The organism is Microbacterium flavum (assembly GCF_018717645.1).
Classification (GTDB): Bacteria; Actinomycetota; Actinomycetes; order Actinomycetales; family Microbacteriaceae; genus Microbacterium; species Microbacterium flavum.
The window spans coordinates 1-104,958 of the sequence record NZ_JAFLHG010000013.1 but is presented as its reverse complement, the minus strand read 5'-3'; the positions used below and the strand labels follow the sequence as shown (position 1 = coordinate 104,958).

The following is a 104,958-nucleotide window of genomic DNA, read 5'->3' as shown; positions in this document are numbered from 1 at the left end:
GCGCCGCCCGGGAGCGGGGCTCCGGGGCGGGGCGCGCCGGGGCGCGAAGCCTGCGGGCGCGGGATGCTCCCGGGGGTCGGACGCTGGCCCATGCCCTGCGCCGAGGCGAAGGGGTTGTTGCCGGGACGCGGGCCCGCGGGACGCTGACCCATGCCCTGCGCCGAGGCGAAGGGGTTGTTGCCGGGGCGCGGAGCCCCACCGGGACGGGGCGCCGCGGGCGCGGCGGGGCCGGGGGTCGGCGCCGAGGAGCCGCCCTCCGTCTTCCCGTCGGACGCGGAGTTCCCCTCGGCCGGCGCCTTCGGCGCGGCCGGGGACGCGGTCCCTGCCTGCGGCGCGGCGTCTGCCTTCGGCTTCTTCTCAGCCGCCGGAGCGGGAGCAGCAGCCGCCGGCTCGGGAGTCGCGGGCGCGGCCGACGCCGGCGTGGCGGCGGCCGGAGCCTGGGGTCCCGGAGTCGGGGCCGCAGGGCGCGCCGGACCGGGGCGGGCGCCGGTCGTCGGGCGCGACGACGCGGCGGGCTTCGAGGGGGATGCCGGGGCGGTCGCCGCGGCGCTTGACCCTGCGCCGTCCGCCTCGAGGGCGGTCCGGAGCTTGCGCGCCACCGGGGGCGCGATCGTCGACGAAGGACTCTTGACGTACTCGCCGAGTTCCTTCAGCTTCGCGAGGGCGACTTTCGAGTCGACGCCGAGCTCGGAAGCGATCTCGTGCACACGTGGGTTTGCCACATTTCTCCTGTCTGGGGCCCACCCCGGACAGGGCGGACCGCTACTTGCGGACGGGTCTCATTTCGAGCCGTTCACTTTGCGTCCATAGCCGTTCAGCCTTTTCGCTGGTGGTTGTGATGAATGGTCTGCGTGTCCAGCGTGCCGGACACTCGCAGCGCTCGCCCGAAGGCCCGTCGACGGATGGCCGCCTCCACGCACGCGTCCGTGTCATGCACCCACGCGCCCCGGCCGGGAAGGACGGCGTCCTCGTCTGCGACGAGTGCTCCGTCCCGTTCGACGACCCGCAGCAAGGCGGACCGAGGAGCGCGCGCGCGGCATCCCACGCACGTTCGAACGGGTTCCATCTTACCCCCGGTCAGGCGTCCTCGAGAATCGAATCCGGCTGGATGTCGATCTTGGCCCCCGTGAGCTTCGCGGCGAGGCGGGCGTTCTGCCCCTCCTTGCCGATCGCGAGCGACAGCTGATAGTCGGGAACGAGGGCCCGCACGGCCTTCGTGTTCGCGTCGAGGATGAAGCTCGAGGTGACCTTGGCGGGCGACAGGGCGTTGGCGACGAACTTCGCGAGCTCCGGGTCGTAGTCGACGATGTCGATCTTCTCGCCGCCGAGCTCCTCGGTCACCGCGCGCACGCGACGGCCCATCTCACCGATGCAGGCGCCCTTCGCATTGATCGAGGGGTCCGTCGCCGTGACGGCGATCTTGGTGCGGTGACCCGCCTCCCGCGCCAGCGAGATGATCTCGACGAGGCCGGAGGCGATCTCGGGCACCTCGAGGGCGAAGAGCTTGCGGACGAGGCCGGGGTGGGTGCGCGACACGGTGATCTGCGGACCCTTCAGCCCCTTGGACACGGAGGTCACGTAGACGCGGAGGCGACCGCCGTGCGGGTACTGCTCCCCCGCGACCTGCTCCTCAGGAGGGAGGATCGCCTCGACGGTGCCGAGATCGACGTGCACCATGCGCGGGTTCGGACCCTGCTGGATGACGCCGGCGACGATGTCGCCCTCCTTGCCGCGGAACTCGCCCAGAATGGCGTCGTCGGCGATATCGCGGAGGCGCTGGCTGATGACCTGCTTCGCGGCGAAGGCGGCGATGCGACCGAAGTCCTCCGGCGTCGACTCCTCCTCGCCGATGACGGCGCCGGTCTCATCGATGAGCGGCACGAAGACGGCGACGTGGCCGGACTTGCGGTCGAGCACGGCACGCGCACCCTCGGGCAGCTCGCCGTCGGGCGAGGTGTGCTTCGCGTAGGCGGTGAGGATGGCCTGCTCGATGATGCGCACGAGTTCTTCGAAAGGGATCTCCCTCTCACGCTCGACCGTACGCAGCAGTCCCAGATCGATGTCCACAGGTTCCTCCCTATTCAGCTCTCGGCGGACGGATTCCGTCGCACCATCCTCACGACTTTACCGGATGCCGCGAGGATTATCTCCGGACGAGAGCCGCCGCACGCGCCCGCCCGGTGGGTATCGTGAGCGCATGCGCACCGCTCGCCGCCCCGACGCCACGACCGCCGATCCCGGCCTGATCGGCCTGCTCGGTTTCGTCATCGCGACCCTCACGGCACAGCTCGCACACCTCGGCGTGCAGAACGAGAGCGCCGTCTTCTGGGTCGGCGCGGCGTTCGGCGGCATCGTCCAGGTCACCGCCGGGATGCTGTCGTACTTCATCGGCGACGACTTCCACTTCATCGTCTACAACGCGTTCGGGTGGTACTGGATCTGCATGCCCGGTTTCCTCCTCGGCGGAGAGCTCGGCTTCTTCGAGGTCTCCGGTCCCGCCAAGCCGCTGTTCATGATGATCTTCTCGATCCTCGCGTTCGGCTTCGCCGTGGCCGGGTCGATGCACAACACCGTGCTTCCGGTGACCCTCATCTGCGTCGGCATCGGCCTCGGTCTCGAATCCGCCGGCGCGTTCGGCGGAGGCGAGGGGTTCGGCGTCGTCGGCGCGTGGTTCCTCATCGCGGCATCCGCCCTCGCGACCTACATGCTGATCGAGAAGTTCTACTGGCGCACCATGGGGCGCCACGTGATCCCGCTCGGGCGGCCCTGGATCGCGGGCAGCGCGGACATCGAGTCCTGATGGCGGATGCCGCGCGCAGCGCCGCACGTTCCGTCTCCTCGAGCCCGCTGGTCCGCGTCCTCGCCCGCGGAGGCTACGCGGCATCCGGACTCGTCCACGTGCTCATCGGGATCCTCGTCCTGAGCCTCGCCGTCGGCGGGTCGGGTGAGGCCGACCAGTCCGGGGCCCTCCGCGCGATCGCCGGCGCGCCGCTCGGCATCCTCGTGCTCTGGAGCCTGGCGGTGCTGCTCTGGGCGCTCGGCCTGTACCACCTCGTCGAGGGGTTCCTGCTGCGCGCGTCGGGCGACGCGAAGGCGCAGGCGGCGGGATGGGGTCGACGTATCTCCGAATGGGGTCAGGGAGTCGTCTTCGCGGCGCTCGGGACGGTCGCCGCATCCGTCGCCCTCGGCGCCCGCACGGACGGCAACGCCGTTGCGGAGGGTGCGAGCAGGAATGCGCTCTCCCTCCCCGGCGGTCCGCTGCTGCTCGGCGCGGTGGGCCTCGGGATCGCCGCCGGCGGGATCGCATTCGTCGTGATGGGCATCCTCCGCTCCTTCGAGAAGAAGATGTCGATCCCCTCCGGCGGCATCGGCCCGTTCGTCACCGGCCTCGGCATCGTCGGCTACATCGCCAAGGGCATCGCCCTCGCGGTGGTCGGAGTGCTGCTCATCGTCGCGGCGGTCACCGCGGACGCGGCACAGGCGGGTGGGCTCGACGATGCCTTCGACAAGCTCCACGGGCTCTTCCTCGGCCCACTTCTGGTCGGCGTGGTGGGCGCAGGGTTCGTCGCGTACGGCGTGTTCCTCTTCTTCCGAGCGCGCTACGCCCGGCTCTGAGCCCGACTCAGCCGCGCGTCGAGGGGAGCGCGTTCACCGCCCGGATCAGGCGGTGCAGCTCTCCCACCTTGAACTGGTTCAGCCGCAGCACGATGCGGGCGAGGTCCAGTCGGTCGCCGTCCGCCACCTCCGCCTTGACAGGCCCGGATGCCTCGATCCGTCCGTCGACGAGGAGGTCGCCGAACCGCGTGTTCAGCTCGGCGAGCTCAGCCTCCGTGGGTGCGTGGCGGAGCCTCAGGACGAGCCGCCCCTTGACCCATCGCAGCGAGTCGTAGTTGCGGTAGAAGCCGGTGATCTCCGCCACTGCGGCATCCACCGAATCCGTCACGAGGACCCGGTCGAAATCATCCGGCGAGACGACGCCCGAGGGGATCAGGTGTTCGTCGACGAAACGTCCGAGGCCGGACCAGAAGTCGCCACCGGGGCGGTCCAGCAGGACGATCGGAGTCGGGTCGGCCTTGCCCGTCTGCTGCAGGGTGAGGAGCTCGAACATCTCGTCGAGCGTGCCGAACCCGCCCGGCACGCAGATGAACCCGCGAGACTCCTTGACGAGCATGAGCTTGCGGGTGAAGAAGTACTTCATCGCCACGTTCCGGGCGTTCTTCGAGATGACCGCGTTGGGCTTCTCCTCGAACGGCAGACGGATGCTCACGCCCAGTGAGTGGTCGGGTCCGGCGCCCTCGGCCGCGGCCTGCATGATGCCGGGGCCGGCACCTGTCACCACCAGCCAGCCCTCCTCGGCGAGCGCACCGGCAGCAGCGGCGGCGGCCCGATACAGCGGGTCGTCGGGTCGCGTGCGCGCCGAGCCGAAGATCGTGACCTTGGGGATGCCGCGGAACGGGGCGAACAGGCGGAACGCGGCGCGCATCTCGGTGAGGGCGGCGGACGTGATCTTCAGGTCGAGCCGGTCCGTGTCGTCGAGGCCGAGCCCGATGCCGGTGGCGAGGATCCGCGCGATGAGGTCCTGATCGCTCTCGATCCCGGCATCCTCGATCACGGACCGGATGTCGTCGGTGACCGACGCGGGAATCTGGGTGGAGCTGCCGTTCATGTCCCCAGCCTGACATGCCGGGGTGAACGGCGGGTGGCGCACGGCGACCGGTCCATGTCAAGCCCCTGCCGCGGCTCGAGACGTGGATGGAAGCCTCGGACCATGACAGAGATCACCGGTCCCGAAGCCCTCGCCCACGTCAAGGAGCTCGTGGAGGACATCGATTTCACGATGCTCACGACGGTGGACGATGACGGCCACCTCGTCTCTCGGCCGATGTCCACGCGGCAGATGGACGACGCCGGCGACATCTGGTTCTTCACGTCGGAGGAAACCGAGAAGGTCGATGAGGCCCGCGAGCACCGCGACGTCGGGCTGTCGTACTGCGACGCGAAGGGCATGCGCTACGTCTCCGTCGGCGGGTCGGCTGCGGTGGTGCACGACCGCGCCAAGATGGAGGAGCTGTACTCGCCCTCCCTCGACATCTGGTTCGAGGACGGGATCGACACCCCCGGCATCGTGCTCCTGAAGGTGACGCCGAAGGTGACCGAGTTCTGGGAGCCCTCGAAGGGCAAGATCGCCATGGCCGCCGGCATGCTGAAGTCCCTCGTCACCAAGGACACGCCGGATGACGACATCATGAACCACGGCAAGATCGTCTGCTGATCCCCGCAGCTCCCGCGGCGTCCCACTCCGTGCGGGCCTCGTCCCACTCCGTGCGGGCCTCGTCCCACTCCGTGCGGGCCTCGTCCCACCTTCGGTCGTATTCTGACCGCGGAAACGACCACAAGTGGGACATGCGGGGTGCGGTCAGCGCAGGGAGCACGGCGTCCCGTGAGGATGAGCCACGCCCCCGGCACCCGGGCGGAGCGACGCGAGCGGAACAGCTCGGTGCTGACACGGATGCGCGGAGTCCCCTTCCGGGTGCACCATGAGCATCGAAGCCCGAGAGCAAGGGAGCCCACGATGGCCCGGTTCCTTCTCACAGCGATGCCCTTCTCGGGACACGTCGCTCCAGTGGCGGCGGTTGCGGGCGCTCTCGTCTCCCGCGGCAACGACGTCCGCCTGTACACGGGGAGCGCATTCCGCCGGCAGGTCGAAGCGGCCGGCGCGCGCTTCGTGCCGTGGCGCGCGGCCCCCGACTTCGACGAGCAGGACCTGCCGGCCACCTTTCCCCGCCTCGTGGGCAAGAAGGGCTTCGCGCAGCTCATGATCAACATGGAGGACCTCTTCATCGCGACCGCGCCCGCCCAGCTCGACGACGTGCGCGCGGAGTGGGGCCGCGAGCCATGGGATGCCCTGGTGAGCGACGAGGCCTCTCTCGCCCCGAGCGTGATCGCGGAGAGCATCGGATGCCCCTGGGCGACCCTCGCGATCCTGCCCCTGCACCTCGTCTCGCAGCAGGGCCCGCCCCCGGGCCTCGGCCTGAGACCCGGGCGGGCGGCGCTCGGGCGCAGCCGTGACGCGGCGCTGCGCGCTCTGATCCCCGCCCTGTCGGGTCGCATCAACCGCGCGAGCGCGCGTGCCCGCGCGGCGATCGGGCTGCCCGAGACACGCGACGGATTCGAGCGTCAGGTGTGGTCGGCGCAGCTCGTCCTGGCATCCGGAGTGCCGGCGCTCGATTTCGACCTGCCCGATCGTCCTGCGCACCTGCACTGGGTGGGCCGGCTCGCGAGCGCGGCCTCGGTGCCGCACCCACCGTGGTGGCCCGACCTCGACGGGCGGCGCGTGATCGTCGTCACGCAGGGCACGCAGAACGTCAACCCCGACGACCTGCTCCGGCCGGCGCTGGAGGCCCTCGCCGACGACGACGCGTTGATCGTCGCGTCGACCGGTGTCCGCGGTGAGGATGCCCTGTCGTTCCCCATTCCCGCGAACGCGCGCACGGCCGCGCTGCTGCCGTTCGACGAGCTGTTCCCGCGGGCGGACCTCGTCGTGACCAATGGGGGCTGGGGCGGTGTTCTGACGGCGCTCTCGCACGGCCGGCCCCTCGTCGTGGCCGGCGGCGACCTCGACAAGCCGGAGGTCGCCGGGCGCGTGGATGCCGCGGGAGCCGGCGTCAACCTGAAGACCGGACGCCCACGACCGGCCGCCGTGCGCGCCGGCGTCGACCGGGTGCTCGGCGACCCCGCCTTTCGAGTGCGGGCCGTTGAGATCTCCGCCGCGATGGCCGCGGCGGGCGGGGTGGAGCGGGCAGCGACGCTCCTCGAGGAGTTCGCCCAGTAACCGCAGTCTTCGGCTCATGACCTCGCCCACCGACGACCGCCGACAGCCCGCGCGGAGGCGGGGTGGCTGTGCATCAAGGAGCGCGCGAGCGCACCCGGCATCGGCGCCAACGCCGATGCCGGGTCGCCTCAGCCGCGCGCCGCCCACTCCCGGTCGCTCGTCCGCAGCGCAATGACGGCGAGGACGGACAGACCTGCGATCTCGAGCGCTCCGCCGCCGACCGCGAACCATTCGCCGAGCCCCCCGAAGACGTTCAGGACGTGGCCGACGGGCCAGCCGAGAATCAGCGCCCCCGCCCACCGCGGAAGACCCCGCGACAGGATGACGGCGAGAGCGAGCAGCGCCGTCCCGACGATGTTCCCGACGACGAACAGCAGGAAGAACGGCAGCGCGGCCGCCGACTGCGACGCTTCGACCACGCCGCCGAGGTCGAGGTTCGGCTGCTCAGCGGCGTACGCGGCGAGCGCTTCCATCAGGAAGCCGCCCACCACGATGCCGAGAAGGACCGGGTGCTCGACGTGGACGAGTTCCTGACGGCACTCAGCCGGGTCGCCGCCGGCGGCACGGCGCTCGACCCCGAGGTCGTCACGCGACTGCTCGGCGCCGCGGGTGCCTCCTCCGTCCTGGCCGCCCTGACCCCGCGCGAGCGGGACGTCCTCGCGCTGATGGCGGAGGGATGGTCCAACGCCGCCATCGCGCAGCGCCTGTTCCTGTCGGAGCGCACCGTCGAGACCCACACCGGCAGCATCTTCACGAAGCTCTCACTGCCCGACTCGCCGGACGACAACCGGCGCGTGCGCGCGATCCTGGCCTACCTCGAGGCGACCGCGCGCTGAAGCAGCGCCCGCACGTCGCTCGCGCCCCTCAGTGCCCGGAGGGGATGACGAAGCCGACGATCTCGTCGCCCCGCAGCGTGAAGATGCCGGCCGACTGGCCGGTGAACACACGACTGCGCCAATCGAAGCGCGTGGTGGTGACCTCCCCCTCGGTGCTCGCGGAGAGGATCGTCATCTGCGCCCCGGCGCCGATCGCGTCCGAACCCGCCCACCGGCGAACGGCCGCCGGCCCGGCGTACATGGTGCCCCAGTCCTCGACGAAGCCGTCGTCGGCGAACACGGCGACGAAGGCGTCGGTGTCGGCCGCGTTGATCGCCGCGACGAAGCGGGCGACGGGGGCGGGCACGGCGGGTGTCTCACTCATCGGTTCTCCTCATTCCGGCTCCTCGGCTCCGCGGCTCAGCGACGTGACAGCCGGGCCGTCGCGTCCGCAGCGGGCAGCACGGTCCGCTCGCCCGAACGACGCTCCCACAGCTCGACCTCGCCGTCGGCGGCTCCCCGCCCGACGATCACGATCCAGGGGACGCCGATGAGCTCCGCGTCACCGAACTTCACGCCCGGGGAGACCTTCTTGCGGTCGTCGTAGAGGACGTCGAGGCCCGCGGCATCCAGCTCGTCCGACACCTGCGCGGCGAGGGCGAACGCCGCCTCGTCGCGCCCGGTGGCGACCACCTGCACGTCGAACGGCGCCACGGACTCTGGCCAGATCAGGCCCTTGTCGTCGTTGTTGAGCTCGGCGAGGATCGCGAGGATCCGGGTCACACCGATGCCGTAGGACCCCATCGTGACGGTGACGAGCTTGCCGTTCTCATCGAGGACCTTGAGCCCGAGCGCCTCGGCGTACTTCCGGCCGAGCTGGAAGACGTGGCCGATCTCCATACCGCGCGCGAGCGTGACAGGCCCGGAGCCGTCCGGCGCGGGATCGCCCTCGCGAACGCTCGCGATCTCGACGAACCCGTCCGTGCCGAAGTCGCGGCCGGCGACGAGCGAGTGCACGTGCTTCTGGTCGACGTTCGCGCCGGTGATCCAGACGGTGCCGTCGGCGACGCGCGGGTCGAGGAGGTACCGGATGCCGGTCGCCGACTCCTCCCCGAGGATGGCGCCCTCGGGCGACCAGGGACCGATGTAGCCCTTGACGAGCAGCGGGTTCTTCTCGAAGTCCTCGGGCGTGGCGGGGTCGACCGCAGCCGGCGCGAAGACGACCTCCGCGCGCTTGTCGTCGACATCGCGGTCACCGGGGAGGCCGACGACGACGAGCTCCCGCGTGCCGTCGAGGTGGGTGAGGGCGAGCACGACGTTCTTCAGCGTGTCGGCCGCCGTGAAGGCGCGCTCCGACGTGCCCAGGACGGCGTTGGTGTGCGCGACGAGAGTGTCGATCGTGGGAGTGTCCGGCGAGTCGAAGATCACGGGCTCGGGCATTCCGTCGACCGCGACAGGCTCGGGCGCCACCGTCTCGAAAGCCTCTACGTTGGCCGCGTAGCCGCCGTCCGAGCGCACGAACGTGTCCTCGCCGACCGCGGTCGGGTGGAGGAACTCCTCGGACTTGGAGCCGCCCATCGCCCCGGCATCCGCCTGCACGATCACGTACTCGAGGCCGAGGCGCTGGAAGATCCGCTCGTACGCGTCGCGCTGGGCCTGGTACGAGGCGTCCAGTCCCGCATCGGTGTAGTCGAAGGAGTAGGCATCCTTCATCGTGAACTCGCGCCCGCGCAGAAGGCCCGCGCGCGGCCGGGCCTCATCCCGGTACTTGTCCTGGATCTGGTACAGCGTGACGGGGAGATCCTTGTACGACGAGTAGAGGTCTTTGACGAGCAGGGTGAACGCCTCCTCGTGCGTCGGGGCGAGGAGGTAGTCGCCGTTCTTGCGGTCCTGCAGGCGGAACAGCAGGTCGCCGTACTCCTCCCACCGCCCCGTCGCCTCATATGCCTCGCGCGGCATCAGAGCGGGGAAGTGCACTTCCTGCGCTCCCGCGGCCGCCATCTCGTCGCGGACGATCGTCTCGATCTTCGCCTTGACGCGCAGACCGAGCGGGAGCCACGCGAAGATGCCGGCCGCCTGCGGACGGATGTACCCGGCGCGGATCAGCAGCTTGTGGCTCGCGACCTCGGCCTGAGCCGGGTCTTCGCGGAGCGTGCGGACGAAGAAGGAGGAGAGACGGGTGACCACGAGCGACAAGCTTAGCCGCGGGACCCGGCATCCTTCTTGGCGATGACCGACAGCACCCCGAGCGCCGTGTCGACGACGCTCACACCCGCGAGCCGCTGACCCTGCAGGTGCAGGATGTTCACGCCGTCGGAGAGGTACACCTCGCCCCGCGAGGTCACACGGGCGGGATGCCCGCCGACCATCGTGTCGACGGCATCGGACACGCTGGCGGCCAGCGTCTTCCAGGCCCACGCACCGCCGGGCACGGAGATCACGCTGAACTCGGATCCGCGGTCGCCCTTCTGGGTCGGGGTGCGCGTCCAGTCGCAGCGCGCGGTCGTGGATGACGCGATGGCGAGCTCCCCGTCGACGGTGGCCGCCGGGGGCGCCCCCAGCGCGGTGCGCGCCTCGTCGGAGCCGAGGAGGGACGTGACCCCGATCGTCTCCCCGATCGCACGGCAGTCGAGCGGGTGGCTCCACGTCGTCGCGCGGGTCGGCGCCGGCGTGCCCTCGGTCGCCGAGGCCGCCACGGCCGCGGCGATCCCACCCAGTTCGCCCAGTGCCGTCGCGTCATCGACCGACGTGGGGAAGGACGCCGCGACGAGCGCTGTCTGGCCGGCGCCGGGCGCGGAGGCGTGGCATTCCATGCTCCCGGCGCCTCGGTCGCACGTCGGAGCGGCCAGGAGGGCGGCGATCCTGCCCGTGGCCAGGGAGGTGGGCAGCAGATAGGCGTCGACCGCGAGACGCGAAGTGAGGAGGGAGCAGGCGAGACCGCCCTCGGTCTCGATGGCGATGTGCCACATCTGATCGAGCGTCGTGACACGCTGCACGCCGCCCGATGCCGCGACGACGGCATCCGATGCCGCCAGCGCGGGGCATCCGCCCGCGACCGGCGAGACGGGAGCGGGTGGCGTCGGGGATGCCGAGGGCGTCGGACGTGGGCTCTCGCTCGGCGACGCGGAGCCGCTCGGCGGCGCGATCGCGTCGTCGGCGTCGGCGCCGGTGCAGCCGGAGAGCATCCCCGCGACGAGGAGCAGAGAGGCCACGGCCACCGGTACGGACACGGACCTCGACCTCGCAGCACTCACCCGAGAATCGTAACCGGCCCAGTCTGTGCACGTGGTGTGCGGCGTGCGCAAGGGGATCCGCCCGACGGATGCGCCGCACCTACACTGGCCCCGTGCCGCCCCGCCGACCCCGTCTCGCTCCGACTCCCGCCCGCGGCGAGCTGGCCGCCTCGCTCCTCGCACTGCGGGAGTCGCTGGGCCTGTCCGAGGACTATCCACCGGACGCCGTCGCCGAAGCCGACGCCGCTGCTCGCGCCGTTCCCCTCGACCCCGCGGCATCCGGGCTCGCGGATCTTCGCGATGTGGAGTTCCTCACCATCGACCCGGTCGGCTCCACCGACCTCGACCAGGCCCTCCACCTCGAGCGCACCGGCTCCGGCGCCGTCCTGCACTATGCGATCGCCGACGTGCCCGCCTTCGTGGCTCCCGGTCTGGCCCTGGATGCGGAGACGCGCCGTCGGGGGCAGACGATGTACGCCCCCGACGGGCGCATCCCCCTCCACCCGCCGGTCCTCGGCGACGGCGCGGCCTCTCTTCTGCCGGGCGTCGACCGTCGCGCGTTCGTCTGGCGCTTCGTCCTCGACGACGGCGCGCGGCCGGTCGAGACGACACTCGTCCGCGCGATCGTGCGCTCGCGCGCGCAGTGGTCGTACGAGGACGCCCAGCAGGCGATCGACCGCGGCGATGCGCCCGGATCGCTTCGTGCGATGCCGTGGTTCGGCGCGCAGCGCGCGGAACGGGAGCGCGAGCGGGGCGGCGCAAGCCTGAACATCCCCGAGGCGCGGGTCGTCCCGGTCGAGACGCCGGACGGGATCGGCTACGACCTCGAGATCGATGCCGGCGTTCCGCTCGAGGACGCCAACGCCCACGTGTCGCTTCTCACGGGCATGGCCGCCGCCGGGATCATGATCGCCGGACGGGTGGGGATCCTCCGCACGATGCCGCCCGCCGACGCCGACGACATCGCGGAGTTCCGCGCGCAGACGGTTGCCCTCGGCATCCCGTGGCGGACCGACGTCGGCTATGGCGACTACCTGCGGAGCCTCGACGGATCCCCCACCGCCCGCGCGGTCAAGGAGTACGCGGCGGGGCTGTTCCGCGGCGCCGGCTACCTCGCCTTCGACGGCGACGTGCCCGCCGAGAACATCCAGGCGGCGATCGGCGCGCCGTACGCCCACACGACCGCGCCCCTGCGGCGCCTCGTCGACCGCTGGTCGCTCGTCGTCTGCGAGGCGCTCGTCCAGGGCCGCGCCGTCCCCGAGTGGGCGCGGTCCTCGCTTCACGACCTCCCGGCGATCATGAGCCGTTCGACGCAGAAGGCGTCCCAGCTGGATGCGGGCGCCCTCGATCGAGTCGAGGCCGCGCTCCTGCATGGGCGCGAAGGCGAGACCTTCCCGGGGGTGGTCCTGGCGCTGCGGGGCGACGGCGCTCGGGTTCAGCTCACCGAACCCCCGGTGGAGGCGAAGGTGAGCGGGCTGGATGCCGCGCCGGGAAGCGCCGTCCAGGTGACGCTCGTCACGGCATCCATCGCCGAAGGCACCTGTGTGTTCCGCGTCGCGACCCCGATGTCTTCCGGAGAGCAGAAAGACGGCTGAATTTCACACGCCGAATGGCCGGAAGAGGTCTGAAACTTGGCGCACAGTGGTTCCAACGCCACCCGCTCCGCGAGCGGAAGACCACTGCAAAGGACCCACAATGACCGCCTACACCGACGCCACCCTGGCGATCACGGCTCTCAAGGAACAGAACGGCCCGAGCTGGGATGCGATCGACCCCGAGTACGTCGCGCGGATGCGACTGCAGAACCGGTTCCGCACCGGACTCGAGATCGCCCAGTACACCGCCGACATCATGCGCCGCGACATGGTCGAGTATGACGCCGATTCCTCGGTCTACACGCAGTCGCTCGGGGTCTGGCACGGCTTCATCGGCCAGCAGAAGCTGATCTCGATCAAGAAGCACCTGAAGTCCACGAACAAGCGCTACCTCTACCTCTCCGGCTGGATGGTCGCGGCGCTCCGTTCGGAGTTCGGCCCGCTCCCCGACCAGTCGATGCACGAGAAGACGGCCGTGCCGGCCCTGATCGAGGAGCTCTACACGTTCCTGCGTCAGGCCGACGCGCGTGAGCTCGACCTCCTGTTCACCAAGCTGGACGATGCACGCGCCGCCGGCGACGAGACCGCCGTCGAGTTCATCCAGAGCCAGATCGACACGTACGAGACGCACGTCGTTCCGATCATCGCCGACATCGACGCCGGGTTCGGCAACCCCGAGGCCACCTACCTCCTCGCCAAGAAGATGATCGAGGCGGGCGCGTGCGCCATCCAGATCGAGAACCAGGTGTCGGACGAGAAGCAGTGCGGCCACCAGGACGGCAAGGTCACGGTCCCCCACGAGGACTTCCTCGCGAAGGTCAACGCGGTGCGCTACGCGTTCCTCGAGCTCGGCATCGACAACGGCGTGATCGTCGCCCGCACCGACTCGCTGGGAGCCGGCCTCACCCAGAAGCTCGCCGTCTCCTCGGAGCCCGGCGACCTCGGAGACCAGTACAACGCGTTCCTCGACGTCGAGGAGATCGAGGCGGGTGACCTCAGCGACGGCGACGTGATCATCCGGCGCGAGGGCCGGCTGCTGCGGCCGAAGCGCCTGGCATCCAACCTCTACCAGTTCCGCCCCGGGACCGGCGAGGAGCGCTGCGTGCTCGACTGCATCACCGCGCTCCAGGGTGGTGCCGACCTGCTCTGGATCGAGACGGAGAAGCCGCACGTCGAGCAGATCGCGGGCATGGTGGACGAGATCCGCAAGGTGATCCCGAACGCGAAGCTCGTGTACAACAACAGCCCGTCGTTCAACTGGACGCTCAACTTCCGCCAGCAGGCCTACGACGCGCTCGCCGCGCAGGGGGCGGATGTCACGGCGTACGACCGCGCAGACCTCATGAACATCTCGTACGACGACACGGAGCTGGCCCGTCTGGCCGACGAGAAGATCCGCACGTTCCAGAAGGACGGGTCGGCGCGCGCCGGCATCTTCCACCACCTGATCACCCTGCCGACGTACCACACGGCGGCGCTGTCGACGGATGACCTGGCCAAGGGGTACTTCGGCGACGAGGGCATGCTGGCCTACGTGCGGGGTGTGCAGCGACGCGAGATCCGCGAGGGCATCGCGACGGTGCGGCACCAGAACATGGCGGGCTCCGACATCGGCGATAACCACAAGGAGTACTTCGCGGGCGACGCGGCCCTCAAGGCCGGCGGCGCGCACAACACGATGAACCAGTTCTGACGCGCGGACTCACCGCATCGGACGGGCTCCTGCTCAGGCAGGGGCCCGTCTGGCGTGCAGGACGATCCGCACCACGAGTCCCGCGACCAGCGCCCAGAATGCGGCGCTGATCCCGGCGACGACGATGCCCGAGGCGGCGACGAGGAAGGTGACGACGGCCGGCATCCGCTCGCCCGGATCATCGATCGCCTGCTGCACGGCGGACCCGAAGGCGCCGAACAGCGCCACGCCTGCGACGGCCGGGATGAGACTGCCCGGCGCGACGACGACGAGGGCGACGAGCGCGGCGGACAGCCCGCCCGCGACGATCGCCCACGCTCCCGTCGAGACCCCGGCGATCCACCGGCGTTTCGCGTCGGGGTCGGCATCAGGTCCAGCCGCGAGGGCCGCGCTGATCGCGGCGAGGTTGATCGCGTGGGCGCCCGCGGGCGCACCGAGCGCGGTGCCGAGGCCCGTCACGAGCATGGCCGGTCGCCACGGCACCTCGTACCCGAAGCTGCGCATGATCGCGATTCCCGGCACGTTCTGCGACGCCATCGTCACGAGGAACAAGGGCAGCGCCAGCCCGACGACGGCGCCGAACGTGAGCGTCGGCGCGGTGAGCTCGATCCGCGGCAGGAAGCTCCCGGCATCCAGGGTCGCACCCGTCAGCGTGACGTGGATGCCGATGACCACGGCGGCCGCGGCGAACGCGAGCGGCACCGCCCACCGCGGGGCGAGACGCGCGCAAACGAGCCACGTGACGATGACCGGCGCGACGGCCCACGGGGCGCTGACGAGGCCGGACACGGGCGCGAGGCAGAGCGGGAGCAGCACACCCGCGAGCATCGCCTGGGCGATGGACGGCGGAATACGCGCGATGAGGCGCCCGAGCTGCGGCCAGAGGGCCGTCAGCAGGATGAGCGCCGCCGTGATGCAGAACGCGCCCACCGCCGCCGGCCATCCTCCTTCGACTGCCCCGGTCGCAGCCAGGACGGCCGCTCCCGGGGTCGACCAGGCCGACGTGATCGGCATGCGATAGCGCCACGAGAGGGCGATCGAGGCGAGGCCCATCGTGACGCACAGGACGAGCAGTCCGCTGGCGGCTTGCGCGGGGGTCGCGCCCACGGCACCGAGCCCCGTCAGCACGACGGCGAACGAACTCGTGACGCCGACGAGGACCGTGACGAGGCCCGCGACGATCGGGCGCGACAGCGGGGCATCCGTCTCGGTCATAGGACCCCGACGCTATCGGATGCGGGCGGCCTGCCCGCACGTCGTGACGTGACATCACGGAGCAGGATCCGTTCCCGGTCGCAGAACGGGCGTCCCTCCACCCGCTCGATCCGCCGTCTCAATCGCGAGGGAATGCCGCGATGATCTGACCCGCAGCCGATTCCGGGTCCGGCGCCTCCATCACCTGCAGCACGTTCGTTCCGTCCGTCGCGATGACGGATGTGCTCTCGGGACGAAGACCCGCCTGCGCCCGGAACGCTTCTTCCGCACCCGGGATCGTGATCGCGGTGAGGGGGCTTCGCGCACTCCACTCGTCCTGGATCATCTGCCACCCGCCCGCACCGCCCGGGGAGGCATGGACGATGATCGCCGACCCGGATGCCGCGTTCCACGCGCACGAGATGCTCGTCCCGCGCTCCTCGGCGAGCGTCTCGGGGAAGGTGGCCGCGAGCCCGCTCGGATAGCCTGATTGGACGTCGTCCGATCCGAGGATGCCGGTCAGGTCGATACCGCTGGCGAGCTGTTCGCAGGTGATGGGCGACCACCACGCGTCATCGGGAACGGCGGCGACAGGCGCCGGCGTCGTCGCGTCGGACATCGCGCTCTCGAAGACGGGTGTCGCGGCGGCGAGCTGCCGTCGCAGAACCTCATCGGTCGCCGGAGAGCCGTCGATCAGGTAGGAGTCCACGGACACGAGGATCCAGATACCCCGCTTGCTGACAGCGACGCCGCACCCGTATCCGTCGGAGGTGTACGAGCCGCACGTCGGCGTCGCGTAGGAGTCTTGAACGTCCTGCGGGACGATCGCGGTGGGAAGCGCGTGAGCGCGAACGCCCAGAAAGTCGTTCGCGCGCCATACGCACGAAGTCCCGCCCAGGGTCCGCACACCGGGTGATGTGCCGTTCTCCGGATCGGCCAACGTCCGCTCCACCGAGACCGAGAGGTCCGAAGCCGAGGCCATGAGCCCGCAGTCGCCGGCGAAGGCCGGGACGGCAAGGGTCGGGACGGCAGGGGTCGGTGCCGTCGTGGCTGTCGGGGAGACGGACACGCTGGGTGTCGGCGAGAGCCCGGGATCCGCCGAACCAGGTCCGGCGCACCCCGAGACGAGGAGGACGATCGACGCAGCGGCCAGGACGAACGCAAAACGGCTCGGGGGGAATCCATTCATGTCCCCATCGTCGCAGACGCGGTCTCGGTACACGACGGGGAGCCGCAACGATCCGATCACGCCCATGCCGCAGACGGCATGGGTGTGCCCTCAGGCCGTGATGACCTGGGCGGTGCCCGTACGGGCGTCGGGGCCCATCTCGGCGGCGAGGCGGTTCGCCTCTTCGATGAGCGTGGCGACGATCTCCGACTCGGGAACGGTCTTGATGACCTCGCCCTTGACGAAGATCTGGCCCTTGCCGTTGCCGGATGCCACCCCGAGGTCGGCCTCGCGCGCCTCGCCGGGACCGTTGACGACGCAGCCCATGACGGCGACCCGCAGGGGCACGGTCATGTCCTTGAGCCCCTCGGTGACGTCGTCGGCCAGGGTGTAGACGTCGACCTGGGCGCGGCCGCAGGAGGGGCACGAGACGATCTCGAGCTTGCGCTCGCGCAGGTTGAGCGACTGCAGGATCTGGTGACCGACCTTGACCTCCTCGGCCGGCGGTGCTGAGAGCGAGACGCGGATCGTGTCGCCGATGCCCTCCCCCAGCAGGATGCCGAACGCGGTCGCGCTCTTGATCGTGCCCTGGAACGCGGGGCCGGCCTCGGTGACGCCGAGGTGGAGGGGCCAGTCCCCCCGCTCGGCGAGCATGCGGTACGCCTTCACCATGACGATCGGGTCGTTGTGCTTGACGGAGATCTTGAAGTCGTGGAAGTCGTGCTCCTCGAACAGCGACGCCTCCCAGACCGCGCTCTCCACAAGCGCCTCGGGGGTGGCCTTCCCGTACTTCTCCAGAAGACGCTTGTCGAGCGACCCGGCGTTGACGCCGATGCGCAGCGAGACGCCGGCATCCTTCGCCGCTTTCGCGATCGCACCGACCTGGTCGTCGAACTTCCGGATGTTGCCCGGGTTCACGCGCACCGCTCCACAGCCCGCGTCGATCGCCTGGAAGACGTACTTCGGCTGGAAGTGGATGTCGGCGATGACCGGGATCTGGCTCTTCTTCGCGATGATGTGCAGCACATCCGCGTCGTCCTGGCTCGGGACGGCGACGCGCACGATCTCGCAGCCGGATGCCGTGAGCTCGGCGATCTGCTGGAGGGTCGCGTTGATGTTGGTCGTCGGCGTCGTCGTCATCGACTGGACGCTCACCGGCGCGTCGCCGCCGACGAGCACCTTCCCGACCTTGATCTGACGGGTCTTGCGGCGCGGGGCGAGGACGTCCGGCACACGCGGCATCCCGAGGTTCACTGCTGGCACGTCCCCAGCCTACGCCGGGCCGGCTGGGTGGGCGCTGCGGAGGTTCTCGTCGGCGTGTGCGCCTATCGGTCAGCGCATCCCATCCATGACCTCGAAGACACGGGAGAGCAGCTCGGTCGGGTCGCCGCCCGATCGCTGCCCGGCACTCACCGAGGCGACGTTGACGCCGTCGGCGCCGACAGCGACCTCTTCGTCGACCGCAGCGGACTGCCCGCCCGGCAGCTCGACGCGCTGGCCGCGGCTCAGAACCCGCTCCTGATCCCACCCGGCTCCTGGAGAGAGCGTCAGGGAGGTCAGTCCGTAGACCGCGGCATCCCCGGCGGCGGAGCCGTAATTGGGGTTCCAGTGGCAGGACGCGGTGGCCCCCGCGTCGCGCACCACGCGGTACGTCCACGCGAGGGTGGGATCCCCCTCCCACCAGCCCGTGACGTACCCCTCGCCGAGGAAGTCCGCGAGGCCGAGTCGCTCGCCGAGCTCCTCGCACGTCGCCCCGAGGGACCACCACGGGCCTGTCGCGGGCAGCGCGACGGGCGCGATCGCGCCCGGGACGTGCGCGGAAGCGGTGTCGAGAGTGGACTGGAGAAGCGCAGTCGGGGGCTCGTCCCCGAACTGGTCGACCTGCGCGGCTACCCATACCCCGCCGACGTCGGCGCCGAGCGTGCAGGTGGCGCCGTCGTAGATGCGGATGCAGGCGGCGGTCGATGCCTCCGCCCGAAGATCCGCCGAGACGGAGGCCGTCGGCAGCACGACGACGATCAGGCTGTAGATGCCGTCGGCCAGGTAGCCGATGTCCTCCGCGGCCTGCCAGGCGCACTCGATGCCGCCGAGCGTGCGGAGGCCGACGTCGGCGGTGCCGACGTACTCCCGCGGCCTCGTTTCCACGCCGACGATCGCGGCGAGGTCGTCATCGCTCAGGACGGCGGAGCAGTCGCCCCCGAACGCGATCGTGTGTTCGGGAGTGGGGGTCGGCGTGGGGCTGGGCTGCGCGGTGGAGGCCGACGGCGTGGAGGTCGCCGTCCCAGGCGGCGCCGTGGACGCGCACCCGGCGAACGCGAGGGCGGCTGCCACTGCCGCCGCGATGACGAGCGATCGGCGTGAGCGTGGACGGGGCGCGGGGGGAGGCATCACCCCCCCATCCTCTCGGACGCGTCTGCGGCGCGGCGACAGTCCGGGCTCACCGTTCTGATATTGTGACCGCATGTTCGCGAACACCTCCTGGTGGCTCACCCGCTGAGGCGGTGTGTGCGCGAGCGGATTCGCGAACAAGACACAGACCGCCCTCGAGGCGGTCTTTTCGTTCCCGGACGATCGAGCCCGCCCGACCTGAAGAAAGGCCCGGCGATGACCCCGAGCCCCACGCCCCTGGACGCGCTGCTGCGCTCCGGACGCCCGTTCGCGCTGCTCGCCCGGGGCGGCGCGACCGTCGACGTGCTGACCGGCGATGTCGTCGACGTTCCGCTGCTGGCGGACATTCCGCTGATCGCCGAGGACGGCACGCCACACGAAGTGCTCGCGCTGGTGCCGTACCGCCAGGTCGTCGAGCGCGGGTTCGTCTGCCACGACGACAAGGCGCCGCTGCGCTGCCTCGTCGTGGACGATCACACCGAGATCGACATCGCCGATCTGCTGCCGGCGCTTCCGGTCGAGCCGGTCGACCTCCGCGAGGCCGGATTCGATCTGTCGGATGAGGCGTACGCCGACATCGTCCGCACGGTCATCGCGGACGAGATCGGTCGCGGCGAGGGCGCGAACTTCGTCATCCGGCGGGACTTCACGGCATCCGTCGACACCGATCCCCTGACGGCGGGCCTGACCTGGTTCCGCGCGCTGCTCGAGCACGAGCGCGGGGCGTACTGGACCTTCCTCGTCTCGACCCCCGGACACCTCGCCGTCGGGGCGAGCCCGGAGGCCCACGTCAGCGCGCAGGCAGGCGTGGTCACGATGAACCCGATCTCCGGGACGTTCCGTCACCCGGCCGGCGGCGCGACGGCGGAGACGTTGACCGAGTTCCTCTCCTCGACCAAGGAGACGGAAGAGCTGTTCATGGTGGTCGACGAGGAGCTCAAGATGATGAGCGCCGTCTGCAGCGACGGCGGCCGGATCACCGGGCCTCACCTCAAGGAGATGTCGCGCCTCACGCACACCGAGTACATGCTGCGCGGGCACAGCGCGATGGATCCTCGCGACATCCTGCGCGAAACGATGTTCGCGCCGACCGTCACCGGATCCCCCATGCAGAACGCCTGCACCGTGATCGAGCGCCACGAGCGTGCCCCGCGCGGATACTATTCCGGCGTCGCTGCACTGTTCACCCCGGCGGCGGGCGGCGGGCACGACCTCGACGCCCCCATCCTCATCCGCACGGCGTATCTCGTGGACGGCCGCCTGCGGGTGCCGGTCGGCGCGACCCTGGTGCGCCACTCCGACCCCGACGGCGAAGTGGGTGAGACCCACGGGAAGGCTGCGGGTGTGCTCGGCGCGATCGGCGCGATCCCCCGCGACGACGCTGCCCGTCAGGCCGCCCTGGATGAGGATGCCCCCGTCGGTCCCGACGCCCGGATCGCCCTGGCCGAAGACCCCGCGATCGCCGAGCTCCTCGCCGCGCGGAACGAGCGACTCGCTCCGTTCTGGCTGAACCCGCAGGACGGTGCGGCGGATGCCGCCGACGGCCCCGGCGCCGGCCTGAGCGCACTGGTCGTGGATGCCGAGGATCGTTTCACCACGATGCTCGCCCACCAGCTGCGCCACCTCGGCTTCGCGGTGACGATCGCGCCGTGGGCGGAGGTGACGGATGCCGAGGTCGAAGCGGCAGACCTCGTCGTCTCGGGCCCCGGGCCCGGCGATCCGCGTGACGGCGAGAGCCCGCGCATCGCCCGCATGCGCGAGGTCGTCGCGGCTCGTGTGGCGGCGAGGACCCCGCTTCTCGCGGTCTGCCTGAGCCACCAGATCCTCGCCGACACGCTGGGCATCGATCTGGCTCCGCTCGCCTCGCCCCACCAGGGCCTGCAGAAGCGCGTGGATGTATTCGGAACGCCTGCCTCGATCGGCTTCTACAACACGTTCACGGCTCGAGTCGCCCCGGGCACCGCCCGGCTCGGCGCCACCGAGATCTCTGCCGACGCCGACTCCGGCGACGTCTACGCGATGCGCGGCCCCGGGTACGCATCGGTGCAGGGGCACCTCGAGTCCATCTTGTCGCGCGACGGCCTGGAGACCCTCGACGCACTGGTGCGGCACGCCCTGACGACGGCCCCGCGCCACGAGGACTGACACGCCGCGTCGGCAGGAGACCGGGGACTACCGGACTGCCCCTCGCGGCGCCTCGGCGGGCCGGCCGTGAGCCGGCAGGGGGCTCGCGCTCACGGATGAAGAAGCGCCTGCCAGTTCGCGGGTACGTGGCCGTCGGGCCCGGGGACCGGCTGCGATTGCGGATGACTGGTGGGGGCCGCCAGCCGGGGACCGTCGAAGAACTGGCCGGACCGGTAGTCGTAGAACCACTCCTCGCCCGGCTCGTAGCTCTGGATCACCGCGTGGCCGGTGGTCTCGGAGTGCTTCGTGCCGTGCTGGGACGGCGAGTTGTCACAGCATCCGACGTGTCCGCACTCGGCGCACCGCCGCAGATGCAGCCACCATCCGCCCGTCGCCGTGCACTCGACGCACCCCGGACCCGACGAAGGCACGCTCTCGTCGATGTCGCCCGCCTGCAGGTCAATGCTCATGGCTCTCCCCACTCCTCGTACCGGTTCGATCCCGATCTTCCCAGGTCGACGGGGGTGAGGACAGGCCCCGGCATCCCGCCCGAAGGGGGGATGGAGGTCTCATGTCACGGTGCCGGCTACAGGACTTGAACCTGCAACCCCCTGTTTACAAGACAGGTGCGCTACCAATTGCGCCAAGCCGGCGAGGCGGCATCCAGTCTATGTGCGGTCGCCGCTCGGCGTGAGCGCGGTCAGGGAGTGGCCGACGGCGACGCGGAGCCGGACGGCGACGCGGAGCCGGACGGCGAGGCGGAGGGGCTCGGCGACTTCGACGACTTGCCGCTCGCAGTCGTGAGCACGAACTGCGAGAACTCCGCGGGATCGGTCATCTCACCGACGTAGGCCTGGCCGTTGACCGTGATCATCGAGGTGCCGGCCAGAGCGAGCCCGTCTCCACCCTCGATGCCCGACACGGCGCGCTCGGTGGCGGCCTTCACCCACGAGGTGAACGCTTCGGTCTCGATGCAGTCGCGGAGCGTCTTCGGGTCGTCGTTGCCGTTCGCGAGAGCGACATCGGCGAGCTGCTTGTCCGACAGTCCGTCGGAGTCCACGGCGGGCTGACGGGATAGCAGATCATCGGTGAAGGAGAAGAAGGATGCGGGCGCGTAGGTCGCGACGCACGCTGCCGCGCTCGCGGCGCGCAGGGAGTACTTCGTGCCGTTCGACTTCGCCGTCAGCATCGAGACCGGGTGGTAGGTCAGCGTCGCGGCGCCATCGGAGACCCACGACTTCAGCTGAGTCGAGTTCGCGAGCTGCCATTCCCGCGCCGCGGGCGAGAGGTAGTCGACGTAGACGTGGATGGCGACCGGCGCCTCCGACGAGGTGGGCGCCGGAGACGGCTCGGCGGCATCGGGCGTCGGAGTGGCGAGCGCATCCGGAGCCGAGCCCGCCGAGCCACCGGCCACGGAGGTGACGACGAATCCGTCCTGCTGGTCGACGTGCGGAGAGAGCTGCGGCTTGTTCGCCGACCCTCCGATGGCCCACACCACTGCGACGCCGACGGCGGCGACGACGGCGACGGCCCCGGTGATGAGCACCGCGCGGCGGACCAGACGTGCGCGCGACTGCTGCACCTGAACCTGCTGCGCCTTCTCGCGCACTGCATCCCGGCGTCCCTGCACCGCGACATCCGACGTTTCGACGACCTCGGAGGAGTCGGCCTCGGAGGGACGGGGGGAGTCGTCGGTGGACATGGGACCTCTCGGAGAAAGCCTGCACGGCAGGCCGCGGGGTTCGGGCTGCGGGGGTGGGCGCCGGTGTTCGACGACCGTCACGATGCTAGATCGCGTCCCTGAGAAATGCCCAGACGAGGCCTCCGCCTCCGGTGACAGCCATGTCACACCCGCACGTGCGATAATAGGCCCGCGCCCGACGTCGGGCGTGCGGGGAAGCCCCTCGCTCATTCCTCACTACGGATCGTCCGGCACGTACCTGCCGGTGAAGGAGAAGAAAACATGGCATCCGTCACGTTCGACAACGCCACCCGCCTCTACCCGGGCGGCACCCGCCCCGCGGTCGACAAGCTGAACCTCGAGGTCGCCGACGGCGAGTTCCTGGTCCTCGTCGGACCCTCCGGTTGCGGAAAGTCCACCTCGCTGCGCATGCTGGCCGGCCTCGAAGAGGTCAACTCGGGCCGCATCCTCATCGGCGACCGCGATGTCACCGACATCCCGCCGAAGGACCGCGACATCGCGATGGTCTTCCAGAACTACGCGCTGTACCCCCACATGACGGTCGCCGAGAACATGGGCTTCGCCCTGAAGATCGCCGGCGTCGGCAAGGAAGAGCGCGCCCAGCGCGTGCTCGAGGCCGCCAAGCTCCTCGACCTCGAGGAGTACCTGACCCGCAAGCCGAAGGCCCTCTCGGGTGGTCAGCGTCAGCGCGTCGCGATGGGGCGCGCGATCGTCCGCCAGCCCCAGGTCTTCCTCATGGACGAGCCGCTGTCGAACCTCGACGCCAAGCTCCGCGTGCAGACCCGCACGCAGATCGCCTCGCTCCAGCGCCGCCTCGGCGTCACCACGGTCTACGTCACGCACGACCAGACCGAGGCGCTCACCATGGGCGACCGCATCGCGGTGCTCAAGGACGGTCTGCTCCAGCAGGTCGGCACGCCTCGCGACCTCTACGAGAAGCCGAACAACGTCTTCGTCGCCGGCTTCATCGGCTCGCCCGCGATGAACCTGTTCCCGGTCGACCTGGCCTCGGCCGGCGGCATCCAGTTCGGCACCGCCGTCGTGGACGCCGACATCGATCGCCCGACGAGCGGCACGCAGGTCACGGCCGGCGTCCGCCCTGAGGACATCGTCGTGAACCCCGCCGACGGCAAGGGCCTGTCGGTCACGGTGGACCTCGTCGAGGAGCTCGGCGCGGACGGCTACCTGTACGGGCACACCGACATCGGCGGCAAGCGCACCGACATCGTGGCGCGCGTCGACGGTCGCCGCCACCCGAACGCCGGTGAGACGGTCGTCCTCGCCCCGGTGCCGCACCACGTGCACGCGTTCGACGTCGAGTCGGGCGAGCGCCTCACCAAGAAGGCGATCGCTTCGGCCTGATCGAACCCAACGCGGCGCGGGCGGCACCTCGGTCTCACACCGGGGAGCCCCCGCGCCGCGTCATATCCCCTGACCCTCGCCACCCCGACGATCCGGAGCGACCGTGGCCGACGCCCGTCACAGCACCTCGCTGAGCATCACCGCCAGCAGCATCGATCCCGGGCTGCTCGCCCTGCCCTGGTCGACGCCGCTCGACGCGTGGAAGAGCGACCACATCGTCTCCCTCCCCAAGGGCCTGTCCCGGCATCTGGTACGGTTCGCGAACCTCTCCGGCCGCGTCGTGGCGGTCAAGGAGACCACCGGGGAGATGGCCCGCCGCGAGTACGAGATGCTCGGCATGCTCGCCCGCCTCGACGTGCCCTGCGTCGAGCGCGTCGCGGTGATCGACGGCCGCCGGACAGCGAAGGGCGAGGCGCTGCCGGCCGCCCTCGTCACGGCGCACTTGAAGTTCTCCCTCCCCTACCGAGCGCTCTTCACGCAGACGCTCCGCCCCGACACCGCGGGGCGCCTCGTCGATGCGCTCGCGGTGCTCCTCGTGCGCCTGCACACGATCGGCTTCTTCTGGGGCGACGTGTCCCTGTCCAACACACTGTTCCGGCGTGATGCGGGGGCTTTCGCCGCCTACCTCGTGGACGCGGAGACCGGCGAACTGCACGAGGGGGGCCTCACGCGGGGGCAGCGCGAGCACGACCTCGACGTCGCCCGGACGAACATCGCCGGCGAGATCATGGACCTCGAGGCCGGCGGTCGCCTGGAGGGCGGGATGGATGCCGTGGCCATCGCCGACGGCATCATGTCCTCCTACCGCTCGCTCTGGGCAACCCTCACCGACCAGGAGACCTTCGCTGCGAACGAAGCCTGGCGGATCTCCGAACGCGTCCAGCGCCTCAACGAGCTCGGCTTCGACATCGGAGAGATGTCGATCGAGCAGGCGCCCGACGGGACGCGCGTCTCCATCGAGCCGAAGGTCGTGGATGCGGGTCACCACCAACGGCGCCTCCTGCGGCTCACCGGGCTCGACGTCGAGGAGAACCAGGCACGCCGCCTCCTGAACGACATGGACGAGTTCCGCGCACGCGTGTCACGCCTGGGGTCGGACGAGGACATGGTCGCCCACGAGTGGCTCACCCGCGTCTTCGAGCCGGTCGTCAAAGCGATCCCGTGGGATCTGCGCTCCAAGCTCGAACCCGCCGAGGTCTTCCACCAGGTGCTCGAGCACCGCTGGTACATGTCGCAGGCGCACGGGCAGTCGGTGCCGATCGCGGAGGTGCTCTCCTCCTATGTCGACACCGTGCTGCGGCACCGTCGCGACGAGGCGACGCTCATGGGTCCTCCGACCGAGACGGTCTCCATCCCCATCGTCACCGGCGCCGTCCTGACGCAGGACGACGACGATGACGACGACGACATCGACTGGCGCGATCTCGTCTGAGGTCGCCCCGGCTCAGCGGGTGCGCGTCAGTAGCCGACCGTGAAGCGCCCGCGAGGGTGCTTCGGGCTCTCGATCTCATCGATGACCGCGGCCGCGAAGTCCTCCCCCGAGATGAACGACTCGCCGTTCTCGTCGACGACGAGGACATCGCCGCCGTCGCGGTAGGTGCCGCGCCGCTCCCCGGGGTTGAACCCGCCGAAGCCGCCGGCGGGGTGGATGAAGAACCAGTCGCGTCCCGACTGCTCGGCCTGCAGGTCTTCGAGGACGCCGGTCATCTCCAGCGCCTCGGCCTTGAACGCCTCGGGGAAGTCGGTGTCGACCAGGCGCGGTCCGCCGGGAGCGACGAGGCTGCCACCGGCGCCACCGACGACACCGAGCCGCACGTCGTCGGCGAGCGTCGAGGCGAGGGCCTCGATGTTGGGACGCACGAGCCCCTCCATCTCGCCGCGCGGCGCGACGGCGACGACCACGGCATCCACGCCCTGCAGCTCGGCCAGAAGCGTCGGCACATCGAGGAGGGTCCCTTCGATGTACGTGACACCCGGAACCCGCTCGGCAGCGACCTTGCGGGCGACGGAGAGCACCGTGTGCCCGCGGCGGGCGGCCTCGGCGACGATGTGGCGACCGGCGTAGCCGGTGCCTCCGATGACGGCGATGTTCGACATGGGCGTCCTTTCGTAGGTTCTCCGAGGAGAAGGCGGCCGCGGGGCGGCCTATTCCCGGCCGGTGCTCACTCGCTGGCGGCGCGGATGGTGGCGACCTGGTAGAGCGCGACCGACGCGGCGATGCCCGCGTTCAGCGACTCCGTCGCCGCGGAGATGGGGATCGACACGATCTGGTCGCAGGTCTCGGTGACGAGGCGCGACAGGCCCTTGCCCTCCGATCCCACGACGATGAGGACGGGGCGATCGGCGAGCTCGAGCTGCGGCAGGGAGACTTCTCCCCCGCCATCGAGTCCCAGAACGAAGACGCCCTGCTTCTTGAACTCCTTGAGCGTCGTGGTGAGGTTCGACGCCATCGCGACCGGAACGCGCGCGGCGGCCCCGGCGCTCGTCTTCCACGCGGCGGAGTTCACACCCGCCGAGCGGCGCTGCGGGATGATGAGACCCTGCCCGCCGAACGCCGCCGTGGAGCGGATGATGGCGCCGAGGTTCCGCGGGTCGGTCACGCCGTCCAGCGCCACCAGGAGCGGCGTCTTCCCCGTCGCGATGACCTTCTCGAGGAGGTCCTGCGGATGCGCGTACTCGTACGGCGGCACCTTCAGCGCGACACCCTGATGCACGCCGTCGAAGCCGGCCATGCGGTCGAGCTCGGGACGGGTCACCTCCATGACGGGGATGCCCCGCTGCGTCGCGATCGAGAGCATCTCCTTGACGCGGTCGTCCATCTCGACGCGCTGCGCGATGTAGAACGCGGTCGCGGGGATGCGCGCGCGCAGCGCCTCGAGCACGGAGTTGCGCCCGGTCACGTTCTCGGTGTCATCCCCCGCCTTCGATTTGGGCGCCCGATTCTGCGGCTTCTGGCCGGGCGCACCCTTGCCTCCCGCGGCGGCGTAGCGCTCGGCCGCGGCCTTGCGCTTGCCCGCGGGATGCCACGCGCGATCTTCGGCCTTCGGGGTCGGTCCACGCCCCTCGAGGGAGCGCTTGTTCTTTCCGCCTGAGCCCTTCGTGGGGCCCTTCCCGCCTTTTGCGGCGCCGGGGCGCCCTGGCTTACCGGCCATCGAGACTCCAATGTGTTCCGTGTGCTGAATCTTCCAAGACGATGCCGGCCGCCGCGATCGCATCGCGGATCCGGTCGGCTGCCGTCCAATCCTTGTCGGCGCGCGCCTGAGCGCGCTGCGCGATGAGCGTCTGGACGAGCCCGTCGAGGGCCTCGTGCTCCGCCCCGTCCCCCGTGCCACCCCACTGCGGATCGGTCGGGTTGAGGCCCAGGACGCCGGTCATCCGACCGACCTCGACGAGGGCGCGCGCGGCGGCGTCGTCGTCTCCGGCATCCAACGCGGCATTGCCCGCGCGCACGGTCTCGTGGACGATCGCGAGGGCCTGCGGCACCCCGAGGTCGTCGTCGAGGGCTGTCGCGAATGCCTCGGGAAGGTCGGCGACCACGAGCGGGAGCCGCGTCCCGAGGGCACGGGCGGCGCGCTCCTGGAACGCGCGGATGCGGCCCAGGGCGGACTCCGCCTCGGTGAACGTGGTCGGCGTGATCTCCAGCGACGAACGGTAGTGCGCTGCCGCGAGCGCGTACCGCACGACCAGCGGATCGTATTGCGCGAGGACGTCGTGGGCGAGCAGGAAGTTGCCGAGCGACTTCGACATCTTCTGGTCGCCGACCGTCACGAGGCCGTTGTGCACCCAGTACCGCGCGAACCGGTCACCGGCCGCCGTCGACTGAGCGAGCTCGTTCTCGTGATGCGGGAAGCGGAGGTCGAGGCCTCCGCCGTGGATGTCGAACTCGGGGCCCAGATAGCGCCGGCTCATCGCCGAGCACTCGATGTGCCAGCCGGGGCGGCCCGCCCCCCACGGCGACGCCCACACGGCATCCTCGGGCTCGTCGGGCTTCGCGGCCTTCCACAGGGCGAAGTCGTGCGGATCGCGCTTTCCGCGCTCGTCCACCGCGACGGCCGCATCCGGATCCTGAGCCTGTCGAAGGACCATCGCGTCGATGCTCTGATTCGTGAGCGAGCCGTACTCCGGCCACGAACGCACATCGAAGTACACGTCCCCGTCCGCCGCGTACGCGTGACCGGCGTCGATGAGCCGCGCGATGAGCTCCTGCATCTGCGGGATGGATGCCGTCGCGCGCGGCTCATACGTCGGCGGCAGGATGCCGATGGCCGCATAGGCGGCGGAGAACTCCCGCTCCATCCGGTACGCGAGCGCCCACCAGGGCTCGGCCTCGGTGGCGTTCTGCAGAACCTTGTCGTCGATGTCCGTGACGTTGCGGACGAAGGTGACACGTCCGAACCGACGGACGAGCCAGCGCCGCAGGAGGTCGAAGGCGAGGGCCGCGCGCAGGTGGTGGATGCCGGGCCCCGACTGGACGGTCGGCCCGCAGACGTAGACGGTGACGTTCGAGGGGTCGCCCGGCTCGAAGTCGCGCAGGGTCTGCGCGCGGGTGTCATAGAGGCGGACCGTCACCGCACCAGCCTACCGGCGGGCGGCGATCGTTACGGTAGAACGGTCCTGTGCTCCACGTCGTCGCGATCCTCGTCGCCGCACTCCTGTTCGGAACCACCGGGACCTCTCAGGCGCTCGGCCCGGAGGGAACCACCCCGCTCTCCGTCGGCGCGGTGCGCATGGTCATCGGCGGGGCGGCGCTGGCCCTCATCGCCTTCCTGCTCGCGCGACGGCACGCGCGACGTCGACCCGCTCTCATCCCGCCCGCCCTGCGCGCGCGCCCGATCCTCCTCATGGCACTCACGGGCGTGTGCCTCACCCTCTACCAGCCGCTCTTCTTCCTGGGGACGGCCCGCAACGGCGTCGCCGTCAGCACGGTGATCGCACTCGGATCGGCGCCGGTCCTCGCCGGACTGCTCGAGTGGGCCCTCACTCGCCGGCTGCCCTCGCGGCTCTGGCTGACGGCGACCGCGCTCGCGAGCGGGGGCGTGCTGCTCCTCGGCCTCGGCGGCGGCGCGCACGGCGCCGCGGACCCGGTCGGCGTGCTGGGTGCGGTGGGCGCCGGCGCCTCCTTCGCGGTGATCGCGAACGCCCAGCGGCGCCTGCTGGACGAGGGGTGGGACGCGTTCACCGTCGTCGGCGCGATGGGCGCATGCGCCGCCGCGCTCAGCGCCCTCGCCCTCCCGTTCGTGGACCTGGCGTGGCTCGGGGCACCCCGTGGCCTCGCGATGGCGCTGTGGCTGGGCCTCGCCACCATCGCCGTGGCCTACGTCCTGTTCACCTGGGGGCTGCAGGGCGTCTCCGCCGCCACGGCGGCCACCCTCACCCTCGGCGAACCGCTGACCGCCGCGCTGCTCGGGGTGACCGTCCTCGGTGAGCGGCTCTCGCCGCTGGGCATCGCAGGTCTTCTCGTGCTGGGGACGGGACTCGTCCTCCTCGCCCTCGGATCGCGGGGGTCGCGGGAGTCCCGCGCCGCCCACGGTCCGACGCCGTTCGCCGTGGAGGGATGATCGCCAGGAGCCGGTCCACGAGTGGTCGCGACGATACGAGCGACGCCGCGGACTCGGGCAGAATGGCGGGATGACGCTGCGCATCATGCCCGACGACCTCTCCGGCGAGCGGACGCGCACCCTCATCGCGGCGCACCTCGCGGGGATGGCCGCCCAGTCCCCGCCCGAGAGCTGCCACGCCCTCGACGTCGATGCCCTCCGTGCGCCCGGCATCACCGTCTGGTCTGCCTGGCACGGCGACGATCTCGTCGCCGTCGGCGCGATGAAGGCGCTGGATGCCGAGCGGGGCGAGCTCAAGTCGATGCGTGTCGACGATCGCTTCCGCGGCACGGGCGCGGGGCGCGCACTCCTCCGACACATCACCGCGGAGGCGCAGCGTCGTGGCATCCGCAGTCTCTGGCTGGAGACCGGCAGCGAGGCGGAGTTCGTGCCCGCCCGGCGGCTCTACGCCAGCGAGGGGTTCGTCGAGTGCGGGCCTTTCGAGGACTACCGCCCCGACCCGCTCTCGGTCTTCATGACGCGAGAGATCTGAAGGGCGTCACCCGATGACGAGGGCCACCGCGAAGGCGGCGACGCCGTCGCCGGCGCCGGTGAATCCCAGCCCGTCGGTGGTGGTCGCCGAAACGGTCACCGGCGCACCGAGCGCCCGCGACAGCACCGCATCGGCTTCGGCACGGCGGGCGGCGAAGCGGGGCCGATTCGCCTGCACCTGGACCGACACATTCCCGATGCGGAATCCGGCCGCCTCGACGAGCTCGCGCGTGCGCGCGAGGAAGGCGTCGGCGTGGGCCCCGGCATACTCGGGCTGGGCCGTGCCGAAGTGCGTGCCGATGTCCCCGAGACCGGCGGCCGAGAGCACCGCGTCCACGATCGCGTGAGCGACCGCGTCCCCGTCGGAGTGTCCGTGCAGGGCCGGCTCACCGGGCCAGCGCAGTCCGGCGAGCCAGAGGTCGCCATCGCCCCCGAAGGCGTGCACGTCGGTTCCGACCCCCACGCGCGGGATCCCGGGCCCGTGGCCGGAGGCGGGAGTCGGGGCTGCCTGCGCCTCGGCCGCGGAGCGGAGCAGGGCGCGCGCGCGGTCGAGGTCGGCGGCGGTCGTGATCTTGAAGGCACGCTCATCGCCCGCGACGGTGTCGACCGGAACGCCGGCGGCCTGCACGAGCGCGGCGTCGTCGGTGTGGTCCGCGGACGCGTCGGCGTACGCGGCATCCAGGACCCGGCGCGAGAATCCCTGCGGCGTCTGCGCAGCGGCGAGGACGGACCGATCGACCGCCTCGACGACAGCATCGGCATCGATCCGCTTGATCGTGTCGACGACGGGGACGACCGGCAGCACCGCCGCGCGGCCTCCCTCGAGGGCAGAGATGACGCGCTCGAAGACGGCCGGCGGCGTGAGGGCGCGCGCCGCGTCGTGCACGAGGACGAGATCGACGTCCGACCAGACCGCCGCGAGCCCCGCGGCCACGGATGCCTGGCGGGTCGCCCCTCCGGCGACGACGGTCACGAGGTCGTGGCGCTCGCCCGCGACAGCGTGCGCATCCGTGAGTGCATCGCCGACACGGTCCTCGGGGGCGACGACGACGACCTGCGCCAGGGGCGCAGCGAACACGTTCCGCAGAGCGTGACGCAGGATTGTGTGCGCGTCGAGGCCGACGAAGGCCTTCGGCACCGGCGCGCCGAGGCGTTGCCCCGACCCGGCGGCGACGACGATGACGGCGACGCGCGGTACGGGAAGGAGCGGTTCGTCAGGGGTGGGGACCATTCCCCGAGACTACCGAGGTGAGGCGGCCCGCCATGCGGCGGAGGCCGGGCTCGTCAGCTGGCGAGGACCTCGTCGAGCACGCCTCCGGCGTGCTCCTCATCCGCCTTGAGAGCCAGCGCGATCTCGGAGACGAGGATCTGGCGCGCCTTGGCGAGCATCCGCTTCTCGCCCGCGGAGAGCCCGCGGTCCTGGTCGCGACGCCAGAGGTCGCGGACGACCTCGGACACCTTGATCACATCGCCCGAGGCGAGCTTCTCGAGGTTCGCCTTGTACCGGCGGGACCAGTTCGTGGGCTCCTCCGTGAACGCGGCGCGCAGCACGTCGAAGACGCGCTCGAGACCGTCCTTGCCGATCACGTCGCGAACGCCGACCAGATCGACGTTGTCCGCCGGGACCTCGATGATGAGGTCTCCCTGCGTGACGTTCAGCTTCAGGTACTTCTTGGTCTCGCCCTTGATGATCCGGTCCTTGACCTCGATGATCGTCGCGGCGCCGTGGTGCGGATAGACGACCGTCTCGCCAACCTCAAAAAGCATGCAGTTATGTCCTTTCGGCAACCTCCAGGATACCACAGGCGACATACGCTAAGGTTCGCCGGCTGGCCCCTCAGCCTCGCTGATGCTCGCCCGTCCGGCACCCTAGAATGAAGAGGGCACCGCCTGCCGGCGGCCGCCCACCCCCGCTCCCAGGAGGACCCCGTGAACACGCGCCGCCTCGCACCCGTCGCTCTCGCCGCCGCACTCCTGGTGGGGATGACCGGGTGCAGCATGATCTCCCCGCAGGCGACGACGATCGCCTACTCCGCGGCGGACGGCGTCAACATCCCCGACTCCGGGCCGCTCAAGGTCCGCAACGCCCTCCTGGTCGCTGACGAGTCGGGCGAGCGGGCGAACTTCCTCGCCGCGGTCGTCAACGACACCGACAAGGCGGCGACGCTGAGCGTGACGGCCGGCGGCACCGAGAAGACGGTGCGCGTCCCGGCCCGGTCGACGGTCAGCCTGGGCTTCGACGGCGCCGACCCGATCCTCTTCGACGGCCTGGACGCCCTTCCGGGCACCGACCTCGAGGTCACCTTCCACTCCGGTGACGGCCAGTCGATCGTCTACTCCGTCCCGGTGCTCGACGGCAAGCTGGCCTACCTCGCCGACTTCGTCCCCGAGAGCTGATCCGCGCTAGGCCTCGAAGCGGTACCCGAGCCCGCGGACGGTCAGCAGCATGACGGGCTCGGAGGGGTTCTCCTCGATCCGCGAGCGGATCCGCTTGATGTGCACGTCGAGCGTCTTCGTGTCGCCGAAGTAGTCGCTCCCCCACACGCGGTCGATCAGCTGGCCGCGGGTGAGCACGCGCCCGGCGTTGCGCATGAGCACCTCGAGCAGCTCGAACTCCTTCAGCGGCATCCCGATCACCGCCCCGTCCACCGACACCGTGTGGCGGTCGATGTCGATCGAGACCCGCCCGCCCTCGACGATCCGCTCGTCCAGATCGACATCGGTGCTCGCCGTGCGACGGAGGACGGCGCGCATGCGCGCGAGAAGCTCGCGCGACGAGTAGGGCTTGGTGACGTAGTCGTCCGCCCCGAGTTCGAGACCGACCACGATGTCCACCTCCGAGTCCTTCGCGGTGAGCATGATGATGGGTGTCTTGGAGGTCGTCCGGATGATCCGGCACACCTCGGTCCCCGGCATCCCCGGGAGCATGAGGTCGAGCAGGACGATGTCGGCGCCGTGGGATGCGAAGGCATCCACGGCGCTCGGGCCGTCCTCGGCGATCTCGACCTCGAATCCCTCCCTGCGCAGCAGGTAGGCGAGCGGATCGGCCAGGTCGGGCTCGTCCTCGACGATCAGGACGCGGGTCATGGTGTCTCTCCCTTCGCCGGCGCCGCGGCACCGGCCTTCTTCTTGGGCTTCTTCGGCTTCTTCCGGCGGCCGGCATGCTCCGCCATCGGCGGCGCCGGGATCGCGGACAGCCGGACGGTGAAGGTCGACCCTCGTCCCGGCCGGGACCAGAGCTCCACCTCGCCCCCGTGCCGCTGGATGGCGTGCTTGACGATGGAGAGGCCGAGGCCGGTCCCGCCGGTGCGGCGCGACCGTGCCTGATCGGCGCGGTAGAAGCGCTCGAAGATGCGGTTCTGCTCCTCTTCGGGGATGCCGATGCCGCGGTCGGTCACCGCGATCTCGACGACCGCGGCGTCGGCCCGCACGCCCACGCCGACCTGTGCTCCCCGCGGGGAGTAGGCGACGGCGTTCGCGACGAGGTTCCCCACCGCCTCGGTGAGGACCTGCACGTCGCCCCGGACGTACGCCCCGCGTGCACCGCCGCGCACGATCGCGATCCCCGCGGCGTCCGCCGCGATGGACTGCGATTCGATGGCCGCGGCGACCACCTCGTCGACCGACACGTCGCGGAGCTCGGTGAGGTCGTCGGCGGATTGCAGGCGCGAGAGGTTCATGATCCGCGAGGTGAGCTGGCCGAGGCGAGCGGCCTCCGCGCTCAGCCGGCCCGCGAAGTTGCGCACCTGCGCGGGGTCGTCGGCGGCGGAGTCGATCGCCTCCGCGAGAAGGGTGATCGCCCCGACCGGCGTCTTCAGCTCGTGGCTGGTGTTGGAGAGGAAGTCCCGGCGCATCTCCTCGACGCGCTCGTGCTCGGTGATGTCGCGGATGACGATGAGGCTGAGACGCGGGGTGATGACGCTGACCCGCGCGGTGACGAGGCGCAGTTCCGCGCCTCGGCGCAGGCGCAGCGTGGACGACTCCGGCAGCCCCGTGTGCCGCGCCGAGCGGACGAGGAGGCGGAGGTCATCCTCGGGGAGCGGGGTGCCGACGACCATCCCGAACAGCTCCGCCGGTGCGGATGCCGCGACGATGTGCCCCGACGCATCGACGACCACGGCGACCTCGTCCATTCCCTGCAGGACATCGCTCGCGCCGTCGGGGAGCTCGAGGGAGGAATCGACGCGCGCACGGTCCCGCGCACGGAGCGCGATGAACACCAGCCCGGCGATGCCTCCGCCGATCATCGCCCCGACGGAGAGGGCGACGAGCGCCAACTGCGTCGAGTCCATGCACCCAGCGTAGGGTGGGGTCGGTCGGGTGAGAGACGTGCGCCGCGGTCCCGCGCAGCGTTCGCGGCATTGTTCACCGTGGCGGCACCCTTCGTTAACCTTCGGGCGGGAGGATCGCACCCGGCCCCGACCCGCCGACCCCCTCCGAGAGGTTTTCCCGATGCGCGAAGTGTTCCACCAATCGCTCGAGGACGTGCAGGCACGCCTCGTCGAGATCAGCGAGCTCGTGACGGCCGCGATCGACAAGGCGACCCGTGCCTTCGGCACGAGCGACGTGGCGCTGGCCGAAGAGGTCATCGAGGCCGACGCGATCATCGACGAGAAGGCCGTCGAGCTCGACGAGCTCGCGATCCAGATCCTCGCCCGTCAGCAGCCGGTCGCCCGCGACCTGCGCATCGTCGTCGCGGCGCTGCGCGTCAGCGCGTCGCTCGAGCGGATGGGCGACATCGCCGAGCACATCGCGCAGCTGACCCGCATGCGCTTCCCCGAGCGGGCGATCCCGAAGGGCCTGAAGAGCACGTTCACGAAGATGGGCGAACTCGACGTCGAGGTCGCGCGGACGCTCACCGAGCTCCTGCGCACGGAGGATCTCTCCCTCCTGGAGACCCTTCGCGCGCTCGATGACAAGCTCGACGACGGCCACCTCTCGGTCTTCGAGAAGGTCCTCAGTGACGCGTGGAAGGGCGAGGCCGCGGCGACGGTCGATGCTACGCTCGCGAGCCGCTACCTGGAGCGGTTCGCCGACCACGCCGTGTCGGTGGCCAAGAAGGTCGCCTACCTCGCAACGGGCGACTGGAAGCCCGACACGGAGACCATTGCGGTGATCGTCGCCGGCGGAGAGATCGTCGACTGACCGGCGCCGCACGAACGGGAAAGGGTGGATGCCGCGGCATCCACCCTTTCCCGTTCCCGGCCGCTACGCGGCCCGGGTCACTTCTTGCCCTGATTCGCGACCGCGGCGGCTCCGGCGGCGGCGGCCTCGGGGTCGAGGTACTCGCCTGCACCGATCGGCTCGAAGTTCTCGTCGAGGTGGTAGACGAGCGGGATGCCGGTGGGGATGTTGAGCTCGGCGATGTCGGCGTCCGAGATCTTGTCCAGGTGCTTCACGAGGCCTCGCAGCGAGTTGCCGTGCGCGGTGACGAGCACCGTCTTCCCGGCGGCGAGATCGGGCTTGATCTCCGACTCCCAGTACGGGAGCATCCGGTCGATGACGATCTTGAGCGACTCCGTGCGCGGCACCTCGCCGTCGATTCCCACATAGCGCGGGTCGCCGACCTGGCTGTACTGGTCGTCGTCCGCGAGGGGCGGGGGCGGCACGTCGAAGGAGCGACGCCACAGCATGAACTGCTCGTCTCCGAACTCCTCGAGAGTCTGCGCCTTGTCCTTGCCCTGCAGCGCGCCGTAGTGGCGCTCGTTGAGGCGCCACGAGCGCTTGACCGGGATCCACAGCCGGTCCGCGCTGTCCAGGGCGATGTTCGCCGTCTGGATCGCCCGGCTGAGGACGGAGGTGTGGAGGACGTCGGGCAGGATCCCCGACTCCTTGAGCAGCTCGCCACCGCGCGCGGCCTCGTTGCGGCCCTGTTCGGTGAGACGGACATCGACCCAGCCGGTGAACTGGTTCGTCTTGTTCCACTCGCTCTGCCCGTGGCGGAGGAGGATGAGCGTATAGGGAGCGGTCATGCTCGTCATCCTACCCATCCGGCCGCTGGCATCATGGGGAGATGACGCCGGAGAAAGTGCCGCCCGCACGCGGCCGCGCCGGCGCCGGATCGACGGGTCGGGTGACCGGCCAGATCACGCGGGGAACGACCGGCACCAACCGGCTCCGCCGCGTCGATCGCTGGATCGCCCGCCATCCTGCCCTGCGCCGCACGGGCGACCCGCTCGTCGTGGACCTCGGCTTCGGCGCGAGCGGCGTGACGGCGTTCGAACTGGAGGCACGCCTGCGGCGCGCGCGGCCGGGCGTCGAGGTCCTCGGATTGGAGATCGACCCTGCCCGCGTCGCGCGGGCGCGCGCGCAGCTGGAGGAGGTCCGGGCGGGACGCACCCCGTTCTCCCCCGACGCCCGCGTCTCCTTCGCCCGCGGGGGCTTCGAGGTCCCGGTGCCGGACGAGGACCCCGGCCGCGGCGGTGCGACCCGGCGTGCGGCGGTGATCCGCGCGTTCAACGTGCTGCGCCAGTACGACGAGTCCGACGTGGCGGGAGCCTGGGCGCTGATGTGTGCGCGGCTGCAGCCGGGCGGCATCCTCGTCGAGGGCACGTGCGACGAGCTCGGTCGGGTCTGCACCTGGGTGGAGCTCGGGGCGGACGCGGCGCCCCGCACCCTCACACTGTCGCTGCGGCTGCAGGATCTCACGTCCCCGTCGATCGCGGCCGAGCGCCTGCCGAAGGCGCTCATCCACCGCAATGTGCCCGGCGAACGCGTGCACGACTACCTCTCGGCGCTCGATGTCGAGTGGGTCCGGGCGGTCGGCTCGGTCCCCTTCGGACCCGTGCACCGGTGGCGCACGGCGCTCGACGCCCTCGCGGCCGGGGGGTGGCCCGTCCAGAGCCGGTCACGCTGGCGGCTGGGCGAGGTCACGATCCCCTGGGAGGCTGTCGCCCCGTCGTCCTGAGACGGTCGCTCACGCGCGCGGGAGAGCGGCCCGGGCGTCCGCCGCGGGCGTGCCGGCCGCGGTCATGAGGTCGACGGCGAGCGGACGCAGCGCGCCGATGAGGTTCAGATCGACGCTCGAGGATCCCGACGCGAGCGCCCCGGGGTCCAGCCGTGCGGCGACGCTGCGGACGGCCTCCCGCGCGGCCGGCTCGTACGAGATGTCGCCGAGCGCGTCGGCGATGAGCCGGGCGCCCGCGCCGAGCTCCGCGAGGAGCCCCGCCGGGATCGGTCGGGCGACCCCGTCATCGCACAGGTACACGACGCGACGCCCGATGACCCGCAGGTTCCGACTGGCGAGGTCCAGTTGGCCGCGGATGCGCTCCTGCCGGTCGAACTCCGCCCGCTGCCGGCGCAGGAACGGGGAGAGGCGCGCGATCGCCGCCGCCGACTCCAGCTCGGTGCGCCACGCGTCGATGGGCGCCTGCAGCGCGCGGGCCTTTTCCAGGCCGCGCTCGGCGCGGCCGCGATCGCCGCGCCGCAGTCCCTGCACGAGCGTGGCGACGGCGCTGTCGAACTCGGCGAACACCTGCGTGCCGCCGGCGATCAGCGCGCGCAACGGGCTGCGCGGCACGAGCGCGGTCACGAGCAGCGCCGCCACGCCACCGATGACGCCGTCGATGAGGCGGAGGAAGGGAACGCTCGCCGGGATCACCATGACGATCGCCGCCTGGATCGCCGCCGCGACCGCGAAGGCGGGCTGCGGGGAGAAGAACCGTGCCACCAGCAGGCTCGCCGTGAGCGTGAGCCCGAGCTGCCACCATCCGATCCCCGCGGCGGCGACGATGAGCTCCGCGATGAGGATGCCGAGGATCATGCCGACGACGGTCTCGAGCACGCGACGGGGCCGCGCATCGCGCACGAGGCCGAGACTGGAGATCGTCACCGTCGCCGCCAGCAGCGGGGCGGGATGCCCGAGCACGTAGTGCGCGAACGCGAACCCGGCCGTCGCGGCGATGACGATCTGTGCGATCGCGCCCAGCGAGTCGCGCACCCGTTCGAGCCCTGGGCGCGGCGACAGGCGCCCGCGCCATCCGATCGGCACCGCCCGGGTGTCGGTCCGAGCGCCGGGCCGGCCGTCGGGAGAGGGTGCAGGACCGGATGCGCTCATGCGACCCCGCTCAGTGCCGTCGTGAGAGGCGCGGCAGGCGCGGCACCGATGCCGTGCGGCCGGCATCCGGCGGGACGATCGTCTCCTGGGCAGCGGCGACCACCCCCTCGGGCGTGCGGACCTCGAGGTCCGCTCCCTCCGGCGTCGTGCGCTTGACGAAGGCGAGCGCGATCGGGCCCTCCTCGTGGTGGCGTGCGACCGAGGTCACGACCCCCACGGTCTCACCCTGGGAGAAGACCTCGACTCCGGGCTCGGGGAGGACGGCGTCGCTGCCGTCGAGCTGAAGGAGGACCAGGCGCCGCGGGGGGTGGCCGAGGTTGTGCACCTTCGCCACCGTCTCCTGCCCGCGGTAGCAGCCCTTGTCGAGATGGACGGCGGTCCGCAGCCAGTCCGCTTCGTGCGGCAGGGTGCGCCCGTCCGCCTCGCGTTCGGCGCGCGGACGCCATGCGGCGATCCGGAGGGCCTCGGCGGCGAGCTCTCCGGCGAGGCTCTGAGCGCCGGAGCCGGCCGCGGCGGCGAGGCGCGCGTGGGCGCCATCGTCGACGACCGCCTCTGCCCAGTCGCGGTCGGCGCCGGGGTGCGGGTCGGTGGGGGCGTAGCCCCAGCCGCCGATGGAGACCCCGGGCCACGGGTCGATCCAGACGGCGTCGGCGCCCAGCGCGGCGACGGCGGCGCGCGAGCCGCCGACCACGTGATGCGTCTCGGAGGCATCCGTCACCTCGACGCGCAGGCGGAAGCGCATCCGCCCGAGCCAGCCGGCGAGCGCCGCGGCGCGGGATCGGTCGACGATCAGCCAGGTGCGCTCCCCGTCATCCACGACGGCGGCGGCATGCTCGATGTGCCCGTGCGGATCGAGGACGAGAAGCTCGGTGCTCTCTCCGGGGGCGAGGGCGGCCAGCGCCTGGGAGGTGATCGAGTCGAGCCAGGTGAGACGATCCGGACCCGACACCATCACGACGCCGCGCGAGGCGAGCGGAGCGACGGCGCGTCCGGCGGCGAGGTCACGCTGCTCGCGCACGGGAGAGCCGACGTGCGACAGGATGCCGCCCGCGACGACCGCGCCCTCCACCGCCGCGAAGCGGCCTGAGACGGAGGACTCTGCGTCCACGGGTCCGGTCATCGCGACGCGCTCACTCGGCTCGGGCCAGGCGCGCGGAGGCGTGCGAGGAGAGCTCTCCGCCGAGCGCGGCGATGTCCCACGCCCAGAGGAGGTGGCCGTCGACGTACCCGTACATGCGGGTCGCCGCGGTGTAGGCCTTGGCGCTGGCCGGACGGACGATCGCGTCCGACGCGAGGTCGATGCGCGGGCCGCGGACCTGTCCGAGGTAGAGCTCGCCGATCCCGTCGGAGTGGACGATCGCCACCTCGAGGTCGAAGCCGCCCTCGGCGTTGCGCAGCGCCTCGACGTCGTCGGCCGTCCGATCCGCCGCGCGGGGCGCCACGGGGGGAAGGAGCGCGGGTCCGGCGTCGGCATCGCCGGCGGGGCGCGCGAGACGCCAGTACCCGGTCTCTGCGACCAGCGGGATGCGGGGCGCGTCCTCGCCCGATACTTCGCCGAGCAGCCACGCGGTGGCGGCGTAGTTGACGTAGTCGCCGCCGTCGTGGCTGAAGCTCACGCGATGCGCGAACTCTCCCGCGAAGTGCGTTCCGCCCGCGTCATGATCGATGACGCCGGTGCCTTCCCAGACACCCAGGAGCCACGCGAGCGGAACGATGTCCGCCGGAAGATCGGTCGGAAGATCGAACACGGGCTCAGCGCTGGCCGCGGTAGAGGTTCTTGATCACGACGCCCGACACGAAGACGATCGCGAGCGAGGCGAGAGCGAGCAACCCGACGAAGAGGAGTTCGAGTGCGACGAGGTCCATAGAACCACTCTACCCGGCGAATAGGCTCGCGAGCCCCAGCCCGACGCCGATCAGACCCATCACGACGAGGGCTCCCAGAACGCTCGCCGCGACGCGTCGGAGGAAGCCCGCGGCGTGACCGGAGGCCAACTGGATCCCGAAGGCGAGGAGGAGGCATCCGGCCAGCCCCACCGGCATCCAGGCCGCCCGCCACTCGCTGGGAGCGGCGAGGCCGATCACCGTCGCGATCACCGCGGCCGCCACCCATACGACGACCACGCCGACCAGGCCGCTGCGCGGGGCGAGTGCGGGAAGAGTCATCCCTCCATCATGACGGACGCGGGGGCCGTGCGCACCGCCGAGGGGCAGGGGTCCTAAGATGGGGGCACTGACGGCGGGGACCGTCGGGAAGGGAACCATGGCTCAGCTCCTCGTCTTGAGCTCCGCCCCCGGCGGAGGGCCCGCCCTGCCCGCGCTCGAACTCCTCAGCCACCGGGTCCGGCAGATCCCCGCCGAACCCGCTCAGCTGGTCAACGCGCCGAACGCGGACATCATCTTCGTCGACGCCCGCGCCGATCTCGTGGGAGCCAAGTCGCTCTGCAAGATCCTCAACACGACCGGGCTCGACGCCCCTCTCGTGCTGATCGTCACGGAGGGCGGACTCACGGCGGTGTCCACGGACTGGGGCATCGACGACGTCATCCTCTTCACCGCCGGTCCGGCGGAGGTCGATGCGCGCATCCGGCTCGCGGTCGGTCGCCAGAACGCCGAGCAGCCGACGACGCGCATCCAGACCTCCGGTGTCACGATCGACGAGTCGTCGTATTCCGCGAAGGTGCACGGCAAGCCGCTGGATCTCACCTACAAGGAGTTCCAGCTCCTCCACTTCTTCGCCACGCATCCCTCCCGCGTGTTCACCCGCGAGCAGCTCCTGAGCGAGGTGTGGGGCTACGACTACTTCGGCGGCACCCGCACGGTGGATGTCCACGTCCGACGCCTCCGCGCGAAGCTCGGCGACCTCGAGCAGCTCATCGGCACCGTCCGCAACGTCGGGTACCGCTTCAACGTGTACGACGACGAGCCCGCCCCCGCATCCCGCGCGCGCAGCGACGCCTGAGCGAGGCCCGGACGACGGCGGAGCGCAGTCGTCGCCGTCAGTTCACACGTCCGTCACCGGTGCCTGCAATGATGAGGGGATGATCGACACGGAGGTTCTCGACTACGGTCTCGGCGAAGCCGACGACGACGACTTCGACGGCGCAGTGGAAGTCGACGACGCGCAGCTCCCGGACCACCGCTACATGGACCGCGAGCTCAGTTGGCTCGCGTTCAACCAGCGCGTCCTGGAGCTCGCGGAGGACCCGTCCCTCCCGGTGCTGGAGCGGGCGAACTTCCTCGCGATCTTCGCGTCGAACCTCGATGAGTTCTTCATGGTCCGCGTGGCCGGCCTCAAGCGCCGCATCGTGACCGGTCTCGCGGTGCCGACGAACGTCGGTCGCGCGCCTCAGGACGTGCTCGCCGACATCTCGGAGGGTGCGCACACCCTGCAGCTGCGGCACGCCCGCGCGTGGGCCGACCTCGTCAAGCCCGCGCTGTCGGACGCCGGAATCGATGTCGTGCGCTGGGAGGAGATCGACGAGGAGGACCGTTCCAAGCTCTACGACTACTTCCAGTCGCAGGTCTTCCCGGTCCTCATGCCGCTCGCGGTCGACCCCGCGCATCCCTTCCCCTACATCTCCGGACTGTCGCTGAATCTCGCCATCCGCATCCGCAACGCGAAGACCGGGCGGCAGGAGTTCGCACGCCTGAAGGTGCCCCCGATGCTTCCCCGGTTCGTGGAGATCCCGGGCTCCGCCGCATCCGGACGCGCCCGCTACCTCCCCCTCGAGCTCCTGATCGCGCATCACCTCGGCGACCTGTTCCCGGGGATGGAGATCCTCGAACACCACGCGTTCCGCCTCACCCGCAACGAGGACGTCGTGATCGAGGAGGACGAGACCGAGAACCTCATCCAGGCGCTCGAGGCCGAGCTGCTGCGTCGGCGCTTCGGACCGCCCATCCGCCTCGAGGTCACCGAAGAGATGGACGACGTCACCCTCGACCTCCTCATCGAGGAGCTCGAGGTCTCCGAGAAGGAGGTGTACCGCCTCCCCGGGCCACTGGACCTCCGCGGTCTGTTCGACCTCGCCCGGATCGATCGCCCCGAGCTGCACTATCCGCCGCACGTTCCGGTGACCGCGACCGCATTCCAGCCCGCCGAGCAGAACGGACGCGCCGACTTCTTCACCGCGATCCGCAAGAGCGACGTCCTGGTGCACCACCCGTACGAGTCGTTCACGACGAGCGTCGTCGCCTTCCTCGAGCAGGCCGCGCGCGATCCGCATGTCCTCGCGATCAAGCAGACGCTGTACCGCACGTCCGGCGACAGCCCCATCGTCCAGGCGCTCATCGACGCGGCCGAGCGGGGCAAGCAGGTGCTCGCCCTCGTCGAGGTGAAGGCCCGCTTCGACGAGGCCGCGAACATCGTGTGGGCCCGCAAGCTCGAGAAGGCCGGCGTCCACGTCGTCTACGGCCTGGTCGGACTCAAGACCCACTGCAAGCTCCTCCACGTCATCCGCGAGGAGGACGGGATGCTGCGCAGCTACAGCCACATCGGCACGGGCAACTACAACCCCAAGACCAGCCGCCTGTACGAGGACTTCGGTCTGTTCACCTCCGACGAGCAGGTCGGTCGCGACCTCACGCGCCTGTTCAACGAGCTCAGCGGCTACGCGATCGAGAAGAAGTTCAAGCGCCTGCTCGTCGCGCCGCTGCACCTGCGCAAGGGACTGCTCCGCCTGATCGACAAGGAACGGCGCAACGCGCTCGCGGGGCGTCCCGCGCGCATCCGGATCAAGGTCAACTCGATGGTCGACGAGCAGATCATCGACGCCCTCTACCGCGCCAGCGCGGCCGGCGTCCGGGTCGACGTCTGGGTGCGCGGTATCTGCTCGATCAAGGTGGGCCTGGACGGTGTCACCGAGAACATCACGGTCCGTTCGATCCTCGGGCGCTATCTCGAGCACTCCCGGATCTTCGCGTTCGAGAACGACGGAGACCCGCAGGTCTACATCGGCAGCGCCGACATGATGCACCGCAACCTCGACCGCCGTGTCGAGGCGCTCGTGCGGGTCGTCGCCCCCGAGCACGTGAAGGAGCTGGTCGACCTCTTCGACCTCGCCATGAGCGACGAGACCAGCTCGTGGCATCTGGATGCCTCGGGCGCCTGGGTGCGCCACCACCTCTCGGAGGCCGGCGCGCCGCTCGTCGATCTGCAGGAGCGCACGATGACGCAGATCCAGCGTCGTCGGCGTGCGCGGGCGGTGCGATGACGGAGACGGCCGTCTACGCCGCGGGCGGGGTGCTGTGGCGCCTCGTCGAGGGCAAACTCCGGATCCTCGTGATCCACCGCACCGCGTACGCCGACGTGACGCTCCCGAAGGGCAAGGTCGACCCCGGCGAGACCCTCGTCGAGACGGCGGTGCGCGAGATCTTCGAGGAGACCGGGATCCGGGTCGCACTGGGGATGCCGGTCGGGGTGTCGCGCTACCGCATGCCCAAGGGCCGGGAGAAGATCGTCCACTACTGGGCGGCGGAGGCGACGGAGAAGGCGATCCGTGCGTCCGAGTTCGTGCCGAACAAGGAGATCGCCGCCCTGGAGTGGGTCGCACCGCGGAAGGCCCTGGGCTACCTCTCCTACCCGGTCGACGTGGAGATCGTCGAGCAGTTCCTGCGCTACGTCGACGACGGCGTGCTGGCGACCTTCCCGATCATCGTGCTCCGCCATGCCAAGGCGCTCGCCCGCTCCGACTGGAGCGGGGCCGATGCGGCCCGGCCGCTGACGGCGCGGGGCCTCAAGCAGGCGGCCTCCCTCGTGGGCACCCTGGCCGCGTTCGGCGTGCGGCGGATCATCACGAGCGACGCGGTCCGCTGCGTCAGCACCGTCACCCCGCTCGCTGCGCACCTGGGGCGGGGAATCGATCGCACGCCACTGATCGGTCAGGATGCATGGGAGGACGGCACCTCGGATCTCCGGGCCGTCGTCGGCAAGCGCGTGCGCTCCCGCAAGCCCGCCGTCCTGTGCAGCCACGGTCCGGTGCTCCCCGGGCTCCTGACCGAGCTCGCGCTCGCGACGGGCACCCTGCGCGGCTCCTACCTCGGCAGCGCCTCGGCGCTCGAGCCGGGCGGGTTCTCGGTGGTGCACCTGCCGCGCGAGCATCCCGGTTCGGGGATCGTCTCGATCGAGACGCACGAACCGGTGCCGTGAGCACCACCGCGGCGGCGACCCGCGCTCAACACTGACATGACGGGCCTGCAGATCGCGTACGCCCGCGCACCGGTGATGCAGCGCGCGGCGCGTCGACAGGCCGCCTGGGGTCTGCTGCGGGGCCTTCTGGCCGGCGCCGGCCACGAAGATCCCGTCCTGTCCAATCCGTGCCCGCGCTGCGGTGGCCCGCACGGCCCGGTGCTCCTCGCGGAGGCGGATGGCACCCCGCTGCCGTGGCTCGCGGGCGTCGCCTACGCGGGCGGCTACGCGGTGGCAGCGGTCCACCCCCGCGGAGCCGGGGCGGGAGCTGTCACCGCGTTCGCGATCGATGCCGAGCCGCTCGTGGATGCCGTGCGGGACGCCGCCGGCGGCGCTCCGGGCGGGATCCTCCGGTGGGTGCGCACCGAGGCCGTGCTGAAGGCGACGGCGCGGGGACTTCGCATCGATCCCGCCGACGTCGAGATCGCCGAGGCGCAGACCGCCGGTGCCGACCTCGCCGACCTGGCGCCCGGCTGGTGGCGCGCGCGGGTCGCCGGCGCCCCTGCCCGATTCGTCGGCGCGGAGCCGTCCGGAGCGCTCGTGCCGCCGGGCATCCTCGTCAGCGTCGCGCTGTCGCGGGATCCGGCAGCGGCGGAAGGGTCGGGCCGTCCAGCCACGCCGCGAGGAGCGGGATGACCGCGTCGCCGCCGATGTCCGCCGCAAGCGCGCGGAAATCCGTCGGGGTCGCGATGCGGTGCCGGTACTCCGCGGTCCAGCGCGCGAGGAGGTGAGCGAAGTCCGTCTCGCCGATGGCGCAGCGGAGGGCGTAGAGGGTCAGTGCGCCCCGCTTGTAGACGCGATCATCGAACATGAGGTCGGGGCCTGGATCGGACAGGACGAGGTCCTGCGGGAGGGCACGGAGACGCGCGTGGTGCTTCGCCGCCTTCTGCGCGATGCTCGCGCGGCCCGAGCGCTCGAACCACATCCACTCCGAGTAGCAGGCGAAGCCCTCGTTCAGCCAGATGTCGCGCCACCGGCCGATGCCGACGCTGTTGCCGAACCACTGGTGCGACAGCTCGTGCGCGATCAGCCGTTGCTCGGCGGCCACGAGATGGTTGACCCCGAACACGGCCATCCCCTGGGCCTCGAGGGGTATCTCCAGCTCATCGGGGGTCACGACGAGCGTGCAGTCCTCCTGCGGGTACGGCCCGAAGGCATCCTCGAACAGAGCGAGCATGTCCGGGACGTCGGCGAAGGCGCGGTCGACCCGCTCGCGCAGGGACGGCGGAGAGACGACCCGCACCCGGGGATCCCCGGCGAGCGTTCGGGTCTCGTATCGGCCGACGTGCGCCGCTGCCAGGTAGGTCGCCACGGGCACCGACGTCTCCGACACGGCGGTCACGCGGCCGCCCGTGCGCGTGAGGGACAGCGGCCTCCCCGTCGCGACGGGGAGGTATCCGGCGTCGGCCGTGAGCGCGATGCGCATGCGGCCGCGGTCGTCGGGGCGGTCGTTGCACGGGAACCAGGTGGGTGCGCCGGTGGGCTGAGACGCGACGAGCGCGCCGTCGTCGAGCTCCTCCCAGCCGATCGAGCCCCACCGCGACCGGCGCGGCGCGGGCGCGCCGGCGTAGACGATTTCGACCGAGAACCGCTCCCCCGCCGAGAACCGGCGCGGCAGCTTCACGCGGAGTGTGCGCGGGCCCTGCGAGAACGCGGTGCGGCGGTCGCCGTCCACCCGCACGCGCGAGGCGCGGAGGCCCACCAGGTCGATCGCGATCGAGCTCACCGCTTCCGCGGCGACGACCGCGCTGAGGATCGCCGTGCCCTCCAGCCGGTTGGTGCGCACCCGGTAGTCGAGGGTCAGGTCGTACGATTCGACGCCGTAGCTCGCGTCACCGCTCTCGGGGGCGTACGGGTCATGCCCCGTCACGATGTCGACTGGTAGGCGCGGACCTTGACCGCACGCCAGGGGCCGATGGGGTTGCCGCTCCAGCGCGAGCCGACCGGCACCGACTCGCCGCGCATCACGAGAGAGGCGGGTCCCACCGTCGCGTGCGCGCCGATGGAGGCGGCGGGCAGGATGACACTGTGCGGGCCGAGGGTGGCGCCGGCTTCGAGTTCGACGGTGTCCATACTCATGATTCGATCATGGAACAGGTGCGTCTGCACAACGCAGCCCCGATTGACGGTCGCGCCGTCGCCGAGGGTCACGAGGTCGGGCTCGGGCAGCCAGTAGCTGTCGCACCACACGCCGCGACCGATCGTCGAGCCGAGGGAGCGCAGCCAGACGGCGAGCGCCGGCGTGCCCGCCGCGGAGCGGGCGAACCACGGGGCGGCCACCATCTCGGTGAAGGTGTCGGACACCTCGGTGCGCCACACGAAGCTCGACCACAGCGGCTGCTCCCCCGCACGGATCGGGCCGACGATCAGCCACTTCGCCGCCGTGGTGACTGCCGCGGCGACGGCACCGGCCGCCAGCATCACGAGCCCCGAGAGGAGGATGGCGACGCCGAGCCCCCACGCCTCGATCGCCGCCGCGAGCGTGAACAGCACCGCGAGACCGATCGCGCAGGTGACGATCACCGGCACGAAGCGGCAGAGCTCCCACAGCGCCCGCGCCACCCGCAGGCCCGCCGGGGGACGGTAGGTGCGCGACTCGTCGCCCTCCGCCGACTGACGCCTCAGCCGGACGGCCGGAGAGCCGAGCCACGACGACCCCGGCTTCGCCTTCGCCGGAGCGGAGGAGAGGACGGCGACGAGGCCGTCGCGCGGGACGCGATGGCCGGGAGCGGCCATGCCCGAGTTGCCCAGGAACGCGCGCTTGCCGATGTGCACGCGCCCGAGGCGCATCCAGCCGCCGCGCAGCTCGTAGGACGCGACCATGGTGTCGTCGGCGAGGAAGGCGCCGTCTTCGATACGGGTCATCGAGGGGATCAGCAAAACCGTGGATGCCTCGACGTCGCGTCCGACGCGGGCACCGAGCATCCGCAGCCACACCGGGGTGAACAGGCTCGAATAGAGCGGGAACAGGATCATGCGCGCCGAGTCGAGCAGCCGCTCGATCGTCCATGCCTGCCAGCCGACTCGGCTGCGGACCGGGTGCACGCCCTCGGCGAGGCCGATGGACAGCAGCCGCACGGCGACGACCACCGTCACCGCGACGACGAGACCGGCCACGACGACGGCGGGCACGAGCCAGGCCAGCGCGCCCAGGAAGGCGGCGGCGAGCGTGTCCGCTCCGGCGACGCCGCGTGCGACGACGAGGCCGCCGGCGGCGAAGGCGACGAGCGGGAGGAGGGCGAGCCCTACGGCCGACGCCGCGTAGGCCCACAGCCAGCGCGTGGGAGCGGGGGCGCGCTCGGCCGGCCATGGGTCGGGGCCCGATCCCGGACGCGCCCCGGCGCCGCCGACGCGTTCCGCGGGTGATCCCGCCCACGTCTGATCGGCGCGGACGCGACCGAAGACCGCCGAGCCGGGGGCGATGTCGGCGCGTCGGCCGATGCGGGTGCCCGGCGCCAGGGTGCTGCGTGAGCCCACGGTCGCCTCGGCGCCGATGCGGATGCCGCCGATGCGCACGACGTCGCCGTCGATCCAGTACCCCGAGAGGTCGACCTCGGGTTCGATCGCGGCGCCGTCGCCGATCTCGAGCATCCCCGTGATCGGCGGGAGTGCGTGCAGATCGACGCCCCTCCCGATGCGAGCGCCGAGGGCGCGCGCGTAGTAGCTGATCCAGGGCGCTCCGGAGAGTCCCACCGCATCCACCTGGTCGGCGATCTGCTCCGCGAGCCACAGGCGCACATGGACGCCGCCGCCGCGCGGATAGTCGCCGGGGCGCAGTCCCGCAAGGAGCGTCCGAGCCGCGAGCACGGCGACGCCCATCCGGCCGAACGGGGTCGCGAACAGCACGAGGCCGAGCACCAGCACCCCGAGCGGGACCTCGGGCAGCACGTCGAAGCCCGGGAAGAGGCGGAGGATCGCCGAGCCGGCGAGGAGGTACAGCGTGAAGCGGAAGCCGCTGATGACGAACAGGGGCGCTCCGAGGAGGACCTGGAGCCACTGCATACGCCGGGGCGTCGGCTCCGGGCGGTGAAACGCGATGTCCTCGTCCTGCAGGGCGTGTCCGACCGCCTTCGCCATCGTGCTCAGGCGCGGGACGTCGTAGATGTCGGCGACCGAGAAGTCCGGCACGCGGCTGCGGATGCGGGAGACGAGCTGCGCAGCGGCGAGCGATCCGCCGCCCAGATCGAAGAAGTCCGCCTTCCGGTCGGTGATGGGCAGGCCGAGCACGGCCTGCCACTGCGCGGCGAGCCACGCCTCCGCCGGAGACATGTCCGACACAGGGAGCTCGACGTTCGGAAGGGGCCACGGCAGCGCGGCGCGATCGACCTTGCCCGAGGTGCGCACCGGGAGCTCGGCCACGACCGCGAGGAGCGGCACGAGGGGCGCGGGCAGCCGTTCGGCGAGCGCTGCGCGGGCGGAGAGGCGATCGAAGTCGGGCGCCGCGGCGAGGTACCCCACGAGCACCGGCACTCCCGCCTCGGTCGTGCGCACGGCGGCGGCGGCCCCGGTCACCCCCGGAAGGTCCTGCAGCGCGTTCTCCACCTCGCCGAGCTCGATCCGGCGTCCGCCGACCTTCACCTGGTCATCCGCACGCCCTTGGAAGACGAGTCCGGCCGTCTCGAAACGGACGAGGTCGCCGGAGCGGTACGCGCGATCCCACCCGAGCGTCGGCATCGGCGCGTACTTCTCGGCATCCTTCTCGGGGTCGAGGTACCGCGCGAGCCCCACACCTCCGATGATGAGCTCGCCGACAGCACCCTCGGCGACGGGGAGTCCGTCGCCGTCGACCACGGCGAGGGCCCATCCCTCCAGCGGAAGACCGATCCGCACCGGCGGGATGCCGTCGAGCAGGGCGGCGCAGGCGACGACCGTGGCCTCGGTGGGGCCGTACGTGTTCCACACCTCGCGACCGTCGGCGACCAGGCGCGCGGCGAGTTCCGGCGGGCACGCCTCGCCGCCGAAGATGAGCAGCCGCACGTTCTCGATCGCCGAGGTCGCCCACATCGCGGCGAGCGTCGGCACCGTCGAGACCACCGTGATCCCCTGGCGGAGGAGCCACGGCCCGAGGTCCTCCCCGGAGCGGACGAGGGCACGGGGCGCCGGCACGAGGCACGCCCCGTGCCGCCACGCGAGCCACATCTCCTCGCACGAGGCGTCGAAGGCCACCGACAGCCCGGCCAGGACGCGGTCGGCGGGACCGAGCGGCGCGCCCTGCAGGAAGAGCCGCGCCTCGGCATCCACGAACGCCGCGGCAGAGCGGTGCGAGACCGCGACGCCCTTGGGCACCCCCGTCGAGCCCGAGGTGAAGATGACCCAGGCGTCACTCGACGGATCAGGCGGCGGCACGGCGACGATCGCGTGGGTCGACGGATGCGGAGCATCCCCCTCGAACAGGCCTACCCCGCCGGGGGCATCGTCGACGCCGTCCGCCGCGGTGAACTCGCCCGCCCCGGTGATCACGCCGCGCACCCGCGCCTCGCCGAACACGAGAGCCGCGCGTTCGTCGGGGTCATCGGCGTCGACGGGCACGTAGGCGGCGCCCGCCGCGAGGATGCCGAGGATGCCGACGTAGAGCTCCTTCGCCCCCGACGGCATCCGCACGCCGACCCGGTCGCCGCCGCGCACGCCCGCGGCATGGAGGCGGGCGGCTGTCGCGCCCACGCGGGCCATCAGCTCGCGGTAGCTCAGCGCCCCGGAGCCGTCGTCGATCGCGGATGCCTCGGGGAAGCGTGCCGTCGTCTCACGGAGGACGTCGAGCAGGGTGCGCGCGGGGGGCGCCTCGGCACGCCGGTCGAGCTCCCCCTGCGTCGAGGACACCACGTCAGGAGCTCAGCACGCGCGCGGCCGCATGCGCGCCCGCCACCGCTGTCCCGTTGATGGCTGCGCCGACTGCGCGCACGTCTCTCATCGTCGTCCCCATGCGCCACAGGATAGCCAGCCCATGTGAACGGCTCGCGAACGGCGATGCGGGTCCCGTGCGCACACGCCGCGGCCCGGTCGCGTGGCCGCTATCCCGTTCACCTGCCGTTCACCGCCACAGCGCAGTCTCGTAAGAGTCGCGGTCTACCGTCCGGAACGTGCCCTGCACCGGGCAGCACCACCCTGACTATGTGAAGGACTCACAGTGAAGCTCACCCGCATCGCCCAGCTGGGCGCTGTCGCCGCCGTCGCGGCCCTCTCCCTCGCCGGCTGCTCGTCGACTCCCGCGGCCACGCCGTCGGAGAGCACGAGCCCGACCGCCAGCTCGGTCGCCTTCGAGATCGACGCCAGCCTCGCCGGCACCATCACCGCAGGCGGCTCCAGCGCTCAGTCCAACGCGCAGGCCGCGTGGACGAGCGCCTACAACGCGACCGCGAAGAACGTCACGATCAACTACGACAAGTCGCAGGGATCCGGCGGCGGCGTCACCAACTTCCTGAGCGGCGCCTACGACTTCGCCGGCTCCGACGCGCCCCTGAACGCCGATCAGACCGCGCAGTCGGCGTCGATCTGCACGGAGGGCGGCGTCAACATCCCCGTCTACCTCGACGGCGTCGCGATCATCTTCAACATCCCCGGCGTCACCGAGCTGAAGCTGAGCGGCGAGACGATCGCGAAGATCTTCGCCCTCCAGATCACCGACTGGTCGGACCCGGCCATCACGAAGGACAACGGCACGGCCCTGACCGCCGGCCCGATCACGACGGTCGCCCGTTCGGACGGCTCCGGCACGACTCAGAACTTCACCAACTACCTCGCCGCGACGCAGTCCGCCGTCTGGACCTCGCCCGCAGGCAAGGACTGGCCGGTCGAGGGCAACGTGTCCAAGCAGAAGGGCGGGTCCGGTGTGGTCGAGGCCGTCAAGGCCGGCACCGGCACGATCGGCTACGCCGACCACTCCGCCATCGGCACGCTGAACGCGGCGTCGATCGTGACGGACGGCACCGCCGTCGCGTACAGCGGCGAGGCTGCTGCGGCCGCGTTCGAGTCGGCCGCCGTGGACGCCTCCAACGGCATCACCGGCGACCTGTCGAAGAAGTTCGACTACAGCAAGCTCAGCGCCGACGCCTACCCGATCCCGCTGGTGTCGTACGCCGTCGTGTGCACGACGTTCAAGGATGCCGCGCAGGCCGACCTCGTCAAGTCGTACCTCGGTTTCGTCACGAGCTCGCTCGGACAGTCGGTCGCGGAGAAGAACGCCGGTTCCGCGCCGCTGCCCGAGTCGGTGCTCGCCGCCGCCGCGGAGACGCTGAAGAACATCAAGTAACGCCTCGGTCCCGTTCCGGTCTGCGCATCCTCGTGCGGGCCGGAACGGGCTGAGCAGGGCCTTCGACCCCGCGTCGACGACTCTGCTGAGCCGGACCTCCGAACATCCGCCTCTGCGATCTTCCCGACCCGAGGAGAGAACACATGACCCCGCTCGACCTGGGGGCCCATCGTGGCTGACGTCACTGCCGCACCCGCGCAGAAGCGCTCCTCCATCACCGGAGGGCGCCGCGCCGGCGACTCGGTCTTCCTCGGCCTGTCCACCACGGCTGCGGTGTCGATCATGGTCATCCTCGCCGGCGTCGCGATCTTCCTGATCCTCAAGGGCCTGCCCGCCATCACGGCGAGCTGGGCCGAGGGCGACCTGGCCGGCTACCAGAACAAGGCCTGGGCGAACTTCTGGGACTACGTCGGACCGCTGCTGTGGGGGAGCATCTGGGCCGCGCTCATCGCCATGGTCCTCGGCACCCCCGTCGCCATCGGCATCGCGCTGTTCATCTCGCACTACGCGCCCCGCCGCATCGCCGGCTTCCTCGGGTACATCATCGATCTGCTCGCCGCGGTCCCCTCGATCGTGTTCGGATTGTGGGGCATCATCGTGATGCGCCCGCTGCTCCTCCCCTTCGCCCAGTTCCTCAACGAGTATCTGGGGTGGATCCCGCTCTTCCAGGGGCCGGTGTCCAGCACCGGATCGACCATGCTGGCCGGTGGCGTCGTGCTCGCCGTGATGATCCTGCCGATCGTCACGTCCATCACGCGCGAGATCTTCCTGCAGACGCCCCGCCTGCACGAGGAGGCGGCCCTCGCCCTCGGCGCGACCCGCTGGGAGATGGTGCGGCTCGCCGTGATCCCCTACGCCCGCAGCGGCATGGTCTCCGCGACCCTCCTCGGCCTCGGCCGCGCACTCGGCGAGACGATGGCCATCGCGCTCATCGTGTCTCCGAGCCTGATCTACTCGGTGGCCCTGCTCACCGACGGGTACAACTCGCAGACCATCGCGGCCAACATCGCGTTGAACTTCCCGATCGCGACCGACCTGCAGCGCTCCGCGCTCATCGGCACGGGTCTCATGCTCTTCGTCGTCTCCCTCGCCGTCAACATGCTGGCGCGCTACATCATCGCCGCGACCGGCCCGGGCGCGAAGGGCCGCAAGAGAGGAAAGCGCTCGTGACCGAGATCACCACGCAGTCTGCGCCTCCGTCGACCGCGCTGTCGCTCACCAGCGGCCGCCTGCCCCGCTTCGTGGAGCCCGTCGCCCTCGTCGCCGCACTCGCGGTCGTGGCGGCCCTTCAGTTCGTCCTGGGCGGATTCAACCTCGCCACCTGGCTGATCTTCGGCGCGCTCGTCTACCTCGTCGGCATCGCGGTGTTCTCGACGATCGTCGAGGGCCGCCGCAAGGCCACCGACCGGGTCGTGCGCGGCCTCGTCACGGCGGCCTTCGTGCTCGCGGTCGCTCCGCTCATCTCGACGCTGTGGACGGTCGTCTCCAAGGGTCTGTCGGTCCTCTCCTGGAGCTTCATCACGCAGGTCGGCGGAACCACCTTCGACCCGAACACCCTCGAGGTCGTCTCGACGCCCGGCGCCCTGCAGGCCGTAGTCGGAACCCTCATCGTGACCGGGATCGCCGCCCTCATCTCGGTGCCGATCGGCATCCTGGCCGCCGTCTACCTCGTCGAGTACGCGCAGCCGAACAACCCGCTGCGCCGATCGATCACCTTCCTCGTGGACGTGATGACCGGCATCCCGTCGATCGTCGCCGGTCTGTTCGCCTTCTCGCTCTTCGCCCTGATCGTCGGACCGAAGGCGTTCAGCGGCTTCTCCGCGGCGATCGCGCTCAGCGTGCTGATGATCCCCATCGTCATCCGCTCGACCGAGGAGATGCTCAGGCTCGTGCCGAGCGACCTGCGGGAGGCATCCTTCGCCCTCGGCGTCCCGCGCTCGGTCACGATCATCAAGGTCGTGCTGCGCACCGCGGCGAGCGGCATCATCACGGGCGTCGTCCTCGCCGTCGCCCGCGTGGTCGGCGAGACTGCCCCGATCTTCATCGCGGCGAGCTTCACCGACAACTTCAACGCCGACCCGTTCAACGGGCCGATGCAGACCCTCCCGGTCATGGCCTACACGGCGTACAGCTTCCCTGGGAAGGACATCGACGCCTCCCAGGCCCAGGCATGGGGCGCCGCGCTCCTCCTGGTCATCATCGTCGTCATCTTCAACCTGATCGCCCGGATCGTCGCGAAGGTCTTCGCGCCGAAGGCGCGCTGAGTAAGGAAAGGCACCCGTGTCCAAGCGCATCGAGGTCGAGGACCTCAACGTCTACTACAGCGACTTCCTCGCTGTGGAGGGCGTCTCCATGGATATCGCACCGCGCGCCGTGACGGCGTTCATCGGCCCGTCCGGCTGCGGCAAGTCGACCTTCCTGCGGACGCTGAACCGCATGCACGAGGTCATCCCCGGCGCCCACGTCAAGGGCAAGGTCCTCGTGGACGGGGACGACCTGTACGGCCCCGGCGTCGACCCGGTGCTCGTACGCCGCCACGTCGGCATGGTCTTCCAGCGTCCCAACCCGTTCCCCACGATGTCGATCAAGGAGAACGTGCTGGCCGGCGTGAAGCTGAACAACAAGCGCCTGTCGAAGGATGAGGGCGACGCGCTGGTCGAGCGCTCCCTGCAGGGCGCCAACCTCTGGAACGAGGTCAAGGATCGGCTCGACAAGCCCGGCGCCGGGCTCTCCGGCGGTCAGCAGCAGCGCCTCTGCATCGCGCGGGCGATCGCCGTCTCCCCCGATGTCCTCCTGATGGATGAGCCGTGCTCGGCGCTCGACCCGATCTCGACCTTCGCGATCGAGGAGCTCATCCAGGAGCTGAAGTCGGAGTACACGATCGTCATCGTGACCCACAACATGCAGCAGGCGTCGCGCGTCTCGGACAAGACGGCCTTCTTCAACATCGCCGGCACCGGCAAGCCGGGCAAGCTCATCGAGTACGACGACACCAACACGATCTTCACCACTCCGTCGGTGCAGGCGACCGAGGACTACGTCTCCGGCCGCTTCGGCTGAGCCCACGGACGTCGTTCCCGCGTGGCGCTCGGACCTCAGTCGCGAGGGCTCAGCAGGTAGGCGTTCATGGATGCGGTCAGCGCGGCATCCCCCGCGAGGGACGCTCCGTCGATCGCGGTGATCGGTGCCGCCAGGCGCACGCTCGAGACCAGCCACGCGGCATCCGCCTGGGGCAGCGAGGAGGCGGAGACGGTCTCGTACCCGACGTCGAAGCCGCGCGCGGCGAGGTGCTCGAACAAGCTGAGCTGGGTCGTGCCGTGCAGGATGCCGGCGTTCGGAGCCGGAGTCACGAAGGTGTCCCCGCGACGCAGGATGAGCGAGGCCGTGGGAGCCTCGAGGACGAACCCGTCGGTCGTCGTGAAGATCGCGTCATCCGCACCGCGGCGGCGCGCCTCTCGGAGCGCCGCCATGTTCACGGCGTACGACAGCGTCTTGGCACCCAGCAGCAGCCACGGAGCGCGCGCGGGCACATCGAGCGGATAGCCGCGATCGAGCGTCACGACGGCGACGCCCTCCGTGCGCGCGCGGGAGAAGTCGGATGCCTCGGCGGCGGTCACCCACGCCGTCGGCGCAGGTCCGTGCTCGACGCCGCGGCTCAGGATCAGCTTGATGACCGACTCTCCCGGCCCGCACGCGGCGGCGGCCACGAGCACGGCGGCGCGCCACTGGGTGAGGTTCGGCTCCGGAAGCTCGCACAGCGCGGCGGAGTGCGCCAGCCGGTCGAGATGCGCCGTGACCTCCTGCGCATGCCCGTCGACGACGCCGATCGACTCGAAGATGCCGTCGCCGCGCTGAGTGCTCAACTCACCCACGGTGAGGGCGGGGGCAGCCGGGTCGACGGCGGTGAACGTGTCGGTGAAGTCGGCCTGCGGCGACTGCGCCGCCACCGGGTCGATCATGAGAGCGAAGCGCCAAGCCATGCTGCGAGCCTACGCCCGGGAATGAACCGACCCCCGGCCCTTGTTACACTGATTCAGCCGGGCCGCAGTAACCCCGGGCTCCATCTTTCGCCGCTATGAGCGGCCTCGCGCCGAGAGGCGTTCTGCGGCCCGGCTCTTTCCTGCCCGGGCGGCCCTCCCCCGCGAGTGTCCAGAACTCGCGGACGCGCGCGCCCGGGGACCGCGTGTTCTGGACACTCGGCGGGGCATCCGGCGACGATCTGCGCGACGACGCGCGGGAGCTCAGGTCAGCATCTCGCGACGCCACAGTCCGGCGCACGCGGTGAGATCGCCGGCGTAGGTGTCCAGCCGCAGCGCCCGTGTCGTGAACGCGGCGGCGCGTTCGGGCTCGCTCGCGTCGTGGTCGTCGGCGAGATCGAGCGCCCCCGCTGCCTCCACGCGGCAGAAGGATGCCGCCCGATCGAGCGCAACCGCGAAGTCGCCCGTGAACACGCCGCGGAGGATCTCGTCGACGAGCTGCATGAGCTCCTCCGGCCCGACCGGGGTGGGAGCCCCCGCGACGACGTCGTCGACGGTGTTGCGCGCCGCGCGCCCGCGCTCGTAGAGGAGCGCCGAGGTCCGCGGATCGTCCCGCACCATGAGCTGCAGCAGGTACAGGCGCCACAGCGCGCCCGGCAGCGACATCGCCGGCGAATGCGACCAGAGCTCGGCGAGGGTGTCGATGCCGTGCGTGTCGGTGAAGGTCAGGAGTCGATCGACGACGTCATCCTCGGGCTCCTCGCGCACTCGGGTGAGCAGAGCGGATGCCGTGGCGTGCGCCGCGCGCGACACCTCGGCCGGATCGGTCGAACCGAAGCGCCGGTCGAAGGTGTCCGCGGGACGGTGGACGGGGCGGTGGTATTCACGTCGCGCGTCGTCATTCACCCGTCCAGGGTACCCGCGGTCACGCGTGCTCGGCCGCCCGGGCGAACGCTCAGGCGGTCGAGACCGCGAGGATCGGCGTCGTGGTGGGCGTTCCGTCCGGCGCTCCGCCGGCCGGCTCCACGGTGACGGCGATGACGTCGCCGGGCTGCATCGTGCCCGAGAGCTCCGCCGTGCTCTCCCCGCCCTGTGCGGAGAACGTCCCGGCGGGGATTGCGGAATCGCCGCGGACGTACCACAGCTCGAACGTCCGGTCGGAGGCGATCTCGGGCAGGCCGTCGGCGACGAGCACCACCTTGCCGAGGCTCTGCGACCAGTGCACGGTCGCGGTGCCGCCGTCGAACTCGCTCTGCGCGGAGGCCGCGTCGGGGGCATCCCGGATCTCGTTCAGCGCGGTCACGGACGCGGGCGTGTGCCACACGTTGGAGACCGCACCGACGCCCCAGCCGATGCCGACGAGGAGAACGAAGGATGCCACGAGCGCGAACAGTCCTCGCGTCCAGCTGCGACGCGCGACCGCCTGCACGACCTCGGTCGGCGGCGATGCCGGCGATGGAGACGGAGTGTCGTCGGCGGCGGGAGCGTCCTCGGTGACGGAGGCGTCATCCACGGCCGTTGCGTCGGAGGGGACGACGGGAGCCGCGATGGCGGCGAGCACTTTGGAGCGGATGTCCATCGGCGGCGCGACCGGGGCGATCCCCTCGGCGAGGCCGGCGGCCGTCTGCTCGTCGAGCGCGACGACGTGCTCCCACTCGGGGTGCGCCTCGCGGGCGGCGCGGAAGAGGGCGGCGTCGTCGGCCGAGAGGGCGCCGAGAGCGTGACCGGCCGAGAGTTCGGCGAACTCGTCCATCGTCATCTCATCCATTGGTCACCCCCATTTCCTGGCGCAGTCGCGACAATCCGTCGCGCATTCTCGTCTTGATCGTCCCCAGTGCGGTCCCGGTCATCGCCGAGATCTCGCTCTGACTGTAGCCCCCGAAGTAGGCGAGGGTCAGAGCTTCGCGCTGCGGTGCGGGAAGGACATCCAGGGCCCGTGCGATCCGCCTGCTCTCGATGCGCAGCTCCACCTGTTCCTCGACGCCCGCGGGCTCCGACCTCAGCTCCTTCAGGCCGGCACGCTCGTCTCGATCGGCACTGGACTGCGCCGACCGCACCCGGTCAACCGCCCTCCGATGCGCGATGGTCATGACCCACGCCCTTCCCTGACCTTTGTTCGGAGCGAACTGGGATGCGGATTGCCAGATCTCGAGGAAGACCTCCTGCAGCACCTCCTCGGCGTGGGAGCGATTGACGAGCACGCGGAGGATGAGTCCGAAGACTCGAGAGGACAGCAGGTCGTACAGCTGGGCGAACGCCCCCTGATCCTGTGCGGCCACCCGCTCGAGGAGCTCGGCGGCATGATCGCGCGGACGACCGGCGCCTGCGCCCGGCGTCACTTCTACTCCGTCGATGACCATCCCACTCAGCATGCCGCATGATGACCCCCTTCATCGTCCCCTTGCGTCACCCGAATGTGAACGAGTAGGCCTCGACGCCCGGGTGCGGGCCTTCTCTGTCGGGAGTGGTTCGCTGCGACGGGCCTTTCGGATTGTCTGGAACCTGTTCTTTCGTCTCGTCTGGAATCTCTTCCAATCCGATCGGGCGGAGCCTCCGAACCACACTCGAGGCCGCACCCTGCGACCCCCGATCACGGAGGCACATCATGCTCAGCACCAAGAAGAAGATCACCGCCGCTCTCACCCTCACCATCGCCGGCGCTTTCGCCCTGTCGGCGTGTTCGATGGGTTCCTCCACCCCGGCGGAGACGACGCCCGCCGCCATGGAGGAGATGACGCCGTCGGCCACCCCCTCGGACATGGCGATGGACCCGGCCGCCAACCTCGTCGGCACCGGCTGCTCCGCCTACGCCGACGCCGTCCCCTCGGGCGCGGGTTCGGTCCAGGGCATGTCGCAGGACCCGGTGGCCGTCGCGGCATCCAACAACCCCCTGCTGACCACGCTCACGGCGGCCGTCAGCGGGAAGCTGAACCCGGATGTCGACCTCGTCGACACGCTCAACGGCAGCGAGTTCACGGTGTTCGCTCCCGTCGATGACGCGTTCGCGAAGATCGACCCGGCGACGATCGAGTCCCTCAAGACCGACAGCGCCACGCTCTCGAAGATCCTCACGTACCACGTGGTCCCCGGCCAGATCGAGCCGTCGGACATCGCCGGCATGCACAAGACGGTCGAGGGCGGCGAGGTCGACGTCACCGGCTCCGGCGACAACCTGATGGTCAACGGCGCCAAGGTCATCTGCGGTGGCGTCCAGACCGCCAACGCCACGGTGTACCTGATCGACACGGTGCTCATGCCCACCAACTGATCAGCAGGCTCCCCTCTCGGGACAAGAGGGGAAAGAGACGGTGCGGCCGTCGGCGCGGGGGTGCCGACGGCCGCACCGCGTCGTACCCGATACGCTGGGATACGAGGGCCTCTAGCTCAGTCGGTAGAGCATCGGACTTTTAATCCGCGGGTCGTGGGTTCGAGCCCCACGGGGCCCACTCACGGGTGACAGGCGGACGACGTCCGAGGGAAAGAAAAAGCCCCGACTGTTACCACACAGCCGGGGCGAGACGAATGAGAAGTCCGCCTATCGGGACCCAGTCTACGGCCTGCACCTGGGAGGTCGCTCAGCGCCGCACGGGCGACAGGAAGCGCCGCTCGTAGCGACGGATGCACCCGGTCGTGCGTGCGAGCTCGAACGCCTCGTGACACTCCGGATCCGTCTTGGATGCCTCCCGGTAGAGCTCGTACGCGGCCAGCGACGGAAACGTGAAAAGGGCGAACGCTTCGTCACTGTCGCCCTCGCTCGGCATGAAGTAGCCGTGGTGGTCACCCCCCAACCTGTTGACCAGCCGGATCCACATCCGGCCGTACGCGGTGAAGGCGTCGAGCTTGTCGGGGTCGATCTCATAGCGAAGATGAACAGTGATCATCGGGTTCCTCCGGATCCAGGTATCGAGGAGTCTGGCGGATGAAGACGCCGCCTCAGCATCATCCCGGCACCGCGATCGGAGAGTGGCGGAGAAAGGTCGGAAGCTGGCAGGGCTCCGGCGAATCAGATCAGCGGGTCACGCCCCTCGGGCGGGTCGCCGATCTGCGAGGCGCTCGCTTCGTCGCGGGGATCGTGGGTCACGGGGCCGCGACCGAGCTGCAGGTCTGAATAGGGGTCGGAGGCCGACAGGTCACCCGACGGAGGCGGTGGACGACGCCGGCGCCGGAGCAGGCCGACGACGACTCCCACCGCGAGGAGGGCCGACGACCACGGCCGCGATCACGACCCGTGTCCTCACGATGCGGCTCATCATCCGACGGTAGCGACCGTTTGACGGCCCCGCTGCACAACGCGCTCAGCGCGCTCGAGCCTCCGCTCAGGCTCGACGGTAAGTGGCTGCCATCGGGCAGTCGAACGGGTCGCGAGCGGCGAGTCCGACGCGGTTCAGGTAGTCGATGACGATCGCGTAGGAGCGGCCGAGCGAGGTCTCCACGTACGGCACGTTCAGCGTGCGGCACTGGTCCATGACGATGCTGCGTGCCTTCGACAGGTGCGGGCGCGGCATGTTCGGGAACAGGTGGTGCTCGACCTGGTAGTTCAGACCGCCCATGAGCCACGTCGCCCACCAGCCGCCGCGGATGTTGCGCGAGGTGCGCACCTGCTTGCTGAAGAAGTCGAGCTTGGCGTCCGGCGCGATGATGGCCATGCCCTTGTGGTTCGGCGCGAACGACGCGCCCATGTACACGCCGAACACGGCGACCTGAACGCCGAAGAAGGCGAAGGCCATTCCGAGCGGAAGGAAGATGAAGACGGGCGCCACGAAGATCGCGAAGCGCGCAGCGATCATCGCGATCTCGATCCAGCGGCCCTTGACCTCGCCGCGGCTCGCCAGGTGTCGCATGCTGATCACGTGCAGGTTGAGCCCCTCGAGGGTGAGGAGCGGGAAGAACAGCCAGCCCTGGCGGCGCGTGATCCAGCGGCGCAGCCCACGGGCGGTCGCGGCGTCCTCTTCGATGAACGAGATCGTGTCGATCTCGATGTCGGGGTCCTTGCCCACGCGGTTGGGGTTCGCGTGGTGACGGGTGTGCTTCGTCGTCCACCAGGCGTAGCTCATGCCGACGACGCCGCTGGCGAGCACCCGGGCGAGCCGGTCGTTCGCAGGACCCGAGGTGAGGATCTGGCGATGGGCAGCCTCGTGCGAGAGGAAGGCGACCTGCGTGAGCAGGATGCCGAGGGCTCCGGCGATCAGCAGCTGGAACCAGCTGTCCCCCAGCAGGATGAACCCGGTGACGCAGCCGCCGAGACCGAGCGCGATCGCGGTGCCGACCAGGATGTAGAACCACGGCGTGCGGTGCAGGAGACCCGTCTCACGCACGACCTGCGAGAGGTCGGTGTACGCGCGGGCCATCGGGGGGAACTCTTTGGTCCCCGCGTAGGTCTGGCGGATGGGACCGAGTCGGGATTCGGTGACGGTAGAGGAGATGATGCGCCCCTGACGATCGGGACCCGAAGGCCGGAAGCCATGGGCAGATGCCGATCGCTGTGCCCCACGCTACGGGGTGGGGTATGACTGCGACGGCATAGAGGAGGACTCCCGGCGGATCGTCGGCCGACGCACAGCATGCGCGTCGGCCGACGGAGGCTCTGGAACGCTCAGAGACCGCGGATGTTCGCGGCCTGCGGGCCCTTGGGGCCTGCCTGCGTGTCGAACTCGACCTTCTGCGCCTCGCGCAGGTCGCGGTACCCGTCGCCGGCGATCGCGCTGAAGTGCGCGAACACGTCGGCGGAGCCGTCATCGGGAGCGATGAACCCGAAGCCCTTTTCGGAGTTGAACCATTTCACGGTGCCGGTGGCCATCGTGTCTCTCTTCTTGTTGTGTGGGCCCCCATGGGGACCCCGGATGCCGTGTCGACGGACGCGACGCGGACGGTGATGAGGGGCGCAGTGCCCCTGGCTGAGGCGGACGGCGTCGATCGCAGCGGCGCGATCGAGGAACGTGCCGAGGCGTTCGCCACGGCCGCCCTGAGCTTCGAAGCCGCCCTGAGCGGGCGCCACGAAACCGGCGTACTGATCGCCGCGGTGCGCGACGTCGAGGTCGAGATCCGCGCGGCGCCAGGTCAGCGGCAGCGGAGGTGAATCGGAGAAGATGAGCGAGCTTTCGTCGAGGGCGCCGGAACGGGAAGAACGGGCCGTGGGAGAACTGGCGTCGAGCACGCCATCATCAACCCGACAGCTCGCATCGACGCGGCAGAAGAGTGGGGACGAACCGGCTCAAGACCAAATATCGACTCTAGCAGATTTCAGCGCCGGCGTGTGCCAGCTCCGCCAGGGCAGCCTCCGAGGCACCCGGCGCCACCCCCGCCACCAGGCCGGCCAGCACGCGCACGTGGACGCCGTGGGCGATGGCATCCAGCGCCGATGCGCGCACGCAGTGATCGGTGGCGATGCCCGTGACGTCCACCTCGGTGACCCCGTGCGCGGTGAGGAGCGCGGCGACCTTCTCCCCGCGATCCGTCGTTCCTTCGAACAGGGAATAGGCGGGCACGCCCTGCCCCTTCTTGACGTGCGTGGTGACCGCGGAGGTGTCGAGGCCCGGGTCGTACTCCGCGCCCTCCGTTCCCGCGACGCAGTGCACCGGCCACGTGGTCACGTAGTCGGGCTCGCCGTCCAGCGCGATGTGACCGCCGTTGTCCGTATCGGCGTCATGCCAGTCCCGGGACGCGACGATCAGCGCGTAGTCGCCGGCGTGTTCCGCCAGGTGCGCCGTGATGGCGTGTGCGACCGCGTCTCCCCCCGCCACGCCGAGGGCGCCGCCCTCGGTGAAGTCGTTCTGCACGTCGACGATGAAAAGCGCCCGGCTCATTCTCCGACCCTAGCCCGGTACTCCGCTCGCGTCATGGCCTCCACGGGCTTATCCGCCTGCTCTGATCGCCACAGCTTCGACGGCCACCAGATCACGCGCCCGAGGTCGAAGGCCACCGCCGGCACGAGCAGCGAGCGGACGATGAAGGTGTCCAGGAGCACGCCGAAGGCGACGATGAAGGCGAGCTGCGCGAGGAAGAGGATCGGGATCACCCCCAGGGCGGCGAAGGTGGCCGCCAGCACGAGCCCCGCCGAGGTGATGACGCCGCCCGTCGCGACGAGTCCCCGCAGGATGCCGGGGCGCGTGCCGTGGCGCAGCGACTCCTCCCTCACCCGCGACATCAGGAAGATGTTGTAGTCCACGCCGAGCGCCACGAGGAAGACGAACCCGTAGAGCGGGACGGCGGGGTCGGCCCCCGGGAAGTCGAACAGGTGGGTGAACACGAGAGCACTGACCCCCAGTGCAGAGCCGAAGGACAGGATGACACTGGCGATGAGGATGAGCGGGGCGACCACCGCCCGCAGGAGAAGCATGAGGATCACCAGGATCACGACGAGGATGACGGGGATGATGACCGTGCGGTCGCGGATCGACGTGTCGTTGGTGTCGACATCGAGCGCGGTCGGCCCGCCGACGAGGGTCGTTCCGGCGCCGAGCTCGGCCTCGAACGCCGTACGCAGACCGCGGATCGCCTCCTCCGCCGCCAGCGAGTCCGCCTCGTCGCTCAACGTCGCCACCAGCAGGACATCGCCGTCGGACACCGTGGGCGCGGGTGCGGGCGCTCCCGCCGCGGCGGGAGGGCCCGCCACGGAGTAGACGACCTCTCCGCCCTCCAGACTCACTCCCACCTGACCCGAAGTGGAGTCCTGCGAGACCGCTGCGACGCTGTCGATGCCGTCGGCGGCATCCAGCACGCCCACCGCGTCGGCGACGCGGTCCTCGGGGACGATGACGTACGCGGGGCTCCCCGACCCGCCGGCGAAGTGCGCGGCCAGGACGTCTTGCCCGTCGCGCGCCTCGGACGCACCGAGCACGAGATCGCTCTGCGGCACGCCGTCCGCCTTCAGCTGGAGCACTCCCGCGGCCGCCGCGATGAGCACGACGGTCGTGATGATCCAGACCGGGCGGGCGTGCCGCGCGATGAGCCGTGCCTGCCGCGCCCAGAACCCCTTCACCGGCTGCGCGGGGTCGGCGACGAGCGCTTCGGCGGCGTCGCCCGCGTCGGCGTGCGCGCCCGGCTTCGGGATGAACGGCCAGAAGGCCGCGCGGCCCGTGAGGGCGAGGAGGGCGGGAAGGAAGGTGAGCGCTGACAGGACCGCGAAGAGGATGCCGATCGAGGCGATCGGACCGAGCGCGCGGTTGGTCGCGAGGTCGCTCAGCAGCAGGCACAGAAGACCGGCGATCACGGTCCCGCCGGAGGCGAGGATCGGCTCGAATGCACCCCGCCAGGCTGTCACGGTGGCATCCCACCTCTGCAGGCCCCGCCCGACCGCTTCACGGAACCGTGCGACGTACAGGAGGGCGTAGTCCGTCGCCGCTCCGATGACGAGGATGAACAAGATGCCCTGCACCTGTCCGTTCAGGACGAAGATGCCCGCCTTGGCGAGCCACCAGACGGTCAGGAGCGCGACGCACAGCGCGAATGTCGAGGTCAGCAGGACGAGCACCGGCAGGAGCGGCGATCGGTACACGATCACGAGGATGAGGAACACCGCGCCGAGCGCCACACCGAGCAGGAGCCCGTCGATCCCCAGGAAGCCCGCGACGAGATCGGCGGTGAAGCCCGCAGGCCCGGTGACCCATGCCTCGAGTCCCGATGGGATCTCGTCAGCGATCGTCTCGCGCACGGCCGCCACCGTCTCATCGACGTTCCCCGACGTGTCGATCGGTACGAACAGCTGCACCGCCTCGCCGTCCTCCGACGGCAGGGCAGGCGAGATCTCTCCCACCCCGGGGACGGCGCCGATCGCCGTCGCGAGATCATCGATGTCGGAGAGCTCCTCCGCGTCCAGCGCGCCGGAGCCGGTGACGACGACCACGGCGGGGATCGTGTCGCCGCCGGTGAAGTCCGCGAGCCGCTCCTGAACCTGCGTCGCCTCGGCCGAGGACGGCAGGAAGCTCGACTGGTCGTTCGTCGCGACCTCGTCGATCTTGCCGAAGTACGGCCCGCCGATGGAGCCACCGACCAGCCAGATGAGGACGAGCAGCACGGGGATGCCGATGCGAAGCAGGCGGGGGGGAGCATCCGATCGGGAGGTCATATCGCTAGCCTAGCTAGCAACATGGCGCACGAGAAACCCCCCTCTCCCCGCGATCAGGCCTGCGAGAAGTAGAGCACCACGCTCGCGATGACCGAGACGGCACCCAGCGCCAGAAGACCGCCCGCCGTGAGCAGCACGGGGCGAAGCCCCGGCGGCCGGCGGGTGAGGCGCATCCGGCCCTGCCAGCCGTGGCGGTACCAGATCGGCGTGGTGTCGAGGCCTGCGAGGTGGGCGGCATCCGCGGCATGGACCGTGGCGCTGTTCGCGTCGCCGTCCGCGTCGAACCAGCGAACCACCGTCGCGCCCTCGTCGTGGTCGACCAGAGCCTCCGCCGGCAGCCACGTGCCGTCTGCGGCCCAGATGACGACCGCGACCGCGAGGAGGAGGGCGAAGCCGGAGAAGCCCACCCACGAGAAGATCTCGAGCAGGATGTCGAGGACCGGGGGCGCGCCGCTCACTGTGTGCCTCCCGCGTCATGCCGTCGTCTCCGCGAGTATTCCACAGTCGGTACGATCGACGACGGAAGCGACACCGGCGACGCAGACAAGGGCAGGCATCCCATGACGACCCCCCCACCCGACCACGACGACGCGGCCGCGGGCGCGGTCATGACGACGCGCATCCGCGGCGCCGTCCTCGCCGAGATCGGCGCGGAGCGCCCGTATCGCACCTCGTCACCGCTCCAGGTCGTCGACCTCGACCTGGACGACCCCGGCGCCGACGAACTGCTGGTGCGCATCGAGGCGGCCGGCCTCTGCCACTCCGACCTGTCCGTCATCGACGGGAACCGCGTCCGCCCCACCCCGATGCTCCTCGGTCACGAGGCGGCCGGCATCGTGGAACAGGTCGGCGAGCGCGCGGCGCAGGACGGGTTCGCGATCGGCGATCGGGTCGTCATGGCCTTCCTCCCCAGGTGCGGCGAGTGCGCGGGATGCCGCACCGACGGCATCATGCCGTGCGTCCCCGGCACCGCGGCGAACAACGCCGGCGAACTCCTCTCGGGAGGGTCGCGCCTGCACCTCGCGGACTCGGGCGAGCCCGTCTTCCACCACCTCGGCGTCTCCGGATTCGCGACGCACGCCGTCGTCGACCGGCGCTCGGCCGTGGTGGTCGGCGCCGACGTCCCCCCGGAGGTGGCGGCGGTCCTCGGGTGCGCCGTGCTCACCGGGGGCGGCGCGGTGGTGAATGCCGGCGGAGCGCGGCCCGGGCAGGACATCGCGATCGTCGGACTCGGCGGCGTCGGAATGGCCGCCCTCGTGACGGCGGTCTCGCTCGGTCACGGCAGGGTGATCGGCGTCGACGGCGTCCGCTCGAAGCTCGACCGCGCCCGCGAGCTCGGAGCTGATTTGGCGGTGACTCCGGAGGAGGCGGCCGATCAGGGCATCCGCGTTCCGCTGGTCGTCGAGGCTGCGGGCCACCCGCGCGCGTTCAGACGGCGTTCGCCCTCACCGCGCCCGGCGGTCGTACCGTCACGGTCGGCCTCCCCTCCCCCGCGGCGCGATCGGAGATCTCCCCGCTGATCGTCACGGCGGAGGCGCGCACGATCATCGGCTCCTATCTGGGGTCGGCGGTGCCCTCGCGCGACATCCCGACGTATGCGCAGCTGTGGCGAGAGGGGCGCCTCCCGGTGGAGCAGCTGATCTCGGACCACATCGCACTCGATGACGTGAACGCGGCGATGGATGCCCTCGCAGACGGCACCGCGCTGCGCCAGATCATCCGCTTCTGAGGAGACATCCCGAGAGCATGCGAAAGGCCCGGACTCTTTCGGAGTCCGAGCCTTTCAGTGGAGCCGCCCAAGGGAATCGAACCCTTGACCTTTTCATTACGAGTGAAATGCTCTGCCGACTGAGCTAGGGCGGCGCAGGGCGCTGACGCCGTGCACGAAGAACGATCTTACAGGGTCCAGACCCGCCCCGCGAACCACGCAGAGATGCGACGCGTCGGCGGACGCGCGCCGACTGTGCCGTGTCCCCGTGTTACGAACTCGATTCGGGCACCCGGTCCAGGGCGCATAGCGTCGATAGGGCACCGCGACGAGGCGAGCGCGGTATCGGCCTTCGGCCCGTCCGCGCACTCGCGGTGCACCGAACCGAAGGAGCACCACCATGTCCACGTCCCGCACCGCGAAGCTGCTCGCAGCCCTCGCCCTCCCCCTCGTCCTCGCCCTCGGCGCCTGCGCGTCCTCGGCCACGCCCGGCGCGAGCGACGCCGGAACCGGCGGAACGTCGGGCCTCGTCAAGATCGGCGTCGTCGGCGCCGGCGACCCGTACTGGGCGACCTACAAGGAGGCCGCCGCCGCCGAGGGCATCGACGTCGACATCGTGAACTTCGACTCCTACGACCAGCCGAATCCGGCACTGTCGGCAGGCGAGCTGGATCTCAACCAGTTCCAGCACATCATCTACCTCGCCACCTACAACGTGAACGCGGGCGATGACCTGGTCCCGATCGGCGCCACCGCGATCTACCCGCTGGGCCTGTACTCCACGAAGTACAAGGATGTCTCCGCCATCCCCGCCGGCGAGAAGATCGCCGTGCCCAACGACGAGTCCAACCAGGCCCGCGCACTCCTCGTGCTGCAGTCCGCCGGCCTGATCACGCTCAAGGACGGCGGCTCGGTGTTCGCGACCGTCGCCGACATCGAGCCCGGCTCGAAGGTCTCGGTCGAGGCGGTCGCGGCCGACTTCACGGCAACCTCGCTCCCCGACTTCGCCGGCGCCGTCGTGAACAACGACTTCGTCGCCAAGTCCGGACTCACCGAGGACCAGCTGCTCGCGCAGGATGACCCGGCCGACGCCGCGGCCTTCCCGTACATCAACATCTTCGCCGCCCGCGCGGCGGACGCGGACAACCCGACCTACCTGAAGCTCGTGAAGATCTACCAGGAGACCCAGGCCGTGCAGGACGGCGTGCAGGAGGCTTCCGGCAACTCCGCGGTGCTTCTGAAGACCCCCGTCGCCGACCTCGTGGCCTCGCTCAAGAAGACCGAGGACGAGGTCCGCGCTCACCAGTGACCCGTCGCGTGCGGCCCGCTCCTGCCGGAGCGGGCCGCACGCGTGTCGTACCAGGAGACATCCATGACGCTCATCCGCCTGCGCGGCGTGACCAAGTCCTTCCCCCCGACCGGCAAAGGCGCCGCGCCCGTGGCCGCCGTCGACGACGTGAACCTGGAGGTCGCCGCGGGCGAGATCTGCGGAATCATCGGCTACTCCGGCGCGGGAAAGTCGACCGTCCTCCGCCTCGTCAACGCTCTCGAGATCCCGACGTCGGGGACCGTCGAGATCGACGGGGTCGACATCACGGGGCTCTCGGAGCGCGACCTGCGACGCCTCCGCGGCGACATCGGGATGATCTTCCAGCAGTTCAACCTCTTCGACTCGCGCACCGTGGCGGGCAACGTCGCCTACCCGCTGGAGGTGGCAGGACGCCCGCGCGCCGAGATCCGCGCCCGCGTCGCCGAACTCCTGGATTTCGTGGGACTCGGCGATAAGGCGCGCAGCTACCCCGAGCAGCTCTCCGGCGGCCAGAAGCAGCGCGTCGGCATCGCCCGCGCGCTCGCCACGAGCCCGCGGATCCTCCTCGCCGATGAGGCGACCAGCGCACTCGACCCCGACACGACCGCGGAGGTCCTCGGACTCCTCCAGCGGGTCAACGACGAGTTGGGTGTCACGATCCTCGTCATCACCCACGAGATGGACGTCATCCGGAACCTGGCCGACCGCGTCGTCGTCATGGAGCAGGGGCGGATCATCGAGGAGGGTCCGGTCTTCGACATCCTCTCCGCGCCGCAGCACGCCGCGACGGCGCGATTCGTCGCGAGCATCATCGAGGACGTGCCCACGGGCGACGATCTCGCGACGCTCCGCGCGCGGCATCCCGGCCGCCTCGTGACCCTCGACGTCCGCGACGGCGCCGCGACGCAGGCGGACGTGTTCGCCGCCCTCGCCCGGCACGATGTGCGGTTCGAGGTCGTGCACGGCGGCATCAACGACATCCGCGGGCGGGTCTTCGGCCACCTGACGCTCGCCCTCAGCGGCGAGACGGATGCCGTGGACCGCGCCCTCGCCGCGGCCGCGACCTTCGCCACCCTGACCGAGGAGGACGTCCGTGGATAGGCTCATCGAGCTCCTGCCGCTGCTCTGGGAGGCGGCCCTCGAAACCCTCTACGTCGCGACCGCGGCGCTCGTGCTCGGGGGTCTGCTCGGCCTCGTGCTGGGGATGGCCCTCTACGCCACCCGCGCCGGGAGCCTCTTCCCGAATCGCGTCGTCTTCGGCATCCTCAACGTCATCGTCAACACGTTCCGGCCGATCCCGTTCATCATCCTTCTCCTCGCGATCCAGCCGATCGCCCGCGGCATCGGCATCCCCGGGATCGGCGTTCCGTTCGCGATCTTCGCGATCACGATCGCCTCGCTCTTCGCGATCAGCCGGATCGTCGAACAGAACCTGCTGACGGTGCGGCCGGGCGTCATCGAGGCCGCGCGCGCCGCGGGCGCGAGCCGGTCGCGCATCCTCTTCCGGCTGATCCCCCGCGAAGCCCTCGGGCCGCTCATCCTGGGCTACACGTTCGTGGTCGTCGCCCTCGTGGACATGACGGCGATCGCCGGCGCGGTCGCCGCGGGCGGCCTCGGCGAGTTCGCGATCAACTACGGCTCGAAGCAGTTCAACCCGTGGGTCACGTGGGCGGCCGTCCTCGTCATCGTCGTCATCGTCCAGGTCGTGCAGTTCCTCGGCAACGGGCTCGCCCGCCGCGTCCTGCGGCGCTGACATCGGGGCCAACCCCTGAGGGGCGTGGGACCTCGATCAGGAAGACCGGCTCGCGCGCGTTCAGGAGGTGCAGGAGAGCCCGTCCTGCGGGACCGTGCCCTCCAGCAGGTAGGCCTCCACGGCGCTGTCGACGCACGCACTGCCCTTGTTGTAGCCCGTGTGCCCCTCGCCCTCGCGCGTCACGAGGACGCCCGAGCTCAGCTGCTCGGCCAGCGAGACCGACCACGCGTAGGGGGTCGCCGGGTCGTTCGTCGTCCCGACGACGACGATCGGTGCGGCGCCGTCGGCCGAGATGCGCTCCCGCACTCCGGTCGGCGGATACGGCCAGCTCTCGCACACGTCGACGCCGTCCCAGTACGGCGCGATCGTCGGGGCCTTCTGCGCGATGAGCGCGTCGGAAGCATCCTTATCAGCCTGCGACGTGTCCAGCGGGTAGTCCATGCAGTTGTATGCGCGGAAGGCCTCGGTGGAGTTGTCCTGGTAGACCCCGGCGCCCGTGCGCCCGTTGTAGAAGTCGGCGAGGAAGAAGGCGGTGTCGGCATCGCCGGACAGCGCGCCCGCGAGCGCCTGCGTGAGGTAGGTCCAGCTGTCCTGGGAGTAGAGCGCGGCGATGATCGCCGTCATGAGCGAGTCCGCACCGAGCATGCGACCGTCGGTGGCGGTGAGCGGGGCGGCGTCGACGCTCGCGAGGAGCGTGGCGAGATCGCCCATCGCCTCGTCCACCGTCCCCGAGAAGGGGCACGAGCGGCCCGACAGGCAATCGGCCATGTAGGCGCGCAGCGCGGACTCGAACCCGACGGCCTGGGTCGTCCCCACGTCGAGGCCGGACACCGACGGATCGATGGCGCCGTCCAGGACCAGCCGGCCGACGCGCTCGGGGAAGAGCTTGGCGTAGGTCGCACCGAGGAAGGTGCCGTACGAGTACCCGAGGTAGTTCAGCTTCGCGTCGCCGAGGACCGCACGGAGGAGGTCCATGTCGCGCGCCGCATTGTCGGTCGTGATGAAGGGCAGGATGCCGTCGGAGTTCGCCTCGCACGCCGCGACGAAGTCCTCGTTGCGTGCGGTGAGCTCCGCACGCCACCCGTCGCTCCCCCGCGGATCGGCGGGGATGTCGTACAGGTACGCGTCCATCGCGGTGCCGTCCAGGCACGTCACGGCCGTCGACCGGCCCACGCCGCGCGGGTCGAACCCGATGACGTCGTACGCGTCGGAGAGCGCGGTGCCGACGGCGAACGAGGCCGAGTCGGCGATGAGGTCGTAGCCGCTCGCGCCGGGACCGCCGGGGTTCGTGAGGAGCGACCCGATCGCGTCGCCGTCGGTGGCGGCGCGGCGGATGACCGCGAGGTCGATCGTCCCCACGGACGGATCGGTCCAGTCCAGCGGTGCCGTCACCGTCGTGCAGTCGTACGCTCCGGCGTCCGAACCGGTGCACGGCGTCCACTCGAGGGTCTGCGCGTAGAGGTCCTCGAACCCGGCCGGCGCGCCATCCGTGTTCGGCTCGCGACTCGGCGCCGGACTCGCGCTCGTCTCGGGCGGGATCGCCGCGTAGAGGCATCCCGACAGCACCGTCACCGCGATCGCGAGGCCGGCGACGGCGGCCAGAGCGCGGCGAGAGAGGGCACGGCGACGAGGGTTCACGGGGTCCTTCCGCTGGCGACCGTGATGAGCATGCTCTCGAGGGCGAGTGCCGGAGCGGCGTTGCCTTCGAGATGCGTGCGGGTCGCCGAGATCTGATCGAGCACGGTCAACGTGCGCTGCGCGGTCCACGCACCGGCGAGCGCTGCGATCTCGGTCTCGAGTTCACGGTTGATGAGGCCGCCGGTCTGGCCGAACTGCAGCATGAGGGTGTCGCGGAACATCGACTCCAGGTCCGTGAGGACGCGGTCGATGCCGTCACGCAGACTCCGGGTGGCGCGCCGCTTCTGGTCGTCCTCCAGCGCGCTGACCTGGCTGCGCACCGCGGGGGGCACCGCGGATCCGGGCGCGATGCCGAGGGTGCGCAGGAGCGCTTCGCGCTCGGCCTCGTCCCGCTCCGCCGTCAGGGCCTTCGCGTCGTCGGTCGCCAGCTGCACGATGCGCGCCGCGGACTCGACCGCTGTGCCGACGCCGCGGACCCCAAGGACCGCGCGCAGGGTCTCTTCGCGCCGGGCGCGGGCCTCGGCATCCGTCGCCAGCCGCACCGCCATGCCGATGTGGCGCTGCGCGAGGCGCGCGGACTGCTCCGCGAGCGCCGGGTCGGCCCCCGTCCGCGCCGAGATGAGCTGGGCGACATCGGCGACGTCGGGCTCACGCAGTCGCAGGGTGCGCACGCGGGAGCGGATCGTCGGGAGCAGGTCGGCCTCGCTCGGAGCGCAGAGGATCCAGACAGTCCGCTCGGGAGGCTCTTCGAGCGCCTTCAGGAGGACGTTGGAGGTGCGCTCGACCATGCGATCGGCATCCTCCATCACCATCACGCGGTAACGGCCGAGCGACGGCGAGAAGTAGGAGCGCTCGACCAGGGCCCGCGCGTCCTTGATCGAGATGATGACACCCTCGGTGCGCAGCGCCGTGAGATCGGGATGCGTGCCGGCGAGCACCTGGCGCATCGCCGCCTCGTCGCCCGGTTCGGCGATCAGCGCGGCGGCGAAGGCGGTGGCCAGTGTCGACCGGCCCGAGCCGGCCGGGCCCGTGATGAGCCACGCGTGCGCGAGCTGGGCGGGATCGGATGCCGCCGCCTGGAGCTGTCGCAGCGCCTCGTCCTGGCCCCAGACGTCGCCCCACGGGAGGGTCGTCGTCGCGGCGATGGTCATGCGCACCAGCCTACGGTGTCCCTCCGACGGTCGGAGGGGCGGCGCGAGGACGCGGAAGGCCGGTGGCGCGGCTCAGGGCGAAGACCCGTCCAGCGCCGACGCGACGCGCGCGCGCACTGCCGCCGCGAGCTCGCCCGGGGGCAGCGAGGCATCCAGCACGAGAAAGCGGTCCGGCTCGGCGGCGGCGAGGGCGAGGAAGCCCGCGCGCACCCGGGCGTGGAAGTCCGACTGCTCCGCCTCGAGCCGGTCGAAGGGCTTGTCATCCGCGTCGAGACGGGCGCGGGCGGATGCCGGGTCGAGGTCGAGCAGCACCGTGAGATCGGGAAGCGCCCCCTCGGCAGCCCACAGGGACAGGTCTCGGATCTCCGTGGCATCGAGGATCCGACCGGCCCCCTGGTACGCCACGGACGAGTCGAGGTATCGGTCCTGGATGACGACCTCGCCGCGCGCGAGGGCAGGGCGCACGAGAGTCGCGACGTGGTGCGCGCGATCCGCCGCGTACAGGAGGGCCTCGGCCCGGGGGGCGACCTCCCCGCGGTGGTGGAGGACGATCTCGCGGATGAGGACGCCGACCTCGGTGCCGCCGGGCTCGCGAGTGCGGACGACGGTGCGCCCGTCCTCACGCAGCCAGTCCTCCAGGAGCGCGGCCTGCGTGGTCTTGCCCGCACCGTCGCCGCCTTCGAACGTGACCCAGAGTCCTCGCGCCGCGGCAGCCATCATTTCTTCGCGGCGGGCTTGCGCGTCGCCGGGCGGCGGGTCGTGCGCTTGGGGGCCGGCCCCTTGGCGCGCTTGTCGGCGAGCATCTGCACCGCGATCTCGAACGTGATGTCGTCGGGCGTCTGGCCCTTCGGGATCGTCACGTTGGTGGTTCCGTCGGTGACGTAGGCGCCGAAGCGGCCGTCCTTGATGCGGATGGGCTTCGCGCTCACCGGATCGGCGTCGAACTCCTTGATCGACGTCGCCGCGCGGTTCGCGTACTTCGGCAGCGCATAGATCTCGAGCGCCTGCTCGAGCGTGGTGTCGAAGATCTGCTCCTCGCTGGTCAGCGACCGCGAGTCGGTGCCCTTCTTCAGGTACGGTCCGTAGGGCCCGTTCTGCGCCGTGATGGGCGTCTGGGTCTCCGGGTCGAGGCCCACGGTGCGCGGGAGGGAGAAGAGCTTGAGCGCTGTCTCGAGATCGATCGTCTCGGGCGACATGCTCTTGAAGAGCGACGCGCGGCGCGGCTTGGGCTCTTCGACCTTCTTCTTCGCGACGCGCTTCTTCGGCGCTGCGGCATCGGACGCCGGTTCCGGTGCCGGTTCGGGCTCCGCGGCGACGGGGAGGACCTCTTCGAGGTACGGGCCGAAGCGGCCGTCCTTCACCACGATGTCGCGGCCGGTCTCCGGGTTCTGACCGAGGACGCGGTCGCCCGCGATCGGTGCGTCGATGAGCTCCTGCGCTTTGGCCGGCGTGAGCTCATCGGGCGCGAGGTCCTCGGGGATGTTGACGATGCGTGACGTCCCGTCCTCGTTCGGCACGTCGAGGTATGGTCCGTACCGCCCGAAGCGGAGAGTGGCGACGTCGCCGATGCGGGTCGCGTTGATCTCGCGCGCATCGATCTCGCCCAGGTTGTCGAGGATGTTGCGGAGCCCGACGTGGGCGTCGGAGCCGAAGTAGAACTCTTTCAGCCACTCGACGCGCTGCTGCTCGCCCCGGGCGATGGCGTCGAGATCGTCCTCGAGGGCAGCGGTGAAGTCGTAGTCGACGAGCTCCGTGAAGTGCTGCTCGAGGAGTCGGACGACACTGAACGCGAGCCAGCTCGGAACGAGCGCCTGACCGCGCTTGGTGACGTATCCGCGGTTCAGGATGACGTCGATGATGCTCGCGAAGGTCGAGGGGCGGCCGATCCCCTTCTCCTCCAGCGCCTTGACGAGGCTCGCCTCGGTGTAGCGGGGCTTGGGGCTCGTGGCGTGCCCCTTCGGCTCCACGTCACGGAGGTCGAGCACGTCGCCGACGGCGAGCTTCGGCAGGGACTGATCGTCGGCGCGGTCGGCGTCGCTGCGCTTCTCGTCGCGTCCTTCTTCATACGCCTCGAGGAAGCCCTTGAACGTGTAGACGGTGCCCGAGGCGGTCAAGGACGCCACGCGACCGCCGACCTCCGCCTCGAGGGTGACGGTCGTGGTCTCGTACTTGGCATCCGACATCTGCGAGGCGATCGTGCGCTTCCAGATGAGGTCGTAGAGGCGGCTCTCGTCGCGGTCGAGCGCGGATGCCACCGACGCGGGCGTGCGGAAGACGTCGCCCGACGGGCGGATCGCCTCGTGCGCCTCCTGCGCGTTCTTGCTCTTGTTGGCGTAGCTGCGCGGGTTCGCGGGGACCGCCTTGTCGCCGTAAAGGGCGACGGCCTGCGTGCGCGCGGCGGAGATCGCCTGCGTCGACAGGGAGGTCGAGTCGGTGCGCATGTAGGTGATGTAGCCCTTTTCGTAGAGCCGCTGCGCGACACCCATGGTGTGCTTCGCGCTCATCGAGAGCTTCCGACCTGCCTCCTGCTGGAGAGTGGAGGTCGTGAACGGCGCCTTGGGGCTGCGGGTGCCGGGCTTGGCCTCGACCGCCGTGACGTGCACCTCGCCGAGGGCGGCGAGTGCGTCGGCGAGTTCACGGGCCTGCGTCTCGGTGAGGACGACGACGGCCTTGCGGAGCTGGCCGGCGTCGTCGAAGTCGGTGCCGCGCGCGAGCGAGGCACCGTCGAGTCGGGCGAGGCGGGTGGCGAACCCCTCGGCGCGCGCGGCGGCGTCCGATGCGGGGACGGCGACTGCTTCGACGTCCCAGTACTCGGCCGTGACGAAGGCGATGCGCTCACGCTCTCGGTCGACGACGAGCCGCGTCGCGGCGGACTGGACGCGTCCTGCGGAGGTTCCCTGCCCGACCTTGCGTCGGGTGACGTCGGACACGTCCCAGCCGTAGAGGCGGTCGAGGATGCGGCGGGTCTCCTGCGCGTCGACGAGGGCGAGATCGAGCTCGCGCGTGTTGTCGACGGCGGCGCGGATGGCGTCCTTCGTGATCTCGTGGAACACCATGCGGCGGACGGGGACCTTGGGCTTGAGTGCTTCCAGGAGGTGCCACGCGATGGCCTCGCCCTCGCGGTCCTCATCGGTGGCGAGCAGGAGTTCGTCGGCGCCCTTGAGTGCGCGCTTCAGCTCCGCGACGGTCTTCTTGCCGCGATCGCTCTCCACATAAAGAGGAGTGAACCCGTTCTCGATGTCGATGGAGTACTTGCCGACCGAGGTCTTCTTCAGTTCGGCGGGGATGTCCTTCTTCTCGGCGAGGTCGCGGATGTGCCCGACCGAGCTGAGGACCTCGTACCCGTCGCCCAGGTATCCCTGGATCGACTTCATCTTCGTCGGGGACTCGACGATGACGAGCTTCTTGCCCGCCTTGGGGTTCGATGCCTTGGTGCTCTCGGCCACGTGGCGTCCTTTCTTCGATGCACACCATACACACGTGCCGGACATGAAGAGGCTGTGAGCGGTCGGGGCGGGCGCCCCGATTTCGCACCGCGTCGCACGCCGCCCTCACCCCGGGGCGCCCGGCGGCGGGCCGGCGCGCGCCCGCCCTCGTGCGGTCACGAGGCCGCTTCCGACGCGCACCTCGACGGTGGCCACGACGCCGTCCACCGCGCACGAGGCGAGCGCCGCGCCCCCGGCTGCAGCCACACGCGCCGCGACCTCGCACGGGGTGCCGGGGGCCGCGCCGCTCGCGGTGTCCGCCGCAGCGAGCGCCGAGGCATCCGCCGCCCCCGAGGCGCGGGCGGACAGGACCGTCGCCGCTCCGACCGCCCCCATCCCGACGGCGAGGGTGCTGACGATCGCGAGCGCGCCGAGCGCTGCGGCGGTGCCGGCCATCAGCAGACACCGGCCATCAGGGTTCTCCCGCGAGGGCGCAGGATCGGGCGCGGAGGTCCGGCAGCGGCAGCGGGACACCGGCCGGCGCCGTCGCGGTCACGCAGACGAGGTCGCCCTCGCGCGAGACCGATGCGACCGCGCCGCCGGCGATGGCGGCGACGACGCCCGCGACGCGCCCCTCGGACTCGCCCCGCGCGGCGAGCCGGGATGCCTGGGCGGCCCCGTGCTCGAGTCGCACCTGACGGCCGACGGCCGACAGGCCCCCCGCGGTCAGGGCCAGGACGAGGATGACAGCGGGGACGACGACGGCGAACTCCGCCGTCGCCGACCCGCGATCGTCCTCGAGAGCGGGCGACCGACCTCCGAGCCCGCGCTCAGGCCACGGTGAGCGCACGACGGACGAGGTCGGTCAGGATGCCGCGGACCTCGTCCGACCGCATGATGACGACGAGGAGTCCGGCGAAGGCGACCGCCGCCATCGTGGCGACCGCATACTCGGCGGTCGCAGCCCCGGCATCGTCCGTGAAGAGGTCGGCCGCGCGGCGCGATGTCAGCGGTGGCAGCGGCGGCAGCGGGGCCTCGCCGCGGGGCGGTCGGCGGACCGGGAAGGTGATGAGGGACATGTGGTTCTCCTTGTGGATGGAGGGCGATGGGCACGAGGTGACCGCGGCGTGGCGCGGGTCGGATCAGGGTGAGGCGAGGATCGGCGTCGATCCGGCGAGCACCGACATCAGCATCGGCGCGACGCCGAGAAGCAGGAAGGCGGGCAGCGTGCACAGGCCCATCGGCAGGAGCAGTCGCGACCCGAGTCGCGCGGCGCGCAGCCTCCCCTGCGTCCGGCGGGCGCGTCGCATCTCGGCCGCGGTGGCGCGGAGCAGTTCGACGGCGGGAGTCCCCGCGCGCTGAGCGAGGGCGAGCACAGCGCGCGTCTCCGCGGACGCCTCCCCGCCACCCGCCGACGCGACGACGGACAGCGCGCGGTCCACGGAGACCCCCGCCGAGAGGGCGATCGCCACCGCGTCCGCCTGGAGCCCGGGGAGCCCCGCCGCGGGCTGCGCAGCGGCCACCAGCCGGGCGGACCATCGTCGCGCGAGGAGCATGAGGACAGCGCCGGCGACGAGGACGGCGATCCCGGCGGGCTGCGTGAACACCGAGACCACGTCGAACCCGAGGACAAGCCCGAGGCCCACCGCCACCAGGGGCAGCCAGCCGACCAGTCGCGCGGTCGCGGCCGGATCGGCCAGCGCGACGTCGACGTCGTCCCGCGTCTCCTGCGCGTCGCGCAGTGCCTCGGCGAACCGGCGGAGGCTGGACGCGAGGGGCGCGCCGACGGTCTCGGCCACCGCCCAGGCGATCGCGATCTGGCTCCAGGTCTCGCCGCGCCCCGCGAGGACGCTCGCCACCTTCGTTCCCGCCGGCGCCGCCGCGACTGCCGCCGCCGTGCCATCTCCCGCCTCGGCGAGCAGCGACCACGAGCGAGCGGGCGGGATCCCCGCCTCCAGCAGGACGGCCAGGCGCTGCGCCGTCTCCGGTGCCGCGTCGGGATCCGTCGATGTCGTCGTCATGTCAGAGCCTCGACGCCCAGTCGGCCGTCGGTGAGCACGGGGCGGGCGAACCCCGTGATCCGTCGCACGCCGTCGGCGGCGCGTTCCACGTGGACGACGACCCCGATGGCGCTGACGACCTGGCGCGCGACCGCGCGGTCATCGAGTCCCGCGAGGGCGCCGAGCGCCTCCAGCCGGGTCGGGAGGTCGCGGATGCCGCTCGCGTGCACCGTCCCCGCGCCGCCCGCGTGCCCGGTGTTGAGCGCCATCAGCAGCTCGCGAACCTCCTCCCCACGGCATTCGCCGACCACCAGACGGTCCGGCCGCATGCGGAGCGCCTCACGGACGAGCCGCGCGAGCGGGACCGCGCCGGCGCCTTCGAGGTTCGGCTGCCGCGCTTCCAGGCGCACGTGATGCGGATGGGAGAGGCGGAGCTCCGCGACATCCTCGATCGTCACGATCCGCTCGTTCGGCGGCACTCGCCCGAGAAGAGCCGCCAGCAGTGTCGTCTTGCCCGCGCCCGTCGCGCCCGTGACGAGGAGGTTCGTGCGACTCGCGACCAGCGCCTCGAGCCGCGCTCCCGTGACGGCGTCGAACATCCCTCGCCGCCCGAGCTCGTCGAGGTCGGGGATGTCGGCAGCGGGAAGTCGAATCGAGATCGCGGCACCGGAGCACGCGACCGGCGGCAGGACGGCATGCACCCGGACGCCGTGCTCCCATCGCACGTCGACGAGCGGTGCACCGTCGTCGATGTGACGCCCTCCGATGCCGATCAGGGCGACGGCGAGGTCCCGCAGCTCGTCCGCCCCCGCACGCCAATGCGCGACATGCTCCACCCCCGCGCCACGGTCGACGAACAGGCCGTCCTCGCCGTTGACGAACACGTCCGTCACATCGGGGTCGGCCAGGACGTCGCGCAGCGGCGCGAGGGCGGGATGGTCCGGCAACCGCCTCCGCGCTCGCGGAGGAGGCGGCGGCGGATCGTCGTGCGGGGCGAGCGGCGACACCCCGGCGACCACCCGTCGAACGGATTCGGGGACCCGGCGGCGGGGGACGAACGGCTCGGACATGCCCCGACGCTAGGACGCGGCCGTCCCCGGCGCGACGGCGGGCACCCGATCGGTGGACAGTTCACGCAACGCGGCGGGTGGGGACGAGTCGATGACGATCAGGCCAGAGGGCCGTCCCGGACAGACTGCCGCCGGAGAGAGGAGACGGCATCCCATTGGGGGGAATGGGATGCCGTCTCGCGCGACGTCCGCCAATGGGGGGGGGGGGGTGCGGATGCCGCGATGCCAGAATCAAGAGTTCGGCCGCGTGAAAGCTTACGCAACGATCGATCGCGTTCCCGCCCATCCGAGGGCGCTCGAACCGATATATCTCTGCGGCTCCGTCCTGCCGATCCCTACTATCGGCGGTAGTGGCGCTCTGAGACCCCTGGCTAGATTTCCTGCATCCTCCCGGGAGTCTCCGCGACCTCCCCCGGGTCCGCCGCAAAGGAGCGCGCCGAATGAGCAGCCAGATCGACCACCTGTTGACCGAGAACCGTCGGTTCGCCCCGAGCCCCGAGTTCGCCGCAGACGCGGTCGCGACCGCCGACCTCTACGCGCAGGCCGACGCCGATCGCGAAGGGTTCTGGGCAGAGCAGGCGCGCGCCCTGCACTGGCACACGCCCTTCTCGCAGGTCCTCGACTGGTCCAACCCGCCGTTCGCGCAGTGGTTCGCCGACGGTGAGCTCAACGTCGCCTACAACTGCCTCGACCGCCACGTCGAGGCAGGGAACGGCGATCGGGTCGCCCTCCTCTGGGAGGGTGAGCCGGGCGACGAGCGCCGGGTCACCTACGCCGAGCTAACCGACGAGGTCAAGCGCGCGGCGAACGTCCTCCGGGGCCTCGGCGTGGAGGCGGGCGACCGCGTCGCGATCTACATGCCGATGATCCCCGAAGCCATCGCCGCGATGCTCGCCGTCGCTCGCCTGGGCGCGGTGCACTCGGTCATCTTCGGCGGGTTCTCGGCCGACAGCCTCCGCACCCGCATCGATGACGCCGGCGCGAAGGTCGTCATCACGGCCGACGGCGGATACCGCAAGGGCCGCGTGTCCCCCCTCAAGCCCGCGGTCGACCAGGCCCTGGCCGACCGCGGCGCAGGCCCGCAGGGCACGGTCGAGCACGTGCTCGTCGTGCGCCGCACCGAGAACGAGGTCGGGTGGACCGAGGGGCGCGACATCTGGTGGCACGATGCCGTCCCCGCGGCATCCGGCGAGCACGAGGCGCAGGCGTTCCCCGCCGAGAACCCGCTGTTCATCCTCTACACCTCCGGCACCACGGGAAAGCCCAAGGGCATCCTGCACACGTCGGGCGGCTACCTGACGCAGGCGACGTTCACGAACAAGGTCGTCCACGACCTCCACCCCGAGACGGACGTCTTCTGGTGCACGGCCGACATCGGCTGGATCACCGGCCATTCGTACGTCACCTACGGACCGCTGTCGAACGGCGCGACCCAAGTGCTCTACGAGGGCACGCCCGAGACGCCCCACCCCGGACGCTGGTGGGAGCTCGTCGAGAAGTACGGCGTCACCGTCCTCTATACGGCGCCCACGGCCATCCGCTCCTTCATGAAGCTCGGCCGTCAGATCCCGCAGCAGTTCGACCTGTCGTCGATCCGCCTGCTCGGTTCCGTCGGAGAGCCCATCAACCCCGAGGCGTGGATGTGGTACCGGGAGATCATCGGTGCGGATGCTGCGCCGATCGTCGACACCTGGTGGCAGACCGAGACCGGGTCGATCATGGTGTCGGCCCTTCCCGGCGTGACCGAGACAAAGCCCGGAAGCGCGCAGGTCCCCCTCCCCGGCATCGGCGTGGACGTCGTCGACGACCAGGGCGAGCACGTCGGCAACGGCAATGGAGGACTCCTCGTCCTCACGCAGCCGTGGCCGTCGATGCTGCGCGGCATCTGGGGCGACCCGGAGCGGTTCGTCGAGACCTACTGGGAGAAGTTCCAGAACAAGGGCTACTACTTCGCCGGAGACGGCGCGCGCCTGGACGAGGACGGCGACGTCTGGTTCCTCGGCCGCGTCGACGACGTGATGAACGTCTCCGGGCACCGGCTGTCGACGACCGAGATCGAATCGGCGCTCGTCGGCAACGAGGCGGTCGCCGAGGCCGCCGTCGTCGGCGCGTCCGACGAGACCACCGGCCAGGCGGTGGTGGCATTCGTGATCGTCAAGCAGAGCTATCTGAGCGCCCACGAGCCGGAGGGCCTCGCCGACGCGCTGCGCAAGTGGGTGGGCGAGCAGATCGGACCGATCGCACGCCCCCGCGACATCTACATCGTCGGCGAGCTGCCGAAGACCCGTTCGGGCAAGATCATGCGCCGTCTCCTGCGCGACGTCGCGGAGGGCCGGGAGGTCGGCGACACGACGACCCTCGCCGACACGGCCGTGATGAGCGTGATCTCGGCTCAGGTCAAGTAGTCCGCGCGGAGCCCGGCACCGCGAGACACCCGCCCTCCGCCGAGACACCGGCGCACGGCGGGTGTCTCGGTGCGGGCACGGTGTCTCGCGGACGGGCGCGCGAGGGGACGCGCGCGGAGGTCAGGCGACGGTGAAGACGACCTCGACCTCGACGGGCGCGTCGAGCGGCAGGACCGGGACGCCGACGGCGGAGCGGGCATGGCGACCGCCGTCGCCGAAGATCTCGCCGAGCACCTCGCTCGCACCGTTGATGACCCCGGGCTGCCCGGTGAATTCGGGGACGGATGCCACGAACCCGGTGACCTTCAGGACGCCCGTCAGCCGATCGACGCCTCCGACGGCATCCGCTGCTGCCGCGACCGCATTCAGGGCGCAGCGACGCGCGTACCCCTGGGCGTCCGCGGCATCCACCGCCCCGCCGACCTTGCCGGTCGCCGGCAGGGCGCCGTCGACCATGGGCAGCTGTCCCGCCGTGTAGACGAGATCGCCGTGCGCCTTCGCCGGCACGTACGCCGCGACGGGAGGCACGACCGGGGGCAGCTCGATGCCGAGCTCGGCGAGCCGGGCCGAGATCGACGCGGTCATGCCCGACCCTCGCCCTCGAACTGCTGCGCGGCGACCGCCGCGGCGCCGAGGCCGGCGTTCGCCGAGCCGCCGCCGACGGGGCGCTTGAAGTAGGCGACGAGACCGCCCTCCGGGCCGGTGACCACCTGGACGAGCTCCCACCCCTGCTTGCCCCAGTTGTTGAGGATCGCGGCGGTGTTGTGGATCAGCAGCGGCGTGGTGAGGTACTCCCACGTGGTCATGGACTCTCCTGTCGATGTCGCGCGGGAGGGGCCCGTTCTCGGGCGCGCCCGGATGCCCACCAAGGCTTCCCCCAGGGTTCTCCCTTACGATCAAGCCTATGCCTCTTCCCAAACGCACGGCCACCGGTGTGCTCGGCGGGATCGCCGGGCTGGTCGGCCTGAGCGCGATCGCCGGCGTCCTCGTCACGGCGACCGTGACCCCCGCGATCGCGGTGTCCGGCTACGCCGCGTCGACGGCCCTGGACACGTTCGAGAACATGCCGAGCTTCCTCGAGATCGATCCGTTGATGCTGCCGACGGAGTTCTACCGCAAGGACAGCGCCGGCAACGACATGCTCATGGCGCAGTTCTACGACCAGAACCGCATCCCCGTCACCTTCGATCAGGTGAACCCCGTCATGTTCGACGCGATCACCTCGAGCGAGGACAAGAACTTCTACACGCACGGTGGCGTCGACCTCGTCGGCACGGTGAGCGCGCTGCTGGGCAACGCCTCCAACGGCTCCAACCGCGGCGGCTCCTCGATCACCCAGCAGTACGTCAAGAACGTGCTGCAGCAGAACTGCGAGTCGAAGGCGAAGAGCGACGAGGAGGTCGAGGCCTGCTTCACCGCGACCACGGTCAACAGCGGCTCGGAGGGATACCAGCGCAAGCTCCAGGAGATGCGCTACGCGATCCAGCTGGAGAAGCGGTACCCCAAGGAGGACATCCTCCTCGGCTACCTCAACATCACGAACTTCGGTGGCACGGTCTACGGCATCGGCGCCGCTGCCAAGCACTACTTCTCGACGGATGCCGCGAACCTGACGATCGCGCAGGCCGCGACCATCGCCGGCATGGTCCAGGCCCCCAACACCTACCGCATCGACCGGCCGGGCGGGACGACCGAGGACTCTGCGGGAAACCCCGTCAACGGCGAGGCCGACGGCTACAGCCTGACCCTCGACCGCCGGAACTACGTGCTCGAGCGCATGCTCGATCTCGGCAAGATCTCCCAGGCGGAGTTCGATGAGGCCTACAACTCGCCGATCACACCGACGATCTCCGAGCAGACCCAGGGCTGCCAGACGGCCTCCGGTGCGGAGTTCTTCTGCGAGTACGTGCGATCGGTGCTGCTGAACGACACCGCGTTCGGGGCGGATGAGGATGCGCGCGCCGCGAACCTCCGCCGCGGAGGCATGAAGATCTACACGACACTCGATCCCGACCTCCAGCAGTCCGGCCTCCAGGCGATCTCGGTCGTCCCGGCGCGTGTGGACTACATGAACCTCGGCGCATCCGGCGTGCAGGTCGAGGTCGGCACGGGGCGGATCCTCTCGATGGTCCAGAACCGGCCGTACTCGATCGAGAGCTCCGAGGATCAGAACGCACCGACCACCCAGGTCAACTACAACGTGCGCGCGCAGAACGGCGGCGGCGGCGGTCACTCCGCGGGGTCGACCTACAAGGTCTTCAGCCTCGTCAACTGGCTCGAACAGGGGCACTCCGTCAACGAGACCCTCAACGGCCGCGTTGGCACGAAGAAGGTCATCAACTGCGACGGCGAGACGCAGAACGTCGTCTCCAGCAACAGCGGCAACGGCGTGGCCAACTTCGAGGACAACCCCGGCTACACCGGCACCGTCTACAACTTCACGCGCGACTCGCTGAACTCCGGATTCTTCGCGATGGCCGAGAAGATCTCGGTCTGCTCGACGAACCAGGTCGCGATGAAGATGGGCGTCATGCAGGGCAACGGCGAGCCCCTCGACACGACGAACCTCGGGTACAACGTCCTGGGCGACCAGCCGGTCGCGCCGCTCGACATGGCGGAGGCGTACGCCTCGATCGCCTCGAACGGCAACCTGTGCCCGGCCAAGGCCATCGACAAGGCCATCGATAAGGACGGCAACGACATCACACCGCAGCTCGCCTGCAGTCGCGTGATGAGCGAGGCCGTCGCCTCCACCGCGGCCTACACCCTGGAAGGCGTCATGACGGGCACCGGCTCCGGTGCGCGGATCGGCGACGGCGTTCCGGTGTTCGGAAAGACGGGTATCCACGAGTACCTGCACACCTGGATGGACGGCTCCTCGACCAAGGTGACGACGATCGTCTGGGTGGGCAACGTCCAGGGTGACGCGCTGCTGAGCGACTACTACGAGAGCGGCTACGTGCTCTCCCGCATCCGCAACTCGATCTGGCCCGAGATGCAGGGCGCCGCGAACGCCAAGTTCGGCGGGGATGCCTTTCCCGGCCCGGACTCGACGCTGACCAAGCGTCAGCTCGCCGACCTCCCGTCGGTCATCGGAATGTCCGTCGACGACGCGACCCAGACGCTCCGCACCGCCGGATTCTCGGTCTCCGTCGGCGACCCGGTCGACGGCACCGAGGCCCCGGGCACGGTCGTCCAGCAGGACCCGGGCGCCGGACGCATCGCGGGCGGCACGACGGTGACGATCCGTCCGAGCAATGGCGAGGGCGTCGCCGTCCCCGCCGTCAGCGGCAAGCCGGATGCGGCCGTGTCCGCCCTCCGGGCAGCCGGCTTCGGTCAGGTCTCCACAGCGTGCACGCAGAAGGACGACGCACCGGCGGAGGGCACGGTGACCGGCACCGATCCGGCGGCCGGCGCCGTCGTGAACCGGAACACGGCGATCTCCGTCCAGTACCAGGCGAAGACCTGCGGCGGCCGGTAGTGGCGAGCCCCCATCGCACCGCCCTCAGGACTCCCGTGGGTGCCACGCTCGCGGGACTGGGGGCGGTGGGGGTCTCCGCCGCCGTCTGGGGGACGTGCATCGAGCGCTACCTATTCACCGTGCGCCGTCACGACCTCGCCCTCCTGCCACCCGGCTCCCCCTCCCTGACGGTCCTGCACCTCTCGGACGCGCACATGGCGCCCTGGCAGCACCGCAAGCAGAAGTGGATCGCCCGCCTCGCCGAAGAGGTCCAGCCCGACCTCGTCATCAACACCGGCGACAACCTCGGGCACGAGGACGGGCTGCGCGGGATCCGCTCCGCCTTCGATCCTCTGCGCGGAGTCCCTGGGGCGTTCGTGCACGGGTCGAATGACGTCACCGGGCCGTCTCCCCGTAACCCTCTCCGATACTTCCAGGGACCGTCATCCCGACCGCACCGCGGTCTCGACCTCGACACCGCGGCGATGGACGCCTACTTCACGGGCGATCTCGGGTGGACCGATCTCGACAACGCGGCCGCCGTCCTCGAAACCCGCGGGCTGCGACTGGATGCCTTCGGCGTGAGCGACGCCCATCGCGAGTGGGACGAGCTGGAGGTTCTCCCCGGAGCCCTTGCGGCGATCCGGCGGCGACCGCTCTTCCGGAGACGCCCGGCGACGGCTCTCACGATCGGCGTCACGCACGCCCCCTACCGACGGGTGCTGGATGCGTTCACCGACCTCGGGGCCGACATCATCTTCGCGGGACACACGCACGGCGGACAGGTGCGTGTGCCGTTCTCGCGCTCCGCGCTCGTCGCGAACTGCGATATCCCGCGCGATCAGGCACGGGGTCTCAGCACGTGGAGTCACCGCGGCCGGACCGTTCCGCTGAACGTCTCCGCGGGGCTCGGCCACTCGATCTACGCACCCGTGCGGTTCGCCTGCCTCCCCGAGGCATCCGTCCTCACCCTGCGCGCCACGACGGCGCTCGATTCGGCGTGAGCGCCGGAACGCGGTAGACTCGGAGGGTTGCCACGGGGTGTGGCGCAGCTTGGTAGCGCGCTTCGTTCGGGACGAAGAGGCCGCAGGTTCAAATCCTGTCACCCCGACCACAGGAGGGCTCCGCCGGTGAGAATCGGTGGGGCCCTTCGTCGCACGAGCCCCCGAACGAAAGACCCCGATGCCCGCACTGCGCCTCGTCGCCTTCGATCTCGACGACACCCTCGCCCCCTCCAAGAGCGCGATCGACCCGCGCATCGGGGAGCTTCTGGTCGCTCTCGCCGAGCGCGTCGAGGTCGCCATCATCTCCGGCGGGCAGCTCTCCCAGTTCACGAGCCAGGTCGTCGACCGCCTCCCCGCCTCTGCGACCGCGAAGCGGGAGCACTTCCACCTGCTGCCGACCTGCGGCACGCAGTACTACCGTCTGGGTGCGGACGGCATCGAGACCGTCTATGCCCGTTCCCTGAGCGAGGACCAGAAGCAGCGCGCGCTGACCGCCGTCGAGGAGGAGGCCCGTCGCCTCGGACTCTGGGAGCCCCGGACGTGGGGCGCGATCCTCGAGGATCGCGGCTCGCAGATCACTTTCTCGGCCCTCGGCCAGACGGCGCCCGTCGACGCGAAGACCTCGTGGGACCCCACCGGTGAGAAGAAGGGCGCGCTGCGGGACGCGGTCGCGGCGCGGGTGCCCGACCTCGAAGTGCGCTCGGGAGGGTCGACCTCCGTCGACATCACCGAGCGTGGCATCGACAAGGCCTACGGCATGCGCGCGCTCGAGGAGCACACCGGCATCCGCCTGGACGACATGCTCTTCGTGGGCGACCGCCTCGACGAGCACGGCAATGACTACCCCGTCCTCGCGATGGGTGTGGCCTGTCAGGCCGTCGGAGGCTGGGAGGACACCGCGGCGTTCCTCGATCGGCTGATCCCGACCCTGCCCCTCCGCTGATCCAGACCGCCCGGCCGGATGCCGCCGGGCGATCAGTCGTCGGCGGATGCGTCGGTCGGAGCAGGAAGTCCCGCGTCGGCGTAGTAGCCCGTGATGTGCGCGCGGACCCGCAGCCGGGCATCGTCCGCGTCGCCCCGGTCGATCGCTGCGAGGACCTCGGCGTGCTCGTGTCGGAGCCGCTCGGCGGTGCGCGCCCAGTCCGGGATCCGCGCGGCACCGGCCCGGATGTAGCCCTCGATGGTCTCGCGCAGCCCCGCCATCGTCGCCGAGACGACGACGTTGCCGGTGGCCTCGGCCAACCGGACATGGAACTGGGCGTCGAGGGCGAGGAAGTCCTCGAGCGACAGCCCGTCCACCTCCATCGCGCCGAGCGTCGCGCGCGCATCGGCGAGCGGGGCCTCCGGCCGATCGGCCAGGTGCGCGACCGCCCACTCCTCGAGGAGAAGGCGGGTCTCGTACACGTCCGGGATGGGGAATCCCTGCGCCGCGACCTGAAGGCGCAGGAGCTGGGCGAGGCCGCCCTGAGGGGTCGCCGTGACGATCGCCCCCGACGTGGGGCCCGAGCCCGTCGCCGTGCGGATGAGGCCCATCACCTCGAGGACGCGCAAGGCCTCGCGCACACTCGAACGGCCGACGCCGAGCGTCGAGGCCAGCTCGCGCTCAGGGGGCAGCCGGTCCCCGGGGCCGAGTCGCCCCTCGAGGAGATCGCCCTCGATCTTCTCGAGGACGACGCGCCAGGCACGCGCGGGCGCGGCTCGTTCGGACGGATCGGTCATCGGACCCCTTTCGTGACTCGCTCACGCTAGCGCACTGTGGTCAGACCCGGCGGGACGCCGGACACCCTACGCTGAGGGGATGGACCCGCTGCAGCTCGTCATCATCGTCGCGGCGGTCGCCGCCCTCCTGTGCTGGGTCGCCTCGATCGTCACGAAGGACACGTCGTGGGTCGACCGCGCCTGGTCGGTCGTCCCGGTCCTCTACGTCTGGATCTTCGCCCTCGCCGCACTCTCGTCCGGTGTCGATGCGACACGCCTCGTCGTGATGGGGATCCTCGTGACCGCGTGGGGCATGCGCCTGACCTTCAACTTCGCGCGCAAGGGCGGCTACTCCGGCGTCGAGGACTACCGCTGGGCGATCCTCCGCGGGCGGATGGCGCCTTGGCAGTTCCAGCTCTTCAACCTCTTCTTCATCGTGCTGTACCAGATGACGCTGCTCGTGCTCATCACCCTCCCCTCGTACACCGCGTGGCAGCACCCCTCCCCCTTCGGCGCGTGGGACGCCGTGTTCTCGGCGCTCTTCGTCCTCTTCCTCGCGGGCGAGACCGTCGCCGACCAGCAGCAGTGGACGTTCCACCAGCGCAAGAAGCGCGGCGAGGCGCGAGGGTTCCTGACCACCGGCCTGTTCGCGTACTCGCGGCATCCGAACTTCTTCTTCGAGCAGGCGCAGTGGTGGGCGATCTACGCCCTCGGAGCGAGCGCGGCCGTCGCCGCCGGCGCCGGCTTCTGGGGCGGCGCGATCAACCCGACGATCATCGGCGCCGTTCTGCTGACGGTGCTGTTCATCGGGTCCACCGTCTTCACCGAGTCGATCTCCGCGTCGAAGTACCCGGACTACGCGCAGTACCGGAAGTCGACGTCGATGCTCATCCCGCTCCCCCCGCGCCGCCGCGACGCGGCGTCAGCCGAGGGGACCGTCAGCTGAGTCGTCCGCCGGAGGCGAGCAGGTAGTCCTGCGCGCACAGCGACTCGTACGTCACCTGGTCGTGGTCGAGGTCGTCGATCGCGACCTGGTCGCCGTCGAACACGAACCGCCCGCCGACCAGGCGGGCGTTGAAGAGCGCCTTGCGGCCGCACCGGCAGATCGTCTTGAGCTCCTCGAGGCTGTGCGCGACCTCCATCAGCCGTGCAGATCCCGGGAAGGCATGGGTACGGAAGTCGGTGCGGATGCCGTACGCGAGGACGGGGATGCCGTCCTCCACCACGAGGCGGAGCAGGTCGTCCACCTGCGCAGCCGACAGGAACTGGGCCTCGTCGATCAGGAGGCACGCGACGTCCCCGATGTAGCGGGACCCGTGCGCGGCGACGAGGGCCCGGACATCCGCTCCCGGGCCGATCAGGAAGTCGACCTCCCGCTCGACCCCGAGCCGGCTGGAGATCTGGTCGGCGCCCTTCGTGTCGATCTCGGGCTTGGCGAGCAGCACGTGCTGGCCGCGCTCCTCGTAGTTGAACGCGGCTTGCAGGAGCGACGTGGACTTGCCCGAGTTCATCGCTCCGTAGCGGAAGTACAGCTTGGCCATCGGGCCCTCAGCGGTTGATGTCGAGGACGTCCGCCGTCTCGGCGATCGTCGCCGCCGCGACCTCGGGGCGGCCGTTGAGCGTCGTGCCGTAGCTCGGGATGAGCGCCTTGAGCTCCGGCTCCCACGCAGCGATCCGATCGGGGAAGCACGTCTTCAGGAGTCCGAGCATGATCGAGGCGGCCGTCGACGCGCCCGGAGAGGCTCCGAGGAGCCCCGCGATCGAGCCGTCGGCGGAGGTGATGACCTCGGTGCCGAACTGCAGGACGCCGCCCTTGTCCTTGTCCTTCTTCATGACCTGCGCACGCTGCCCGGCCTGCAGGAGCTCCCAGTCCTCGTCGCGGGCGGTCGGCATGAATTCGCGGAGCGAGTCGACTTTCTTCCCGTGGTTCTTCGCGAGCTCGCCGACGAGGTACTTGATGAGGCCGGGGTTGTCGACGGCGACCTTCAGCATCGGAAGGATGTTGCCCGGACGCACCTGCGCGACGATGTCGGTGATGCGCCCGTGCTTGAGGAACTTGGGGCTGAACGTCGCGAACGGGCCGAACAGCAGCGATGCCTCCCCGTCGACGACGCGCGTGTCCAGGTGCGGCACCGACATGGGCGGCGCGCCGACGGATGCCTGGGAGTAGACCTTCGCCTTGTGCTGCGAGACGATCGCGGGGTTCGAGGTCTTCAGCCACTGGCCGCCGATGGGGAACACCCCGTAGCCGGTGATCTCCGGGATGCCGGAGGACTGCAGGAGCTTGATCGCCCACCCGCCGGCGCCGACGAACACGAACCGCGCGTCGAGCGAGCCGGGCGTGCGCCCGAGGGAGTTGCGCAGTGAGACGCGCCACGTGCCATCGGCCTGACGACGGAGCTTGCGAGCCTCGACGTTCGTGCGCACCTCGACGCCCTCGGCGGCGAGGTGATCGAACAGCTGCCGGGTGAGCGAGCCGAAATCGACGTCCGTCCCCGCCGGCACGCGCGTCGCGGCGAAGGGCTCGCCCTTCTTGCGCTTCTGCATGAGGAGGGGCGCCCACTGATTGATGACGCGCGAGTCCTCGGAGTACTCGATGCCCGCGAACAGGGGCTGGGTCCGCAGAGCCTCGTAGCGCTTCTTGAGGTACGCGACATCCTTCTCGCCGCGCACGAACGTCATGTGCGGCGTCGCGTTGATGAACGTCGAGGGGCCGTCGAGGATGCCGTCCTCGACGAAGCTCGACCACAGCTGACGGCTCTGCTGGAACTGCTCGTTGATCGCGACCGCCTTGGCGGGATCGACGGACCCGTCCTTCGCCTCGGGCATGTAGTTCAGCTCGCACAGCGCCGCGTGCCCGGTGCCGGCGTTGTTCCACGCGTTGGAGGATTCCTGAGCGACCTCGCTCAATCGCTCCAGCACGACGATCTTCCAGTCGGGCTGCAGCTTCTTCAGCAGGGTTCCGAGGGTGGCACTCATGATGCCACCACCGATCAGGACGACATCGACGGGTTCACTCACGATGTCCCAGTCTAGGCCGGGTTTCGCGCCGCATCGCCTGTTGCGGCATCCGCCCCGCGTGAACTCTGCCGGTTCTTACCTCCGGCGCAAGTCCCGCCGCACGCCCACCGGGCCGCGAGACACCTCGTGCGCACCGAGACGCCCGCGGTGCACCGGTGTCTCGGCGCGCTGGCGGTGTCTCGCGGTCAGGAGGAGCGGCCGGGGGCGCGGGTCGGGTCAGGCGGTCGCGCCGAGGCGCGCGGCGACCACCTCGGCGATCTGCACGGCATTCAGCGCAGCGCCCTTGCGGAGGTTGTCGTTGCTGATGAACAGCACGAGGCCCTTGCCCTCGGGGGCGGACTGGTCGGCGCGGATGCGACCCACGTAGCTCGGGTCGCTGCCCGCCGCCTGGAGCGGGGTCGGCACCTCCTCGAGGACGACACCGGGGGCGGAGGCCAGGATCTCGCGCGCCCGCTCGGGCGTGATGTCGTCGCGGAACTCCGCGTGGATCGACAGCGAATGCCCGGTGAAGACGGGCACGCGCACGCATGTCCCCGCGACCCGGAGGTCCGGCAGCTCGAGGATCTTGCGGCTCTCGTTGCGGAGCTTCTTCTCCTCGTCGGTCTCGTTGTCGCCGTCGTCAACCAGGTTCCCGGCGAACGGGATGACGTCGAACGCGATCGGCGCGACGTACTTCTCCGGCTGCGGGAAGTCGACCGCCGAGCCGTCGTGCACGAGCTCGAGCGTGCGACCCTGCGCGAGAACGCCCTCGACCTGCCCCAGCAGTTCCTGCGCGCCGGCGAGACCGGAGCCGGAGACGGCCTGGTACGTCGAGACAATGAGGCGCTCGAGGCCGGCGGCCGCATCGAGCGGCTTCAGGACGGGCATCGCGGCCATCGTGGTGCAGTTCGGGTTCGCGATGATGCCCTTGGGCGGGTTCAGCGTCGCGTGCGGGTTGACCTCGCTCACGACGAGCGGCACCTCGGGGTCCATCCGCCAGGCGCTGGAGTTGTCGATGACGACCGCGCCGGCCTCCGCGAAGCGCGGGGCGTGTGCACGCGAGCCGGTCGCGCCGGCGCTGAACAGGGCGATGTCGATCCCGGCGGGGTCGGCGGTGGCGACATCCTCGATGACGATCGTCTGCCCGCCGAACTCGACGGAGGTGCCCGCCGAACGGGCCGTGGCGAACAGGCGCAGCTCGCGGATCGGGAACGAGCGCTCCGCGAGGATCTCGCGCATGACCGTGCCGACCTGTCCGGTGGCGCCGACGACGGCGACGTTCAGTCCTGAGTCAGAGATGCGGGTCATGAGGATCCTTGCAGCAGCGGAGCGGTGTGGGTGCCCGAACGGGCGGATGCGGCGATTCTACCGGGGCGTGCACACGGGGGCGGGTCAGTGCGGGCCGAACGTGTCGTCGAGGGCGGCGGCCAGGTCCGCGAGCAGATCGCCGGTGTCCTCCAGCCCGACCGAGAGGCGGAGGTGGCCCCAGCGACGGAACTCCTCGGGGTAGGCGGCGACGCGCCCGCCCCCGGTGCCCGTGTGCACGATCAGCGAGTCGTCGTGACCGAGCGAGAAGCTGGAGGTGATCAGGCGCAGCCGCGCGACGAAGCGGTTCTGCGTGTCGGGGTCGCCGTCGACGGCGAACGCCATCATGCCCCCGGAGCCGCCCGTGAACTGGCGCTGCGCGAGAGCGTGCTGCGGGTGGCTGGCGAGCCCGGGATAGCGGATGAACGCGATGCGCGGATCGTCCTCGAGGAAGGCGGCGATCGCGGCCGCGGATGCCACGTGCTGGCGCATCCGCAGCGGCAGGGTGACCGATCCGCGCTGGATCTGCCAGGCGTTGAAAGGCGAGATCACCCCGCCGACATCGACCATGGCATCCGCCTTGATCGGTTCGATGAGCTCGCGCGACCCGATGACGGCGCCGCCCATCGCGTCGCCGTGGCCGTTGATGTACTTGGTGAGCGAGTGCACGACGAGGTCGGCTCCGTCGCGAAGAGGGCGGTACAGCGGCGGTGGGGTGAACGTGGAGTCGACCATCAGAAGCGCGCCTGCGGCGTGCGCGATCTCGGCGAGCGCGGCGACATCGGCGACCGTCGTGGTGGGGTTGGCGATCGCCTCGATGCACACCAGGCGTGTGTTCGGGCGCATCGCGGCACGGACGGCGTCGAGGTCGCCGACGTCGACGAAGGTCGCCTCGATGCCGTACCGGCCCGGCAGCAGCTCGGTCCACAGCCTCCAGGTCGCCTCGTAGGTCTCGTCGCTGACGAGGACGTGGTCCCCCACGCGGACGTGGGTGAAGAAGACGGCGTGCAGGGCGGCGACACCGGAAGCGAGGGCGACGGCATCCTCTCCCCCCTCGAGCGCCGCGAGCTTGTCCTGCAGCCCCTGCTGGTTGGTCCCGGTGTTGCGCGTATAGAGCCCCGGCGCGGTGGCCGACCAGCTGATCTCGCTCGGGTCCGCCGGCAGCTCATAGGAGTTCGCCATGACGAGCGGCGTACGCAGGGCACGCGTGGAGTCCTGGCGGATGCCGCCGTGGACGGCGAGGCTGAGGTCCGACAGGGTGCCCCCCTGTCGGCGGTCGGGCCGTTCGCTCATCTGCTCCTCCTTCGTCGATCGCACTTCCGCGCGAGCCTCACTCCACGGTACTGTGCCTTATTCACATTCTCAATTGCTTTTACTGCATGAAGACAGGATGGCCGGCATGACCCTCGACGACATCGATCGCGATATCCTCGCGGCACTCACCGCCGACGCCCGCATCCCGCTCGTCGCGATCGCGGCCCGCGTGCACCTCTCGCGCAACGCCGTCAAGCAGCGGATGGAGCGCATGGAGCGCGACGGCGTCATCGCGGGTTACACGGTCGTCCCCGGCGCGTCCGCCACGCGCGGCGTCACGGCGATCGTGATGATCTACCGCGCCGACCGGATGCGCGACGACCGCGTGATCAGCGAGCTGCGCGGCATCCCCGAGGTGATCCGCTGCGACGTGCTGTCCGGAGAGTACGACCTGTTCGTGACCCTCCACGCCGCGACGATGGACCGCATCGGCGAGATCTGGGAGCAGGTCGCCGCGATCCCCGGCGTGGCGAACACCGTCACGGCGATCTCGCTCACCCGGGCGATCGACCGCGGCTGAGGACGGCCGCCGCGCTCACGCGTTGATGCAGATGACCTTCGGCTGGGTCATCTCCTCGTACGCGAAGCGAACGCCCTCGCGCCCCATGCCGCCGTACTTCGCGCCGCCGAAGGGCATGCTGTCGATGCGGTAGTCCGACGAGTCGTTGATCATCACGCCGCCCGCCTCCAGCCGGTCGGCGACCCGCAGCGCGCGCCCGATGTCGGCCGTGAACGTCGCCGCGTGCAGGGCGTACTCGGTGTCGTCGGCGCGGGCGATGGCCTCGTCCTCGGTGTCGAACGCAGCGAGCGCGACGACGGGCGCGAAGGCCTCATCGGCCCACAGCTCGCAGGGCGCTGGAACGTCCTCCACCACGGTGGGGGCGTAGACCGAGCCCGACCGGCGGTGGCCGGTGAGGACGCGGGCGCCGGCCGCGACGGCATCCTCGACCAGGCGCTGCGCGCGGCGCGCGGCATCCTCCGTGATCATGGGTCCGACATCCGTGCTCTCGAGCTGCGGGTCCCCCGCCCGAAGGGCGAGGGTGTGGGCGACGACACGCTCGCGGAACGCCGCGTAGACCGAACGCTCCACGAGCAGTCGCTGGGCGCCCACGCAGTTCTGGCCGGCCGCCCAGAAGGCCCCCGATACGCAGGCTTCCGCCGCCGCGTCGAGATCGGCATCCGCGAAGACGATGACCGGCGCGTTGCCGCCGAGCTCCATCGCGAGCTTCTTCAGCCCGGCGCCACGCGCGATGGCCTCCCCGGTGGCGAACCCGCCGGTGAAGGACACCATCCGCACCTCGCGGGCGGCGACGAGCGCCTGCGCCAGGTGGCGGTCACCGTGCACGACCGTGACGATCTCATCCGGCAGGCCCGCATCGACGAGGAGCTCCACCAGGAAGCGTGCGGTGAGCGGGGTCAGCTGCGAGGGCTTCAGCACGACGGCGTTGCCGCCGGCGATGGCCGGGCCCAGCTTGTGGGCGACGAGGTTGAGGGCGTCGTTGTAGGGAGTGATCGCGAGGATGATCCCGAGCGGCTCGCGCGTGAACCAGCCGCGCCGGTTCTCGGACCCCTCGAACGCATCGAAGGCGATCACCTCTCCGGGGTGGGAGCGCGCGGCATCCGCCGAGAGCGACAGCGTCATCGTCGCGCGGCGCACCTCCTTGCGGGCCTGGCGGATCGTCTTGCCGGCCTCGCGGACGATGAGCCCCGCGGCCTCTTCGCTGCGCTCGCGCAGCAGGCCCGCGGCGCGCTCCAGGATCTCGTGCCGCGCGAACCGCGAGAGGCCCCGCGACACCACGACGCCCAGGCGCGCGCGCTCCAGGATGCCGTCGACCGCCTCCGGACCGCTCTGCGGGAGCGTGCCGATGATGCGCCCGTCATACGGGTTCGTGACGATGAGGTGGGACTCGCCGGCGGCGCTCGTCTCCACGTCGATGGCGGGCGCGCTCACGCCACGACCGCCTGACGGGTGCGCTGCTTCGCGTCGATCGCGATGATGTCGGAGAGCAGGGCGTACGCCGTCTCGATGCGGCCCGCGCCGGGGCCCGAGACCGTCACGGTGCCGAGCAGATCGGTGCCGAACGAAACGGCGTTGGTGGCTCCGGAGATGCCGGCGAGCGCGTGATCGGCGGGCAGCGCGACGGGACGCACGCTCGCGACGACCGCGCCGGAGGCGTCGCGGCGGGCCGATCCGATCAGCTTCCAGCGGGATCGCTCCGCGGCGGCGCGTGCGATGTCCTCGGGCGTGACCCCGGTGATCCCCTGGCGGTCCACGTCGGCGGGGGTGATGTCGGCGCCCAGGATCTCATTGGCGAGGATCACGACCTTCAACTGCACGTCCGACCCGCCGATGTCGGCGGTCGGGTCGGCTTCGGCGTAGCCCCGGGCCTGCGCCTCGGCGACGGCCGCGTCGAGCGAGAGCCCGGCCTCCATACGCCCGAGCACGTAGTTGCTCGTGCCGTTGAGGATGCCCTGCACCTCGCCGACCCGGAGGCCCTTGAGCGTCTCGGCCGCGAAGCGCAGCACGGGTGTGCCGCTCATGACCGAGCCCTCGTAGGCGAAGAAGGCGCCGTGGGCGCTCGCGATGCGGTTGAGCTCGGCGGCGGCGAGCGCGACCGGGCCCTTGTTGGTCGTGACGACGCTCTTGCCGGCTTCGAGGGCGGCGCGCACGTGGGAGACGCCGGGCTCCCCATCGAGGGGGTTCGTGAAGGTCGCCTCGACGACGATGTCCGCCGTGGTGTTGCGGATGACGTAGGTGTTCTGCGGCACCGCAGTGCCGCCGCGCCACCCGGCGAAGGTGTCGTCGGCATCCATCGCGAAGACCGCGGCGAGGTCGATGCCGTCGGCCTGCATCAGCGAGCCGAGCCGCAGGTCGGTGATCGCGACGATGCGCAGCGTGAACCCGAGGTCGACAGCCAGGTCGTCCCCGCGATCGAGGACGATCTGGGCCAGTGCGCGGTTCACACCGCCGAATCGGATGAGTGCGATGTCGTGACGGTCCATGTCGGTCTCCTTGTGGTGGGGCAACGGGCTCGACCAGTCTGGGGAGCGCCCGTGTCGGTCCGCGCCTGTCCCTCGGCCCGCGGGGGATGACATCCTGCCCGCGCGGCGGACACTTCGCCCGTCTGGGTGAGAACGGCGCCCGGTCGCCCGCGAAACCTTGTGCACACCGTCCTCTCTGAGTAACGTCCTCGAAACACGCAGTGTGCATCATCATCACAAGGATGTGACCATGCAGCACTGCACCTCCTCTTGACCTCGACTCGATTGAGAGACCGATATGCGCTCCACACCCGCGCAGGACCTTCCGAACGCCCTGCCCCACACGACCGCGACACAGGTGCCGCTGCGGCGCCTGCAGCGCTCCATGGACGCCCGCCACCTGATCATGATCGCTCTCGGCGGCGTGATCGGGTCGGGGCTGTTCCTCAGCTCCGGCTACACGATCAATCAGGCCGGCCCCCTCGGCGCCATCATCGCCTACCTCGTGGGCGCGTTCGTCGTCTACCTCGTCATGGCCTGCCTGGGCGAGCTCGCCATCGCCTATCCCGTCTCGGGCGCCTTCCACATCTACGCGGCGCGGTCGATCGGACCGGCGACCGGCTTCACGACCGCGTGGCTCTACTGGCTCTGCTGGGTGGTCGCCCTCGGATCGGAGTTCACGGCCGCCGGCATCCTGATGCAGCGCTGGTTCCCCGCCGTCCCGGTCTGGGTGTGGTGCCTCATCTTCGCGGCGACGCTCTTCACGATCAACGCCATCTCGGCGCGCGTGTTCGGCGAGACCGAGTTCTGGCTGTCCCTGATCAAGGTGCTCGCCATCGTCGCGCTGATCGTCCTCGGCGGCGCCGCGATCTTCGGCTTCACCCCGCTGTCGACCGAGCACCCCGCCGCGGTGCTGTTCAGCAACTTCCACACGCCGGACGGCCTGTTCCCCGGCGGTGTCGGAGGCGTCGTGGTGACCTCGCTCGCCGTGTTCTACGCGTTCAGCGGCTCGGAGCTCATCGGTGTCGCCGCCGGCGAGACGAAGGACCCCGCGAAGAACATCCCGCGTGCGCTGCGCTCGACGGTGCTGCGCCTCCTCATCCTCTTCGTCGGGTCCATCACCGTCATCGCGGCGATCCTCCCTTACGAGCAGGCCGGGCTCACGAGCAGCCCCTTCGTCGACGTCTTCCAGTATGTGGGCGTCCCCTACGCGGCGGATGTCATGAACTTCGTGATCATCACGGCACTGCTCTCGGCGGGCAACAGCGGCCTGTTCTCGTGCGCACGCATGCTGTTCTCACTCGCCGAGGAGGGCCACGCGCCGAAGGCCCTCATGCGCCTGACGCCGCGTGGCATCCCGATCATCGCGCTGAGCGTGAGCCTCGCGCTGGGGCTCGTGTCGCTGGTCTCGAGCATCGTGGCGGCCGAGACGGTCTACCTCGTGCTCGTGTCAGTGGCCGGGTTCGCCGTCGTGGCGGTCTGGATGTCGATCGTCGCCTCGCTGTACTTCCACCGTCGCCGGTTCGTCCAGGGCGGCGGCGACATCCGCACACTCGCCTATCGGACGCCGCTCTTCCCGGTCGTGCCGATCGTGGCCTTCGCCCTCCTGCTGATCTCGGTCATCGCGATCGCGTTCGACCCGAACCAGGTGGCCGCGCTCTACTTCGGCATCCCGTTCGTCGGCGCGTGCTACCTGTTCTTCTGGTGGCGCTACGGGCGTCGCGGCGCCACGCATCGCGCCCCCGTCTCGGAAGAGGCCCCCGTCACCGCGGACGACACCGCCACCCCGTGAGTGCGAGTCCCGCGTGGGTCGAGGTCGACACCGCCGCCGTCGCGCACAATCTCCGCGCGGTGCGGGTCGCCCTCGGCCCCGGCACGCCCCTTTGCGCGGTCGTGAAGGCGGACGCCTATGGTCACGGGACGGATCTGGTGGTCCCGGTGCTCATCGCCCACGGGGTCACCTGCCTCGGGGTCACGTCCAACGAGGAGGCCCGCACGGCGCGCGGCGCGGGGTTCCACGGGCGCATCCTCCGCCTGCGCGCCGCGCTTGGGGAGGAGGTGGAGGATGCCGCCGTCCTCGACATCCAGGAATGGGTCGCCGGCGCGGACCACGCCCGCGTGGTCGCCGAGGCAGGCGACGCCACGGGTCGCCGGCCCCGCGTGCACGTCTCGATCAACGCCACCGGCATCAGCCGCGACGGGATCGACCTCGACGTGCCGGATGCCGCTGCGCAGCTCACCGCGATCGGTGCCGATCGGCGCCTGTCGGTCGTCGGCGTGGCCTCCCACTTCCCCCGCGAGGACGCCGAGGACGTGCGCACGGGGGCGCGCGCATTCGATGCGCAGTCCCGGCTCGCAGGCGCGCTCCTGTCGACGCGGCCGCTCGAGCGCCACTGTGCGACGTCCTACGCGGCGCTGACCGTCCCCGAGTCCCGCTTCGACCTCGTACGGATCGGCGCCGCCCTGTACGGCGACACCTCCGCGGCGGTGCCAGGCCTCCGCCCCGCGATGCGCCTCGTCTCGCGGATCGCCGCGATCACCTCCTACCCGGCCGGCCGCAGCGTCGGATACGACCGTACGCACGTGCTTGATGCGCCCGCGCACCTGGCCGCGGTCCCGCTGGGCTACGCCGACGGCTACCAGCGGGCGCTCGGCGGTCGCGCGGAGGTGCTGGTGCGCGGGCGCCGGGCGCCGGTCGTCGACCGTCTCGCGATGAACACGCTCCTCGTCGACGTCAGCGCCGTGGGAGGTGCCGCGATCGGCGACGAGGTGGTGCTGTACGGCGCGCAGGATGCCGAGCGCATCACCGCCGCCGATCTGGAGCGCGCGAGCGGCGAGATCGCGGCTAACCTCTATACATCCTGGGGCCGCCTGCTGCCGCGGCGGGCGGCCCCCTCCCCCGACTGACGCGCGAGAGCCCGATGGCACACCCCTCCTCCCTCCTGCAGGGCCTCACCCTCGTCGAGGAGGCCGTGCGCCGGGAGCGCTCCGGACGGCTTCCGCACAACGCGTCACGCCTCGCCGAGGCCTCCGGCATCGAGCGCAGCCGGGTCTCCCGACTGACGAAAGAGCTGCGGGACCTCGGCTACCTCGAGCGCGACGAGGCCTCCCTGTTCGGCGCGGGCTCCGGCTACTTCCACATCGCGTCCGCGCTGACCCAGCCGTGGCTGCGAGCCGCCCGGAGGGAGCTCCGGCGCCTCGCCGGAGCGCATGATGTGACGTCCCTCGTCGCCACCGCCGACGGCCCGGCCGCAGTGCTCGCGAGGATCGAATCCCCCGCCGGACACGAGAGCCCCTACCTGCACGCCGGCGCGCGGGTGCCGATCTGGTGCACCGGGGCCGGCCGGGCCCTCCTCTGGGACCACGCGGAAGCCGACATCTCCGCCCTCCTGGATGACGTGCAGTTCGTCGGAGTCGGCGGCCCGGGTGCCCCCCGGTCCGTCGCCGAGGTCATCGATCGGCAGGACCGCGACCGCGACCGCGGGGTGATCGACGCCGCGCAGGAGTACGTCGAAGGCGTCCAGGAGTACGCGCTCCCCGTGCGCGGTCTGTCGGGCATCGTCGGTGCCGTCGGTGTGGGCGCTGCCGCCCGCGGCTCGCGACGCACCCGGGAGATGCAGGCCGCGCTGCGGGCGGTCGCCGACCGGCTCAGCGCCCTGGCGGGCGGCGACGGCTAGAGGCGAGGAGCCTCCGCCGCGAGCACGCCTCGCACAGCCGAGGACCCCAGGGCTGAGGAGAGGGTGCTCGCCGCCGCGACGCATCGCGCCCCGAGCGCATCGGCACGCGGCGCGAGTGCGGAACGCTGGCCGACGATCTGCAGACCGGCGACCACCTCACCGCGGAAATCCCACACCGGGGCGGACACCGAGTACAGCTCGGGCTCGGCCTCCTCGTCGACGATGGCGTAGCCCCGGTCGCGGCTCTCCCGCAGCCGCAGGAGGAAGTCGTCGACGTCGCGCGGGGACCGCGGGCCGCCGGCGTCGAAATCGGTGTCGGCGAACACGGCGCGGACCTCGTCGTCGTCGGCGTCCCACAGCACCGCCCGGCCCGCATCGCTGCAGAAGGCCGGGTAGGCGCGGCCCACCCATGAGCCGATCATGCGTGAGGCGGAGGGGATGCTCTCCACGACGGTCACGGTCGTGTCGCCGGCCAGCACCCCGAGGAAGCACGTCTCGCCCGTCGCGTCCGAGAGGTCATCGAGGACGGCGAGCCCGATGGTGCGCAGCCGCCGGTGGACGAGCTCCTGCGCGGACCCGTACCATCCCCATGCGATCCGGTACCGGCCGTCGGCCTCACGGACGAGGAGCCCGTCCTCGTGCAGCGCGGCCAGCGTGCGCGAGACCTGCGAACGCTCGCGTCCGAGCGCCTGGGCCGCCTCCTGGACGGTCACGCCCGCGGTCTGCGCGGCGGACAGATCCGCGACGGCCGACAGCACGTCCAGACCCCGGCCCATGCTCGATCTCGCGGCCGCATCGGCCCCCGCGGCGTCGGAGGCGGCAGGGGACGGCATGGGACGAGGATACGCCGGAGCGCCTCAGCGACCGGTGCCGGCGTGGACGATCGCCTCGATCTCGCTGTCCAGGCCGAACGCGCTGTGGACGACACGTGCCGCCTCGGCGAGGTCGTCGCCGCGGACGACGACGGAGATGCGGATCTCGGAGGTCGAGATCATCTCGATGTTGACGCCGGAGGTCGACAGCGCCTCGAAGAGCGTCGCCGAGACGCCCGAGTGCGTGCGCATGCCGGCGCCGACGACCGACAGCTTGCCGATCTGGTCGTCGTGGACGAGGCTTTCGAACCCGATCGAGGCCTGTTCCCCCGCGAGGGCGCGGAGGGCGGTCGCGGCATCCGACTTGGGCAGGGTGAAGGAGATGTCGGTGCGGCCCGTCGCGGCGGCGGAGACGTTCTGGACGATCATGTCGACGTTGGCGCCGCTCTTGGCGACGACGCTGAAGATCTCCGCGGCCTTGCCGGGGACATCCGGCACCCCGATGACGGTGACCTTGGCCTGACCGAGGTCGGTGGCGACACCGGCGACGATGGGCTCTTCCATGGCGGACTCCTCTGCGACGGCCGCGATGGCGGCGGGGACGGTCATGCCGGGACCGAGGACGAACGTGCCCTGGCCGGAGCTGAAGGTGGAACGGGCGTTGATCATGACGCCGTGCCGACGGGCGTACTCGACGGCGCGGATGTAGAGGACCTTGGCGCCGTTGGCGGCGAGCTCCAGCATCTCCTCGGAGGTGACCACGTCGAGCCGGCGCGCGCGCGGGACGACGCGGGGGTCGGCGGTGTAGATGCCGTCGACGTCGCTGTAGATCTCGCAGACGTCGGCCTGGAGGGCGGCGGCGAGGGCGACGGCGGTCGTGTCCGAGCCGCCTCGGCCGAGGGTCGTGATGTCGCGGGTGTCGCGGTTGAATCCCTGGAATCCGGCGACGATCACGATCGCGCCCTCGTCGAGCGCCTCGCGCAGCCGCACGGGCGTCACGTCCACGATGCGGGCCGAGCCGTGGTCGGCGGTCGTGATCATTCCCGCCTGGCTGCCGGTGAACGACCGCGCCTCGAAGCCCATCGAGTGGATCGCCATCGCCACGAGCGCCATGGAGATGCGCTCCCCCGAGCTGAGCAGCATGTCGAGCTCGCGCGGGTTCGAGATCGGGGCGACGTCGTGCGCGAGGTCGAGCAGCTCGTCGGTCGTGTCGCCCATCGCGGAGACCGCGACGACGACATCGTGACCGGCGCGTCGCGTATCGACGATCCGCTTGGCGACGCGCTTGATGCTCTCCGCGTCGGCGACGGACGATCCGCCGTACTTCTGGACGATCAGCGCCACGTGTGGAACTCCGCGTTTGTGGGTGGGGTCGAATAATTGATGGGGTCGGCGATCTCCTGCCGTGCCCCCGGTTCGGGCGCGCGCGTGCGCCCCCCGCCATTGTAGAGAGCGAGGGATGCGCCCCCGGCCATGTGACATCGTCGCGCGATACGATTCGGCGATGGACGCCCTCCTGGACTGGCACGAGTTCGACGTCGCGATGCTCGGCGCGGCGGCGGCTCTCGCCGGGCTCGTGATCGTCGCAGCGAGCGTCAACATCCAGGTCATCATCGCGGCGCCGTCCCTGACCTCCCGCCTCGCCTCGGGGATCGCGGGGCTCGTGCTGGCGATCGTCGTGTGCGCGGTCGGACTGATCCCCGGGCTGGACCCCGCCGCCTTCGGGGGGATCGTCATCGCCGCGAGCCTCATCGCCGCGGGCTTCGCCGCGGAGGCGACCGTGCGGATCTTCCAGAACACGCACCCTGAGAACAGGTTCCGCGCCGGGAAGTCCGCGGTCGCCTTCCTCGCTCCCGCCCTGTACCTGATCGGCGGCGTGCTGCTGATCGCCCAGCTTCCCGCCGGGCTGCTGTGGCTCGCGGCCGGCGCGATCGCGGCGATCGTGGCAGCACTGTTCGTCTCGTGGGTGGTGCTCGTCGAGGTGCTGCGGTGACGCGCTCGCCGGAGGCCACCCCGAACCGCCGCACCCCGTGGACGATCCGCGGGATGCTGGTCCGCGAGGGCGCCCTGTCGACGCACACCTCGGTGCTCACGGCGCTCGACGCCGCGCATGCGACCCGGGTCATCGAACTCGCGGTGAGGGTGGGCGAGACGATGCTCGTCGCCGGCGCCCCGGCGAGCGAGGTGACCCGCACCATCGTCCGGATCGCCGCGGCCTACGGGATGAGCACCGTCCACGTCGACGTCACGTACAACTCGATCACGGTCGCCGGGCGCGCCGGCGATGGGACGCCGGTCACGACGTTGCGGGTGGTCCGCGGCGCGGCACCCGATCACGCGAAGCTGCAGCGACTGCAGGCGCTGCAGGCCGACGTCGTCGCCGGAGCGGTGACGCTGGAGGTCGCCGAAGAGCGCTGCCGGGACATCCGTCGCACGCCGTTCCGCTACCGGCCCGTCGTGATCATCGCCGCGCAGGCGCTCCTCGCGGTCGGGGTGGCGGTCATGTTCGGCGTGAACCTCCTCAACATGACCCTCGCGTTCGTCGCCGCCGCACTCGCGGCGCTGACCCAGTACCTCCTCGCGCGCGGGCAGGTGCCCTATTTCTTCAGCCAGATCGCGGGCGGCTTCGTCTTGACGACGGTGGCCGCGCTCACGCCGCTCCTCGGGCGCACGGGGTGGGACCAGGCAGCCTCCATCCGGCCCTCAGTCATCGTCGCGTCGGGCATCGTCCTCATGCTCGCGGGGCTCACGGTCGTCGGCGCGGCGCAGGATGCCATCGACGGATTCGCCCTCACCGCGCTGGGGCGGCTCCTCGAGCTCGTCACGCAGACGGTCGGCGTCGTCCTCGGCATCCTGCTCGGACTCGAGCTCGCCCGGGTCGTGGGGATCGCGATGGAGCCCCCCAGCGAGGCGCTCCCCCTGGGGCCGCTGCCGCTGCAGTTCCTGGGCGCGGCGGTCATCGCCGTCGCCGTCGCGGTCTACAACGGTGCGGGGATGCGGATCGTGCTCGTGAGCATGCTCCTGAGCTTCGTCGCGTGGGCGGGCTTCGTCGCGACCAGCGCGGTCGGGTTCGACACCGCGGCAGCCAGCGGGGCGGGCGCGTTCGCGGGGAGCCTCCTCGGGGTGCTCATCGCCTTCCGGCTGCACGTGCCCTCGGTCGCGGTGACCATCGCCGCCATCCTGCCGATGGTGCCCGGCGCCGCGGTCTTCCGGGGTCTCCTCACGATCGTCGAGTCGGGTGAGGACCCGGCGCTGCTGCTCGGCGGCGCGGTCACCCTGGCGGGCGCCGCGACGGTGGGCGTGGCCCTGGCGGTCGGGGCCTCCCTCGGCATCTACCTCGGCCAGCCGATCGGATCGACACTGCGCGGGGTCAGCCGGACGCGGGCGCGACTGCGGGGCTGACCCGCACGATCTCCGCCTGGCGGCGGATCTCAGATGCGGCGGCGACCCTCGAACGCGCGCCCGAGCGTCACCTCGTCGGCGTACTCGAGGTCGCCGCCGACGGGGAGTCCGGAGGCCAGGCGCGTGACGCTGATCTCGAGGGTGTGCAGGAGCCGGCTGAGGTAGGTCGCCGTCGCCTCGCCCTCGAGGTTCGGGTTCGTCGCCAGGATCACCTCCTGCACGGTGCCGTCGGCGAGCCGCTGCATGAGCTGCGCGATGCGCAGATCGTCGGGGCCGATGCCCGCGATCGGGCTGATCGCCCCGCCGAGGACGTGGTAGAGCCCGCGGAACTCGCGCGTGCGCTCGATCGCCGAGACGTCCTTCGCGTCCTCGACCACGCAGATGAAGCTCTGGTCGCGACGGGGGTCGCGACAGATCGCGCAGCGGTCCTGCTCGCTGACATTGCCGCAGATCTCGCAGAACCTGACCCGCTGGCGCAGTTCACCGAGGAGGAGCGAGAGCCGGGACACGTCGAAGGTCGGCGTCTGCAGGATGTGGAACGCGATGCGCTGGGCGGACTTCGGGCCGATGCCCGGCAGTCGCCCGAACTCGTCGATGAGATCTTGGACGATGCCGTCGTACATGGAGTCTCAGGGACCTTTCGGCTAGTTGAACCGCGTCGGCGGGGTGTACGGCTCTTCGCGGACGAACGTCGCACCGAGCACCTGTCGGACGACGGCTTCGCCGACCCGTTCGATGCCGCTCATCCGGGGGGCACGAGGCCCCGCGGGCGGTCGCTCGACGGCCACGGGCACGCGTGCCGGCACCGGCGCGTCGTCGTCGGGCGGCGGCGGGATGTCGTTCTCGTCGTCGGGCGGGATCTCGGAGAGCGGGACGACGTCGCCGTCGTGCGCCGCTTCGCGGGAGAGGGTCGCGGTGCGGACCGGCGATGCCGCGGCATCCTCGGGCTCGTCGTCCACCGCGAGCGGGGCGACGGCATCGGCCGCGGACGGGATGGATGCGACGACCCACTCCGTGACCGGGGCGGCATCCACGCGCGCGGCCCGATCGGACGCGGCGGCGGCGCGCGGCGCCGGCGCGGAGCCGCTCCGGCCGGGGGCCGCCGACGGGGATGCCG

General features: G+C 70.8%; 99 protein-coding genes, 4 tRNA genes and 2 pseudogenes. 43 read left to right on the top strand and 62 right to left on the bottom strand.

What is annotated here, in order from left to right; genetic code table 11:
• The 3 genes from J0P97_RS13605 to nusA form a co-directional block, all read right to left on the bottom strand.
• The coding region (locus J0P97_RS13605) for a translation initiation factor IF-2 N-terminal domain-containing protein (protein WP_308163574.1) at nucleotides 1–722 on the bottom strand (722 nt) is incomplete at its 3' end.
• A 92-nt stretch (nucleotides 723–814) separates the two neighbouring features.
• The gene (locus J0P97_RS13600) at nucleotides 815–1,066 is read right to left on the bottom strand and encodes a YlxR family protein (protein ID WP_215488325.1); all 252 of its coding nucleotides are present in this window, start codon (nucleotides 1,064–1,066) and stop codon (nucleotides 815–817) included.
• A gap of 11 nt (nucleotides 1,067–1,077) precedes the next feature.
• Complete coding sequence (gene nusA / locus J0P97_RS13595; protein WP_215488324.1) at nucleotides 1,078–2,067, bottom strand: transcription termination factor NusA; 990 nt, start codon at nucleotides 2,065–2,067, stop codon at nucleotides 1,078–1,080.
• A gap of 130 nt (nucleotides 2,068–2,197) precedes the next feature.
• Between nusA and J0P97_RS13590 the strand changes: the two genes are divergently transcribed.
• The gene (locus tag J0P97_RS13590; protein WP_215488323.1) at nucleotides 2,198–2,800 is read left to right on the top strand and encodes an acetate uptake transporter family protein; all 603 of its coding nucleotides are present in this window, start codon (nucleotides 2,198–2,200) and stop codon (nucleotides 2,798–2,800) included.
• Nucleotides 2,800–3,615 (top strand): DUF1206 domain-containing protein, encoded by an 816-nt coding sequence (locus J0P97_RS13585; protein ID WP_215488322.1) that lies wholly within the window; start codon nucleotides 2,800–2,802, stop codon nucleotides 3,613–3,615. The genes J0P97_RS13590 and J0P97_RS13585 overlap by 1 nt, the downstream gene beginning before the upstream one ends.
• 7 nt (nucleotides 3,616–3,622) lie before the next feature.
• On the opposite strand, the gene J0P97_RS13580 is transcribed toward J0P97_RS13585, so the two are convergent.
• Complete coding sequence (locus J0P97_RS13580) at nucleotides 3,623–4,666, bottom strand: LOG family protein (protein WP_215488321.1); 1,044 nt, start codon at nucleotides 4,664–4,666, stop codon at nucleotides 3,623–3,625.
• Between the two features lie 102 nt (nucleotides 4,667–4,768).
• Here J0P97_RS13580 and J0P97_RS13575 point away from each other — a divergent pair, with 102 nt between their 5' ends.
• Both J0P97_RS13575 and J0P97_RS13570 read left to right on the top strand, forming a co-directional pair.
• Entirely contained in the window at nucleotides 4,769–5,272 is a 504-nt protein-coding gene (locus J0P97_RS13575) for a pyridoxamine 5'-phosphate oxidase family protein (RefSeq protein ID WP_215488320.1), read from the top strand.
• 300 nt (nucleotides 5,273–5,572) lie between these two features.
• A complete protein-coding gene (locus J0P97_RS13570) occupies nucleotides 5,573–6,832 on the top strand; it encodes a nucleotide disphospho-sugar-binding domain-containing protein (protein ID WP_215488319.1) in 1,260 nt (419 codons plus the stop codon).
• Nucleotides 6,833–6,960: 128 nt separating this feature from the next.
• Here J0P97_RS13570 and J0P97_RS15685 read toward each other — a convergent pair whose 3' ends face one another.
• Nucleotides 6,961–7,305, bottom strand: a complete 345-nt coding sequence (locus J0P97_RS15685; protein WP_246540485.1) for a hypothetical protein — start codon at nucleotides 7,303–7,305, stop codon at nucleotides 6,961–6,963.
• A 36-nt stretch (nucleotides 7,306–7,341) separates the two neighbouring features.
• Between J0P97_RS15685 and J0P97_RS15960 the strand changes: the two genes are divergently transcribed.
• Nucleotides 7,342–7,668, top strand: coding sequence for a response regulator transcription factor (locus tag J0P97_RS15960; protein WP_282837821.1), 327 nt, complete (start codon nucleotides 7,342–7,344; stop codon nucleotides 7,666–7,668).
• A 28-nt stretch (nucleotides 7,669–7,696) separates the two neighbouring features.
• Here the strand turns inward: J0P97_RS15960 and J0P97_RS13560 are convergent, their stop codons facing one another.
• Genes J0P97_RS13560 through J0P97_RS13550 form a run of 3 tightly spaced genes read right to left on the bottom strand, consistent with a single transcriptional unit; the run spans nucleotide 7,697 to nucleotide 10,859 of the window.
• On the bottom strand, nucleotides 7,697–8,032 hold the full coding sequence (locus J0P97_RS13560; RefSeq protein ID WP_215488317.1) for a nuclear transport factor 2 family protein: 336 nt from the start codon (nucleotides 8,030–8,032) through the stop codon (nucleotides 7,697–7,699).
• 35 nt (nucleotides 8,033–8,067) lie between these two features.
• Nucleotides 8,068–9,834 (bottom strand): proline--tRNA ligase, encoded by a 1,767-nt coding sequence (locus tag J0P97_RS13555; protein ID WP_215488316.1) that lies wholly within the window; start codon nucleotides 9,832–9,834, stop codon nucleotides 8,068–8,070.
• An 11-nt stretch (nucleotides 9,835–9,845) separates the two neighbouring features.
• On the bottom strand, nucleotides 9,846–10,859 hold the full coding sequence (locus tag J0P97_RS13550) for a hypothetical protein (protein ID WP_215488315.1): 1,014 nt from the start codon (nucleotides 10,857–10,859) through the stop codon (nucleotides 9,846–9,848).
• A gap of 134 nt (nucleotides 10,860–10,993) precedes the next feature.
• On the opposite strand from J0P97_RS13550, the gene J0P97_RS13545 reads away from it, so the two are divergent.
• A complete protein-coding gene (locus J0P97_RS13545) occupies nucleotides 10,994–12,475 on the top strand; it encodes an RNB domain-containing ribonuclease (RefSeq protein ID WP_215488314.1) in 1,482 nt (493 codons plus the stop codon).
• Nucleotides 12,476–12,575: 100 nt separating this feature from the next.
• On the top strand, nucleotides 12,576–14,168 hold the full coding sequence (locus J0P97_RS13540; RefSeq protein ID WP_215488313.1) for an isocitrate lyase: 1,593 nt from the start codon (nucleotides 12,576–12,578) through the stop codon (nucleotides 14,166–14,168).
• 33 nt (nucleotides 14,169–14,201) lie between these two features.
• On the opposite strand, the gene J0P97_RS13535 is transcribed toward J0P97_RS13540, so the two are convergent.
• The 4 genes from J0P97_RS13535 to J0P97_RS13520 all read right to left on the bottom strand — a co-directional run bounded on the left by J0P97_RS13535 (nucleotide 14,202) and on the right by J0P97_RS13520 (nucleotide 18,921).
• Nucleotides 14,202–15,383, bottom strand: coding sequence for a benzoate/H(+) symporter BenE family transporter (locus J0P97_RS13535; RefSeq protein ID WP_215488312.1), 1,182 nt, complete (start codon nucleotides 15,381–15,383; stop codon nucleotides 14,202–14,204).
• 118 nt (nucleotides 15,384–15,501) lie between these two features.
• Nucleotides 15,502–16,551 (bottom strand): hypothetical protein, encoded by a 1,050-nt coding sequence (locus tag J0P97_RS13530; protein WP_215488311.1) that lies wholly within the window; start codon nucleotides 16,549–16,551, stop codon nucleotides 15,502–15,504.
• 90 nt (nucleotides 16,552–16,641) lie between these two features.
• A complete protein-coding gene (gene ispG, locus J0P97_RS13525) occupies nucleotides 16,642–17,793 on the bottom strand; it encodes a flavodoxin-dependent (E)-4-hydroxy-3-methylbut-2-enyl-diphosphate synthase (protein ID WP_215488310.1) in 1,152 nt (383 codons plus the stop codon).
• 69 nt (nucleotides 17,794–17,862) lie between these two features.
• Entirely contained in the window at nucleotides 17,863–18,921 is a 1,059-nt protein-coding gene (locus J0P97_RS13520) for a hypothetical protein (RefSeq protein WP_215488309.1), read from the bottom strand.
• A 213-nt stretch (nucleotides 18,922–19,134) separates the two neighbouring features.
• Between J0P97_RS13520 and J0P97_RS13515 the strand changes: the two genes are divergently transcribed.
• Nucleotides 19,135–21,063, top strand: a complete 1,929-nt coding sequence (locus J0P97_RS13515; RefSeq protein ID WP_215488308.1) for an anthranilate synthase family protein — start codon at nucleotides 19,135–19,137, stop codon at nucleotides 21,061–21,063.
• Between the two features lie 89 nt (nucleotides 21,064–21,152).
• Here the strand turns inward: J0P97_RS13515 and J0P97_RS13510 are convergent, their stop codons facing one another.
• The 3 genes from J0P97_RS13510 to J0P97_RS13500 form a co-directional block, all read right to left on the bottom strand.
• A complete protein-coding gene (locus J0P97_RS13510; RefSeq protein WP_215488307.1) occupies nucleotides 21,153–21,512 on the bottom strand; it encodes a UBP-type zinc finger domain-containing protein in 360 nt (119 codons plus the stop codon).
• Nucleotides 21,513–21,622: 110 nt separating this feature from the next.
• Nucleotides 21,623–21,695 (bottom strand) — tRNA-Thr (locus tag J0P97_RS13505).
• A 47-nt stretch (nucleotides 21,696–21,742) separates the two neighbouring features.
• Nucleotides 21,743–22,744 carry a DsbA family protein gene (locus tag J0P97_RS13500; RefSeq protein ID WP_215488306.1) on the bottom strand — a complete coding sequence of 334 codons (1,002 nt, stop codon included), beginning with the start codon at nucleotides 22,742–22,744 and terminating at the stop codon, nucleotides 21,743–21,745.
• Between the two features lie 261 nt (nucleotides 22,745–23,005).
• Here J0P97_RS13500 and J0P97_RS13495 point away from each other — a divergent pair, with 261 nt between their 5' ends.
• Nucleotides 23,006–24,106: an ABC transporter ATP-binding protein gene (locus tag J0P97_RS13495; protein ID WP_215488305.1), complete on the top strand. Its 1,101-nt coding sequence runs from the start codon at nucleotides 23,006–23,008 to the stop codon at nucleotides 24,104–24,106.
• Between the two features lie 103 nt (nucleotides 24,107–24,209).
• Nucleotides 24,210–25,538: a DUF4032 domain-containing protein gene (locus J0P97_RS13490; protein ID WP_215488304.1), complete on the top strand. Its 1,329-nt coding sequence runs from the start codon at nucleotides 24,210–24,212 to the stop codon at nucleotides 25,536–25,538.
• A 26-nt stretch (nucleotides 25,539–25,564) separates the two neighbouring features.
• Here J0P97_RS13490 and J0P97_RS13485 read toward each other — a convergent pair whose 3' ends face one another.
• The 3 genes from J0P97_RS13485 to cysS all read right to left on the bottom strand — a co-directional run bounded on the left by J0P97_RS13485 (nucleotide 25,565) and on the right by cysS (nucleotide 28,675).
• On the bottom strand, nucleotides 25,565–26,203 hold the full coding sequence (locus tag J0P97_RS13485) for an NAD(P)-dependent oxidoreductase (protein WP_215488303.1): 639 nt from the start codon (nucleotides 26,201–26,203) through the stop codon (nucleotides 25,565–25,567).
• Between the two features lie 65 nt (nucleotides 26,204–26,268).
• The gene (gene rlmB, locus J0P97_RS13480; protein WP_215488302.1) at nucleotides 26,269–27,258 is read right to left on the bottom strand and encodes a 23S rRNA (guanosine(2251)-2'-O)-methyltransferase RlmB; all 990 of its coding nucleotides are present in this window, start codon (nucleotides 27,256–27,258) and stop codon (nucleotides 26,269–26,271) included.
• Nucleotides 27,248–28,675 (bottom strand): cysteine--tRNA ligase, encoded by a 1,428-nt coding sequence (gene cysS, locus J0P97_RS13475; RefSeq protein ID WP_215488301.1) that lies wholly within the window; start codon nucleotides 28,673–28,675, stop codon nucleotides 27,248–27,250. Before cysS ends, rlmB begins: the two co-directional genes overlap by 11 nt.
• Before the next feature lie 47 nt (nucleotides 28,676–28,722).
• Between cysS and J0P97_RS15955 the strand changes: the two genes are divergently transcribed.
• A complete protein-coding gene (locus J0P97_RS15955) occupies nucleotides 28,723–29,664 on the top strand; it encodes a DMT family transporter (protein WP_215488300.1) in 942 nt (313 codons plus the stop codon).
• 70 nt (nucleotides 29,665–29,734) lie between these two features.
• Nucleotides 29,735–30,196, top strand: coding sequence for a GNAT family N-acetyltransferase (locus J0P97_RS13465; RefSeq protein WP_215488299.1), 462 nt, complete (start codon nucleotides 29,735–29,737; stop codon nucleotides 30,194–30,196).
• Nucleotides 30,197–30,202: 6 nt separating this feature from the next.
• Here the strand turns inward: J0P97_RS13465 and ispD are convergent, their stop codons facing one another.
• On the bottom strand, nucleotides 30,203–31,426 hold the full coding sequence (ispD, locus tag J0P97_RS13460) for a 2-C-methyl-D-erythritol 4-phosphate cytidylyltransferase (protein ID WP_215488298.1): 1,224 nt from the start codon (nucleotides 31,424–31,426) through the stop codon (nucleotides 30,203–30,205).
• A gap of 53 nt (nucleotides 31,427–31,479) precedes the next feature.
• Nucleotides 31,480–31,962 (bottom strand): CarD family transcriptional regulator, encoded by a 483-nt coding sequence (locus J0P97_RS13455; RefSeq protein ID WP_196383254.1) that lies wholly within the window; start codon nucleotides 31,960–31,962, stop codon nucleotides 31,480–31,482.
• 162 nt (nucleotides 31,963–32,124) lie between these two features.
• Here J0P97_RS13455 and J0P97_RS13450 point away from each other — a divergent pair, with 162 nt between their 5' ends.
• A complete protein-coding gene (locus tag J0P97_RS13450; protein ID WP_215488297.1) occupies nucleotides 32,125–32,592 on the top strand; it encodes a DNA modification methylase in 468 nt (155 codons plus the stop codon).
• A gap of 6 nt (nucleotides 32,593–32,598) precedes the next feature.
• On the opposite strand, the gene J0P97_RS13445 is transcribed toward J0P97_RS13450, so the two are convergent.
• Entirely contained in the window at nucleotides 32,599–33,282 is a 684-nt protein-coding gene (locus J0P97_RS13445; protein ID WP_215488296.1) for a response regulator, read from the bottom strand.
• The gene (locus J0P97_RS13440; RefSeq protein ID WP_215488295.1) at nucleotides 33,279–34,487 is read right to left on the bottom strand and encodes a sensor histidine kinase; all 1,209 of its coding nucleotides are present in this window, start codon (nucleotides 34,485–34,487) and stop codon (nucleotides 33,279–33,281) included. Before J0P97_RS13440 ends, J0P97_RS13445 begins: the two co-directional genes overlap by 4 nt.
• 160 nt (nucleotides 34,488–34,647) lie before the next feature.
• Between J0P97_RS13440 and phoU the strand changes: the two genes are divergently transcribed.
• The gene (phoU, locus tag J0P97_RS13435; RefSeq protein WP_215488294.1) at nucleotides 34,648–35,340 is read left to right on the top strand and encodes a phosphate signaling complex protein PhoU; all 693 of its coding nucleotides are present in this window, start codon (nucleotides 34,648–34,650) and stop codon (nucleotides 35,338–35,340) included.
• Between the two features lie 77 nt (nucleotides 35,341–35,417).
• Here phoU and J0P97_RS13430 read toward each other — a convergent pair whose 3' ends face one another.
• The gene (locus J0P97_RS13430; RefSeq protein ID WP_215488293.1) at nucleotides 35,418–36,167 is read right to left on the bottom strand and encodes a phosphoglyceromutase; all 750 of its coding nucleotides are present in this window, start codon (nucleotides 36,165–36,167) and stop codon (nucleotides 35,418–35,420) included.
• A gap of 41 nt (nucleotides 36,168–36,208) precedes the next feature.
• Between J0P97_RS13430 and J0P97_RS13425 the strand changes: the two genes are divergently transcribed.
• Nucleotides 36,209–37,102 carry a class I SAM-dependent methyltransferase gene (locus tag J0P97_RS13425; RefSeq protein ID WP_246540481.1) on the top strand — a complete coding sequence of 298 codons (894 nt, stop codon included), beginning with the start codon at nucleotides 36,209–36,211 and terminating at the stop codon, nucleotides 37,100–37,102.
• A gap of 9 nt (nucleotides 37,103–37,111) precedes the next feature.
• Here J0P97_RS13425 and J0P97_RS13420 read toward each other — a convergent pair whose 3' ends face one another.
• From J0P97_RS13420 to J0P97_RS13405, 4 genes are all read right to left on the bottom strand, one after another.
• Nucleotides 37,112–38,134, bottom strand: coding sequence for an FUSC family protein (locus J0P97_RS13420; RefSeq protein WP_308163571.1), 1,023 nt, complete (start codon nucleotides 38,132–38,134; stop codon nucleotides 37,112–37,114).
• 127 nt (nucleotides 38,135–38,261) lie between these two features.
• Nucleotides 38,262–39,371, bottom strand: a complete 1,110-nt coding sequence (gene ygfZ / locus J0P97_RS13415) for a CAF17-like 4Fe-4S cluster assembly/insertion protein YgfZ (protein WP_215488291.1) — start codon at nucleotides 39,369–39,371, stop codon at nucleotides 38,262–38,264.
• 10 nt (nucleotides 39,372–39,381) lie between these two features.
• Nucleotides 39,382–39,999: a heme-binding beta-barrel domain-containing protein gene (locus J0P97_RS13410; RefSeq protein ID WP_215488290.1), complete on the bottom strand. Its 618-nt coding sequence runs from the start codon at nucleotides 39,997–39,999 to the stop codon at nucleotides 39,382–39,384.
• 127 nt (nucleotides 40,000–40,126) lie between these two features.
• Nucleotides 40,127–40,417, bottom strand: a complete 291-nt coding sequence (locus J0P97_RS13405; RefSeq protein WP_215488289.1) for a hypothetical protein — start codon at nucleotides 40,415–40,417, stop codon at nucleotides 40,127–40,129.
• A gap of 97 nt (nucleotides 40,418–40,514) precedes the next feature.
• Here J0P97_RS13405 and J0P97_RS13400 point away from each other — a divergent pair, with 97 nt between their 5' ends.
• The 4 genes from J0P97_RS13400 (at nucleotide 40,515) to J0P97_RS13385 (ending at nucleotide 45,077) form a co-directional block, all read left to right on the top strand.
• Nucleotides 40,515–41,213 carry a response regulator transcription factor gene (locus J0P97_RS13400; RefSeq protein ID WP_215488288.1) on the top strand — a complete coding sequence of 233 codons (699 nt, stop codon included), beginning with the start codon at nucleotides 40,515–40,517 and terminating at the stop codon, nucleotides 41,211–41,213.
• A 79-nt stretch (nucleotides 41,214–41,292) separates the two neighbouring features.
• Nucleotides 41,293–43,467, top strand: a complete 2,175-nt coding sequence (locus J0P97_RS13395; RefSeq protein WP_215488287.1) for an RNA degradosome polyphosphate kinase — start codon at nucleotides 41,293–41,295, stop codon at nucleotides 43,465–43,467.
• A complete protein-coding gene (locus J0P97_RS13390) occupies nucleotides 43,464–44,402 on the top strand; it encodes an NUDIX hydrolase (RefSeq protein ID WP_215488286.1) in 939 nt (312 codons plus the stop codon). Before J0P97_RS13395 ends, J0P97_RS13390 begins: the two co-directional genes overlap by 4 nt.
• Nucleotides 44,403–44,438: 36 nt before the next feature.
• Nucleotides 44,439–45,077 (top strand): chemotaxis protein CheY, encoded by a 639-nt coding sequence (locus tag J0P97_RS13385; protein ID WP_215488285.1) that lies wholly within the window; start codon nucleotides 44,439–44,441, stop codon nucleotides 45,075–45,077.
• Here the strand turns inward: J0P97_RS13385 and J0P97_RS13380 are convergent.
• A complete protein-coding gene (locus tag J0P97_RS13380) occupies nucleotides 45,001–46,311 on the bottom strand; it encodes a M1 family metallopeptidase (protein ID WP_215488284.1) in 1,311 nt (436 codons plus the stop codon). The genes J0P97_RS13385 and J0P97_RS13380 overlap by 77 nt on opposite strands.
• Nucleotides 46,308–50,258, bottom strand: a complete 3,951-nt coding sequence (locus J0P97_RS13375; RefSeq protein ID WP_308163570.1) for a Pls/PosA family non-ribosomal peptide synthetase — start codon at nucleotides 50,256–50,258, stop codon at nucleotides 46,308–46,310. The genes J0P97_RS13380 and J0P97_RS13375 overlap by 4 nt, the downstream gene beginning before the upstream one ends.
• 307 nt (nucleotides 50,259–50,565) lie before the next feature.
• Between J0P97_RS13375 and J0P97_RS13370 the strand changes: the two genes are divergently transcribed.
• From J0P97_RS13370 to pstB, 4 genes are all read left to right on the top strand, one after another.
• Nucleotides 50,566–51,687, top strand: coding sequence for a phosphate ABC transporter substrate-binding protein PstS (locus tag J0P97_RS13370; protein WP_215488282.1), 1,122 nt, complete (start codon nucleotides 50,566–50,568; stop codon nucleotides 51,685–51,687).
• Nucleotides 51,688–51,858: 171 nt separating this feature from the next.
• Nucleotides 51,859–52,857, top strand: a complete 999-nt coding sequence (gene pstC / locus J0P97_RS13365; protein WP_215488281.1) for a phosphate ABC transporter permease subunit PstC — start codon at nucleotides 51,859–51,861, stop codon at nucleotides 52,855–52,857.
• Nucleotides 52,854–53,951, top strand: coding sequence for a phosphate ABC transporter permease PstA (gene pstA, locus J0P97_RS13360; RefSeq protein ID WP_372449719.1), 1,098 nt, complete (start codon nucleotides 52,854–52,856; stop codon nucleotides 53,949–53,951). Before pstC ends, pstA begins: the two co-directional genes overlap by 4 nt.
• A gap of 16 nt (nucleotides 53,952–53,967) precedes the next feature.
• Entirely contained in the window at nucleotides 53,968–54,747 is a 780-nt protein-coding gene (gene pstB, locus J0P97_RS13355) for a phosphate ABC transporter ATP-binding protein PstB (protein ID WP_215488280.1), read from the top strand.
• 35 nt (nucleotides 54,748–54,782) lie between these two features.
• Here the strand turns inward: pstB and J0P97_RS13350 are convergent, their stop codons facing one another.
• The 4 genes from J0P97_RS13350 to sigK form a co-directional block, all read right to left on the bottom strand.
• Nucleotides 54,783–55,667 (bottom strand): aminodeoxychorismate lyase, encoded by an 885-nt coding sequence (locus J0P97_RS13350; protein ID WP_215488279.1) that lies wholly within the window; start codon nucleotides 55,665–55,667, stop codon nucleotides 54,783–54,785.
• A 261-nt stretch (nucleotides 55,668–55,928) separates the two neighbouring features.
• Nucleotides 55,929–56,570 carry a DNA-directed RNA polymerase subunit beta gene (locus tag J0P97_RS13345; protein WP_215488278.1) on the bottom strand — a complete coding sequence of 214 codons (642 nt, stop codon included), beginning with the start codon at nucleotides 56,568–56,570 and terminating at the stop codon, nucleotides 55,929–55,931.
• Nucleotides 56,571–56,619: 49 nt separating this feature from the next.
• Complete coding sequence (locus J0P97_RS13340; protein WP_308163568.1) at nucleotides 56,620–57,432, bottom strand: anti-sigma factor; 813 nt, start codon at nucleotides 57,430–57,432, stop codon at nucleotides 56,620–56,622.
• A complete protein-coding gene (sigK, locus tag J0P97_RS13335; RefSeq protein WP_215488277.1) occupies nucleotides 57,425–58,036 on the bottom strand; it encodes an ECF RNA polymerase sigma factor SigK in 612 nt (203 codons plus the stop codon). Before sigK ends, J0P97_RS13340 begins: the two co-directional genes overlap by 8 nt.
• Nucleotides 58,037–58,269: 233 nt before the next feature.
• Between sigK and J0P97_RS13330 the strand changes: the two genes are divergently transcribed.
• Both J0P97_RS13330 and J0P97_RS13325 read left to right on the top strand, forming a co-directional pair.
• A complete protein-coding gene (locus tag J0P97_RS13330) occupies nucleotides 58,270–58,932 on the top strand; it encodes a fasciclin domain-containing protein (RefSeq protein ID WP_215488276.1) in 663 nt (220 codons plus the stop codon).
• Between the two features lie 105 nt (nucleotides 58,933–59,037).
• Nucleotides 59,038–59,110: transfer RNA gene (locus J0P97_RS13325), tRNA-Lys, on the top strand.
• Between the two features lie 129 nt (nucleotides 59,111–59,239).
• Here J0P97_RS13325 and J0P97_RS13320 read toward each other — a convergent pair.
• Complete coding sequence (locus tag J0P97_RS13320) at nucleotides 59,240–59,545, bottom strand: NIPSNAP family protein (protein ID WP_215488275.1); 306 nt, start codon at nucleotides 59,543–59,545, stop codon at nucleotides 59,240–59,242.
• 38 nt (nucleotides 59,546–59,583) lie between these two features.
• On the opposite strand from J0P97_RS13320, the gene J0P97_RS13315 reads away from it, so the two are divergent.
• Nucleotides 59,584–59,772: a hypothetical protein gene (locus J0P97_RS13315; protein WP_215488274.1), complete on the top strand. Its 189-nt coding sequence runs from the start codon at nucleotides 59,584–59,586 to the stop codon at nucleotides 59,770–59,772.
• Between the two features lie 208 nt (nucleotides 59,773–59,980).
• On the opposite strand, the gene J0P97_RS13310 is transcribed toward J0P97_RS13315, so the two are convergent.
• A complete protein-coding gene (locus J0P97_RS13310; protein WP_372449720.1) occupies nucleotides 59,981–61,087 on the bottom strand; it encodes a fatty acid desaturase family protein in 1,107 nt (368 codons plus the stop codon).
• A gap of 170 nt (nucleotides 61,088–61,257) precedes the next feature.
• Nucleotides 61,258–61,461, bottom strand: coding sequence for a cold-shock protein (locus J0P97_RS13305; RefSeq protein WP_215488273.1), 204 nt, complete (start codon nucleotides 61,459–61,461; stop codon nucleotides 61,258–61,260).
• A gap of 87 nt (nucleotides 61,462–61,548) precedes the next feature.
• Between J0P97_RS13305 and J0P97_RS13300 the strand changes: the two genes are divergently transcribed.
• A complete protein-coding gene (locus tag J0P97_RS13300) occupies nucleotides 61,549–61,740 on the top strand; it encodes a hypothetical protein (RefSeq protein ID WP_215488272.1) in 192 nt (63 codons plus the stop codon).
• 154 nt (nucleotides 61,741–61,894) lie between these two features.
• On the opposite strand, the gene J0P97_RS13295 is transcribed toward J0P97_RS13300, so the two are convergent.
• Genes J0P97_RS13295 through J0P97_RS13285 form a run of 3 tightly spaced genes read right to left on the bottom strand, consistent with a single transcriptional unit; the run spans nucleotide 61,895 to nucleotide 65,186 of the window.
• Nucleotides 61,895–62,467 (bottom strand): isochorismatase family protein, encoded by a 573-nt coding sequence (locus tag J0P97_RS13295; RefSeq protein ID WP_215488271.1) that lies wholly within the window; start codon nucleotides 62,465–62,467, stop codon nucleotides 61,895–61,897.
• Nucleotides 62,464–64,728, bottom strand: coding sequence for an MMPL family transporter (locus tag J0P97_RS13290; protein ID WP_215488270.1), 2,265 nt, complete (start codon nucleotides 64,726–64,728; stop codon nucleotides 62,464–62,466). Before J0P97_RS13290 ends, J0P97_RS13295 begins: the two co-directional genes overlap by 4 nt.
• A 53-nt stretch (nucleotides 64,729–64,781) precedes the next feature.
• Nucleotides 64,782–65,186: a hypothetical protein gene (locus J0P97_RS13285; protein ID WP_215488269.1), complete on the bottom strand. Its 405-nt coding sequence runs from the start codon at nucleotides 65,184–65,186 to the stop codon at nucleotides 64,782–64,784.
• 150 nt (nucleotides 65,187–65,336) lie between these two features.
• Between J0P97_RS13285 and J0P97_RS13280 the strand changes: the two are divergent.
• Nucleotides 65,337–66,457 (top strand): annotated as a pseudogene (locus J0P97_RS13280) (alcohol dehydrogenase catalytic domain-containing protein).
• A 58-nt stretch (nucleotides 66,458–66,515) separates the two neighbouring features.
• Here J0P97_RS13280 and J0P97_RS13275 read toward each other — a convergent pair.
• A tRNA-Thr gene (locus J0P97_RS13275) sits at nucleotides 66,516–66,591 on the bottom strand.
• 245 nt (nucleotides 66,592–66,836) lie between these two features.
• Here J0P97_RS13275 and J0P97_RS13270 point away from each other — a divergent pair.
• The 3 genes from J0P97_RS13270 (at nucleotide 66,837) to J0P97_RS13260 (ending at nucleotide 69,498) form a co-directional block, all read left to right on the top strand.
• Nucleotides 66,837–67,745, top strand: a complete 909-nt coding sequence (locus J0P97_RS13270) for a MetQ/NlpA family ABC transporter substrate-binding protein (protein ID WP_215488268.1) — start codon at nucleotides 66,837–66,839, stop codon at nucleotides 67,743–67,745.
• Nucleotides 67,746–67,808: 63 nt separating this feature from the next.
• Entirely contained in the window at nucleotides 67,809–68,846 is a 1,038-nt protein-coding gene (locus J0P97_RS13265; RefSeq protein WP_215488267.1) for a methionine ABC transporter ATP-binding protein, read from the top strand.
• Nucleotides 68,839–69,498: an ABC transporter permease subunit gene (locus tag J0P97_RS13260; protein ID WP_215488266.1), complete on the top strand. Its 660-nt coding sequence runs from the start codon at nucleotides 68,839–68,841 to the stop codon at nucleotides 69,496–69,498. The genes J0P97_RS13265 and J0P97_RS13260 overlap by 8 nt, the downstream gene beginning before the upstream one ends.
• 60 nt (nucleotides 69,499–69,558) lie before the next feature.
• Here J0P97_RS13260 and J0P97_RS13255 read toward each other — a convergent pair whose 3' ends face one another.
• From J0P97_RS13255 to J0P97_RS13215, 9 genes are all read right to left on the bottom strand, one after another.
• A complete protein-coding gene (locus tag J0P97_RS13255; RefSeq protein ID WP_215488265.1) occupies nucleotides 69,559–71,136 on the bottom strand; it encodes an alpha/beta hydrolase in 1,578 nt (525 codons plus the stop codon).
• Nucleotides 71,133–72,287: a DNA polymerase III subunit delta' gene (locus tag J0P97_RS13250; protein WP_215488264.1), complete on the bottom strand. Its 1,155-nt coding sequence runs from the start codon at nucleotides 72,285–72,287 to the stop codon at nucleotides 71,133–71,135. The genes J0P97_RS13255 and J0P97_RS13250 overlap by 4 nt, the downstream gene beginning before the upstream one ends.
• Before the next feature lie 72 nt (nucleotides 72,288–72,359).
• Nucleotides 72,360–73,004: a dTMP kinase gene (gene tmk, locus J0P97_RS13245; RefSeq protein ID WP_215488263.1), complete on the bottom strand. Its 645-nt coding sequence runs from the start codon at nucleotides 73,002–73,004 to the stop codon at nucleotides 72,360–72,362.
• Nucleotides 73,004–75,661 carry a type I DNA topoisomerase gene (topA, locus tag J0P97_RS13240; protein WP_215488330.1) on the bottom strand — a complete coding sequence of 886 codons (2,658 nt, stop codon included), beginning with the start codon at nucleotides 75,659–75,661 and terminating at the stop codon, nucleotides 73,004–73,006. The genes tmk and topA overlap by 1 nt, the downstream gene beginning before the upstream one ends.
• Before the next feature lie 177 nt (nucleotides 75,662–75,838).
• Complete coding sequence (locus J0P97_RS13235) at nucleotides 75,839–76,168, bottom strand: Rv3654c family TadE-like protein (protein ID WP_215488262.1); 330 nt, start codon at nucleotides 76,166–76,168, stop codon at nucleotides 75,839–75,841.
• Between the two features lie 16 nt (nucleotides 76,169–76,184).
• The gene (locus J0P97_RS13230; RefSeq protein WP_215488261.1) at nucleotides 76,185–76,562 is read right to left on the bottom strand and encodes a TadE family protein; all 378 of its coding nucleotides are present in this window, start codon (nucleotides 76,560–76,562) and stop codon (nucleotides 76,185–76,187) included.
• Nucleotides 76,543–76,791 carry a DUF4244 domain-containing protein gene (locus J0P97_RS13225; RefSeq protein ID WP_215488260.1) on the bottom strand — a complete coding sequence of 83 codons (249 nt, stop codon included), beginning with the start codon at nucleotides 76,789–76,791 and terminating at the stop codon, nucleotides 76,543–76,545. Before J0P97_RS13225 ends, J0P97_RS13230 begins: the two co-directional genes overlap by 20 nt.
• A gap of 63 nt (nucleotides 76,792–76,854) precedes the next feature.
• Nucleotides 76,855–77,733 (bottom strand): type II secretion system F family protein, encoded by an 879-nt coding sequence (locus J0P97_RS13220; RefSeq protein ID WP_215488259.1) that lies wholly within the window; start codon nucleotides 77,731–77,733, stop codon nucleotides 76,855–76,857.
• A complete protein-coding gene (locus J0P97_RS13215; RefSeq protein ID WP_215488258.1) occupies nucleotides 77,730–78,782 on the bottom strand; it encodes a TadA family conjugal transfer-associated ATPase in 1,053 nt (350 codons plus the stop codon). The genes J0P97_RS13220 and J0P97_RS13215 overlap by 4 nt, the downstream gene beginning before the upstream one ends.
• Nucleotides 78,783–79,222: 440 nt before the next feature.
• On the opposite strand from J0P97_RS13215, the gene acs reads away from it, so the two are divergent.
• Nucleotides 79,223–81,187 carry an acetate--CoA ligase gene (gene acs / locus J0P97_RS13210; RefSeq protein ID WP_215488257.1) on the top strand — a complete coding sequence of 655 codons (1,965 nt, stop codon included), beginning with the start codon at nucleotides 79,223–79,225 and terminating at the stop codon, nucleotides 81,185–81,187.
• A gap of 120 nt (nucleotides 81,188–81,307) precedes the next feature.
• Here acs and J0P97_RS13205 read toward each other — a convergent pair whose 3' ends face one another.
• Nucleotides 81,308–81,772 carry a RidA family protein gene (locus J0P97_RS13205; protein WP_215488256.1) on the bottom strand — a complete coding sequence of 155 codons (465 nt, stop codon included), beginning with the start codon at nucleotides 81,770–81,772 and terminating at the stop codon, nucleotides 81,308–81,310.
• The gene (sp36, locus tag J0P97_RS13200) at nucleotides 81,769–81,993 is read right to left on the bottom strand and encodes a Sp36 family protein (RefSeq protein ID WP_215488255.1); all 225 of its coding nucleotides are present in this window, start codon (nucleotides 81,991–81,993) and stop codon (nucleotides 81,769–81,771) included. The genes J0P97_RS13205 and sp36 overlap by 4 nt, the downstream gene beginning before the upstream one ends.
• Nucleotides 81,994–82,091: 98 nt before the next feature.
• Here sp36 and J0P97_RS13195 point away from each other — a divergent pair, with 98 nt between their 5' ends.
• From J0P97_RS13195 to J0P97_RS13180, 4 genes are all read left to right on the top strand, one after another.
• Nucleotides 82,092–84,668, top strand: a complete 2,577-nt coding sequence (locus J0P97_RS13195; protein ID WP_215488254.1) for a transglycosylase domain-containing protein — start codon at nucleotides 82,092–82,094, stop codon at nucleotides 84,666–84,668.
• 35 nt (nucleotides 84,669–84,703) lie between these two features.
• The gene (locus J0P97_RS13190; RefSeq protein WP_308163567.1) at nucleotides 84,704–85,651 is read left to right on the top strand and encodes a metallophosphoesterase; all 948 of its coding nucleotides are present in this window, start codon (nucleotides 84,704–84,706) and stop codon (nucleotides 85,649–85,651) included.
• A gap of 33 nt (nucleotides 85,652–85,684) precedes the next feature.
• Nucleotides 85,685–85,761 (top strand) — tRNA-Pro (locus J0P97_RS13185).
• Between the two features lie 68 nt (nucleotides 85,762–85,829).
• A complete protein-coding gene (locus tag J0P97_RS13180) occupies nucleotides 85,830–86,594 on the top strand; it encodes an HAD-IIB family hydrolase (protein WP_215488253.1) in 765 nt (254 codons plus the stop codon).
• A gap of 32 nt (nucleotides 86,595–86,626) precedes the next feature.
• Here the strand turns inward: J0P97_RS13180 and J0P97_RS13175 are convergent, their stop codons facing one another.
• Nucleotides 86,627–87,370, bottom strand: a complete 744-nt coding sequence (locus J0P97_RS13175; protein ID WP_215488252.1) for a FadR/GntR family transcriptional regulator — start codon at nucleotides 87,368–87,370, stop codon at nucleotides 86,627–86,629.
• A 79-nt stretch (nucleotides 87,371–87,449) separates the two neighbouring features.
• Between J0P97_RS13175 and J0P97_RS13170 the strand changes: the two genes are divergently transcribed.
• Nucleotides 87,450–88,295: a DUF1295 domain-containing protein gene (locus J0P97_RS13170; protein WP_215488251.1), complete on the top strand. Its 846-nt coding sequence runs from the start codon at nucleotides 87,450–87,452 to the stop codon at nucleotides 88,293–88,295.
• On the opposite strand, the gene J0P97_RS13165 is transcribed toward J0P97_RS13170, so the two are convergent.
• The 4 genes from J0P97_RS13165 to J0P97_RS13150 form a co-directional block, all read right to left on the bottom strand.
• Entirely contained in the window at nucleotides 88,288–88,890 is a 603-nt protein-coding gene (locus tag J0P97_RS13165; protein ID WP_215488250.1) for a thymidine kinase, read from the bottom strand. The genes J0P97_RS13170 and J0P97_RS13165 overlap by 8 nt on opposite strands.
• 7 nt (nucleotides 88,891–88,897) lie before the next feature.
• Nucleotides 88,898–90,370, bottom strand: coding sequence for a malate:quinone oxidoreductase (locus tag J0P97_RS13160; RefSeq protein ID WP_215488249.1), 1,473 nt, complete (start codon nucleotides 90,368–90,370; stop codon nucleotides 88,898–88,900).
• A 216-nt stretch (nucleotides 90,371–90,586) separates the two neighbouring features.
• Complete coding sequence (locus J0P97_RS13155; protein ID WP_215488248.1) at nucleotides 90,587–91,657, bottom strand: aspartate-semialdehyde dehydrogenase; 1,071 nt, start codon at nucleotides 91,655–91,657, stop codon at nucleotides 90,587–90,589.
• 84 nt (nucleotides 91,658–91,741) lie between these two features.
• Nucleotides 91,742–92,947: a trans-sulfuration enzyme family protein gene (locus J0P97_RS13150; RefSeq protein WP_215488247.1), complete on the bottom strand. Its 1,206-nt coding sequence runs from the start codon at nucleotides 92,945–92,947 to the stop codon at nucleotides 91,742–91,744.
• 106 nt (nucleotides 92,948–93,053) lie between these two features.
• Here J0P97_RS13150 and J0P97_RS13145 point away from each other — a divergent pair, with 106 nt between their 5' ends.
• The gene (locus J0P97_RS13145; protein ID WP_246540477.1) at nucleotides 93,054–93,488 is read left to right on the top strand and encodes an Lrp/AsnC family transcriptional regulator; all 435 of its coding nucleotides are present in this window, start codon (nucleotides 93,054–93,056) and stop codon (nucleotides 93,486–93,488) included.
• A 15-nt stretch (nucleotides 93,489–93,503) separates the two neighbouring features.
• On the opposite strand, the gene J0P97_RS13140 is transcribed toward J0P97_RS13145, so the two are convergent.
• Nucleotides 93,504–94,919 (bottom strand): aldehyde dehydrogenase family protein, encoded by a 1,416-nt coding sequence (locus J0P97_RS13140; RefSeq protein ID WP_282837710.1) that lies wholly within the window; start codon nucleotides 94,917–94,919, stop codon nucleotides 93,504–93,506.
• Nucleotides 94,916–95,971 (bottom strand): homoserine dehydrogenase, encoded by a 1,056-nt coding sequence (locus J0P97_RS13135; protein WP_215488245.1) that lies wholly within the window; start codon nucleotides 95,969–95,971, stop codon nucleotides 94,916–94,918. The genes J0P97_RS13140 and J0P97_RS13135 overlap by 4 nt, the downstream gene beginning before the upstream one ends.
• A 277-nt stretch (nucleotides 95,972–96,248) precedes the next feature.
• Here J0P97_RS13135 and J0P97_RS13130 point away from each other — a divergent pair, with 277 nt between their 5' ends.
• From J0P97_RS13130 to J0P97_RS13120, 3 genes are read left to right on the top strand one after another with little or no spacing between them, the layout of a single operon-like run.
• On the top strand, nucleotides 96,249–97,742 hold the full coding sequence (locus tag J0P97_RS13130) for an amino acid permease (RefSeq protein WP_215488244.1): 1,494 nt from the start codon (nucleotides 96,249–96,251) through the stop codon (nucleotides 97,740–97,742).
• Entirely contained in the window at nucleotides 97,739–98,857 is a 1,119-nt protein-coding gene (gene alr / locus J0P97_RS13125) for an alanine racemase (RefSeq protein ID WP_215488243.1), read from the top strand. Before J0P97_RS13130 ends, alr begins: the two co-directional genes overlap by 4 nt.
• A gap of 14 nt (nucleotides 98,858–98,871) precedes the next feature.
• Entirely contained in the window at nucleotides 98,872–99,627 is a 756-nt protein-coding gene (locus tag J0P97_RS13120; RefSeq protein ID WP_215488242.1) for an IclR family transcriptional regulator domain-containing protein, read from the top strand.
• Here J0P97_RS13120 and J0P97_RS13115 read toward each other — a convergent pair.
• Complete coding sequence (locus J0P97_RS13115) at nucleotides 99,624–100,460, bottom strand: IclR family transcriptional regulator (RefSeq protein ID WP_215488241.1); 837 nt, start codon at nucleotides 100,458–100,460, stop codon at nucleotides 99,624–99,626. The two genes, J0P97_RS13120 and J0P97_RS13115, sit on opposite strands and share 4 nt — an antisense overlap.
• 24 nt (nucleotides 100,461–100,484) lie before the next feature.
• Nucleotides 100,485–101,783 carry an aspartate kinase gene (locus tag J0P97_RS13110; protein ID WP_215488240.1) on the bottom strand — a complete coding sequence of 433 codons (1,299 nt, stop codon included), beginning with the start codon at nucleotides 101,781–101,783 and terminating at the stop codon, nucleotides 100,485–100,487.
• 160 nt (nucleotides 101,784–101,943) lie between these two features.
• Between J0P97_RS13110 and J0P97_RS13105 the strand changes: the two genes are divergently transcribed.
• Both J0P97_RS13105 and J0P97_RS13100 read left to right on the top strand, forming a co-directional pair.
• Complete coding sequence (locus J0P97_RS13105; RefSeq protein ID WP_215488239.1) at nucleotides 101,944–102,432, top strand: hypothetical protein; 489 nt, start codon at nucleotides 101,944–101,946, stop codon at nucleotides 102,430–102,432.
• Nucleotides 102,429–103,841, top strand: coding sequence for a threonine/serine exporter family protein (locus J0P97_RS13100; protein ID WP_282837712.1), 1,413 nt, complete (start codon nucleotides 102,429–102,431; stop codon nucleotides 103,839–103,841). Before J0P97_RS13105 ends, J0P97_RS13100 begins: the two co-directional genes overlap by 4 nt.
• A gap of 29 nt (nucleotides 103,842–103,870) precedes the next feature.
• Here J0P97_RS13100 and recR read toward each other — a convergent pair whose 3' ends face one another.
• The gene (recR, locus tag J0P97_RS13095) at nucleotides 103,871–104,464 is read right to left on the bottom strand and encodes a recombination mediator RecR (protein WP_215488238.1); all 594 of its coding nucleotides are present in this window, start codon (nucleotides 104,462–104,464) and stop codon (nucleotides 103,871–103,873) included.
• Between the two features lie 21 nt (nucleotides 104,465–104,485).
• Nucleotides 104,486–104,958 (bottom strand): annotated as a pseudogene (locus J0P97_RS15675) (DNA polymerase III subunit gamma and tau); the annotation flags it as partial.

Excerpts from the sequence above, each read along its gene's own strand:
- J0P97_RS13600 (WP_215488325.1), bottom strand. The coding sequence starts at position 1,066 with ATGGAACCCGTTCGAACGTGCGTGGGATGCCGCGCGCGCGCTCCTCGG.
- J0P97_RS13590 (WP_215488323.1), top strand. The coding sequence starts at position 2,198 with ATGCGCACCGCTCGCCGCCCCGACGCCACGACCGCCGATCCCGGCCTG.
- J0P97_RS13585 (WP_215488322.1), top strand. The coding sequence starts at position 2,800 with ATGGCGGATGCCGCGCGCAGCGCCGCACGTTCCGTCTCCTCGAGCCCG.
- J0P97_RS13580 (WP_215488321.1), bottom strand. The coding sequence starts at position 4,666 with ATGAACGGCAGCTCCACCCAGATTCCCGCGTCGGTCACCGACGACATC.
- J0P97_RS13575 (WP_215488320.1), top strand. The coding sequence starts at position 4,769 with ATGACAGAGATCACCGGTCCCGAAGCCCTCGCCCACGTCAAGGAGCTC.
- J0P97_RS13570 (WP_215488319.1), top strand. The coding sequence starts at position 5,573 with ATGGCCCGGTTCCTTCTCACAGCGATGCCCTTCTCGGGACACGTCGCT.
- J0P97_RS15685 (WP_246540485.1), bottom strand. The coding sequence starts at position 7,305 with ATGGAAGCGCTCGCCGCGTACGCCGCTGAGCAGCCGAACCTCGACCTC.
- J0P97_RS13560 (WP_215488317.1), bottom strand. The coding sequence starts at position 8,032 with ATGAGTGAGACACCCGCCGTGCCCGCCCCCGTCGCCCGCTTCGTCGCG.
- J0P97_RS13540 (WP_215488313.1), top strand. The coding sequence starts at position 12,576 with ATGACCGCCTACACCGACGCCACCCTGGCGATCACGGCTCTCAAGGAA.
- J0P97_RS13535 (WP_215488312.1), bottom strand. The coding sequence starts at position 15,383 with ATGACCGAGACGGATGCCCCGCTGTCGCGCCCGATCGTCGCGGGCCTC.
- J0P97_RS13530 (WP_215488311.1), bottom strand. The coding sequence starts at position 16,551 with ATGAATGGATTCCCCCCGAGCCGTTTTGCGTTCGTCCTGGCCGCTGCG.
- J0P97_RS13515 (WP_215488308.1), top strand. The coding sequence starts at position 19,135 with ATGACCCCGAGCCCCACGCCCCTGGACGCGCTGCTGCGCTCCGGACGC.
- J0P97_RS13510 (WP_215488307.1), bottom strand. The coding sequence starts at position 21,512 with ATGAGCATTGACCTGCAGGCGGGCGACATCGACGAGAGCGTGCCTTCG.
- J0P97_RS13500 (WP_215488306.1), bottom strand. The coding sequence starts at position 22,744 with ATGTCCACCGACGACTCCCCCCGTCCCTCCGAGGCCGACTCCTCCGAG.
- J0P97_RS13495 (WP_215488305.1), top strand. The coding sequence starts at position 23,006 with ATGGCATCCGTCACGTTCGACAACGCCACCCGCCTCTACCCGGGCGGC.
- J0P97_RS13485 (WP_215488303.1), bottom strand. The coding sequence starts at position 26,203 with ATGTCGAACATCGCCGTCATCGGAGGCACCGGCTACGCCGGTCGCCAC.
- rlmB (WP_215488302.1), bottom strand. The coding sequence starts at position 27,258 with ATGGCCGGTAAGCCAGGGCGCCCCGGCGCCGCAAAAGGCGGGAAGGGC.
- J0P97_RS13465 (WP_215488299.1), top strand. The coding sequence starts at position 29,735 with ATGACGCTGCGCATCATGCCCGACGACCTCTCCGGCGAGCGGACGCGC.
- ispD (WP_215488298.1), bottom strand. The coding sequence starts at position 31,426 with ATGGTCCCCACCCCTGACGAACCGCTCCTTCCCGTACCGCGCGTCGCC.
- J0P97_RS13455 (WP_196383254.1), bottom strand. The coding sequence starts at position 31,962 with ATGCTTTTTGAGGTTGGCGAGACGGTCGTCTATCCGCACCACGGCGCC.
- J0P97_RS13445 (WP_215488296.1), bottom strand. The coding sequence starts at position 33,282 with ATGACCCGCGTCCTGATCGTCGAGGACGAGCCCGACCTGGCCGATCCG.
- J0P97_RS13440 (WP_215488295.1), bottom strand. The coding sequence starts at position 34,487 with ATGGACTCGACGCAGTTGGCGCTCGTCGCCCTCTCCGTCGGGGCGATG.
- phoU (WP_215488294.1), top strand. The coding sequence starts at position 34,648 with ATGCGCGAAGTGTTCCACCAATCGCTCGAGGACGTGCAGGCACGCCTC.
- J0P97_RS13430 (WP_215488293.1), bottom strand. The coding sequence starts at position 36,167 with ATGACCGCTCCCTATACGCTCATCCTCCTCCGCCACGGGCAGAGCGAG.
- J0P97_RS13425 (WP_246540481.1), top strand. The coding sequence starts at position 36,209 with ATGACGCCGGAGAAAGTGCCGCCCGCACGCGGCCGCGCCGGCGCCGGA.
- ygfZ (WP_215488291.1), bottom strand. The coding sequence starts at position 39,371 with ATGACCGGACCCGTGGACGCAGAGTCCTCCGTCTCAGGCCGCTTCGCG.
- J0P97_RS13405 (WP_215488289.1), bottom strand. The coding sequence starts at position 40,417 with ATGACTCTTCCCGCACTCGCCCCGCGCAGCGGCCTGGTCGGCGTGGTC.
- J0P97_RS13400 (WP_215488288.1), top strand. The coding sequence starts at position 40,515 with ATGGCTCAGCTCCTCGTCTTGAGCTCCGCCCCCGGCGGAGGGCCCGCC.
- J0P97_RS13395 (WP_215488287.1), top strand. The coding sequence starts at position 41,293 with ATGATCGACACGGAGGTTCTCGACTACGGTCTCGGCGAAGCCGACGAC.
- J0P97_RS13390 (WP_215488286.1), top strand. The coding sequence starts at position 43,464 with ATGACGGAGACGGCCGTCTACGCCGCGGGCGGGGTGCTGTGGCGCCTC.
- J0P97_RS13385 (WP_215488285.1), top strand. The coding sequence starts at position 44,439 with ATGACGGGCCTGCAGATCGCGTACGCCCGCGCACCGGTGATGCAGCGC.
- J0P97_RS13350 (WP_215488279.1), bottom strand. The coding sequence starts at position 55,667 with ATGGCTTGGCGCTTCGCTCTCATGATCGACCCGGTGGCGGCGCAGTCG.
- J0P97_RS13340 (WP_308163568.1), bottom strand. The coding sequence starts at position 57,432 with ATGGATGAGATGACGATGGACGAGTTCGCCGAACTCTCGGCCGGTCAC.
- sigK (WP_215488277.1), bottom strand. The coding sequence starts at position 58,036 with ATGCTGAGTGGGATGGTCATCGACGGAGTAGAAGTGACGCCGGGCGCA.
- J0P97_RS13330 (WP_215488276.1), top strand. The coding sequence starts at position 58,270 with ATGCTCAGCACCAAGAAGAAGATCACCGCCGCTCTCACCCTCACCATC.
- J0P97_RS13320 (WP_215488275.1), bottom strand. The coding sequence starts at position 59,545 with ATGATCACTGTTCATCTTCGCTATGAGATCGACCCCGACAAGCTCGAC.
- J0P97_RS13315 (WP_215488274.1), top strand. The coding sequence starts at position 59,584 with ATGAAGACGCCGCCTCAGCATCATCCCGGCACCGCGATCGGAGAGTGG.
- J0P97_RS13305 (WP_215488273.1), bottom strand. The coding sequence starts at position 61,461 with ATGGCCACCGGCACCGTGAAATGGTTCAACTCCGAAAAGGGCTTCGGG.
- J0P97_RS13295 (WP_215488271.1), bottom strand. The coding sequence starts at position 62,467 with ATGAGCCGGGCGCTTTTCATCGTCGACGTGCAGAACGACTTCACCGAG.
- J0P97_RS13290 (WP_215488270.1), bottom strand. The coding sequence starts at position 64,728 with ATGACCTCCCGATCGGATGCTCCCCCCCGCCTGCTTCGCATCGGCATC.
- J0P97_RS13270 (WP_215488268.1), top strand. The coding sequence starts at position 66,837 with ATGTCCACGTCCCGCACCGCGAAGCTGCTCGCAGCCCTCGCCCTCCCC.
- J0P97_RS13265 (WP_215488267.1), top strand. The coding sequence starts at position 67,809 with ATGACGCTCATCCGCCTGCGCGGCGTGACCAAGTCCTTCCCCCCGACC.
- J0P97_RS13250 (WP_215488264.1), bottom strand. The coding sequence starts at position 72,287 with ATGACCATCGCCGCGACGACGACCCTCCCGTGGGGCGACGTCTGGGGC.
- tmk (WP_215488263.1), bottom strand. The coding sequence starts at position 73,004 with ATGGCTGCCGCGGCGCGAGGACTCTGGGTCACGTTCGAAGGCGGCGAC.
- topA (WP_215488330.1), bottom strand. The coding sequence starts at position 75,661 with ATGAAGTCGATCCAGGGATACCTGGGCGACGGGTACGAGGTCCTCAGC.
- J0P97_RS13235 (WP_215488262.1), bottom strand. The coding sequence starts at position 76,168 with ATGGCCGGCACCGCCGCAGCGCTCGGCGCGCTCGCGATCGTCAGCACC.
- J0P97_RS13225 (WP_215488260.1), bottom strand. The coding sequence starts at position 76,791 with ATGTCCCTCATCACCTTCCCGGTCCGCCGACCGCCCCGCGGCGAGGCC.
- J0P97_RS13220 (WP_215488259.1), bottom strand. The coding sequence starts at position 77,733 with ATGACGACGACATCGACGGATCCCGACGCGGCACCGGAGACGGCGCAG.
- J0P97_RS13215 (WP_215488258.1), bottom strand. The coding sequence starts at position 78,782 with ATGTCCGAGCCGTTCGTCCCCCGCCGCCGGGTCCCCGAATCCGTTCGA.
- acs (WP_215488257.1), top strand. The coding sequence starts at position 79,223 with ATGAGCAGCCAGATCGACCACCTGTTGACCGAGAACCGTCGGTTCGCC.
- J0P97_RS13205 (WP_215488256.1), bottom strand. The coding sequence starts at position 81,772 with ATGACCGCGTCGATCTCGGCCCGGCTCGCCGAGCTCGGCATCGAGCTG.
- sp36 (WP_215488255.1), bottom strand. The coding sequence starts at position 81,993 with ATGACCACGTGGGAGTACCTCACCACGCCGCTGCTGATCCACAACACC.
- J0P97_RS13195 (WP_215488254.1), top strand. The coding sequence starts at position 82,092 with ATGCCTCTTCCCAAACGCACGGCCACCGGTGTGCTCGGCGGGATCGCC.
- J0P97_RS13180 (WP_215488253.1), top strand. The coding sequence starts at position 85,830 with ATGCCCGCACTGCGCCTCGTCGCCTTCGATCTCGACGACACCCTCGCC.
- J0P97_RS13175 (WP_215488252.1), bottom strand. The coding sequence starts at position 87,370 with ATGACCGATCCGTCCGAACGAGCCGCGCCCGCGCGTGCCTGGCGCGTC.
- J0P97_RS13170 (WP_215488251.1), top strand. The coding sequence starts at position 87,450 with ATGGACCCGCTGCAGCTCGTCATCATCGTCGCGGCGGTCGCCGCCCTC.
- J0P97_RS13165 (WP_215488250.1), bottom strand. The coding sequence starts at position 88,890 with ATGGCCAAGCTGTACTTCCGCTACGGAGCGATGAACTCGGGCAAGTCC.
- J0P97_RS13155 (WP_215488248.1), bottom strand. The coding sequence starts at position 91,657 with ATGACCCGCATCTCTGACTCAGGACTGAACGTCGCCGTCGTCGGCGCC.
- J0P97_RS13150 (WP_215488247.1), bottom strand. The coding sequence starts at position 92,947 with ATGAGCGAACGGCCCGACCGCCGACAGGGGGGCACCCTGTCGGACCTC.
- J0P97_RS13145 (WP_246540477.1), top strand. The coding sequence starts at position 93,054 with ATGACCCTCGACGACATCGATCGCGATATCCTCGCGGCACTCACCGCC.
- J0P97_RS13135 (WP_215488245.1), bottom strand. The coding sequence starts at position 95,971 with ATGGACCGTCACGACATCGCACTCATCCGATTCGGCGGTGTGAACCGC.
- J0P97_RS13130 (WP_215488244.1), top strand. The coding sequence starts at position 96,249 with ATGCGCTCCACACCCGCGCAGGACCTTCCGAACGCCCTGCCCCACACG.
- J0P97_RS13120 (WP_215488242.1), top strand. The coding sequence starts at position 98,872 with ATGGCACACCCCTCCTCCCTCCTGCAGGGCCTCACCCTCGTCGAGGAG.
- J0P97_RS13115 (WP_215488241.1), bottom strand. The coding sequence starts at position 100,460 with ATGCCGTCCCCTGCCGCCTCCGACGCCGCGGGGGCCGATGCGGCCGCG.
- J0P97_RS13105 (WP_215488239.1), top strand. The coding sequence starts at position 101,944 with ATGGACGCCCTCCTGGACTGGCACGAGTTCGACGTCGCGATGCTCGGC.
- recR (WP_215488238.1), bottom strand. The coding sequence starts at position 104,464 with ATGTACGACGGCATCGTCCAAGATCTCATCGACGAGTTCGGGCGACTG.